The organism is Kribbella sp. VKM Ac-2566 (assembly GCF_004366005.1).
Taxonomy (GTDB): Bacteria; Actinomycetota; Actinomycetes; order Propionibacteriales; family Kribbellaceae; genus Kribbella; species Kribbella pratensis.
Map to the genome: position 1 here is coordinate 346,219 of NZ_SODT01000014.1, position 112,175 is coordinate 458,393.

Here is a 112,175-nt window from a genome sequence, read left to right on the forward strand (position 1 = left end):
ACGTGCTGCGCGTCCAGCTCGGCGCGGATCTTCGCCTGGCTGTCCGCGGCGGCCTTCTTCAGCGCGGCGGCCACCGCGGTGCCGCGCTCGTTCCAGTTGGTGATCTTGCTCGCGGCGGTCAGGTCGGCCTTCGCGGCGAAGCGGACCCAGTAGTCCGTCGCGGACTTGGCGTCCTTGCCGTCGAGCTTCTCCAGAAGTTCTGGCTTGATCTTGGAGGCCGGCGTGGCCTCCGGCTTGGTCGGTGATGAAGCCTGGGCCTGGCCGGCGGCGGCCAGGCTGGTTGCGACGACTGCCACCGTCGCGAGGGCGCCCGCCAGTGATCTGGCGAGTCCCTTTCGTTGATGTGACATCTCTGCAGCCCCTCACTTGAAACGACCCCGAGTCGACTCCCCCGAGTCATTGCTGCAGGAGGGCGTGCGAACGCTCAGTGCCCCCCAGGTCGCGGCATGTGACACCGCAAGCTTGACGTGGACCTTATGTGTCAGAACAACGTGGTAACAAGCACACTTGGTGAGCAACTTGTGACTAGCTGTCGCACCGATCGAGGCAAGCTGGGCAAACGTTGGCATTCCGTTGACGATCGCAGGCAGATGTTGACATCGTGATCAGATGGTCACCGCCCGTGAACCCGCCCCTACGGACGCCGATCTGACCACTACCGGATCAGGGGCGTTCCCGTTGCTCATCGCGGTCGCGGCCTCACCCGAGCAGCGCGTCCGGCTGGCCGAACTCGTCGACGACGTCGCGCCGCTGCTCCTGGTCTCCAGCCTCGACGAACTGCGCAGATTGCTGGTTCCCGCGCAGCAACCACCGCCCGCCGCACCTGGGCAGCCCGAGCCGCCGGACCCCGATGCGGTCGATGCCACCGCCGTCCGTGCAACCGGCGACGACCCCGAGGCCGACGTACTCACCATCGATCGGGCTCGTTCGGTGGCTTGCTGGGGTGGTGACGAGATCCAGTTGACCGATCTCGAGCAGGAGCTGCTCAGCCGTCTGATGTCCGCGCCGCTGCGGGTCTGGTCGTACGACGCTCTGCACCACACCGTGTGGCGGGACCGGAACATCAGCGGCACCGCCGACGTGCACTCGGTGGTGAAGCGTCTGCGCCGCAAGCTCGACGACCTTGGTACGACGGTCACCATCGACGCCGTCCGCGGTATCGGGTTCCGGCTCACCGATCACCAGCGCCCGATGATCACCGATCTGCGCGCGGGGTAGTTTCTGTTGTCGTGACCTTCTCCGCGCTGAGTCATCTCGAGTGTCCTCGCTGTGGCGCCACCCATGACGCCGATCAGATCATCGGCCTGTGCCCGTGCGGATCGCCGCTGCTCGCGAGGTACGACGTACCAGCGCTTCGCAAGGAGGACCTGGCCTCGCGGGCGCCGGACCTGTGGCGATATCACGAGCTGTTGCCGGTGCGCTCGCCCGAGAACGTGGTGACGCTGGGGGAGGGGATGACGCCGCTCCTGCCGTTGCCGCGGTACGGCGCCGAGCTCGGGGTCGATCGCCTGCTGATGAAGGACGAGGGGCTGATCCCGACCGGGACGTTCAAGGCGCGGGGCGCCGCCGTCGGGGTGTCGCGCGCGTACGAGGTCGGCGTCCGGAAGATCGCGATGCCGACGAACGGCAACGCCGGGTCCGCCTGGGCCGCGTACGCCGCGCGCGCCGGGATGGAGGCGTTGATCGCGATGCCGATCGCCGCGCCGGAGATCTGCCGGCGCGAGGTGACCGCGGTCGGCGCTCGGCTGCAGCTGATCGACGGGCTGATCGGCGACGCGGCGGCGTACATCCGGTCGTTGATCCAGGAACAGCCCGGGTACTTCGACGCGTCGACGCTGAAGGAGCCGTACCGGATCGAGGGCAAGAAGACGATGGGCCTGGAGATCGCCGAGCAGCTGAACTGGCAGCTGCCCGACGTGATCGTCTACCCGACCGGGGGCGGCGTCGGCATCATCGGCATCTGGAAGGCACTGAACGAACTCCGCGACCTCGGCTGGATCGAGGGACCGTTGCCGCGCCTCGTCGCGGTCCAGTCGACCGGCTGCGCCCCGATCGTCCGCGCGTGGGAGAAGGGCCTCCCCGAGAGCGAGCCCTGGCCGGACGCCAAGACCGTTGCCTTCGGCATCACCGTCCCGAAGGCCCTCGGCGATTTCCTCGTCCTCCAGGCGATCGCGGAGACTGGCGGCTGCGCGGTAGCCGTCGACGACGAGGACCTGCTGGCCGAGCTGCACCAGGTCGCTCAGCTGGAGGGCTCGTTCATCTGTCCGGAAGGTGCCGCGAACTTCGCGGCGATCCGTCAGTTGCGAGAGTCCGGGTGGATCCGCGCCGGTGAACAGGTCGTCGCCCTGAACACCGGCGCGGGCCTGAAGTACCCGGAGACCGTTCCGCCACTTCCGGATCTGCGATGACTCACGCATCTAGGGCTCCATCGGGCGCGGCAACGTTCGCCTCGCGGTCCGGCAGCAGCGAAGCGATCATGAAGTCGGCGATGAATCGGGCGAACCGGCGGGGCGACCAGCCGCGCTGCAGGACGAGGAGTTCGTAGATCTCGACGGAGCTGCAGGTCCACAGTATGTCGGTGGCCTCGGTGACCGTGACGCCGGCGCGGAGATAGCCGCGCTCGGCCAGGAACCGGGCGTGGTGCCGCATCCGGGTGAGGCGCTCGGCGTCGCTGTCGCTGAGCACGGTGGACATGTCGGGGTCGATGGCGGCGGCCGAGCGCATGAGCAACCGGATCGGCGTAACCGTCGAGGCGACTTCGGTGGTGAGCAGGCCCCACTTGCGCATGATGGATTCGGGGTCGGTTTCGTGTGCCCGCATTTCGTCGGAGCGTTGGTATGCCGGGACCGGTCCCCGCCCGGTCAGGCCGCGCTCGTAGATGGCGCGCACCAGCCCCGACTTGCCGCCGAACGCCTTGTAAATGGTTTCCACGGATACCCCGGCCTCGGCGGCAACGGCGGCGATGGTGGTGGCGGCGTACCCGTTGGCCAGGAACTGCCGCTCGGCGGCGTCGAGGACTTCCTCGCGGGCGCGCCGTGCTTGCGCCTGGCGGCCGGTGGAGTCGTACTGACGCTTGCCCTTGACTCGGCTCATAATTCGTTCCATGCTTCTGTATTAGTTACAGATAACTGTAACAGAGCTAGGAGGTCCTCATGGACCGACCGAACCAAGGCCAGTTGCCGGTGTTGCAACGACTGCTCGAGGCGATGAACGCCCACGACCTCGACGCGATGGTGGCCTGCTTCGCCGACGACTACGTCAACGAGACCCCCGCGCACCCACAGCGAGGATTTCGCGGCAGCGCGCAGGTCCGCACCAATTGGACTCAGATCCTCGCCGGCGTCCCGAATCTGCGAGCCCGGGTGCCTCGCAGCGCGGTGGACGGCGGCACGCTGTGGACCGAGTGGGACATCACCGGGACCCGGCCCGACGGGACCGCGTTTCTCATGCGCGGCGTTGTCATCTTCGGCATCACGGACCAAGCGATCACCTCGGCCCGGTTCTACCTGGAACCGGTCGAGGAGACCAGCGGCGACGTCGACGCCCACACCCGCCGCGTTGTCGGCACCGCGGCGAACCCGAAGGAAATCTCATGATCCTCGTTGTCGGAGCCACAGGTCGGCTCGGAGGGCTGATCGCCCGGACACTGTTGGCGCAAGGAAAGCCCGTGCGCATCCTGGTGCGCAGCGGCTCGTCGTACGAGAGTCTCGTGGCCGCCGGCGCCCAGCCCGTGACCGGTGACCTCAAGGACCCGCCCTCTCTCCGCGCCGCATGCGCAGGCGCCACCGCGATTCTCACCACGGCAAACTCCATGGGGCGCGGCGGCGACGACACCGTCGAGTCAGTGGACCGGGTCGGCAATCGCAATCTCGTCGAAGCGGCGTCGGCCGAGGGCGTGCGTCGCTTCGTCTTCACGTCGGTGCTCGGCGCCAGTCCCGAGAGCGCCATGCCGTTCGTGCGGGCGAAGGGTGAGACCGAGCAGCGGCTTCGTGACAGCGGCATGGCCTGGACGGTGCTGCAGCCGGACGCCTTCATGGACACCTGGGTCCCGGCCGTGGTCGGCAGCGCAGCCCTCGCGGGCCAGCCAGTCACGGTTGTCGGCGACGGGCGGCGACGTCACTCCTTCGTGGCCATGCGCGACGTCGCGGCGTACGCCATAGCAGCGCTCGACCACCGAGACGCAGAGGGGCAAACACTGTTGATCGGCGGGCCTCAGGCTCTGACGTGGCGTGACATCGTCGAGGTGTTCGAGCAAGAACTCGGCCATCCAGTGGCACTGCGGAGCGTGCCGCCCGGGCAGCCGGTGCCCGGCCTCCCGGACTTCGTCGCCCAGCTACTCGCAGTGCTTGACAGCTACGACTCGCACATCGACATCAGCCGCTTGGCGAGCTCCTACGGCGTGACACCGACCTCGATCGCCGAGTTCGCCCGCGACTCCGTCGCAGCAACTCCTCAGCAGGTTGGCTGAGAACGAAGACGTCACAGCCATAACCAGGCTGCAGGTCACAGACCCCGAACAGGGGCGGCGGCAGCCCGGCGATGAGACTCCATTCGGTCGGAGCAATCCCTCAAGAGCGTCGACACGGGGACTGTTCAGGCTTGGCCGCGGCGGACGGCGAGGATGTGGGCTGGTTCGCCGTTGGGGTCTAGTTTGACGTAGTTGCTCTGGCCCCAGCGCCAGGTGGCGCCGGTGATTTCGTCGTAGACGGTGAAGGTGTCTTCGGGGCGCATGCCGAGGGCGGTCATGTCGAGGTGGACCATCGACTCGCGAACCGAGTGCGGGTCGGTGTTCACAACCACGATGACGGTGTCGCTGTGGCCGTCGGGTGCCGTCGAGCGCTTCGAGAAGCACATGATCGCTTCGTCATCGACCGTGTGCAGCGTCAGGTTGCGCAGTTGCTGCAGGGACGGGTGCCGGCGGCGGATGTTGTTCAGCAGCGTCAGGTACGGCGCCAGCGAGCGGCCCTCGGCCTCCGCGGCCTCCCAGTCCCGCGGGCGGAGCTGGAACTTCTCGGTGTCCAGGTACTCCTCCGAGCCGGGTCGCAGCGCGACGTGCTCGAACAGCTCGAACCCGGCGTACACACCCCAGGCCGGTGACGACGTCGACGCGATCGCCGCGCGGATCTTGAACGCGCCGGGACCGCCGTACTGCAGGTACGCCGTGAGGATGTCCGGTGTGTTCACGAAGAAGTTCGGCCGCAGGAAGTGACCGGTCTCCTTGGTGAGCTCCTCCAGGTACTCCTCCAGCTCCCACTTCTCGTTGCGCCAGGTGAAGTACGTGTACGACTGGTGGAACCCGACCTTCGCCAGCTCCTGCATCATCGGTCGCCGGGTGAACGCCTCGGACAGGAACACCACGTCCGGGTCGGTCTTGCGGATCTCGCCGAGCAGGTACTCCCAGAAGTTGACCGGCTTCGTGTGCGGGTTGTCGACCCGGAACACCGTGACGCCCTTGGAGATCCACAGCCGGACGATCCGCAGGACTTCGGCGTAGATGCCTTCGGGGTCGTTGTCGAAGTTGATCGGGTAGATGTCCTGGTACTTCTTCGGCGGGTTCTCGGCGTACGCGATCGAGCCGTCGGCGCGGACCGAGAACCACTTCGGGTGTTCCTTCACCCACGGGTGGTCCGGCGACGCCTGCAGCGCCAGGTCGATCGCGACCTCGAGGCCGACCTCGCGGGCCCGGCCGACGAAGTACTCGAAGTCCTCGAAGGTGCCGAGCTCGGGGTGGATCGCGTCGTGACCGCCGTCCTCGGAGCCGATCGCCCACGGCGAACCCGGGTCGCCCGGCTTCGGGTCGAGGGTGTTGTTCGGGCCCTTGCGGAACGAGTGCCCGATCGGGTGGATCGGCGGCACGTAGAGGATGTCGAAGCCCATCTTCGCGACCGCTTCGAGCCGCCGTGCCGCGGTCCGGAAGGTTCCGGACTTCCACTGACCGGCTTCTTCGTCGTACGTCGCACCCTCGGAGCGCGGGAAGAACTCGTACCAGCTGCCGTACAGCGCGCGGGTCCGGTCGACCCACACCGGGTACGTCTCGGAGGAGGTGATCAGCTCGCGCACCGGGTAGCGACCGAGGGCCGCCCGTACCTGCGGGGAGATGCCCGCGGCCAGCCGCGCTTCCGGCGGCAGCGCACCGTTCGCCAGCGCATGCGCCGCGTCGCTCAACGTTCCGCGATCTGCGCGTACGGCGGGTGGCACGCCGGCGGCCGCGCGGTCGAAGAACGCGGCGCCCTCGGCGAACATCAGGTCGACGTCCAGGCCGGCCGGGATCTTGATCTCGGCGTTGTGCCGCCACGTCCCGTACGGGTCGCTCCAGCCCTCGACCGCGAACGTCCACGCGCCCTGCTCCTGCAGCGTCACGTCGACGGTCCAGCGGTCGGTGCCCTGACCGACGGGGGTCATCAGCATCCGTCTGGTCTGCCCCGACGGCGAGGTCAGTACGACGTTCGCGTTCACCGCGTCATGGCCTTCCCGGAAGACCGTGGCCGCGATGGTGAACGTCTCGCCGACCGCGGCCTTCGCCGGATAAGCTCCGGCGTCGACGGTCGGGGTGACGTCGGTGATCGGGATGCGCCCAGTCATGGCGTAGACGAACCTTCACTCTCCGAATAGAGGAACCGTCGGATCGTGGATCCGGCGGTTGGGCAAGTACGTCGGGAACTGCACTGCTGACGTTATCGGTTCCCAGTACCGGTCTGTGGCATGCAGAGCTGCAAATTCTTGCTCGCGTTGCAAGATCGATGCATCCCGAGGGTGTCTTGCTCGCCCTGGGCTTGTACGGTGTCCCGGTGCGAGCGATACGACGATTCTCCGTCCGCCCTGTCCTGCCCGAGCCGCTGACCGGCCTGGGCACCCTGGTGAACAACCTCCGCTGGGCCTGGCACCCGGAGACGCAGGACGTCTTCGAGGCTGTCGACCCGCAGCTGTGGCGGAGCACCGGTGGTGACCCGGTCAAGCTGCTCGGCGAGGTCCCGGCGGCCCGGCTCGACGAGCTGGCCAACGACCACGCTTTCCTGCGCCGGCTGGAACTGGCTGTAGCCGACCTGGACAGCTATGTGACCGAAGACCGGTGGTTCCAGACCGCGGGCGGTTCGCCGCTCGACGCGGTCGCGTACTTCTCCCCGGAGTTCGGCATCACCCACGTGCTGCCGCAGTACTCCGGCGGTCTGGGCATCCTTGCCGGTGACCACCTGAAGGCGGCCAGCGACCTCGCCGTACCGCTGATCGGCGTCGGTCTGCTGTACCGGCACGGCTACTTCGCGCAGTCGCTGAACCGTGAGGGCTGGCAGCAGGAGCGTTACCCCCTGGTGGACCCGGACGGGCTGCCGATCAGCCTGCTCCGGGATGGTGACGCCCCCGCGACCGTGACGCTGACGCTGCCCGGCAACCGCGAGCTGCACGCGCAGATCTGGGTCGCCCAGGTCGGCCGGGTGCCGCTGCTGATGCTCGACTCCGACATCGAGGAGAACGAGCCGTCGGAGCGCGAGGTGACCGACCGGCTGTACGGCGGTTCGACCGAGCACCGCCTGCTCCAGGAGCTGCTGCTCGGCGTCGGCGGTGTCCGCGCGGTCCGCACGTACTGCCGGATCACCGGCCACGCGGCGCCCGAGGTGTTCCACACCAACGAGGGCCACGCCGGCTTCCTCGGTATCGAGCGGATCCGTGAGCTCGCCGCCGAGAAGGATCTCGACTTCGACACCGCCCTCGAGGTCAACCGCGGTGGCACCGTGTTCACCACGCACACCCCGGTCCCGGCCGGTATCGACCGGTTCCCGGTCGAGCTGATCCAGCAGCACTTCTCGCCGGACGTGTTCGGTCCGGAGGTCCCGGTCGACCGGATCCTCGAGCTCGGCGCCGAGGACTTCGAGGGCGGCGACCCGGCGCTGTTCAACATGGCGATCATGGGACTGCGGCTGGCGCAGCGCGCGAACGGCGTGTCGAAGCTGCACGGTGTGGTCAGCCGCGGGATGTTCGCGGGGCTCTGGCCGAGTTTCGACTCGATCGACGTGCCGATCACCTCGATCACGAACGGCGTCCACGCGCCGACGTGGGTGGCGCGTGAGGTGCACGACCTGACCTACGCGAACTACACCGCCGACGGCGACTCGGTGTTCGAGGGTCTGGACAAGACCACCGACGCGCAGATCTGGGAGACCAAGCGGCTGCTCCGGCAGCGGTTCATCGACGACACCCGTTCGCGGGTGCGGCAGTCCTGGCTGAACCGTGGCGCCAGCGAGGCCGAGCTCGGCTGGGTGGACTCGATCCTCGACCCGGACGTCCTGACGATCGGGTTCGCGCGGCGGGTTCCGTCGTACAAGCGGCTGACGCTGATGCTGCGCGACCCGGCGCGGCTGAAGGCGCTGCTGCTGCACCCGGAGCGTCCGGTGCAGATCGTCATCGCCGGCAAGGCGCACCCGCACGACGAGGGCGGCAAGAAGCTGATCCAGGAGATGGTCCGCTTCGCCGACGACCCGGAGGTGCGGCACCGGATCGTGTTCGTGCCGGACTACGACATCGCGCTCGCGCAGCCGATGTACCCCGGCACCGACGTCTGGCTGAACAACCCGCTGCGTCCGTACGAGGCGTGTGGCACGTCCGGCATGAAGGCCGCGCTCAACGGCGGTCTCAACCTGTCCATCCGCGACGGGTGGTGGGACGAGTGGTACGACGACGAGTTCGGCTGGGCGATCCCGTCCGCCGAGGGGATCGAGGACACCGACCGCCGCGACGACCTCGAGGCGCACGCGCTGTACGACCTGATCGAGAAGCAGGTCGCGCCGCGGTTCTACGACGGTGACGTGCCGACCCGCTGGATCGAGATGCTGCGGCACACGATCAAGGAGCTCGGCCCGAAGGTGCTCGCCACCCGGATGGTCAAGGACTACGTCGAGCAGCTGTACGTGCCGGCGGCGCAGTCGTCGCGGGCCCTCAATTCGACGTACGACGGTGCTCGTGAGCTGGCCGCGTGGAAGCAGAAGGTCCGGGCGGCGTGGCCGCAGATCCGGGTCGACCACGTGGAGCTCCAGGGCCTCGGCGACGTACCGCAGCTGGGCACGACCGTCGGGATCCGCGCGTTCGCGGCACTCGGCGACCTCGCCCCGTCGGACATCTGCGTCGAGGTGCTGCACGGTCGCGTCGACACCAACGACGAGATCACTGACCCGGTCCGCGCCACGCTCTCGCTGGCCGAGACGTACGAGGGCAACCGGCACCGGTACGAGGGCGAGCTGAAGCTGGACCGCACCGGCCCGTTCGGCTACACGGTGCGCGTCGTCCCGAACCACGTCGGCCTGGCGAGCGTCGCCGAACTCGGCCTCGCCGCAGGTCCGTCCGACCCGGACGACCCCTCCATCCCGGACCTCCCGGCCGGCTCGGAGTTCTGGTCCAACACCATCTGAGACACGCCCCCGCCTGCCTCACCAGGCGGGGGTGTTTTGTGTCTGTGAACAAGCGCCGGGACCGCGGCACAGGCAATAACCTGTCTCGCGGCCCCGGCGGGTGTGCTCAGCCCCGACCGCTAGCCGAGGTCCTTCCATGCGAACGGGCTGCCGGCGGGTGAGGTGACGAAGGCGCGGCCCGCGTACGTCAGTCCGGGGTCGGTGCGGTACAGCTCGTTGACCTCCTTCGTCGCCGCGTCGTCGCCGTTGTCGGAGGCAACCATCAGGTCGGCGATCCGATCGGTCAGCTCGACGTCGGCGCCTTCCAGCGTGTCCGACATGGACCCCCAGTTGTCCCAGAGCAGAAGCTCGTCGCCGTTCAGATGCGCGAGCTGATAGTGCACATAAGTGCGAATGAACCAACCACCATGCAGCTTCAGCGGGGCGTCCGGATTCGGGTCCGCGCCGAACAGATCACCGTTCAGCTCGCCGGACCGATATCCCCGCCACACCTCGGCCGCCGACAGGAACGGGCCGGCCGGCATGTCCGCCACGTCGAACGTGAAGCGCGGATCGGCCGGATCCATCTCGGCGTCGATCATCACCCATCGGTCGCCGTTCCAGTACTCGGCGACCACGTGGTCGTGGCTGAAGCCCTCGGTGAAGTAGTTCCCGAACCCGACCCGGCTGCGCGCCGGGATCCCCTTGTGCCGCAGCATCGAGACGAACAGGAGCGTGTAGTCGCGGCAACAGCCAACTACCCGGTCCACCGGTTCCCGCGGCACCGCGAGCGCCGTACCGTTGCGTTTCTGGTCCGTGGCGAGGATCGCCGACACCCAGCGGTTGTCGATCTCGGCCAGTCGTTCGCCGGTGAACTCGATGCCGCCGGCGCGGTAGTGGATCAGCAGGTTGCGGACCACCGCGGCGATCTCGCTGACGTCGTCCGGCAGCGCGTCGAACAGGCCGGCATGTACGCCGGGATCGCTGAAGCGCGTCTGAATCGCGTAGTCCATCAAAGGTTCCTCTCGAGAATGGGCAGTGCGATGTCGACGGCAGGTTCGTCGCGGGGGAGGAGGTGGCAGTCCGGGCGGTAGATTTCCCGCGGCGGACCCGCTTCGGGGTTGCCGGACGACCGGACCCAGTCGTAGACGAGGTCGTACGCGAGCATGATCCGCGGGTACGCGCACTCGTCCATCGTGATCGTGCAGTACGCCTCCCGATGGGCCGGCTCGACCCGGATGCCGATCCGGCCGGACGGGTCCACGAGGCCGTCGAACGGCACGCAGATCTCGACGGTCGCCTCAGCCTCCGGCGTCACCGCGCCGTGGAAGATCACCCACGAGCCCACGGTCGCGGTCGCCCCGGCAGCACGCAGGTACGACGTGATCTCGTCGGTGCACGTCACGATCATCCCGACCAGCATCTGCTGATCGGTGTCGACCCGGATGGTGGCGGTCTTCGTCGCCGGCACGTCCCGGGTGTGCACCGGTCGCGGTGCGAGCCCCGTCGTACCCGAACGCGACAGGCGGTCGCGCAGGTACTGCAACGTCGCCCGCCGGGCCGCCGTGGTCGCCTCCTCGGCGGCCCACCACCGGTCGAGCCGGATCAACGCGTCCTCGTCCGTCCCGGTGAGTACTTCAGCAATCGTGGTCAGCGGCATGTCCAACTGCCGCAGCACACTGATCCGTCGCGCCCGCTCCAGTTGCGCCTCGTCGTACAAGCGGTACCCGTTCGCCGGGTCGACCTGCGCCGGTGCAAGCAGCCCCGACACGTCGTACAACCGCAGCGCCTTGTGCGAAAGCCCGGCCCTCCGCCCGAACTCACTGATCGTCAACACCGGACCATCACACCCCCTGCCCTTGGGGCAGAGTAAAGGGGAACGCGTTCACGTCCGGCTCCACCCATCCGGTCCGCGCAGCCGAAGACGCCAAGGCGCGTGAACTGTAGAAGCGCGTCAGCAGCCGCTTGTCCAGCAGTCCCGGGTTCCGGCGTACCAGCTCTTCGAAGTCCTCGCCCGGCGCCTCGGCCATGTGGTACGCCGTCAACTCGACCCACGCCCTACTGACCGTGGCGTTGTACTTCTGCGGCACCCCGGCGTACCGGGCCGTCTTCTGGATCCCGTTACTGATCAGCTCCACCGCGCCGGCTGTCCCACACCGCCGTACGGCGAGCCAGGTCAAGCGGACGTGCTCCCGATGCCCGAACCGCTCGGCGGTCGACATCACGTCACCCATCAGCTCGTCGAAGTCGTTCATGATTCCGTCAACGCCTTCAGCACCCGCCGAGTCTGTTTGACCGCTGACTCGGGTACGCCGTCCAACGCTCGCATCTCCACCCCCTTGAACGCCTGAGCCACCCGTGCCGCACTCCGGGCGCCGGCTGCAGTCAGTGAGATCTCCACAGCGCGCCGGTCGCCGGTTCGGGTGGCGCGAGTCAGCAGCCCCTTGTCGGCAAGCCGGTCGAGTACGCCGGTCAGCGTCGTCGGCCGCACACCCGCCGCGACCCCGATCTCGGAGACCGTCCGCGGCCGGCCGTCCGCGAGGTTCGCCAGCACGTTCACCTCGGCAGCCAGATTATCCGAATCCGTAGTATTTGCGCTGACTGAGATCTGCGTCACGCAGGGGAACGTCTCGGTCGAACGGTTCCTCTTCTCAGCTGTCACGCACATCTGAGAAGGAGTCGAGATGGATTCTCGAAAGGTCTCCGCGAGCGCACACTTCCTGCTTGCGGCAGTGCACGTCTACTGGGCAACGGGCGCCAGCTGGCCCGCGAGTGATGAGCGCAGCCTCTCGCTGACTGTCCTCAACACGCAGGCGAGCTTCGGCCCCAGGGTCGTGCTGCCACTGGCTGCACTGCACCTCCTGCTGGCAGGCGCCGTCCTCACCAGTGCGAGGTGGAGACTCAGCAGGCTCGTGGTCGTCGGGCTGGTGGCCGGGCTGGCCGCGCGGGCGGCTGTTGGGCTGGTCTGGATCACGGGCGCGATTGACACGAGTACGGCGTTCTACTGGCTCAACCTGTTCCTCTACACCCCGGCCTGTGTCGCGTTGTGCGTAGCTGATCTGAAGCTCCTCCGAGCGCGCCGGCCAGCAGCAGTGGACAGGCCGCTGCTGTCAGACTTCCTCAGGTGATCGAGGAACATCTGGTGCGCGCGGCGCAACGTGGTGACACGGTCGCGATGAACGAGGTGCTCGACGCGTTGACGCCGTACGTCGGGAGGATCTGCGGGCCGATCGCGCTGCACGACGGAGCCGACGCGGCGCAGGAAGCACTGATCGCGATCTTCCGCGGGCTCCACAGCCTGCAGGAGCCGGCGGCGCTGTTCGGCTGGGCGCGGGCGATCGCCGTCCGCGAGGCGGTCCGGGTCGCGCGCCGCGGGCAGCGGCAACGGCCCGCCGAGCTCGCGGACCTGCCGGCCGCGGACGATCCGCAGCTCGCGATCGACGTACAGGACGTGCTCAGGAGGCTGTCGCCCGAGCATCGGGCGGTCCTGGTACTGCGGGATCTCGAAGGAATGGACGAACACGCAGCGGCCGCCGTACTCGACGTGCCAACGGGTACGGCGAAGTCGCGGCTGCACCGGGCCCGGGCAAGCTTTCGGAAGGCATGGAGCTCATGAACTGGCCACAAGTTGAACTGACCGACGTCGAGCGGTTCCGCGCGCTCGCCGCGGGCGTGCCGGGTGCAGCCGTCACCGAACGCGTGCTGCCTCAAGATCCCGATCGGGTGCAGGCAATGCTCGCCGACCTCGACGTGTTCGCCACCATTCAGGCGGACCTGGTCTCGGCCACGCTCGAGGAGCGCGACGGCGATCGCGTCGTCGTACGGGCGAAAGGCGCCAGAGGACAACGCGCGCGCTTGGAAGGTCAGCTCCGCCCGGGGTGGTGCTGGTTGCAGAGCCGCTTCCTGATCATCGGCATGGCAGTCGCCGCCGAACCAGGTGGTGGCACGCGGGTGGCTCTGACCGGCGGCATTCGCGTACCGGGCCGTGCCGCGATCATCCCGATCAGAGTGCGACACGAGAGCAACAAGACGCTGGACCGGCTACAAGAGCTTCTCAGGGAGCGCGGCCAGTAGGGCGTCGGCGTGGCGGCGGTAGCCGAGGTTGTTGGGGTGGAAGGCGTCTGGCGCGAGCATGCCCCGCCACGGTGGGCGGGCGTAGCGGGACACCTCGGCAACCGGGAGGCCACGGGAGGTGGCTGTGCTGCTGATCAGCTGGTTGATACCGGAGACGTAGGGGCTCACAGCTCCACCGATGCGCCAGAAACGGTCTGGGACGGTCAGGTCCATCACGACGGACGAGGAGGGGAGTCGGTCGATCACCTGGCGGAGGTGGTCACGGAAACGCTTTGGCGGCGTCGCGAGAATGTCGTTGTTGCCGATGCCACAGGTGACAAGTGCCGGCGTCAGACCGTCCAGCAGCGGGAGCTGGTCCTCCAGTACGTGTCGCGTCTGCGCACCGGAGCGGGACAGGTTCAGCACTCGCCACGGCGTTCCCTTACGACGCAGGGCGTTCAGCACTTGACCGACGTACCCGTGCAGCGGCGACGAAGCGCCCAGCCCTTGCGCGGTCGAGTCGCCGAGGACGACCCAGAGCGGTCCCTCGGCCGACAGCGTCAAAGAGTTCTGCGCAGTCCAGTACTCCGCATACGTCCGCGCCTGTACGTCGACGTACGCCACGCCGTCCACCCAGCGCTGGATCGCCAGTCGCGAGCTGGTCCGCTCTGCCTCACCCCAGCGCATGATCGCGCGATGCATCGCCCCGATCGGGGTCGTCCGTTCCCGCAACATCGGTCCCCCCAGGGGTGAACAGCAGGTGACCGACGAATGTACAGGCGGAAGGTTAACAACCTCAGAGCGCGCGCAGCAGCACCAAACAGCGTGGACCGAGCGGCACGGTCGCACCGGCCTCCACCTCGGTCACCATGCTGTTGCTGGTGTCCAGCACCACCTCGTACGCCGGCGCCCACGACGCATCCGGTACAACGACATTCCGCGTCTCGGCCGTAGCGTTGAGCGCGAGCAGGAACGAGCTGTCGGTCAGGGCGTTGCCCTCCGCATCAGTCGCCCGCAACGCGTCACCGCGCAGGAACATGCCGATCGTCCGCAGGTTCCCGTCGAACCAGTCCGCGTCGGTCATCTCCCCGCCGTGCGGAGCGATCCACGACAGGTCTTTGCGGCCACCGGACACGACGGGCTGCCCGGAGAAGTAGTGCCACTGCCGCAGGGCGGGATGCGCGGCGCGGAGGGCCAACAGTTTCTTGGTCAGCTCGAGGTGGTCGGACCAGGTGCTCGGCAGCGACCAGTCGAACCAGGAGATCTCACTGTCCTGGCAGTACGCGTTGTTGTTGCCGTGCTGCGTCCGCCCGCACTCGTCTCCGGCGGTGATCATCGGCACGCCGGTGGACAGGATCAGCGTGGACATCAGGTTCGCCATCTGCTGCTTGCGCAACGCGATCACGCCGGCGTCGTCGGTCTCGCCCTCGACACCGCAGTTCCAGGACCGGTTGTCGTCGGTCCCGTCCCGGTTGTCCTCGTGGTTCGCCTCGTTGTGCTTGTGGTCGTAGCTGACCAGGTCCCGCAGCGTGAACCCGTCGTGCGCGGTGAGGAAGTTGATCGACGCGTACGGGTAGCGCCCGTCGTCGCCGTACAGGTCGCTGGACCCGGAGAGCCGGTAGGCGAGGTCCTTCACGCCGTCGGAGGTGTTGCGCCAGACGTCGCGGACACTGTCACGGAACTTGCCGTTCCACTCCGACCACGGCGGCCCGAAGTTGCCCACCTGGTAGCCGAACGGGCCGACGTCCCACGGCTCGGCGATCAGCTTCACCCGGCCGAGCACCGGATCGGCCGCGACCTCGGCGAGGAACGGGTGGTCGGGGATGTCGACCTCGTGCCGCTCGTTGCGCACCAGCGTGACGGCGAGGTCGAACCGGAACCCGTCGACGCCCATCTCCTCGACCCAGTACCGCAGCGAGTCCATCACCAGTTGCCGGACGTGCGGGTGCGAGGTGTCGACCGAGTTGCCGGTGCCGGTCACGTCGTACATCGCGGCGCCATGACCGTCACCGTGGGTCAGCCGGTAGTACGCGCGGTTGTCGATGCCGCGGAAGCTCAGCGTCGGTCCGTCGAAGCCGCCCTCGGCGGTGTGGTTGTAGACCACGTCGAGGATCACTTCGATGCCCGCGGCATGGAACGCGGCGACCATCGCCTTGAACTCGGCCACCTGCTCACCGCGCGAACCGGACGAGGAGTACGGCGCGTGCGGCGCGAAGAAACCGAGCGTGTTGTAGCCCCAGTAGTTCGGCAGGCCGCGTGCTGCGATCGCCGGCTCGGTGAGGAAGTGGTGGATCGGCAACAGTTCGACCGACGTCACGCCGAGCTCGGTCAGATACTTGATCACCGACGGATGCGCGAGACCGGCGTACGTGCCGCGCTGGTGCTCGGGTACGTCGGGATGCAGCTTCGTGAACCCCTTCGTGTGCAGCTCGTAGATGACCGTCTCGCCCCAGTGCACCGGCTTGCTGATCGGTGGCGGCGGCGCGGAGTCGGCGACCACGACGCCGACCGGCACATGCCCGGCCGAGTCACCGTCGGAGGAGTCGTAGACGAGCGGACTGTTGAAGTCCAGCGAACCGTCCACGGCCCGTGCGTACGGGTCGAGCAGCAGCATCGACGGGTTGAAGCGCAGACCGTGCGACGGGTCGAACGGACCGTGCACGCGGTACCCGTACCGCTGGCCGGCGCCGACACCCGGGACGAACCCCGTCCAGAACTCGCCGGTGTGCGTGAGGTCCAGGTTCCGCTGGCTGCCGTCGTCGGCGATCAGGGCCAGCTCGACCCGTTCCGCGGCCGGAGCCCAGAGCGTAAAAGTGGTCCCATCGGTCTGGACCACTGCGCCTGGACGCGGACCGGTCTCGGGGGACTGGCCTGGAGCGCTCGGGGCGGCGGTCGCTTCTTTCACCGGGTCATTCTGCACAGTACGGCGTCAGTTCACGATAGTGAGGTGGTTGTGTTCGTGAGACGGTAGTTGCGAACGCCTGTGCGCAGTGATACGCAAGGACCGTTACTAATTTACCCACCCCCAGGGGAACACATGTCGGAAGAGTTGGCCGGTCTGACCGTCGGTCTGATCGGCGCGGGCAACATCTCGCGCATCCACGCCGCGTCCTGGAAGGCCGTCGGCGCCCGGGTCCTGGTCTATTCACTCGAAGGCGCGGAGGAACTGGCACAGAAGTACGGGCTGGAGGTCGTCGCGTCGCGGGAGGAGCTGCTGGCCGCGGTCGAGTTCGTCGACATCGTCACGCCGTCGGCGACGCACAAGGAGATCACGCTGGCCGCGATCGAGGCGGGCAGGAACGTGATCTGCGAGAAGCCGCTGACGCTCACGGCGTCCGACTCGCACGAGGTGATCGACGCGGCCGCGGCGGCCGGCGTCCGGCTGTACCCGGCGCATGTGGTGCGGTGGTTCCCGGCGTACAAGGCGGCGTACGACGCGATCCAGGCCGGGCGGATCGGTGAGGTCGCGGTGGCGCGGTTCTACCGCCAGGCGTCCTCGCCGGCCGGTGCGGGCTGGTACCGCGACGTGGCCCGGTCCGGTGGCGTGATCATGGACCTGATGGTGCACGACCTCGACCAGGCGCGCTGGCTGTGCGGCGAGGTCACCACGGTGTACGCCGTACAGAACCCGCCGACCGTGGACGGTGTCAGTCCCGTCAACGTGGCTGCTCACGTCACGCTGACGCACGAGTCCGGTGCGATCAGCCACTGCCGCGCGACCTGGGGAGCGACCGGTACGACGTTCCAGACCGGCTTCTCGGTCGCGGGTTCGAGCGGCGTACTGAAGTTCAAGTCCGACGCCGACACCGGCTACAAGGAAGAGCTGCAGAACGGCGCTACTGCCGGCGACCTGCTGATTCCCGAGTCGGCTCTGGGCGAGAGCCCGTACCTGACGCAGCTGCGGGAGCTGGCGATCGGCCTGCGGGGCGGACCGGAGCCGCGCGTTGTCGCGTCGGACGGTGCGACCGCGGTCTACCTGGCCGAAGCGGCGCGCGCGTCGATGGAGTCCGGTCAGCCGATCGACATGAAGACCTTCGTCTCGACGGGAGCAGTGGCATGAGCTTGAAGGTTGCGATCGCTTCGTTCGCACACGTCCACGCGGGTTCGTACGCGCACCTGCTCGCGTCGCTGCCGGACATCGACGTACTGTCCGCCGATCCAGATGGTGCCGGGGCGCCGGACCCCGGTCCGCGTGGGGCCGAGTTCGCCGCACAGTTCGGCATCCCGTACGTCGATTCGTACGACGAACTGTTCGCGTGGGGACCCGACGCGGTCGTGGTGACGTCCGAGAACTCGGGCCACCGCGAACTGGTCGAGCGCGCCGCTGCGGTCGGTGCGCATGTGCTGTGCGAGAAGCCGCTGGCGACCGAGGTCGCGGACGGCGAGGCCATGCTCGCGGCGTGCGAGGCGGCCGGGACGATCCTGATGATCGCGTACCCGGTCCGGTTCGCGCCGGCGTACGCGCAACTGCGGGCGAACGTCGAGGCCGGCCGGCTCGGTGACGTGTTCGCGATTCTCGGCACCAACAACGGGAAGATCCCCTACGCCGCCCGCCAGTGGTTCACCGACGCGAAACTCGCCGGTGGGGGAGCGCTGGTCGACCACACCGTGCACTGCGCGGACCTGATCGACGGTCTCACCGGTGGCGCGTCGGCCACCCGCGTGTACGCCGCTGCGAACCGGATCCTGCACCAGGACAAGGGTGTGGAGGTGGAGACGGGCGGTCTGGTGACGATCAACTACGACAACGGGCTGCTGGCAACCATCGACTGCTCGTGGAGCGTCCCGGACAACGGTCCGACCTGGGGCGGCGTATCGCTGCAGGTGACCGGCACCAACGGGTCCGTGGAGATCGAGCCGTTCGTCGCGCACATCGGCGGCACGGATGCCGCGGGCGAGGTCTTCCTCCCGATCGGCGGCAATCTGGACGCGTCACTGCTCGACACGTTCCTCGACGCCGTCCGCACCTCCGGCCCGGCACAGCCCGGCCAGGCGCCGGCCGTCGTACCGCAGCCGGACGGCGCTGTCGGCCTCCGCACGCTGAAGATCGTCGACGCGGCCCGCCGCTCGGCGGCCTCCGGCCAGGCGGTGGATGTTTAAGGTCCTGCTCCTGTCAGGTACGGTTCCCGGGGATGTGACCGACCGGTAAGCCCCGGGAACCGTAAGGAGTGGACGCCATGGGCGAGTTCGTCAACCTCACCGTGAGTGAGGGTGTTGGCACGATCCGGCTGGATCGGCCGAAGATGAACGCGCTGAACGTCCAGGTCCAGGAGGAGATCCGGGCCGCGGCGCTCGAGGCTGCGGCCAACGACGACGTACGCGCCGTGGTCATCTACGGCGGCGAGCGGGTGTTCGCGGCCGGCGCGGACATCAAGGAGATGGCGGACATGTCGTACGCCGACATGGCCAAGCGCTCCGGTCCGCTGCAGTCCTCGCTGACCGCGGTCGCCGCGATACCGAAGCCGACCGTTGCCGCGATCACCGGGTACGCCCTCGGCGGCGGCTGCGAGCTCGCGCTCTGCGCCGACTACCGGATCGCCGCCGAGGACGCCAAGCTCGGCCAGCCGGAGATCCTGCTCGGCATCATCCCCGGCGCCGGCGGCACCCAGCGGCTGTCCCGCCTGGTCGGCCCGTCGAAGGCCAAGGACCTGATCTACACGGGCCGGTTCGTCGACGCCTACGAGGCGCTCGGGATCGGTCTGGTCAACAAGGTGGTCCGGGCCGCCGAGGTGTACGACGCGGCCGTTGCCTGGGCGTCCCAGTTCTCCCGCGGCGCGGCGATGGCGCTGCGCGCGGCCAAGGAGTCGATCGACTCCGGTCTGGGCGTCGACCTGACCACCGGGCTGGAAATCGAGCGTCAGCAGTTCGCGGCGCTGTTCGCCACCGAGGACCGCGCGATCGGGATGAAGTCCTTCGTCGAGAACGGTCCTGGCAAAGCTGAGTTCAAGGGAATCTGATGTCTGCTACTTCTAAGCCCGCTGCTTCTGCCGAAGACATCGAGGCCGCCTGGAACGACAACAAGCTCGCCCAGGTGCTGTACCACGACTGGGAAGCGTCGACGTACGACGAGAAGTGGTCGATCTCGTACGACGAACGCTGCGTCGACTACGCCCGGGACCGCTTCGTCGCGGTCGCCGGAACTCGCGGCTGGCCCTACGGCAAGACGCTCGAGATCGGCGCCGGCACCGGCTTCTTCACGCTGAACCTCAAGCTGGCCGGCGTTCTCGACGAGGCGCACGTCACCGACCTCTCGCCGGGCATGGTCGAGGCCGCGAAGAAGAACGCGAAGACCCTCGGGTTCGCGATCGAGGGCAAGGTCGCGGACGCCGAGAAACTGCCGTACGACGACGACACGTTCGACCTCGTCATCGGGCACGCGGTCATCCACCACATCCCGGACGTCGAGCTGGCGTTCCGCGAGATGCTCCGGGTCCTCAAGCCGGGCGGACGTTTCGTGATCTGCGGTGAGCCGACACGGTACGGCGACTTCGTGGCCCGGCGACTGTCCCGCTTCACCTGGTGGGCGACCACCAACGTGACCAAGCTGCCGGCGCTCGCGCACTGGCGGCGGCCGCAGGCGGAACTCGACGAGTCCTCCCGGGCCGCGGCGTTGGAGGCAGTCGTCGACCTGCACACGTTCGACCCGGACACTCTGGCCCGGATGGCGTCGCGTGCCGGCGCGGTGGACGTGAAGACCGTCACGGAGGAGTTGCTGGCGGCGTGGGTCGGGTGGCCGATCCGTACGTTCGAGGCCGCCGTACCGGAGCAGAAGCTCGGGTTCGGATGGCGGATGTTCGCGTACAAGTCGTGGCTGCAGCTGTCCAAGGTGGACAAGGCGCTGTCGGCCGTCGTACCGGACGAGCTGTACTACAACGTCTCGATCACCGGAGTAGCGCAGTAGGGTGTGCTGATGCGGTTGCTGTCCGTGGCGAATCTGCGCTGGGTGGTGCGCCATCGGGCGTGGACGCCGTACTACCTCAAGCGCTACTGGCGGTTCGCCTGGTTCAAGCTGCGCCACCCGCAGGTGATCACCGAGGGGTTCGTGTTCCTCGGCAAGCACCTGGAGATCGTGGCGCGGCCCGGTCACGGGCGGATCGTGCTCGGCAGATGGGTGCATCTCGGTGACGAGACCCGGCTGCGCGCGCACGAGGGCACGCTGCGGATCGGCGACAAGGTGGTGTTCGCCCGCGACGTCACGGTGAACTGCTACCTGGACGTGGAGATCGGCGCATCGACGCTGATCGCCGATTGGACCTACATCTGCGACTTCGACCACAAGACCGAGGACCTGGACCTGCCGATCAAGGACCAGGGCCTGGTGAAGTCGCCGGTCCGGATCGGCCCGGACTGCTGGCTGGCCACCAAGGTCACGGTCACCCGGGGCGCCGACATCGGCCGCGGCGCGGTGATCGGCGCCAACAGTGTTGCCCGTGGCAACATTCCGGCGTACGCGATCGCGGCCGGCGTACCGGCCAAGGTCCTCGGTGACCGCACCGCCCGGTACGCCGCCAATGCCGAACGCCGCAAGTACCTGGCCGGTCTGGCCGCGGCGAACGCCCGGACCGCCGGCCTGCTCAGGTCCGGTGAGACCCCGACTGTGCCTTCCTCTGGGCCGACCCAGAGCGTGGCGCCGGGGGATGCGGGTGGTGATGAGGTAGAAGCAGATGGTGAAAAAGAGAGCGTGAGGGGTTCTCAAGTTACTCACCAGTCGGGCACTATGGCCCCCACATCCGGTCGGACGCCCACGACCGGATGAGCATCGGAGAGGAGAAGTAGCGTGGCTGACCCAGCCGCGATTGGCCCGGCCGATCCGGCCGCCCGGTCGCCGCTCGACCAGGCCGCGGCCGACAACTCGATCACGCAGGCGAGGACCCGCGCGGTCGACCCGGTGCCGATCGTGGCAGAGCCAGTGGTCGCCGGCAGCGCTACGTTGGAACCAGTGCTTGAAACGAACGAGTCAGACATGGGCGTGAACAGCAGCGTGAACCCGGAAGCAGTAGACGGCAGTACGGCGGCGGCACCGGTTGCGGGCGCGCGCCGCCGGTTGTCGCCACGCCCGGTCCCGGTCAGCCGGCGTAGGAGACCGCCGGCCACAGTGACCACAGCGACCGACGTGACCGCAGCGGCCACGGACGAGGAACGGACCCCGGCTGAGGAGATGGACGACGTGGGTACGCAGGACGAGAAGGCTGAGTTGAAAGCCGAGAAGGCAGACACCACTCCTGCCGCCGAGGCCGGCACCGGCGCTTCGGGTGCGGCGACCGCGACGAAGACTGCCCGGCCGAAGACGGCGGCGGAGATCGTGGCGGAGCAGCGGGCCCGGGAGAAGGCGGCGGCCGAGGCCCCGGCAGCGGATGCGGCCGCCTCGGAGGAGGCCGCGCCCGGTCGGCCGGACGATGCTTCGAAGGAAGCCTCGAAGGATGCCGGGACGGGTGCCACTGACAAGGTGCCGGCTGCGGCGGCCACTGGTGCGGGCACTGGTACAGGCGCTGGGGCGGGCAAGCCTGCCGCGAAACCGACCGGTGCCTCGGGCAACAAACCGGCTTCGAAGGGCGGCGCGTCCGGGGTGGGCAAGCAGGCGCTGACCTCGGTCGGTTCCGGTGTCCGGAAGCTGCGCAACCTGATCGCGTCGCTGATCTGGCTGGCCGCGGTGCTCGCGGCCGCGGTGCTGGCGCTCGGTGCGCTGTTCACCGCGCTCGACCAGACCAACCAGAGCAACGAGATCGTGCGCTGGATCCTGGAGCGCGGTCACGATCTGGTCGGCCCGTTCAAGGATCTGTTCCGGCTGGAGACCGCGAAGAACACCCTGCTGGTCAACTGGGGGATCGCGGCGCTCGTCTACCTGATCGCCGGCAAGATCCTCGAACGCATCATCCGGCCGTAGCAACCAGGACGAGATCCAGAGATTCGTCCAGGTTTCCTGGGCGGATCTCGAAGTCGGCGTACGTCGTACTGCGCACGAGCGCGGCCAGGTTGTCGTCCCACTGGTCGTGCCCGGCGGCGAGCTGCGCGTCGACACAGGATCCGTACTGCGTCTCCCAGGACGTCAGCCGTTCGCCGTGGTGGAGCCCGAGTGCCTGCGTGATCTCGAAGTGCGGCTCGAGGAGTTCGATGAACTCGGCGGCGGTGAGTTCGCGCGTGTGGTACCAGTTCCCGGTCGGGAAGGTCAGGCGGTTCGGCGTACTCAGGACCAGCGTTCCGCCGGGGGCGAGAACGCGCGCGCACTCGGCGACGAACCGCGGCTGTTCCCAGAGGTGCTCGATCGTCTGCAGTGAGGTCACCATCTCGAAAGCGTCGTCCGCGAAGGGCGTCTGCACGAGATTGCCGCGCGCGACATCGACCTGTGGATAAACGCGGCGGACGTGCCGCAACGTCGTATCTTCATAGTCGAGACCGGTGACCGGGCTCGCCCCGGCGAGTCGGAGCAGTTCCGCGCCGTAGCCCTCGCCGCAGCCGGCGTCGAGGACGCGACCGGTCCCGATCGGCAGGTGGGCCGTGATCCAGCGATAGGCGGCATCATGGCGCGCGAACCAATAGTTCTCGTGCCAGATCCCGGGCGCGGTCCTCTCACCGGTCAGCGGTAACGTCTCGGTCACTGACTCAGACTAGTCGTCCACGAGACTGTGATGGGACTCGCATCGCAGTTATGTTTCTCGCGAGTAACATCCGTGGCAGGCTTGGCAGAGACCGTTAACCAGAAGGGGTCCCACACGCTATGAAGATCGTCGTCTGCGCGAAGTTCGTGCCGGATGCCACCGCGGACCGCCGCTTCCGTCCGGAGGACAACACGGTGGACCGTGCGGGTGTCGACGGGCTGCTGTCCGAGCTGGACGAGTACGCCGTCGAGACCGCCCTGACCGTGAAGGAGGCCGGCGACGCCGAGGTGACCGTTCTCACGGTCGGCCCCGAGCAGGCGGCCGACGCGGTGAAGAAGGGCCTGCAGATGGGCGCCGACGCCGGTGTCCACGTTCTCGACGACGCGATCCACGGTTCGGACGCGGTCGCCACCTCGCTGATCCTGTCCAAGGCGCTGGCCAAGCTGGAAGCGGACCTGGTCGTGTTCGGCATGGGGTCGACCGACGGCGGCATGGGTGTCGTTCCGGCGATGGTGTCGGAGCGGCTCGGCCTGCCGGCTGTGACGCTGGGCTCGGAGGTGACCGTCGACGGGCAGACCGTGCGGATCCGCCGTGACGGCGACACCGCGAGCGAGACCATCGAGGGCACGCTGCCGCTGGTGCTGTCGGTGTCGGACCAGGCGAACGAGCCGCGGTACCCGTCGTTCAAGGGGATCATGGCCGCGAAGAAGAAGCCGGTCGAGACCTGGTCGCTGGCCGACCTCGAGCTGACGCCGGAGCAGGTGGGCGGCTCGTCGGCGTGGACCGAGGTGGTCGAGGTGACCGCCCGTCCGCCGCGGACCGCCGGCACGATCGTCACCGACGAGGACGGTAGCGGCGCCGCCGGCCTGGTCGAGTTCCTGTCCACGAACAAGTTCCTCTGAGGGGTGCGGGTCTAGTTATGTCGAACGTTCTGGTTCTCGTTGACCACACCGCGGGCGCGGTCCGCAAGACGACCGCCGAGCTCCTCACGATCGCCCGCCGGCTCGGCGAGCCGGTCGCGGTGTTCGTCGGTGAGGGTGTCAGTGATGTGCAGGCGGCGCTGCCGGCTCTGGGGCAGTACGGCGCGACGAAGGTGATCGCGTTGTCGAACCCGGAGCTCACGCAGTTCCTGGTCGCTCCCAAGGCCGAGGCGCTGGCGCAGGTCGCGGCGAAGATCGAGCCGTCGGCGATCCTGATCTCGTCGAACGCCGAGGGCAAGGAGATCGCGGCCCGGCTCGCGGTCAAGCTTGACTCTGGCCTGATCACCGACGCCGTCGACGTCGTCGCGGCCGACGGTGGCGCGGTGACGACGCAGTCGGTGTTCGCGGGCAACTTCACCGTGCGGGCGAAGGTCACGCACGGCACGCCGATCATCACGGTCAAGCCGAACGCCGCCACTCCCGAGGCCGCCGAGACCTCGCCGGAGGTGGAGGAGTTCGACGTCACGATCTCCGACGCCGCGAAGACGGCGCGGATCGTGGAGTCGAAGCCGCGGGAGGCGACGGGTCGTCCGGAGCTGACCGAGGCCGCGATCATCGTGTCCGGTGGCCGCGGTACGGGCGGTGACTTCGGCCCGATCGAGGCCTTCGCCGACTCGCTCGGCGCCGCTGTCGGTGCGTCGCGTGCGGCGGTGGACTCGGGCTGGTACCCGCACGCCTACCAGGTCGGCCAGACCGGCAAGACCGTGTCGCCGCAGCTGTACGTCGCGGCCGGTATCTCCGGCGCGATCCAGCACCGGGCCGGCATGCAGACCTCGAAGACGATCGTCGCGGTCAACAAGGACCCCGAGGCCCCGATCTTCGAGCTGGTCGACTTCGGCGTGGTCGGCGACCTCCACAAGGTCCTCCCCACCGCCACCGAAGAAGTCACCAAGCGCAAGTCCTGAGCCACACCCCGCCAACAGCCCGGCCCGGCACCCGCCCGAGCCGGGCTGTCCCATCTGCGCCTGGTGTGGGCGGATCTGTTGGCTCAGGTGGTTAGTTGGTGGCGGATGGTGGCTAGGTCTTCCGCGATGGCGGCTTTTCGGGCGTCGGTGTTGTTGAGGTAGGTCGCGAGTGCTGTGGCGGTTGTTGCGCAGCGTTCGTTGAGGGTGGTTACCTCTCCGGCGGCTCGGGTCTTGTCGGCGTTGACGGCGCCCCGCAGCTTGACGTAGCTGTTGAGGCCGAAGGCCATCACGACCAGGCCGACCACGATCCAGAACCAGTGCAGGAGCAACCCGAGCCCGATCGCCACCACCGCGCCGCCGACCAGGAGCGCGATCGGAGTGGCGCGCTGTCCGGTGGTCGTGACGCCGGCGGACGCGGTGAGCGATGACGTCGCCTTGCCGAGCTCGAGCTGGTCGGGTCCGTCGGCGCGGACGGTGATCGTGTGTACGCCGCTCTCGATGGAGACCTCCGACGGGGCCGGTAGCTCGGCGGTCCGCGCCACGGTCTCGACCGCGGGCAGGACCAACGGGCCGACGACGCGCAGGGCGGCGGTCGCCAGGTGCGGATCGGAGGACAGGCCGAGGTCCTCGGTGAGCAGCGCGTCGACCGTGCCGGCCGAGTCGTCGAGCGTCTGCGCTTCCGACTCGGCCGCTCCGCTCACGCGTGCACGCAGTACAGCGATGCGAGCCAGCGTCTCGCGCTCCGGCTCGCTGCCTTCGGAGATCAGCAGCCGCAGCATGGCGGCGGCACTGTCCTCGGGCTCCTTCTCGGCCTCGGCGGACGCCTTGGCACCGCGACGGGACGACTTGGTGTCGTCCGGGGTGCTGTCGGTCTTTCGGGTCTCCGGGTAGTTCAGGTCGGGGTCGGGCTCGCGGGCCTCGGTGTTGCCGAGGATCGTCTCGACGGCGTTGCGGATCCGGCTCAAGCGGTACGCCGCCTCGTCCTGCTCCTCGGTCGCCTTGAGACGCGGGCCGTTCGAGCGGCTCGAGCTGCCGCGGATCTCGAGCCGCGACAGCCACCCGCCGTCGGGCGACGCCGCCGATTGCAGCCGCTTCACCACGAGCTCCAGACCGTCGGCCCCGAAGCCCCCACGCGCAGCTGTAGTCCACAGCACCCGCTGTACCCGGGTCAGCGTCCCGTCCGCGGCCGGTACGCCGAACGCGACGTCCAGCCACTCGTTCTGCACCTGGTGCCGCTGACCGAGCACCGCCAACGCCAGCGACAGGTAGATCGACGTACGGCGCTGGTCGAGCTCCATCGCCGCACTGATCGCCTGCTCGTCCGGCGTGGAGGCGTGCAGGGAGATCAGCGCTTGGGTGGCGGGGCTCAACCAGTACCGGGCGACGGGCGCAACGGGCTCCGGTAGCTCGGTGCCCGACGCCATTGCGGAGAGGACCCGGGTGGCGTAGCGGCGGAGTTCCGCGGCGGCAACGAAACCGGCCGTCTCGTGGCGGAGATCGGAAAGCTCGACGAAGGCGTCGAAAGCGCGAGACATGCTGTCCACGCGGCTCTGTAGGCTGCCCTGGATCCGGGACAGCTGGGACCGGAGACTGGAGGCCTCCTGGCGCGCATACGACATCTCGCTCTCCAAGTTGGAGAGCTGCTGGTTCTGCTTGCGTTCAGTCCACCAGTCGCTCATGCTTCCGCCTTCCGCTCCACCAGAACATTGCTCTCCGGAAGGATTGCGTGTCAGCGGGTCATCAGGGCCACACGGGTCGCCGCGAGTCGCGTCCGGTGCCGTACTCCGGGTCGCCGCCGGTGACCAGGATCCAGTGCTCGGTGGCGCGGGCACGGTACAGGCGGAGGTCGTCGCGCAGTTGGTCGGCGGTGTACGCGCGCAGTTCGGTGTAGCGCGACGAGAAGAGCGTCGCGCTCGCTTCGAGCTCGTCGTCCGGGACGAGAGCGGCCTGCGCGCGGAAGTACACCGCCGACGCTCCGCCGATCGGAACGGTCGAGTCGAAGATCGCGATGCTCACGTCCGGCCGCTCGGCCAGGTTGCGCGAGTGCAGCGAGTTCGGCGACGACGCCCAGTAGAACGTGTCGTGCCCGTCCGGCGTGAAGTACACCGGCGTCACCCACGGCAGCCCGTCCCCTCCGACCGTCCCGAGCGCCATGTACTTGTTCGCTTCGATGACCGCCGCAGCCCGCCGGTCGAGGATCTCTTGTGTCATCACTGCTCCTGATGAGGTACGTCGTAGGTCAGGTGGGTCGCGTTCGGTGTGCTCGTAGTGCCTCGTGGCACCAGCCGGATCGGTGTCAGTGTGGTCCGCTCGAACAGCGGGGTGCCGTCGCCGAGCACGATCGGCGCGACGTGGACCCGCAGCTCGTCCACCAGCCCGGCGTACAGGTACTGCCGGCACAGGTGCCCGCCACCCATGATCATCACGTCCCGCGCACCCGCGGCGGCCTGTGCGAGCTTGAGCGCGGCACCGATCCCGTCCGGCACGAACTCGAACCAGCCGTCCAGCCGGACCCGGCTCGGCGGATTCGACGTCACCACGTAGATCGCCGGCCGTTCGCCGCCGAACCCGTCGGCGCTCCACCCCTGCGGCCCGTCGATGAGGTCGAACGTCCGCCGTCCCATCAGTACGGCGCCGATGCCCGTGCTGGTGCGATCGAACGCCTCGCGGTCGGCGTCCGCCTCGCCGGCGATCCAGTCGTGGAGCGGATCACCGCCGATCCCGAGACCGTGCGTGAGGTCCGCTCCCGGTCCGGTGACGAATCCGTCGAGCGACATCGTGATGTCCAGCAGTACGCGTCCCATGGTCTTCTCCTGGTTCCGAGGTTGTGCCTCCACCGTCGGCGCGGGCGCCACGGAAAGTCGTCCGTACCGGCCACGGAAGGACCACGGATCCCGCATGATGGGCCAATGGCTGGTCCGAAGGACGTGTCGGCACGGGAGGCCGAGGTACTCGCGGCGCTCGCGGGCGACCGCTCGAACGCCCAGATCGCCCGGCGGCTGCACATCAGCATCCGGACCGTCGAGAGCCACATCTCGTCGCTGCTGCGCAAGTACGGCGTCGCGGACCGGCACGAGCTCGCCGCACTCGCGGACGTGGCCGACTCACAACCGCCGGGCTTCAGTACGCCGGCCGGACCGGGTACGACGTTCGTAGGCCGCGAGCAGGACCGCGCAGAGCTGACCAGAGCACTCGGCAGCAACCGCCTCGTCAGCCTGCTGGGACCTGGTGGCGTGGGCAAGACCCGCCTCGCGCTGCGCGTCGCAGCCGACATCGCCGACAACTACCCGTACGGCGGTGCAGTTGTCGATCTCGTCCCGGTACGTCCTGGTTTTGTGGTCGCTGCGGTCGCCGAAGCGCTCCAGGCCACCGAGCAACCACCACAGACGCTTGCGGACGCCGTACTCGAACGACTCAAGCGCGGCCGCACTCTGCTTGTGCTGGACAACTGCGAGCACCTGCTGGACGAGGTGGCCGGTCTGGTCGCTCGCATCCTCACTGAGGCGACTGAGACGGCAGTGCTAGTGACGAGCCGCGAGCGTCTTGGTGTGGCGGGGGAGCGGCCGGTGCAGCTGGGCCCGCTGACGCTAGGAGCTGAGGCAGAGCAGCTCTTCCGCGACAGGGCCGCTCTGGTCGCGCCTGAGCTGGCGGATGACAGTGAGCTTGCGCAGAAGGTGTGTGCCGAGCTGGACGGCGTACCGCTGGCTATTGAGTTGGCGGCGGCTCGCGCCGGGTCGCTGGGGCCGGACGGTCTTCTGGCGGCGCTGGACGATCGGCTGCGGCTCCTGTCCGGAGGACGTGGTCCTAACGAGCGGCACAACTCGCTGGCGCAGGTGATCGGGTGGAGCTACGACCTGCTCGGTGACGACGAGCGTCGGTTGTTCCGGCGGCTGGGCGTGTTCGTTGGTGGGTTCGACCTTGCTGCGGTCGCTGGTGTGGCGCCGGGCCGTACTAGGGGCGAGTTGAGCGACCTCCTCGGCCGGCTGACCGACAAGAGCCTCCTGCACCGCAGTCAACACGCGGGGACCAGTCGCTGGCGGATGCTGGAGACCGTGCGGGTCTTCGCGCTCGAAGAGCTCAAGGACGCGTACGACGAGGTTGCTGCGCTCCATGTGGCGTGGGCTGACCAGTTGGCCACCAAGCTGGAGCAGCGGCTGGAGGCGGGGGAGGAGTGGCAGCGGGAGTTCGACCTGCTTGCTCCGGACCTGCGCGTGGCGAGTGGCGGTGTACGGTCTGTCGCTCGCAAGCTTGCTCATCTGACGTTTGCCAGGCGGCGCTTCCTGGAGGCGCGCGAGCACTACCTGGTTGCTGCTGCGAACGCTGCAGACGCGGCCAAGCGGTACGACGACCTGCGTGATGCTGCCGATGCTGCGTTGGTCGTGGCGGACGGTGCACACGCCTACCAGTTGATGATGCGATCGGCCGTGGACGGGGTCCCTGACGCTGCTGGGTACGCGGTCACGATCCTGAACCGCTACGAGATGACCCGCCCGGCCGACCTGCCCGACGACCGCGGCGCGAGCCTCCTCCCAGGCAAACCGGGCGACCCGGGAGCCAGCGTGCTGGTTCGGGTGGCGTGGGCTTGGGCGGATCGGTTCGGGATCGCGTCGGCGGAGGATGCCGTGGCCGCTGCTCGGCGGGCGAACCAGCCGTTGGATCTGATGAGTGCGCTCGACGCGTACAGCACTGCGGTCGCCGCGGCCGGGCGCATGCGCGAGGCCGACGCGGCGTCCAAGGAGCGGATGTCGCTGGCTGCAACTCTTCCCGCGCACGATCCGCGGGCCGCGGCCGAGATCGTCGACGCGTTCCACGTCGCCTCGACCACGGCGATCGCGGTCGGCGACATCGTGGAGGCCGTCCGGCTCGCGCAGCTGATCGACGACCCGGTGCATGGTCATCCGTACATCACCGCCCCGCGCAAGGTGCGGGCCTACGCGCTCGCCGGGCGGTTCGAGGACGCCGTACACGCCGCCGACGTGATGTGGAACGGCTGGCGGGCGGCGGGATGCCCGCCGCGGGTCTGGATGGCCTCGGCCGCCGCAATGGCAGCGCTCGCCCACGGACTGCTCGGCAGTGGACAGGAGGCGGTCTGGCAGGCCCGCGCCCTGGAGATCGCCCGCGTGACCGACGCAACCGACGACCCGGGCCTCGCGGCCCCCGCCGCGTTCGTAGAAGCCCGCCTCACCCTCCACCGCCACGACACCGCGCCGATCGGGGTGGGCGAGGTGGTGGAGCGGGCGTTCGCGCCTTTTCCGGAGCCGTGGTGGATTCCGTATGCTCACGCGGCCGGGGCGGAGTTGGCCGTGGTGTCGGGGCACGCCCATGCGGCGCAGTACCTGGAGCGGGCGGTGAGCGAGAACGCTTGGGCGGAGGCGGTCCTCCGAAGGGCCCAGGCCCGCCTGACGGGGGACCGTGACGCACTCCTGGAGGCAGCCGGAATGTTCCGCCGGATCGGGGCCCGGTTCGAGGAGCAGTACACGATCGGTCTCGCGCGCTGACTCCCGGGGAGCGGGAACATCCGGACCGGACATACCCTTGAAACCGATATGACTGCTTCCGACCGTCGCACGGTGTACCTGGACCACGCGGCGACGACCCCGATGCTCCCGGCCGCGATCGAGGCGATGACCTATCACCTCTCCCGGACCGGTAACGCGTCGTCACTGCACGGCTCCGGCCGGTGCGCGCGGCGTACGGTCGAGGAAGCCCGCGAGTCGATCGCCGCGGCGCTCGGAGCGCAGCCGAGCGAGGTCGTGTTCACGTCGGGCGGCACCGAGGCGGACAACCTCGCGCTGAAGGGCCTGTGGTGGTCCCGCCTGGCAGCCGATCCACGCCGGCGCCGGATCCTGCTGAGCGGCATCGAGCACCACGCGGTGCTCGACCCGGCCGTGTGGCTCGGCCAGCACGAGCATGCCGAGATCGAGTGGCTCCCCGTCGACGAGCTGGGTCGTGTGCGTCCGGACGACGTACGGCGGGCCGTCGAGCGCGACCCGGAGTCCGTGTCGTTCATCACGCTGATGATGGCGAACAACGAGGTCGGCACGCTGCAGCCGGTTGCCGACGTCGCGGCGATCGCTCAGGAGTACGGCGTACCTGTACACACCGATGCCGTGCAGGCGATCGGGCAGGTGCCGGTGGACTTCGGTGAGCTGGGTGTGGACGCGATGACGGTGTCCGCGCACAAGCTCGGTGGTCCTTACGGGATCGGGGCGCTCGTCGTCCACAAGGAGACGCAACTGACGCCGATCCTGCACGGCGGAGGACAGGAACGCGACGTACGGTCCGGCACTCTCGACGCGCCCGCGACCGCCGGGTTCGCGGTGGCAGCAGAGCACGCGGTCAAGCACCAGGCGGACGAGGCCAGTCGGCTGACCGAGCTGCGGGACACCCTGATCCGCGGCATCACCGGCACCGTCGAGGGAGCGCTGCTGTCGGGGGACCCGACGGACCGCTTGCCCGGTAACGCACACTTGTCCTTCAGCGACTGCGAGGGTGACTCGCTGTTGCTGCTGCTCGACGCCCGCGGGATCGAGGTCTCGACCGGGTCCGCGTGCAACGCCGGGGTCGCCGAGCCGAGTCACGTGCTGCTGGCGATGGGGTACGACGACCAGCGGGCCCGCGGCTCGCTCCGGTTCACCCTCGGGCACACGAGTACGCGCGCCGACATCGACGCCGTACTGGAGAACATCGGACCGGTCGTGGAGCGGGCGAAGTCCGCCGGTCTGCAGAACGTGGGAAGGAACACCTGATGCGGGTACTCGCAGCCATGTCCGGCGGAGTGGACTCCGCGGTCGCGGCCGCGCGGATGGCCGAGGCCGGGCACGACGTGACCGGCGTGCACCTGGCGCTCAGCCGCCACCCGCAGTCGTATCGCAGCGGCGCACGGGGCTGCTGCACGATCGAGGACTCGCGCGACGCACGCCGGGCCGCGGACGTGATCGGTATCCCGTTCTACGTCTGGGACCTGGCCGAGCGTTTCCACGCCGACGTGGTCGAGGACTTCGTCAGCGAGTACGCCGCCGGCCGTACGCCGAACCCGTGCCTGCGGTGCAACGAGAAGGTCAAGTTCAGCGCCGTACTGGAGCGGGCCCTCGCACTCGGCTTCGACGCGGTCGCGACGGGCCACTACGCGCGGATCGTGGACACGGCTGATGGCCGTGAGCTGCACCGAGCCGTGGACCCGGCCAAGGATCAGTCCTACGTGCTCGGCGTGCTGACGCAGCAGCAGCTCGCGCACGCGTTCTTCCCGCTCGGCGACACGGTCAAGACCGAGGTGCGCGAGGAGGCCGAGCGCCGTGGCCTGTCGGTCGCGGCCAAGCCGGACAGCCACGACATCTGCTTCATCGCCGATGGCAACACCCCGGGCTTCCTCAGCGCACAGCTCGGCGAGGCGCCCGGCGACATCATCGATGCGCACGGCAACAAGCTCGGCGAGCACCAGGGCACGCACGGCTTCACCATCGGCCAGCGCAAGGGCCTGCGGATCGGTACGCCGGCCGCGGACGGCAAGCCGCGCTTCGTCCTCGACATCAGCCCGGTCGACCGCACCGTGACCGTCGGATCCCGCGAGGAGCTGGCTGTCGAGCGCCTGACCGCCTCCAAGCCCCGGTGGTGCGGCCCAGCTCCGGCCGATCGCATGACCGTCAAGGCACAGCTCCGCGCCCATGGTGACGAGGTGGCAGTTACCGCTTGGCTGGACGGTGACCAGGTTCAGGTCGAGTTCGCCGAGCCGACCTCTGCCGTTGCACCTGGGCAGGCGGTCGTGCTGTACGACGGCACGCGGGTGATCGGCTCCGCGACCATCGACACCGTCGAGCGAGTCACTGCTGCGGTATGACAACCACTGGCCTGGGCTCGCTCCCCGGCGACGACATCCGCGAGTGGATGCGCGCCGTACTCGAGCTGGTCGACCTCCCATTCCTGCCGGAGCTCCCGGCGCGTCCGTACGGCGACATGATCAGCCGGACCGTCGCCGTACTGACGGGGTTGGCTGCGGACCTGCAGCCGGTCGGGTGGCGGCTGACCGGTGGTGGGGACTCACGGGCGAGCCTGGACCAGCGGCGGGCGCGTGCGGTGCTGCACGAGGACCTGGACGTGCTGGAGGAGTACGCGGACGGGTACCAGGGGCTGCTGAAGGTACAGGTCACAGGGCCGTGGACATTGGCTGCTGCGGTGGAGCGGCCGCGTGGGGACAAGATGCTGGCGGACCACGGTGCGCGGCGGGACCTGGCGCAGGCTCTGGCGGATGGTGTGCAGCAACACGTGGCCGACGTACGGAAGCGGGTTCCAGGGGCAGAGGTCGTGCTGCAGGTGGATGAGCCCGGCCTGCCCGCCGTACTCGCGGGAGCTGTACCGACTGCGTCCGGCTGGAGCAAGCACCGGTCTGTCGACGGGCCTGGTGCTGTCGAGCTCCTCAGCCTGTTCACCACAAGTGCACCCACCGTCGTCCACTGCTGCGCCGCCCGGCCTCCGATCGAGGTCTTCACCAAGTCGGGAGCCAGCGGGGTGGCCGTCGACACGGCCCTGCTGAACACCGCGGCCTGGGACCAGATCGCGATCGCCGCCGAGGCGGGCACCACGATCTACGCGGGCGTCGTACCCACCACCGGGCCGCTGCCGTCCGCCGAGCAGGCAGCGGACCCGCTCGTCCGCCGCTGGCGCGAACTCGGCCTCGACCCTGAACTGCTGAAGAAGGTCGTCATCACGCCCGCCTGCGGGCTTGCGGCCGCTCCGTCACCGGCCGATGCCAGAGCGCGGTTGAAGCTCCTCCGCGACATCGTCGACGTCGTCGGCGAAGCTGCCGACGCTTGAGCGGAAATGTCGGTAACCCCCTGTAAATTCACCTCATGAGCACGGAGGAGAACGGGGCGGCGCCCGCTGAGGTCAGGACGCGGCACGCTGAGCTGAGCCAGGAGATCGAGGACCACCGGGCGCGGTACTACCTGGCCAGCCCGATCATCTCGGACGCGGACTTCGACGCGCTGATGCACGAGCTACAGGGTCTCGAGGAGCAGTACCCGGAGCTCCGGACGCCGGACTCGCCCACCCAGAAGGTCGGCGCGCCGATCTCCACGCTGTTCACGCCGGTCCAGCACCCGACGCGGATGGAGAGCCTCGGCAACGCGTTCTCCGCCGAGCAGATGGAGGCCTGGGCGAAGCGGCTGGAGCGCGAGGTCACGGTCCAGCAGATCCACGACAGCGGCTTCCTCTGCGAGCTCAAGGTGGACGGCCTCGCCCTCGACCTGGTGTACGAGAACGGCAAGCTGGTCAGCGGCGCGACCCGCGGGGACGGCCGCACCGGTGAGGACGTCACGCCGAACGTCCGGACGATCAAGAGCATCCCGGAGCAGCTGCGCGGCGACGACCTCCCGACGTTCCTGGAGGTCCGCGGCGAGGTCTACTTCCGGGTCGAGGACTTCGAGGAGCTCAACGCCCAGCTCGTCGAGGCCGGCAAGGACGTGTTCTCCAACCCGCGGAACAGCGCGGCCGGATCGCTGCGTCAGAAGGACCCGCGAGTCTCGGCCGGCCGGCCGCTGCGGTTCGTCGTACACGGCCTCGGCAAGGTCGACGGCTACCACGTCGGACGGCTCTCGGAGGCGTACGACCAGCTGAAGGCGTGGGGCCTGCCCGTCAGCGATCGCGCCCGCCGGGTCGGCACGCTCGACGAGGTCAACGAGTTCATCGCGTACTACGGCGAGAACCGGCACTCGGTGGACCACGAGATCGACGGTGTCGTGGTGAAGGTCGACGAGGTCGATCTGCAGCGTGCGCTCGGGTCGACGTCGAGCGCCCCGCGCTGGGCGATCGCGTACAAGTACCCGCCGGAAGAGGTCAACACCAAGCTGATCGAGATCGAGGTGAACGTCGGCCGCACCGGCCGGGTCACCCCGTTCGCGCACATGGAGCCCGTCCGCGTGGCCGGTTCCACGGTCGAGTACGCGACCCTCCACAACGCCAAGGAGGTCGCCCGCAAGGACGTCCGCCCGGGCGACACCGTCGTACTGCGGAAAGCGGGTGACGTGATCCCCGAGGTCCTCGGACCGGTGGTGGACCTGCGTCCGAAGGGCCTGCCGGCGTGGGAGATGCCGACCCGGTGCCCGTGGTGCGACACGGTGCTGGCCCCGGCCAAGGAGTCGGACGTCGACATCCGCTGCCCGAACTCGCAGTACTGCCAGGGCCAGCTGCGGGAGCGGCTGTTCTACCTGGCCGGGCGGTCCGCGTTCGACATCGAAGGACTCGGGTTCAAGGCGGCCGACGCACTTATCCGCGGCGGCCTGATCGCCGACGAGGGCGACCTGTTCGCGCTCACCGAGGAGAAGCTGGCCGAGAGCGAGTTCTTCACCACGAAGGCCGGCGCCCTGTCGGCCAACGCCCGCAAGCTGCTGGCGAACCTCGAGGAAGCGAAGACCAAGCCGCTGTCCCGGGTCTTGGTCGGGCTGTCGATCCGCCACGTCGGACCGACGGCGGCGGTGGCGCTGACCGAGGTGTTCCGGACCATCGAGGATGTCCGGGCGGCCAGCGAGGAGCAGTTGGCCGAGACCGAGGGCGTCGGACCGACCATCGCGCAGGCGATGATCGAGTGGTTCCAGGTGCCGTGGCACCAGGCGATCGTGGACAAGTGGCAAGCCTCCGGCGTGGTCATGCGCGAGGAGCGCAGCGGCCCGACGCTGCCGCAGACGCTGACCGGGCTGTCGGTCGTGGTGACCGGGACCGTCGAGGGGTTCAGCCGGGACGAGGCGACCGAGGCGATCGTCGGGCGCGGCGGGAAGGTCGCGAGCTCGGTGTCGAAGAAGACGTCGTTCGTGGTCGTCGGCGATTCGCCGGGATCGAAGTACGACAAGGCCGTCCAGCTCGGCGTACGGATCCTGGACGCCGCCGGTTTCCGGGTGCTGCTCGACGACGGCGCCGAGGCGGCCGCAGCCGTCGCGACCACGCCGGCGGCCGACCAGTCGTAACGATTTCGGCAGTCCGCGAACCGGATGGATCCAACGGCAGCGCTGAGCCGTCCGACTGTTAACTTTGCACGTCGACACTGGGTCAGAAGGAGCACATATGACGACGCCGCCGCAGGGACCATGGGGTCCTGGGCAGCCGGGGGGCCAGCCAGGCGGGCAGCACGGGGGACAAGGCGGCCAGCCGCCACAGCAGGGTGGCTGGGGACAGCAGCCCCCGGGCCAAGGCCAGGGTGGCGGCTGGGGACAGCCCCCGCAGCAGCCGCAAGGCCAGCCCCCGCACGGTCAGCCGCCGCGGCAGGACCAGCCCCCGCAGCAGGGCGGCTGGGGACAGCAGCCTGGACAACCGGGTCAGCCTGGACACCCGGGTCAGCCGCAGCAGGGACAGCCGCCTGCGGGTGGCTGGGGTCAGCCGCCGCAGCAGGGTGGCGCGTACCAGCAGCAGTCGTGGGGTCAGCGCCCGCAGCAGCCAGGCGCCTGGCACCAGCAGCAGGGCGGTCCGGGCCAGCAGTGGCAGCCGGGCGGTCCGGGTTCCAAGGGCCCGGGCGGCATCAGCAAGGAGAAGCTGCCGCTGGTGATCGGTGGCGGCGTGATCGGTCTCATTGTGATCGGCCTGCTGGTGTTCCTCGGCATCCGCGCGTTCGGCGGTGACGACGAGCCGACGACCCAGCCGACGACGACGGAGCAGCCGACCGGGCAGCCGACCGGGCAGCCGACCGGTGAGCCGACCGGCAACCCGACGACCTCCACCTCCGGCGGTCCGGGCCAGAACGGCGAGCTCGGCAACGCGACCGGCCAGGCCAAGACCGCGACCGACAAGTTGCAGGGCCTCGGCTTCGGCTGCAGCGACCTGTTCAACACCGGTCAGGGCGCGCACCGCGGCTGCTTCAAGACCGACGGCCGCAAGGGCGCCGAGGCGATCTTCCAGTTCCAGTCCGACGGCACCATCATCGCGGTGCGGCTGCAGGCCGAGGACGACGACAACTTCAACAACGCCCAGGTCGCCTTCGACCAGCTGCTGCAGGCGCTCGGCAACGACACGTTCGGCGCGGACCAGGTGAAGAAGGTCCAGGACGCGGTGAAGACCGGTCAGCGTTCCGACGAGGTCGGCACCACCTGGGGCGAGTTCCAGCTGAGCAACCAGGGCCAGAGCGTCCGGCTGTCCGGTCACAAGTCCGGCGAGGACTCGCTGGACCTGCCGGACCAGTCCTTCGACACCACCCAGGCGCAGCTGGTGACGGCGCTGAAGGCCAAGGGTTACGTCTGCACGACCTCCTGCAAGAAGGACGTCGGCAAGTACGGCTACCAGCGGGTCTTCTTCTACGCCAGCAGCGGCAAGGGCATCAAGGACATCGAGATCAGCGCCTCAGGTGAGGCCGGGGACGCCAAGAAGGCCCTGCCGGCCGCGCTCGGCGACGCGTTCGGTGCCCTCAAGGGCGGCAACGTCGAAGCCGTGAAGGCGTACGTCGAGGCGCACAACGACGGGAAGCCGTACTCTGCTTATGTAGGCGGCTGGAAGGTCGAGATCAGCGGGAACAGCTCCGCCAGCTACACGTCGCAGCAGGTCTCGATCGAGTACGAGTCGTTCTACGCCTGACCAGCAGCACGGAGCAGTAGATAGCAGCACGGAGGACGGTTTGAAGTTCCCCCGGGAGAAGCGGGAGTCCCGGACGATGGCCCAGCCACCGCCCGAGGCGGTCCAGCGGGTCGACGGCGGTGGGGCCTGGGGTCCCACCCAGTTCGACCTCCCGGACCGGAACGGCAGCAACAGCCAGGCGATCCTGATCGTCAGCCTGATCGGCATCGTCGTCCTGCTGATCATCGCGGGCCTCTGGGCCCTCGCCTACTTCCAGTTCACCTGAGCCACACTTCACCTGAGACAGCAAACCCCCGCTCGCACCCACTCAGCGAGCGGGGGTTGTCGCGCTCTCCTCCGGGCCGAACCCCAAGAGCGGGGAAACAAAATTGCATATCGCGACGGTTTCTTTCCCACCACGACAGCTCACGCGGGCCGACGCGACAAGCTCACCCTCCGGGCACCGGCGAAAACCCGCGACTCGAACGGGTTATCCCCTCGGACGGAGGGTTCTCTGCTGATATGCGAGGGGAGAACCCCACACACGACGAGATATCCCCGGCTGTGGTCGATCCGGCGACGGTCGTAGCGTCGCGTGGTTGACGCGGCTGCTTTTGACGCTTTTCGCGGTGGATCAGGCGGTGGCGCGGATGGTTACGGCGAGGGAGGCCAGGTAGGAGAGGCGGGCCACTTCGGAGCCGAGGAACTCGGGGCCGCCGCGGCGGCCGATGACGAGGACCCGGCGGTCGGAGTCCAGGGGCGCGGCGACCAGCACGGACTCCGACAGACCCTTGTGGTCCGGGGCTTGCAGCGTCGTCGCCTTCTCCAGCGGGAGCCAGGCGCCGGCCATGTCACCGAACTCCGGCGTCGCGCTGGTCTCGAGCGCGACCTTCACCTCGCTGCCGGTGCCGTCGAGCAGCGCCGCCCAGTCCGCGTGCAGCACGGCCGGTGACTGCTCGACCAGGATGTCGATCGCGTCCGCGGGCGCCGAGGTCATCTGCTCGACCGCTTCCAGGTCCATGTGCAGTCCGCCGCCGGCGCCGTACCGCGAGAACCAGATGACCTCGACGTCGGGTACGCCGTTGCAGGCGGAGACCAGGCGGTCCGGGAGCACGCCCGGTGGCAGGTCGACCACGATGTCGTCGACGGCGGTGCCGTTCTCCCGCCGGTGCTCGACGATCTCGATCGCGTGGATGTCGGCGTCCACCTCACCGAGGGCCGTCGCCACCACGCCCAGCGAACCGGGCCGGTCGGGGATGATCAAGCGCAGCAGGAACACCGAACGATCATCTCCCAGCCGATCACCATGCGCGTAACGCCTTGTCGCGGCCTATGTTACAGAGCGGTAGGCACAGACACGCCGACCCATCTCATCCCACCGTCGTCCACAGCCCGGGGGGCGACGCAACGTGCCTGTCACAGCGGCCCACTAGGATGGCTCGGGTCGCGGCGGAACACGCTGCGGAAGTCCTGCGAACCATTGGATCAGTTCATGCCATCGATTACCCGCGAAGAGGTCGCCCACCTGGCGCGACTGGCGCGGATCGAGCTCTCCGACGACGAGCTCGACCACCTTGCGCCGCAGCTCGACCAGATCATCACCTTGGTCGGGCAGGTCAGCCAGGTGGCGGCGGACGACATCCCGCCGACCTCGCACGCCCTGCCGCTGACCAACGTGATGCGCCCGGACGAGAACGTCCCGTGCCTCACCCCCGAGCAGGCGCTGTCCGGCGCGCCCGCCGCGGAAGAGCAGCGTTTCCGGGTGCCGCGGATCCTGGAGGAGGACTGACGATGAGCGACCTCACCAGGAAAACTGCGGCGGAGCTCGCGGAGTTGATGACGTCCGGGCAGGCCAGCTCGGTGGAGATCACGCAGGCCCACCTGGACCGGATCGCCGCTGTCGACGGTGCTGTGCACGCGTTCCTGCATGTCGACACCGAAGGCGCGCTGGCGCAGGCGAAGGCGGTCGACGACAAGCGGACGGCGGCCAGGAAGAGTGGCGAGCAGCTGTCCCCGCTGGCCGGCGTACCGCTGGCGCTGAAGGACGTGCTCACCCAGGAGGGCGTGCCGACCACGGCCGGTTCGAAGATCCTCGAGGGCTGGAAGCCGCCGTACGACTCGACGGTCGTGAAGCGGCTGAAGGCGGCCGGGATCGTGATCCTCGGCAAGACCAACATGGACGAGTTCGCGATGGGCTCCTCCACCGAGAACTCGGCGTACGGCACCACCCACAACCCGTGGGACCTGGCCCGGATCCCGGGGGGTTCCGGCGGCGGTTCGTCGGCCGCGATCTCGGCGTACGAGGCGCCGCTGGCGATCGGCACCGACACCGGCGGCTCGATCCGGCAGCCCGGCGCGTTCACCGGCACGGTCGGTGTGAAGCCGACGTACGGCGGGACCTCGCGGTACGGACTGATCGCGCTGGCGTCATCGCTGGACACGCCCGGTCCGTGTGCGCGGACGACGCTGGACGCGGCGCTGCTGCACGAGGCGATCGCCGGCTACGACCCGATGGACTCGACCTCGATCAACCAGCCGGTCCCGGCTGTCGTCGAGGCGGCCCGCAACGGCGATGTCGCCGGCCTGCGGATCGGTGTCGTGAAGGAGCTCGGCGGTGAGGGGTACCAGTCGGGGGTCGAGGCCCGCTTCCACGAGGCGGTCGAGCTGCTCACCAAGCTCGGCGCCGAGGTGGTCGAGGTCTCCTGCCCGCACTTCGAGTACGCGCTCCCGGCCTACTACCTGATCCTGCCGAGCGAGGCCTCGTCCAACCTGGCCAAGTTCGACGCGATGCGGTACGGGCTGCGCGTCGGCGATGACGGCACCAACAGCGCGGAGACGGTGACGAGCCTGACCCGTGAGGCCGGTTTCGGCGCCGAGGTGAAGCGCCGCATCATCCTCGGCACGCACGCGCTCTCGAGCGGGTACTACGACGCGTACTACGGTCAGGCGCAGAAGGTGCGGACGCTGATCGCCCGCGACTTCGCCAAGGCCTACGAGCAGGTCGACGTCCTGGTCTCGCCGGCCACTCCGACGACCGCGTTCGCGATCGGCGACCGGATCGACGACCCGATCGCGATGTACAAGAACGACCTGTGCACGATCCCGTCCAACCTGGCCGGTAACGCGGCCGCGTCGTTCCCGTGCGGCCTCGCCGACGAGGACGGCCTGCCGGTCGGCTTCCACGTGATGGCGCCGGTGATGCGCGACGACCTGCTCTACACGGTCGGCGCCGCGCTGGAGTCCGCGCTGGCCGAGCAGTGGGGCGGCGTACTGATGACCAAGGCTCCGGAGCTGGAGGTGACCCGATGACTGCTGATGTCCTTGAGATCAACGACGCGCTGACGCAGTACGACCCGGTGCTGGGCCTCGAGGTCCACGTCGAGCTGAACACGAAGTCGAAGATGTTCTGCGGCTGCCCGACCGAGTTCGGCGCGCCGCCGAACACCCAGACCTGCCCGGTCTGCCTCGGTCTGCCGGGCGCGCTGCCGGTGGTGAACGCGAAGGCCGTCGAGTCCGCGATCAACATCGGCCTGGCGCTGAACTGCGAGATCGCCGAGTGGTGCCGGTTCGCCCGGAAGAACTACTTCTACCCGGACATGCCGAAGAACTTCCAGACCTCGCAGTACGACGAGCCGATCGCGTTCAACGGCTGGACCGAGGTCGTCGTCGACGGCGAGACGTACCGGATCGAGATCGAGCGCGCGCACATGGAGGAGGACACCGGCAAGTCCACCCACGTCGGTGGCGCGACCGGCCGGATCCACGGCGCCTCGCACTCGCTGGTCGACTACAACCGGGCCGGCATTCCGCTGATTGAGATCGTCACCAAGACGATCGAGGTGCCGCCGGCGAAGGCTGCGGCGGTAGCGCGTGCGTACGTGAGCATGCTGCGTGACCTGCTGTTCGCGCTGGGCGTCTCCGACGTCCGGATGGACCAGGGCTCGCTGCGGTGCGACGCGAACGTCTCGCTGAAGCCGCACGGCTCGACTGTTCTGGGTACGCGGACCGAGACCAAGAACGTGAACTCGTTCCGTTCGGTCGAGCGTGCGGTGACGTACGAGATCACCCGGCAGGCGGCCGTCCTGTCGTCCGGCGGCAAGGTCCTGCAGGAGACCCGGCACTGGCACGAGGACACCGGTATCACCACGTCCGGCCGGGAGAAGTCCGACGCCGACGACTACCGGTACTTCCCGGAGCCCGACCTGGTCCCGGTCGCGCCGTCGCGCGAGTGGGTCGAGGAGCTGCGCGCGACCCTGCCCGAGGCACCTTCGCTACGTCGTGTGCGGCTGCAGGAGGACTGGGGTTTCACCGACCTCGAGATGCGCGACGTCATCAACGGAAACGCGCTGGAGCCGATCGTGGCGACCATCGAACTCGGCGTCACGCCGGCCGCCGCGAAGAAGTGGTGGCTGGGTGAGCTGGCCCGCTCGGCGAACGAGTCCGGTAAGGATCTGGACGCGCTGGGTGTCGGTCCGGCCGAGGTCGCCGAGGTGCAGAAGCTCGTCGACGACGGCACGCTGAACGACAAGCTCGCGCGGCAGGTGTTCGAGGGTCTGCTCGCCGGTGAGGGTACGCCGGCGGAGATCATCGAGAAGCGCGGTCTGGCGCTGGTGTCGGACGACTCGGCGCTGCTCGAGGCGATCGACCGCGCGATCGCGGCGAACCCGGACGTGGTCGAGAAGGTCAACTCCGGCAAGCCGGCCGCGGCCGGTGCGCTGATCGGCGCCGTGATGAAGGACATGCGCGGCCAGGCCGACGCCGCCAAGGTCCGCCAACTCCTGAACGAGAAGCTGGGGATCTGAATGCGGCCGAGGTGCCGGACCCAGGTCCGGCACCTCGGTTCTCACGCCGCGTCTCTGTGCGCTTCCTCGGACTGTGGCGCGTCGGCGATCACTCCACGCTCGACCCGGCCGTCGTCCACGTCGGCCGCATCCGCGAGCAACGTTCGGGCGACCGACAGCTCATCGGCCGGACAGCGGACCTCGTAGCGAGTCGGCAGCACTTCTGTGTCGAACGCGTCCGGGCGGTTGCGGACGAGACCCCGGAACAGGCCCCAGAGCGCTCCGATCAGGACGCCGTACACAAAGCCCCAGACCACGACGGCGAGGCCGTTGAGCGTGGTCTCGGCGACCAGGGTGATGAAGATCGCCGCGAGTACGCCGAGCAGCGCGCCCTGCGACGCGCTGACCGCTGTGAGCCGCGCGACCGGCACCGCCCGCTGTCTGCTCGCCTGCCGGAGTCCGGCGCCGACAACCTCCAGCCTCGCCGCGTCCATCCCGTAACTTCGCAGGTACTCGACTGTCCGCTGAGCATCACCGAAGTTGCTCACCGATGCGATCACACTGCTGGGGACGCCAGACGCCTGGCCGGTCGGCATACCGATCTCCTCCTCGAGTCGTGCGGTTCTTTCCTCAACAAGTACCAGACGACCGAAGAGCGCAAACGGTTGACTGGTCAGGAGGTGCTGATGGTCACTCGGAGAATGCGGTCGTCGCCGTCGCGGGTGCCGCCGCGGCCGTCGGTGTTCGACGTGGTGACCCACAACGAGCCGTCCGGAGCGAGTTCGACCGTGCGCAGACGCCCGTACTTGTTGGTGAAGAACGCCTGCGGCTCGCCAACTCGTTTGCCTCCGGCAACAGGAATTGCCCAGAGTCGCTGGCCGCGTAGCGACGCCATGAAGACGTATCCCTTGGCGAACGCGATCCCGGACGGCGACGCATCGGCCGTGTGCCACTGCGCGATCGGGTCGGTCATCCCGTCCAGCTGGCTGATTCCTTCGGCGGCCGGCCAACCGTAGTTCGAGCCGGGGGTGATGGCGTTGAGTTCGTCCCAGGTGTTCTGCCCGAACTCGGCGGCGTACAACTGGTTCCCGTCGAACGCGAGGCCTTGGACGTTGCGGTGGCCCTTCGTGATCCAGACCCGGCCGTCGGGATTGCCCGGCGCGGCCTTGCCCTCGGTGGTGATCCGCAGGATCTTCCCGCCCAGCGAGTCGTCGGCCTGCGAGTTCGGCCGGTCCGACCCGTCGCCGGTCCCGGCGTACAGGAACCCGTCCGGCCCGAACCGCAGCCGTCCGCCGTTGTGGATCGCCGCCGCCGGAATCCCGTCCAGGATCACCTGCTGGTCCGACAACTTCCCGTCCTGGTAGGTGATCCGCGCGATCCGGTTGTCGTCCCCACCCGAGTAGTAGGCGTAGATGTACGGCTTCCCCGGATATCCCGGATCCACCGCCAGCCCGAGCAGCCCACCCTCTGACGAGTTCTTCACCCCGTCGACCGACCCGACCTCGGACACCTGCCCGTCGGCGATCCGCTTGATCTTCCCCGAGTCCCGCTCGGCCACCAACGCGCTCTTGTCCGGCAGGAACGCAAGCCCCCACGGCACCTCGATCCCCGTCGCCACGGTCGAGGCCACCGTCAGGCTCACCGCGGCAGCCCCACGCGGCCCGGACGCCGTACCCGAGCTGGCCGGCGCCGGCGCCGTACCCGCGCCCGACGGCGAGTCGTCCGAGCACCCCGACACCAACGCCAACGCCGCAACCACCACCGCAGCCCGACCGCGCACGCCCGTCTCCTCCGCTAGCCCTGCCCCCAAGCTACTGCGAGGTCCAACCTGAGCTCAGCTTCCCCAGGTGGGGCGGAGGGGGAAGTGGGCGTTGGCGTCGTCGTCGAGTTTTACGGCGAGGACCTGGTGGAGTTGGGTGGTGTTGCGTTCGAAGCCGACGCGGCAGGCGGCCAGGTAGAGGCCCCAGATCTTGGCGGTCGGGTAGCCGACCTCGGCCACGGCCTCGTCCCAGTTCGCGAGCAGGTTGGCCGACCAGCCGGCCAGGGTGAGGGCATAGTGCTCGCGGAGATTCTCCTCGTGGCGGACCTCGAAGCCGGCGTCCTGGGCCTCGGCGATGATCCGGCCGGACCCGATCAGTTCGCCGTCCGGGAAGATGTAGCGGTCGATGAACGCGCCGGTCGAGCGGAACCGGTTGTCGGGCCGCGTGATGCTGTGGTTGAGCAGCCGGCCGCCCGGCTTCAGCCGGTCGAGCAGGAAACCGAAGTACGACGGGTAGTTGCGGACGCCGATGTGTTCGGTCAGGCCGATCGAGCTGATCGCGTCGAAGTCGCGCTCGGCGACGTCGCGGTAGTCGAGGAACCGCACCTCGGCGCGGTCCTCCAGGCCGTCCCGCTTGATCGCCTGGGTCGCCCACTCCGCCTGGGCCGCGGACAACGTGACCCCGAGCGCCTGGACGCCGTACTCGCGGGCCGCGTGCCGGACCATGCCGCCCCACCCGCAGCCGACGTCGAGGAGCCGCTGCCCCGGTCGCAGGTCGAGTTTGCGCGCGACCAGGTCGTACTTCTCCGCCTGCGCCTCCTCGAGCGTGGCATCGGCCGACGGGTAGACCGCACACGTGTAGGTCATCGACGGTCCGAGGATCAATTCGTAGAACCGGTTCGACACGTCGTAGTGGTGGTGGATCGCTGCCTTGTCCCGCGCCTTCGAGTGCCGCAGACCCTCGAACGTACGACGCCATTTCGGCAGGTGTTCCTGCGGCGGTGGTGGCGGCGGCTTCAGGTGACTCCAGCCGAGCCCGCGGACGATGCGCAGCGCCTCGCTGGGGCTCGGACGGTGGAAGTGGACGTGGTTCAGCATCATCCGCATCAGGTCGTACGGGTTGCCCGGATGCACACCTGTGATCTCCAGATCACCCATCACGTAGGCCCGCACCAGACCGAGGTCGCCAGGCGCGGTCAGCACGTACGACAGTCCCCGCTCGGAGGCGAGGTGCATGTGCACAGGTGAATCTTCCGGTCCGGTCGCGCTGCCGTCGTACGCCGTGAACCGGAACGGCAGCCCGTCCGGAGTCACCGCCGTGAGGGCTTCGGCGATCGATACGTGGGTCGCAAGCGTCGTCATCGGCGCGTCACCGCCTTTTCGTAGAGCCCGGTGAGCCGGGCGTCCGGGTCGTAGCGTTTCTTCACCTTGTCCAGCGCCGCGACGTTGTAGAGCCGGTTGAAGGTGTCACGGTCGTAGTAGGCGTCGGAGTACAGGGACTTGTGGCCGCCGAAGTCGGTGACGGCCTGCTCGATCCGCCGATTGACGTCGCCGTCGGCGGCACCGGGGGCGATCGGGACGGTGCCCCAGAAGCCGACGTTCACGTAGGTCTCGCCGGGCTGCAGCGGATAGAGCGGCCAGGACGTGTCTCCACGAAGCCGCAGCGGGCAGAGCCATACCGGACGCATGCCGACTTCTCCGTCGAACCAGCGCAGGAAGTCCGCCAGCCGGGCGACCGGGATCTCCACGTCCTGCACCACGCGTTCGCGGTCCGGCTGGCCGCGGCGACGGTTCAGCCGGGCGGCGACGTGGTGCCGGTTCTCGAACCCGACGATCTTGTGGAACACGTCGCTGCGGCGCCAGCGCTTCGGCCACAACCGGCGTACGACGGGATGCTGTGCACCGAACGCCGCGGAACACCAGAACCAGTCGGTGTCCCAGCGCCAGAGGTAGTCGTGCGCGGTGAGGAAGTCCTTCGGGCGCTGCTGGATCGAGCGGTAGTAGATCTGCTGACCGGTGTAGTCGCTGGTCGGCACCGCGGCGTCGCTGTTCCGGCCGAGGGTCAGGTACGCCTCGGAGGGGCTGAACGCGACACCGTCGACGAAGTGCACCGGCTCACCGTCGTACGTGCCAGAGGCAACGATCTCGTCGACGGCCGGGGCCAGCGCGTCGAGGCCGAGCCGGACGTGCCGGAGGGCGACGTACGGCGAGATGCGGTCGAGTTCGATGCGCAACCGGGTCGCGTACCCGAGCGTGCCGTACGAGTTCGGGAACATCCGGAACAGGTCGGCGTGCTCGCCCTCGGGACGCGCCGTGACCAACGAGCCGGCGCCGGTGAGGATGTCCAGTTCGAGCACGGACTCGTGCGGGAGGCCGGCGCGGAACGACGACGACTCGATGCCGAGCCCTGTCACCGCGCCGCCGAGCGTGATCGTCTTGAGCTGCGGCACGACCATCGGCGTCAGCCCGAGTGGGAGGGTCGCCGCGACCAGGTCCTCGTACGTGCACATGCCCTGCACGTCGGCCGTCCGCGCGACCGGGTCCACGCTGATCACGCCGGTCAGCTTCGACACGTCCAGACCGGGGCGCTGGATCTCCGTGCGCGGCCGGAAGAGGTTCGAGCTGCGCTTCGCCAGCCGGACGGGCTCGCCCGGCGGGATCTGCTCGTACGACTCCCGCAGCCGCCCGACGGCCTGATCGTGCGCGACCCCCACCGCCATGTCCGATGTCGAAGGCACCAAACCAGAGTACGACGGCGCCGCCTCCTCAGGCGCGGGAGTTCAAAGTGTCCACGACCCCGAGTAGGTTCTGGTGCATGGCTGACGTGGTGAAGGCATGGCTCCCGTGGGAGGATCCGGACGCGTTCCTCGGCGGGGTGCCCAAGGGGTACGACGTGGATTACTACTCCGGCGCCGAGCGGCCGCGGTCGCTCGACGAGGTGGAGTTCTACGTGCCCAGCTACATGGGCGGTGGCGACGTGTTCGACGTCATCCGGGAGATGCCGGCACTGAAGGTCGTGCAGCTGCAGACGGCCGGGTTCGAGCACGCGCAGTCGCGGATCGCCGACGGCGTCACCTTGTGCAACGCGCGCGGGGTGCACGACGCGTCCACGGCCGAGCTGGCGGTCGGGCTGATCCTGGCGTCGTACCGGAATCTTCCGCGGGCCGTCCGTGACCAGGAGCAGCAGATCTGGCCGGACTCGTACGACGAGGTCGACGACTCGCTCGCCGACCGGACGGTGCTGATCCTCGGGTACGGAGCGATCGGTGAGGCGCTCGAGCGCCGGCTGACCGGGTTCGAGTGCGACGTGATCCGGGTCGCCCGGCGGGCCCGCGACGGTGTGCATCCTACGAGTGACCTGCCGGAGCTGTTGCCGCGCGCGGACGTCGTCGTACTGCTGACGCCGGCGACGCCGGAGACCGAGCGGATGGTCGACGCGAAGTTCCTGGCGAGCATGAAGGACGGCGCGCTGCTGGTGAACGTCGCGCGCGGTGTCGTCGTGGACACCGACGCGTTGCTGACCGAGCTCGGGACACGGCGGATCCGGGCCGCGCTGGACGTCACGGATCCCGAGCCGTTGCCCGCCGGACATCCGCTGTGGTCTGCTCCGAACGTACTGATCAATCCGCATCGCGGCGGCGCCTCGACGGCGTTCGCGCCGCGGGTGGCCAGGCTGGTGCGCGCGCAACTCGAGCGCTACGCGTCCGGGGAACCGTTGATCAATGTGGTGGCGGGTCCGCCACGCTGAAAGAGGCTTAAGAGGTTGAAAGGGGAGGACAACGATGTCCGAGGCCGTACTGCTGATCGGGACCAAGAAAGGTCTCTGGATCGGCCGGAGTGACGCTGCCCGCGAGGAGTGGCGGCTCGACGGACCGGTGCCGGAGTTCGAGATGCAGGGCGTGTACGCCGTGGGCATCGACACCCGCGGCGACAGTGCCCGCGGTGCCCACGGGGCCCGGCTGTTCGTCGGCGGCACCAGCGAGCACTGGGGCCCGGCGGTCTTCCACTCCGACGACCTCGGCGCGTCCTGGGCGGAGCCGCCGGAGGGTTCGATCGGGTTCCCGGCCGGCGCCGACGCCTCCCTCGAGCGGGTCTGGCAGATCCAGCCGGCACCCGCCGGCCAACCGGGCGTCGTGTACGCCGGGACGCAGCCGTCGGCGCTGTGGAAGTCGACCGACGGCGGCGTGACGTTCGAGCTGGTCACCGGCCTGTGGGACCACCCGCACCGCAAGGAGTGGGGCGCCGGATTCGGCGGCCAGGCGGTGCACACCGTGCTGCCGCATCCGACCGACGCCGACCGCGTGAGTGTCGCGATGTCGACCGGCGGGGTGTACCAGACCGCCGACGGCGGGAAGACCTGGTCGCCGCGGAACCAGGGCATCCAGGCGAAGTTCTTCCCGGACCCGTATCCGGAGTTCGGTCAGTGTGTCCACAAGCTGGCCGCGCACCCCGACGTCCCGGAGCGGATGTTCGCCCAGAACCACCACGGCGTGTACCGGTCGGACGACAGCGGCGCGGTCTGGAAGTCGATCGCCGACGGCCTCCCCTCGGACTTCGGGTTCCCGATCGTGGTGCACCCGCACGAGCCCGAGACCGTGTACGTCTTCCCGCTGGTCGCGGACGGGAACCGGATCCCGACCGAGGCGCAGTGCCGGGTCTACCGCTCCCGCGACGCCGGCTCGACCTGGGAGCCGCTGGCCGCCGGGTTGCCGGACGTGTCCTACGCCCCGGTGCTGCGGGACGCGATGACCGTCGACACCGCCGACCCTGCCGGTGTGTACGTCGGCACGCGGGACGGTTGCGTCTACGCGAGCGCCGACGCCGGCGACAGCTGGACCGAGGTCGCGCGCCACCTGCCGGATGTCCTCACCGTGCGAGCAGCGGTGCTGGGATAAGGGGGTCGGATGATCGCGGTCTGCCTACCCACGGTGCTGCGCCCGTTCGCGGGCGGCGCCGAACGCGTGGAGGTCGAGGTGGACGGTTCGCCGACCGTCGCCTCGGTCTTCGCGGCGCTCGAAGCCGACCACCCGGCGCTCCGCCGCCGCCTCACCGACGAGCAAGGCGCGGTCCGCCGGCACGTGAACATCTACCTCGGCAACGACAACATCCGCGACCTCTCGGGGCTCGAGACCAAGCTCACCGACGGCGACGAGCTCCTCATCCTCCCGAGCGTCGCCGGCGGCTGACGTCCCGCGCCGGCGAAAACAAAAGACTGCCGTTCGGCGGCGGGCTTGGTTAGCGTCGGGCGGCATGAGCAACGTCCTCCTGCTGACCGGCCCGTCGGGCTCCGGTAAGACGACCGTGGCCCGGATGGTCGCGACCGGCGCGCCGCAGCCGACGATGCACCTGACGACCGACGAGTTCTACCGCGGCATCCGCACCGGCTTCATCGCGCCGTACCTGCCAGGAGCGCACCGCCAGAACGAGGTGGTCGTCGAGGCGATCGTCGCGACGGTGAGCGTGTACGCGCGCGGTGGGTACGACGTGGTCGTCGACGGCATCATCGGGCCCTGGTTCCTCGCCCCGTTCCGCGAGGCCGCCAAGGCGGGGGAGTGGACGATGTCGTACGTCGTACTGCGTCCAGACCTCGGTACGACGTTGCGGCGCGGGCAAGACCGGCCCCACCCCGAGCTGACGGACGCCGACGCGCTCACCGGTCTGCACGGTGCGTTCGCGGACCTCGGCGCCCTCGAGCCGCACGCGATCGACACCAGTCGGCTCGATGCGGAGCAGACGGCGGCCGAGGTCCGCGGAGCCGTTGCCTCAGGTAACTATCTGCTCAGTGCCTGAACAGGCGGATCCCGGTTTCCGACCACGTGATCCGGGCTGCCGCGCAGGCGGCCGCCACCTCGGGCGAGCGGATCGAACCGCCCGGTTCGGCAATGTGCGAAACGCCGTACCGCTGGGCCTCCACGACGTTGTCGGTGAACGGCAGCGCACCGTCGGAGACCATCGAGACACCGGTGAGCGGATCGGCCGAACGGCGGGCCCACCAGAGTGCGGCCTTCTCACCGGCGAGCCTCGTACAGTCCACCCGCGACTGCTGCCCGGCGCCGATGCCGATGGTCATCCCGTCCTTCACCATCACGACCGTGTTCGACTGGGTGTAGCGGGCGACGATCATCCCCAGCACCACGTCGTCCGGGAGGTCGCGGGGCACCGGCAGCGCATCACGCTCCTGCGTCAGCCGCACTCCGTAGAGCTCACGCACCTCCTCGGCCGGCGGCTCGAACTCCGGGTCGACCTCCAGCACCAGGTAGGTCCCGCGCTTCTTCGCGGCGAGGATTTCCACCACGCCCTCGTCGTACCCGGGGGCGATGATCCCGTCCGACACCACCCGCTTCAGCAGCATGGCCAACTCGAGATCCACCGGATGCGAGACCGCCACGAAGTCGCCGTACGACGACTTCGGATCAGCGTCCCGCGCACGGGTGTACGCGGCCGCCACCGTCTCGCCGAGCGCGGCACCCGCCGGTGACACATGCTTGTACGACGCCGCAGCCGGTACGCCGAACCGCTCAGCAGCCTCCCGCACCAACTGCCATCCGGTCAGCGCATCGAGAACATTGATGTACGACGGCTCACCCGCGACCACCGTGAACGGCGCAGAGTCGAGGCTCGCCGCTTGATGAGGATTCATGCCGTACCGCAAACGCATCAGGACCTCCGATCGGATCGGAGGCGCCCAGGCGGACGACGCCCTGTACGAACACTGTACGAACACACCCGCTCCCCGGTGGTACTCCACCCTCGCCAGTCGCGGTGCGCCCAGCCTACTTCGTCGCGCGCACCACCAGCAGACGTGATGCCTCGGTCAACGGTTCTCCGTGCCAACCGCCTTCGATCACGACGTCCGAGAAGCCCGCCGCGCGCAGATCAGCCGTGATCTCGTCGGCAGAACGGAAGTACAGAACGTTCCGGTAGACCGCGTCGCGCCCGTCCTCGAAGACGTTGTGCGCGTCGAAGGTCACGCGCCCGTTCGCGATCTCGATCAGCTCGAGCCACTCCTTCAGGTGCCCGGCCACCGTGTCCCGTTCGCCGTACGTCGCTTCGCTCGTCCACTGCTCCCACGCCCGTGCCGCCGGATTGCGCGACTCGAAGGCGAGCACGCCACCGGGACGCAGCGCGGCCGCCAGCGCAGCGACCGCGGCTGCGTGCTCCGCGACGTGCATCATCGTGTTGCCGCTGCTGACCGCGAGATCCACATCGCCGGTCGGCTCCACCACCAGGTGGTCGCCGTCGATCCAGGTGACGGCGTCGGCGCCGGGCTGCCGCCGCGCGTACCCGAGCATGGTGGGACTCGGATCGACGCCGATCACCACGCGCCCGGGCGCGACCAGCGAGCGGGTGAGCAGACCGGTTCCACAACCGAAGTCCAGGACCTTCGCAGTGCCCTCGGCCAAAGCGCGGTAATAGTCGTGATCCTCCCCGGCCGGGTTGTCCAGGTCGTAGAGCTCCACCAACTGCTGGTCGCCGTACGGGTCATCGATCACCCACCGCACCTTACTGGGCGGCGACCCAGGAATAGGGTGGGCGGCATGGTCGATGTGAAGCCCCGCAGCCGGACAGTCACCGACGGATTGGAAGCGACCGCCAGCAGAGGCATGCTGCGCGCGGTCGGGATGGGGGACGACGACTGGGTCAAGCCACAGATCGGCGTCGCGTCGAGCTGGAACGAGATCACCCCGTGCAACCTGTCGCTGGACCGGCTCGCCAAGGCGGTCAAGGACGGCGTGCACGCGGCCGCTGGATACCCGCTCGAGTTCGGCACGATCAGCGTGTCCGACGGCATCTCGATGGGCCACGTCGGCATGCACTACTCGCTCGTCAGCCGCGAGATCATCGCGGACTCGGTCGAGACCGTGATGGAGGCCGAGCGGCTGGACGGTTCGGTCCTGCTGGCCGGCTGCGACAAGTCGCTGCCGGGCATGCTGATGGCCGCGGCCCGGCTCGATCTGGCGTCGGTGTTCCTGTACGCCGGTTCGATCATGCCGGGCAAGCTCGGCGACAAGGACGTCACGATCATCGACGCCTTCGAGGCGGTCGGCGCCTGTGTCCGCGGCCTGATCACCCAGGACGAGGTCGACGCGGTCGAGCGCGCGATCTGCCCCGGCGAAGGTGCCTGCGGCGGCATGTACACCGCCAACACCATGGCGGCGTCCGCCGAAGCCCTCGGCATGTCGCTCCCGGGCTCGGCCGCCCCGCCCGCGGTGGACCGCCGCCGCGACGGGTACGCCCGCAGGTCCGGCGAGGCCGTCGTCGGGCTGCTGCGGAAAGGCATCACGGCCCGCCAGATCCTCACCAAGGAAGCGTTCGAGAACGCGATCGCCGTGGTGATGGCACTCGGCGGCTCGACGAACGCCGTACTCCATCTCCTCGCGATCGCCCGTGAGGCCGAGGTCGATCTGAGCCTGGACGACTTCAACCGGATCGGCGACCGGGTCCCGCATCTCGGTGATCTCAAGCCGTTCGGCCGCTATGTGATGACCGACGTCGACCGCGTCGGCGGCATCCCGGTGATCATGCGCGCGCTGCTCGACGCCGGCCTGCTGCACGGCGACTGCCTGACGGTGACCGGCAAGACGATGGCCGAGAACCTCGCCGACATCGCGCCACCCGATGTCGACGGCACCATCATCCGCGCGCTGGACAAGCCGATCCACGGCACCGGCGGCATCACGATCCTGCACGGCTCGCTCGCGCCCGAGGGCGCGGTGGTGAAGAGCGCCGGCTTCGACTCGGACGTCTTCGAAGGTACGGCGCGGGTGTTCGACGGCGAGCGTGGTGCGATGGACGCGGTCGGCTCGCTGAATCCCGGCGACGTGGTGGTGATCCGGTACGAAGGCCCGAAGGGCGGCCCCGGCATGCGCGAGATGCTCGCGGTCACCGGCGCGATCAAGGGTGCGGGCCTCGGCAAGGACGTCCTGCTGCTCACCGACGGCCGTTTCTCCGGCGGTACGACGGGACTCTGCGTGGGGCACGTGGCGCCGGAAGCCGTCGACGGCGGCCCGATCGCCTTCGTCCGGGACGGCGACCGGATCACCCTCGACGTCAAGAACCGCACCCTCGAACTCCACGTCGACCCCGAGGAACTCGAACGCCGCCGCGTGGGCTGGACCCCGAAGACCCCGGCCATCACCAAGGGCGTCCTCGGCAAGTACACCCGCCTGGTCCGCTCCGCCTCCGAAGGCGCTGTCTGCATCTAGGGACGGTCGTACCAAATGATGAGACACGGCGGCGTCCAACTTGACCGGGTCGCGGTCCGCGGGCGAATAATGCCTACATGCGATCGATTCTCCTCGTACTTGTGCGGCGCGCCGACTGACGCGACCACAGAGTCGAGCGCGCCCCCTTCAGCCCACCCGGCGGAGGGGGTTTTTTGTTGCCAGGGCGACTATCTGCGACCCAGTAGTGCCCGGACGACAGCCACAAGCGAGGATGGATCGGTCGCGAAAAGCCATCAAGGCCACATCGTGACAGGACTGAGGGAAGGCACCCATGAGTGAGCTGCTGACCGGGGCACAGGCTCTGATCCGCGCACTGGAACATGCCGGAGTCGACACCGTCTTCGGCATCCCGGGCGGCGCGATCCTCCCGGCGTACGACCCGATGCTCGACTCGACCCAGATCCGCCACATCCTGGTACGTCACGAGCAGGGCGCCGGCCACGCCGCCCAGGGGTACGCCGCCGCGTCCGGGAAGACCGGCGTGTGTATGGCGACCTCCGGGCCGGGCGCGACCAACCTGGTGACGCCGATCGCCGACGCGTACATGGACTCGGTGCCGATGGTCGCGATCACCGGTCAGGTGGCCGGGGCCGCGATCGGTACGGACGCCTTCCAGGAGGCGGACATCCGCGGCATCACGATGCCGATCACCAAGCACAACTTCCTGGTGACCGACCCCAACGACATCGCCAGCACGATCGCCGAGGCGTTCCACATCGCCTCCACCGGCCGGCCCGGCCCGGTGCTGGTCGACGTGACCAAGGACGCGATGCAGACCACCGGCGTCGACTTCCAGTGGCCCACCGAGCTGTCGCTGCCCGGCTACCGGCCGGTGACCCGCCCGCACCCCAAGCAGGTGCGCGAGGCGGCCCGCCTGATCGTCGCCGCCGAGAAGCCGGTCCTGTACGTCGGCGGCGGTGTGATCCGCGCTCGGGCCAGCGCCGAGCTGAAGGAGCTCGCCGAGCTCCTCGGCATCCCGGTGGTCACCACGCTGATGGCCCGCGGCGCGCTCCCCGACACCCATGAGCTGCACTTCGGCATGCCCGGGATGCACGGCTCCGTCTCGGCCGTCGGCGCCCTGCAGCGCTCCGACCTGCTGATCACCCTGGGCGCCCGCTTCGACGACCGCGTGACCGGCCGGCTCGACTCGTTCGCACCGGAGGCGAAGGTCATCCACGCCGACATCGACCCGGCCGAGATCGGCAAGAACCGGGCCGCCGACGTGCCGATCGTGGGCGACTGCAAGGAGGTCATCACCGACCTGATCGCGGCGCTCAAGACCGAGATCGCGAGCGCCGGCCGCACCCCGTCGTACGACGCCTGGCGCGGGCTGCTCGAATCGGTCCGCGCGAAGTACCCGGTGGCGTACGACGAACCCGAGGACGGCACGCTGTCCCCGCAGTACGTGATCGAGCGGATCGGCAAGATCGCCGGCCCGGACGCCGTCTACACCGCCGGCGTCGGTCAGCACCAGATGTGGTCCGCGCACTACCTGCCGTTCGAGAAGCCCGGCCACTGGCTGAACTCCGGCGGCCTCGGGACGATGGGGTACGCCGTGCCGGCCGCGATGGGCGCCAAGGTCGCGCGGCCGGACAAGACCGTGTGGGCGATCGACGGCGACGGCTGCTTCCAGATGACCAACCAGGAGCTCGTCACCTGCGCGCTCGAGGGCATCCCGATCAAGGTCGCCGTGATCAACAACCAGTCGCTGGGCATGGTCCGCCAGTGGCAGACGCTGTTCTACGACAAGCGCTACTCCAACACCGATCTGCACTCCGCCCGGATCCCGGACTTCGCGAAGCTCGCCGAGGCGATGGGCGGCGTCGGGCTGCGCTGCTCCGACAAGGACTCGGTCGACGCCACCATCGACAAGGCGATGTCGGTCACCGACCAGCCGGTCGTGGTCGACTTCGTCGTGCACCGTGACGCGATGGTGTGGCCGATGGTCGCCGCCGGCACCAGCAACGACGACATCCAGATCGCCCGCGACATGGCGCCGAAGTGGGACGGGGAGGAACTCTGATGAGTAAGCACACGCTGAGCATCCTGGTGGAGAACAAGCACGGTGTGCTGGCCCGCGTGGCTGCCCTGATCTCGCGGCGCGGGTTCAACATCGATTCCCTCGCGGTCGGTCCGACCGAGCACCCCGAGGTGTCCCGGATGACCATCGCGGTCAGCGTGGACGAGCAGCCGTTGGAGCAGATCACCAAGCAGCTCAACAAGCTGGTGAACGTGATCAAGATCGTCGAACTCGAACCCACGCAGACGGTTCAGCGTGAACTCCTGCTGGTGAAGGTCAAGGCGGACACCCTGACCCGCGGACAGGTGCTGGAGACCGTCCAGCTGTTCCGTGCGAAGGTGGTGGACGTGGCACCGGACGCGATCACGATCGAGGCGACCGGCAATCCCGAGAAACTCGAGGCCATGCTCCGGGTGCTGGAACCCTTCGGCGTCCGCGAGCTGGTGCAGTCCGGCATGGTGGCGATCGGCCGGGGCGGCCGCTCCATCTCCGACCGCACCCTGCGACCGGTCCCGGTGCCGCCGCCGCACGTGCAGACCGGACCCCCGAACGTGCAGGCGCGACCCGCCAACACCAGTGCCAGTACCAGTGCCCAGGCCAGTACCCAGGCCAGTGCCGGCTCCTCGCACCACCCGGTGCCGGCCCCGCCGCCGGGCCGGACCGCCGCCGCCGTACCGAATCAACACTAAGGAGAAGTGCCCGAAGTGGCTGCTGAAATGTTCTACGACGACAACGCCGACCTGTCGGTGATCCAGGGCCGGCACGTAGCAGTGCTCGGCTACGGCTCCCAGGGCCACGCCCACGCGCTCTCGCTGCGCGACTCCGGCGTCGACGTCCGGGTCGGTCTGCCGGAGGGCTCGAAGAGCCGGGCCAAGGCCGAGGCACAGGGCCTGCGGGTCGTCACGCCGGCCGAGGCGGTCGAAGAAGCCGACGTGATCGTCGTACTCGCCCCGGACCCCGCGCAGCGCAAGCTCTACAAGGAGGCCATCGAGCCGAACCTGGTCGACGGCGACGCGCTGGTCTTCGGTCACGGCTTCAACATCCGGTTCGGCTACATCAAGCCGCCGGCGGGTGTCGACGTGTTCATGGTCGCCCCGAAGGGCCCGGGTCACCTGGTCCGTCGCGAGTACTCCGAGGGTCGCGGCGTACCCGTGCTGGTAGCGGTCGAGCAGGACGCCACCGGCAAGGCGTGGGACCTGGCGCTCTCGTACGCCAAGGGCATCGGCGGCCTGCGGGCCGGCGGTATCAAGACCACCTTCACCGAGGAGACCGAGACCGACCTGTTCGGTGAGCAGGCCGTCCTCTGCGGTGGCGTGTCGGCGCTGATCACGGCCGGCTACGAGACGCTGACCGAGGCCGGCTACCAGCCCGAGGTCGCGTACTTCGAGTGCCTGCACGAGCTCAAGCTGATCGTCGACCTGATCTACGAAGGCGGCATCGCCAAGCAGCGCTGGTCGGTGTCCGACACCGCCGAGTACGGCGACTACGTGTCCGGCCCGCGGATCATCGACGCGTCGGTGAAGGCCCGGATGAAGGAGGTCCTCGGCGACATCACCGACGGCACCTTCGCGGCCCGCTTCATCGCCGACCAGGACGCCGGCGCGCCGGAGTTCGCGGAGTTCCGCAAGAAGAGCCAGGAGCACCCGATCGAGGCCGTCGGCAAGGAGCTGCGCGGTCTGATGGCGTGGGTCAAGTCGCACGACGACGACTACGTCGAGGGCAGCGCGGCCCGCTGACGAACGACCTCGCCGGGCCCTTTTGTTTGACACAATGTGTGACGGTTGTGGTCTGTACTGGTGATCTGGGGGAGGGCGAGCGGTGGAGGACGGCAGGAGCGGACTTCCGCGGCCGCCGCGGCGGGTTCCGGCGGGGGTCGGCACGCTGACCCAGCTGGAGGCTCCGAGCCGGCCGGCCGGAGCCACGCCGCCGCCTCGGGGTCCGTGGATCTTCGGCCGGATCCTGGCCGGCCTCCTCGTGCTGATCGTGATCGTCGCGGCCGGTGCCGGTGCGGGCTGGTTCATCCGGCAGGAGAGCCTGCGGATCAACACCGACGAGGTGCTCGAGTCGGTCGGACCGTCGGTCGTCCGGGTGCTCGCGACGACCTGCGGCTCGTCCGGCGAGGCATCCGGCGTGCTGATCGACAACGGGCGGATCCTGACCGCGACATCGGCGGTCGAGAATCCGAGGTCGATCGTGGTGGTGGCGCCGGACGGCCGGATCCGGCGGGCCAACCTGCTCAGTACCAGCGCCGACGGGGTCGCGGTCCTGCAGTCGATCGGGTTCGACGGCGCGCCGCTGCACCTGCCGGCCACGGATCCCGAGCCGAAGGCCGAGCGCGCGTTGGTCGGGTACACCGCCGCGGGCAAGGAGGTCATCAACGCGATCGGCTCGGCGGCCGACCCTACGGCGCTGGGCGAGGTGATGAACGCGGCCAAGCTGGGCGGCCCGGTCGTCGACAAGTCCGGCGGACTCATCGGTCTCGTCGTCGGCAGAACCGTCCAGGCCGGCACGGTCGTCGGTCTCGACAAGCTCCGGGGGTACGTCGCTCCCGCGCCGACGGGCCTCACCGTCGCAGCGGTTGGAACGTGTGCCCAATCGAAGGGCCCGCAGGCCGCGATCGCGCCGGTGCTGCAGGTTGCCAACACGCCGCTGGCGGTAGAGGTCCAGAAGCTGCTCGGCAGCTACCTGACGCTGGAGAATCGCCAGGACTTCGCGGCGCTGCGGCCGTTGTACTCGCCACGGTTCGCCCGGAACCTGAGCGAGGAACAAGACAGGGCCAAGCACCTGACGTCGTACTTCTTCGGCCCGAAGCTCACCGACCTGGCCGCGGACGGGTCCTACGCGCGGATGTCGTACAACGTGCTGTTCGCCCCCACCGCGACGGGCGCAGCCGGGCAGAACTGCAGCCGGCTGGACACGAAGTTCGAACTGGTCCGCTCGAAGGGCAAGCTGGTCATCGACCGCACCTCGCCGATGACCGCAGCGGTCCCCTGCGACAGCTAGACACCCCCTGTGACCGGCATCCGGGTCCCCGCACACGGCGTGCAGCGGACGGGGTACCATCGAGGCAGCGGGCACAGCGCGGTGCTCTGTTCTTGATGAGCCCCTACCGCTTCTGCAGGAGATTCCTCCATGACTGACGTAACCCGGCCCGTCGTCCTGATCGCCGAAGAGCTCAGCCCGGCCACCGTCGAGGCGCTCGGCCCCGACTTCGAGATCCGCCAGACCAACGGCGCCGACCGCGCCGAACTGCTCCCGGCCATCGCCGACGTCGACGCCATCCTGATCCGCAGCGCCACCAAGGTGGACGCCGAGGCCCTGGCCGCCGCGAAGAAGCTGAAGGTCGTCGCCCGGGCCGGGGTCGGCCTGGACAACGTGGACGTGAAGGCCGCCACCCAGGCCGGTGTGATGGTCGTGAACGCCCCGACCTCCAACATCACCAGCGCCGCCGAGCTGGCCGTCGCGCTGCTGCTCGCGTCCGCGCGCCGGGTCCCGGCCGCGAACGAGTCGCTCAAGAAGGGCGAGTGGAAGCGCAGCAAGTACTCGGGTGTCGAGCTGTTCGAGAAGACCGTCGGGATCGTCGGCCTCGGCAAGATCGGCGTCCTGGTCGCACAGCGGCTGGCCGCCTTCGGCATGAACGTGATCGCCTACGACCCGTACGTGCAGGCCGGCCGGGCCGCGCAGATGGGCGTCCGGCTCGCGACCCTGGACGAGCTGCTGGCGACCAGTGACTTCATCTCGGTGCACCTCCCGAAGACCCCGGAGACCATCGGCCTGATCGGCGACGAGCAGCTGCACAAGGTCAAGCCCGAGGTCATCATCGTGAACGCGGCCCGCGGCGGCATCGTCGACGAGCAGGCGCTGTACAGCGCGCTCAAGGAAGGCCGGGTGGCCGGCGCCGGTCTGGACGTGTTCGCGTCCGAGCCGTGCACCGACTCGCCGCTGTTCGAGTTCGAGAACGTCGTCGTCACGCCGCACCTCGGCGCGTCCACCGACGAGGCGCAGGAGAAGGCCGGTATCGCGGTCGCCAAGTCGGTCCGGCTGGCGCTGTCGGGTGAGCTGGTCCCGGACGCGGTCAACGTCCAGGGCGGCGTGATCGCCGAGGACGTCCGCCCGGGCATCGGGCTGACCGAGAAGCTCGGCCGGATCTTCACCGCGCTGGCCGGCGGCGTCGCGCAGCAGCTCGACGTCGAGGTCCGCGGCGAGATCACGCAGTACGACGTGAAGGTGCTCGAGCTCGCCGCGCTGAAGGGCGTCTTCGCGGATGTCGTCGAGGACAACGTCTCGTACGTGAACGCGCCGCTGCTGGCGGCCGAGCGGGGCCTCGAGGTCCGGCTGGTCACCGACCACGACAGCCCCGAGCACCGCAACCTGATCACGCTCCGCGGCACGCTCGCCGACGGCGCGCAGGTGTCGGTGTCCGGCACGCTGGTCGGCGTCCGGCAGTCGGAGCGGCTGGTCGAGATCGACGGGTACGACCTCGAGATCGAGCTTGCCGCGCACCTGGCGTTCCTCACCTACGAGGACCGGCCGGGCGCGGTCGGCCAGATCGGCCGGATCCTCGGCGATGCCGACGTCAACATCGCCGGCATGCAGGTCAGCCGGGACCGCAAGGGCGGCAAGGCGCTCGTCGCGCTGTCGGTCGACTCGAAGATCGTGCCGACGGTCCTGGACGACATCGCGGTCGCGGTTCAGGCGGACACAGCCCGCACCGTGGACCTCGAGGCCTGATTCACCCCAACGACTGATTTACTGGAGGCGGTCAGCCGCCCGCAGGCGCATGGCGGCTGACAAGGGCCCGAGCTCCATAGCTCGGGCCCGCCTTCATATCTAGTGCCGGGTGGCGAGCAGGACGGCGGCGTCGGGGGCGACCATCACCTCGACGGTGGTGAAGCGCCTGTCCATCAGCCATTCCTGGCGGAGCGTGTCGACGCGCCCCTCGTACATCGGCGGCCAGACGGCCGACGGCGTGAAGTCGTCCAGTACGACGAAGCCGCCCGGCTCGACCACGTCCGCGATGATGTCGCGGGCGGACAGCTTCGCCTCGCGGGCGTCCACGAACAGCAGCGCGAACGGGCCGCGCTCGATCAGCGCGGTCCAGTCGGCGGAGACGACCTCGATCCGCTCGTCGTCGGCGAACAGTTCCGCGACCACCTGCGCGAGCTGCGGATCGCTCTCCGCGGTGACGATCGACGTGCTCTCGCCGGCGCCGCTGCGCAGCCACGCCGAGCCGACGCCGCAGCCGGTCCCGAGCTCACCGAGCAGGCCGGTCTTCGAGGCTGCGAGGGTGGCGAGCAAACGGCCGGTCTCGTTCCTGGTGGAACTGACGAATCCGCGCCGGCCGGACAGGCTGAGGGCCGCTGAAACCAGCGGCGGCAGTTCTGGAGGAGCACTCACCGGCTGAGAGTCGCACAGGTCCGGTCCAGTGACCGCACTCGGATCTCATATTCCGGGACAAGCTGCCCGCATGGTGGAGAAATAGTCGGATGTGCGAGTAAATTCGTGCGCATCCTGCCGCCCACGACATATTTGGGAGCAGCTGCATGTACGACATGTATCCAGCCAACTGGCCCTCGATCGACGCGCGCGAGCGGAAGGCGACCCGGCGTCGCCGCACCGCGCGCCCGGCGAGCGACGAGGTCAAGGCTGTCCAAGAGGCCATGAACCGCCGTGACAATGGGGGAGAACCCAAGAAGTGAGCGAGACGAAGAACTTCACGCTGGCCGTCGTCCCCGGTGACGGGATCGGACCCGAGGTGACCACCGAGGCGCTCAAGGTCCTCGACGCGGTCGCCGCACAGCACGGCGTGACGTTCGAGCGGACCGAGTACGACCTCGGCGCGAAGCGCTGGCACGCCACCGGCGAGACGCTGCCGGACGCCGAGCTGGAGGAGATCCGCAAGCACGACGCGATCCTGCTCGGCGCGGTCGGGGACCCGAGCGTCCCGTCCGGCGTCCTCGAGCGCGGTCTGCTGCTCAAGCTCCGGTTCACCCTCGACCACTACGTGAACCTGCGGCCGTCGAAGATCTACCCGTCCGTCGGCTCCCCGCTGGCGAACCCGGGCGAGGTCGACTTCGTCGTCGTCCGCGAAGGCACCGAGGGCCCGTACGTCGGCAACGGCGGCGCGCTCCGGGTCGGTACGCCGGCCGAGATCGCCACCGAGGTGTCGGTGAACACGGCGTACGGCGTCGAGCGGGTCGTGCGGGACGCCTTCGCCCGTGCGCAGGCCCGCCCGCGCAAGAAGCTGACGCTCGTGCACAAGAACAACGTGCTCGTGCACGCCGGCCACCTGTGGAAGCGGACCGTCGACAAGGTCACCGAGGAGTTCCCGGAGATCACCGTCGACTACCTGCACGTGGACGCCGCGACGATCTTCCTGGTCACCGACCCGGCCCGGTTCGACGTGATCGTCACCGACAACCTGTTCGGCGACATCATCACCGACCTGGCGGCCGCGATCAGCGGCGGGATCGGGCTGGCCGCGAGCGGCAACATCAACCCGGACCGGACCGCGCCGAGCATGTTCGAGCCGGTGCACGGCTCCGCGCCGGACATCGCGGGCCAGCAGAAGGCCGACCCGACCGCGGCGATCCTGTCCGCGGCGCTGCTGCTCGAGCACCTCGGTCTGACCGAGGCCGCGCGCGCGATCGAGGACGCCGTCACGGCGGACATCGAGGAGCGCACGGGCGTTGCCCGCAGTACCGCGGAGATCGGTGACGCGATCGCCAAGCGCGCGGCCGGCTGAGAAAGGCTGATGCTCGCATGACCAGTCAGCCGAGAGGTACGGTTTCGGCATGAGCGCCGATCTGCAGTTCTCAGTTGAGCCGAACACCCAACCGGCCAGCGACGACCAGCGCGCCCAGATCCTGGCGAACCCGGGATTCGGGCAGTACTTCTCCGACCACATGGCGATCGCCACCTGGACGGCCGAGAAGGGCTGGCACGACGCACGGATCACCGCCTTCGGGCCGCTGGAGCTGTCTCCCGCGACCTCGGTGTTCCACTACGCCCAGACGATTTTCGAGGGGATGAAGGCCTACCGGCATCCCGACGACTCGATCCATCTGTTCCGCCCCGAGGCGAACGCGATCCGGTTCCAGCGGTCCGCGCACCGGCTCGCGCTGCCGGAGCTGCCGGTCGCGGCGTTCCTCGACTCGCTGCACAAGCTGGTCGAGATCGACCGGGCCTGGGTTCCGGGTGGCGGCGAGACGTCGCTGTACCTGCGGCCGTTCATGTTCGGCTCGGACCCGTTCCTCGGTGTCCGCCCGTCCGCCCAGGTCACGTACTGCGCGATCGCGTCGCCGGCCGGGTCGTACTTCGCGAACGGCGTGAAGCCGGTCCGGATCTGGCTGAGCGAGGAGTACACCCGCGCGGCCCCCGGCGGCACCGGCGCGGCGAAGACCGGCGGTAACTACGCCTCCTCGCTGCTCGCCCAGGCCGAGGCGATCGAGCAGGGCTGCGACCAGGTCGCGTTCCTGGACGCGGTGGAGAAGAAGTGGGTCGAGGAGCTCGGCGGGATGAACCTGTACTTCGTCCTCGACGACAACTCGGTGGTCACACCGGAGCTGTCCGGCACGATCCTGGAGGGCGTCACCCGGGACTCGATCCTGAAGCTGGTCACCGACCTCGGCTACACGGTCACCGAGCGCAAGGTCTCGGTCGACGAGTGGCGTGAGGGCGCGGCCTCCGGGAAGGTGCGCGAGGTGTTCGCCTGCGGGACCGCCGCGGTCGTCACCCCGGTCGCCTCGCTGAAGTGGAGGGGCGGCGAGACCCAGATCGGCGACGGCAACGGCGGCCCGGTCACCGCAGCCGTCCGCACCGCCCTCCTCGACGTCCAGTACGGCCGAGCGGCTGACCCCCACGGCTGGATGACCCGCATCTCCTGAAGCAGGTGACGAAGGCCCGGCGATTTGTCGCCGGGCCTTTGTCATGACCGGCGCCTGGTCTCGAACCAGCCGATGTGGTTGATGACGGCCAGCAGCAACCACAGTCCGAGCGCGAGGATCGGCGCCCCGGTCCAGCCGATCTCGGTGTGTCGACTCCCGTCCGGCTTCAGCAGCATGATCACGATCGTGTCCACGAGCCCGGCGTACGCACAGACGAAGCCGGCGAGCCTCGTCGGCGTCGCCAGTGCGACCAGCACCAGGACGACGTACGCGATGAACAAGAGGTTGGCGGCGCTGCCGAGGATCGTGGCGTCGCGGGCCATGCCGAATCCGGTGTACAGGTGAGGGCTGCTGCGGCTGTACTCCCGGGTCAGCCAGGTCGGCGTGAGCGTGACCAGCACCGCAAGCGCGGTGGCGTAACCCAGCAGCTGGAACCGCAGCCGTTGCAGGGGATCCCTTTCGCCCTGCGGTGGCAACGGAGCCTTCAGGACGTTCAGGTCGACCTGGTCGTCGGGCTCACTCACTTGATGGTTCCCATCTCTCCAGCGGATGTTTCACAGGATCTTTTCAGGTCTGGGGGCTGGACCGGTGGTCGCTGTGCACAGGTTCGGTTCGATAGGGTCGGGCGCCATGAGCAGCTTCCCGGACGACGTCGAGGGCTACTACGCCGAGCTGGCCGAGCGCCGGGGATGGTCCGCCGAGACGTCCGCCGCGATTCGGGCGACGGTCGAGCTGATTCGGGATCTGGACCGTGGGACGGCGTCGCGGACGTACGGCGCTGTTGTCGACGACTACGGCACCGACTGGCTCTACGAGGCGGTCTGGCACGAGCGGGAGTGGGTCGTCGTCCGCCAGCTCGGGATGGGTGAGGACGGCGAGGTACGGCGGTACTGGTGGCAGCGCCTCGAGGACGACGAGGGGATGCTCACCGACCAGTCCCTGGACCGCGAGGAGTGGGGCCTGCGTCCGCTCACCCGCGAAGACTTCTACACCGCCTGGGACGATCCCGGCTGGTCCCTCAGTGCGTAATCTTGGGGCCTGAACTCCAGTACGCCTCCGCGTACTGAATGTTCGTGATGCGAGACAGCCGCGTCATGGTCCGGACATTGTGTGGCAGACTGCAAAACGTCATGAAGCACTATCGGGTGATTATTTCCTAGGCGCGCTCAGCAAGCTGTACCTGAGCGCGCAGACCTCTCGCACCTTGCGGGAGGTTTTTTGTTTGCCCGTATCGACGCCGCACACCCCTCCGGAAGGCCGACCCCCATGACTATCTCGGACGATTTCCACGTGTACGACACCACTCTGCGCGACGGTGCGCAGCAGGAGGGTCTGGCGCTGTCCGTGGCCGACAAGATCGCCATCGCGCAGTACCTGGACGAGCTCGGGGTCGGCTTCATCGAGGGCGGCTGGCCGGGCGCCGTACCCAAGGACACCGAGTTCTTCGAGCGGGCGAAGACCGAGCTGCACCTGCGGCACGCGACGTTCGCGGCCTTCGGTGCGACCTGTAAGCCGGAGGCCGTGGCCGCCGACGACCCGCAGGTCGCCGCGCTGCGGGAGTCCGGCGCCGGCGTCGTCACACTCGTTGCCAAGAGCCACGACGCGCACGTCGAACGGGCCTTGCGGACGACGCTCGACGAGAACCTCCGGATGGTCGCCGACACCGTCCGGCACCTGCGGGAGAACGGCCAGCGGGTCTTCCTCGACACCGAACACTTCTTCGACGGGTACCGCGCGAACCGCGCCTACGCGCTCGAGGTCGTACGGGTAGCCACCGAGGCCGGCGCCGACGTCGTCGCCTTGTGCGACACCAACGGCGGGACGTTGCCCCGGGAGCTCCAGGACGTCGTCCGCGACGTACTCGAATCGACCGGGGCCAGGCTCGGCATCCACTGTCACAACGACGCCGGCTGCGCGGTGGCGAACACGATCGCCGCCGTCGAGGCCGGCGTCACGCACGTCCAGGGCACGATCAACGGGTACGGCGAACGCACCGGTAACGCCGATCTGCTGGCGATCGTCGCCAACCTCGAGCTCAAGCGTGATCTGAAGCTGCTCCCGGAGGGCAATCTCGCCGAGTCGTTCCGGCTCGCGCACGCGATCGCCGAGGTGACGAACGTGCCGCCGTCGACCCGGCAGCCGTACGTCGGTGTGTCCGCGTTCGCCCACAAGGCGGGCCTGCACGCCAGCGCGATCAAGGTGGACCCGGATCTCTACCAGCACACGGATCCGGCGAAGGTCGGCAACGACATGCGGATGCTGGTGTCCGAGATGGCGGGCCGGGCGAGCGTCGAGCTGAAGGGCCGGGAGCTCGGGTTCGACCTCGGCAGCGACCGCGAGCTGGTCAGCCGGGTGACCGATCGGGTGAAGGAGATGGAGTCGCGCGGATACACGTTCGAGGCCGCGGACGCGTCGTTCTCGCTGCTGCTGACCGAAGAGGTGACCGGCGAGCGGGCGTCCTTCTTCGACGTCGAGTCCTGGCGCGTGATCACCGAGTCGCGCGCCGACGGCGAGGCGGTGTCGGAGTCGACGGTGAAGCTGGTCGCGGGCGGCGAGCGGGAGATCGTCACGGGCGAGGGCAACGGCCCGGTCAATGCGCTCGACCACGCGCTGCGGACCGCGATCGAGCGCGCGTACCCGGTGGTGAACAAGTTCGAGTTGGTCGACTACAAGGTCCGCATCCTCGACCAGGGACACGGGACGGACGCGGTGATCAGAGTGCTGATCGAGACCGCGGACGGCGAGGGCTCGTGGGTGACGGTCGGGGTCGGCCACAACATCGTCGAGGCGTCCTGGGAGGCGCTGGTCGACGGCTTCACGTTCGGTCTCCTGCGCCACAAGGAGGTCGTGCGATGAGTCTCCTCGCGGTCGAACGCACCGTCACCGAGTTCACCGCCCAGGTCGTCGAGACCACGGGGATCCTCGCGCGGATCGCCGTAATTCTGAACCCGTACGACGTTCGCGAGCTCTCGCTCTCACTGGACCGCGGCGAGTTGCGGGTCGTCGTCGAAGGCGACGGTTTCGACGCCGGCCGCGTCGCCGCCCGGCTCGCCAAGGTGATCGGCGTCCTCGAGGTCTCCGTCAGCTGAGCCCCGCGTGGTGGGCGAGGATCGCGGCCTGCACGCGGTTCGTGAGTTGCAGCTTGGCGAGGATCCGGCTGACGTGAGTCTTCACCGTCGCCTCGCTGAGATACAGCTGCTCGGCGATATCGCTGTTGGCGATGCAGCGCGCTTCCTCGACCGCCTGGCGTCCGTCCTCGGCCTCGCCGACGACCTCGAGGTCGTCGTACCCGTCGAGAATCCGGAACAGCATCGCGCGCACCATCCACTCGTCGTCCACGACCAGCACCCGGATCATCCGCCACCCGGCACCGACGCCGACACCGCCAGATCAGCCGCGACAACGCCCTCGGGCTCCTCCCGACCCTCCGCCGACGCCTGACCTCCTAGCTGGGATGTCCGGGGGCCGCCTCGGTTGGCGAGTGCATCCAGCAGGTCAAGCGCGAGTGGTCGAAGGTCATGGGCGGGTGGGAGGGAGGCCCGTGCGAGAGGGGCAGAGGTCAACGGCGAGAGGGGTGGAGGTCAAGGGCGAGAGAGGCGGAGCAGGTCGAGGGCTAGGGCTGCGGTCCAGGAGAAGTCGCGGGCGCCGCGGGCCTCGCCGGTGAAGGGCTCGACGTACTCGGCGAAGCCGGTCGATCCCGCAAGCTCGAGTAACTCGGCCCGCAACGCGTCGGCCAGCTCTTCCGCCTGGTGCCCGCCTTGCTGAACCAGGCCGCGATGCAAAAGCCACGCGGTGTTGAACCAGCTCGGGCCGCGCCAGTAGCGTCCGGGCTCGAACGCCGGCCCGGTCAGGTCGTAGCTCGGCACCATCCGCACCTCGCCCAACCGGAACTTCGGCCCCCGCGCGGTCGCCAGCAACTCCTTCGCCTGCGGCAACTCCGGCACGATCAACGGCACCAGCCCCGCCACCGTGTCGACCTCGACAAGCCGCCCCGCTGCCTGCTCACCCGCCGTTGTCTGCTCATCTTCCGCTCTCGGCTGGCCTGCGCGCAGGTCGCGGGGGCGGAAGATGCCGTCGTGGAACAGGGTGGTCAGGGCGGATGTCAACTCGGCGGCCGCGGTGACATGGCGGCTGCGGTCGAGAGACAGGGCGTCCGCGATGGAGGCCAGCGCATGCTCGGAGGCGATGAGCAGGGCGTTGAAACAGGGGTCCTCGAGGGCGAAGGCGAACGGTGTCCGCGCGTCGTCGTACCCGTGGTCCCGGTACGTCGCCGCGAGCTGGACGTAGCGTCCGTAGTCGAGGTCCGTCGGCCGGTCGTCGTCGCTGGCATGGTCGGTGTCCCTGCGGGTGAACGAATGCAACGGCGCCGGCTCGACCCGCGCGAGCGCCTCGTCCCAGGCCGGACTGTTGTCCATGCCTGACTCCCACGGATGTATTACCGCGACCAGTCCGCGCCCGCCGAGATCGCGGCGCTCGCGCAGATAGGTGTGCCAGGCAACGAGCTTCGGATACATCCTGGCCAGGAAGCCCCGGCTGATCGACTCGGCCTCGTCGGCCTGATGGGTCAGCCAGACCGCGAGCGCATGAACCGGCGGCTGGACGATCCCGGAGCTCTCCACCCCGCCTCGCGTCGTCGCCTGCCAGAAGTCGGGTCCGGGAAAGTACGCGTCCCGCGGGACGCTGGGGGAGAAGCTGATGTGCGGGATCCGGCCGTCCTGCCACTGCGCGCCGAACAGCGACTCCAGCTCGACCTGGGCACGGCGGGGCGAGAGGTGCCGTAGGCCGATCGCGATGAACGCCGAGTCCCAGCTCCATTGATGCGGATACAGGGAGTGCGACGGCACGGTCGACCGGCCGGTCCAGTTCCCCAACAGCACGCGCTCCGCCGCGCGCCGCAGCTCGCTCACACGTACCGCCTGACGACAGCGGGGATCGACCGGACCGCCTCGACCGGGTCACCACTCAACCGGCACTCGACGGCCAGGTACCGGTCGTAGCCCACGGCGTCCAGCGCGCCGAGGAACGCGGCCCAGTCGAGATGCCCCGCGCCCGGCTGCAGCCGGTTCGAATCGCTCAGCTGCACATGGCCGACGTACGGCGCGAACTCGGTGATCGCGGCGGACGGGTCGGCCTCCTCGATGTTCATGTGATAGCTGTCGATGCCGATCCGCACCGCGTCCAGCCCGACCTCCTGGATCAGTCCAGCGGCCTGCTCGAGCCGGTTGACCATGTGGTCCTCGTACCGGTTGAGCGGCTCCAGGAACAGCTCGACGCCCTCGGACGCCGCGTGCTCAGCCAGCTGACGGAGTCCGTCGAGCAGCACCTCACGGTCGCCGGCCTCGTCCCGCGGCGGCTCGAACGGCGGCAGCCGCCGGGAGAACATCCCGTAGGACGCCGGGGTCTGTGCGCCGATCCCGCCGAGCTCCGCGATCACCGACAACTGCGACTTCATCTGCGCCACCGCGTCGGCCCGCTGATCGACGTCGAACGCGCCGAAGAAGTGCAGCATGTCGACGCAGACCGTCGGCATCACGACACCGTCCGCCTTGGCCTGCCGGAGCTCCGGCAAGCGGTCGCGGAACGACAGGTCACCCTTGCCGCGCAGCTCGATACCCTCGTAGCCGGCGGCAACCGCGAAGTCCCACTTCTCCTGCAGGCTCTCGCCCGGCAGCAGTTGCTCTTGGCAAATGATCTTCATCAGAACTCCAGCAGCACTTGCAGGGCGTCGCCGGGACGCGTGTCGAGCAGGGTGTAGGCGTCCGCGGCGTCGTCGACCGGGACGCGGTGACTGATCAGCGGCCGCACGTCGACCTGGCCGCTGCCGACCAGGCCGAGGAACGTCGTCTGCAGCCGATCGACCGACCAGCGTCCGGTCAGCTCCGGCGGCACCCCGCCGATCTGCGAGCTGACCAGTTGCACGCGGTTGTGGTGGAACTCCTCGCCGAGCCGTAGCGCATCGCCGCCACCTTGGTAGAAGCCGGAGGCAACCACCCGCCCGCCGACCGTCACGGACCGGATCGCTTCGTGCAGCGCGGCGTACACGCCGGACAGCTCGATCGCCGTGTCCGCGCCGGCCGGACTCAGCTCGCGGATCCGCTCGGCCGCTGCACCTGGCGCCAGGGACTCGGCGGCGCCGAACCGCACCGACTCCTCCCGCCGGGCCGGGACCGCGTCGACGGTCACCACGCGGGCTCCGCTCAGCACCGCGAGCCGGGTGGCCAGCAAGCCGATCACGCCTTGACCGTAGATCGCGACCAGTTCGCCGAGCGAGATCCCGGCGGCCAGGATCGCGTTGAAGGCGATCGCTCCGACCCGCGCGAACGCGGCCGCGGCCAGGTCGACGCCGTCGGGCAGTTGGTGCCCGGCCAGCTTCTCGGCCGGCAGCACGGCCTCGCTGCGGTGACCCCAGATGCCCCACACCTGGTCGCCCACCGCGAGGCCGGTCACGTCGTCCGCGACCTCGGTGACCTCGCCGGACTCGGAGTACCCCCAGCCGACGACCGGGAACGCGATCCCCGCGGTCGATTCGCGGAACAGCCGGGCGTCCGGGTCCCAGCTGCGCGTCAGGTACGGATTCGTGCCGCGGTACGCCGTCAGCTCGGTGCCGGCGGAGATACCGGAGAACGCCGTCCGCACCCGGACGTGGCCCGGCGGCAGCGGTGGCGGATCGAAGTCGACGACCTCGGCGACGCGGGGAGCGGAGAACTGGACGACACGGGCCACAGGGCACCTCCGGCACTGGCGAACGGAACGAGACCAACAAATCATCCGGACTTAGGTCTTGTCAAAACGCATAAGTCCTGATGTTATGCCTCGTGATCGTCCATCGAGGAGGACGCATGGCACGTCTGACCAAGGTGCTCGGCACCTTGTGCGCGCTGGTGCTCGCCGCAGGGTTGCTGACGTCGTGCGGCGACGAGTCAGCCGGCGGCAACCCGCGCAGCATCACCGTGTGGTCGCTGGAGAACGTCTCCGACCGGCTCGAGACCACACGACAGATCCTGAAGAAGTTCACCGCCGAGACCGGCATCGAGGTGAAGCTCGTCGGGGTCGACGAGCCGCAGCTCAGCCAGCTGGTGATGTCGGCGGCCGCGGCCGGCAAGCTGCCCGACGTGATCGGCGCGGTCCCGCTGGCCGCGATGCAACAGCTGTCGAGCAACGGCCTGCTCAACCCCGACGTCGCGAACCAGGCGGTCGAGGATCTCGGCAGTTCCACGTTCAACCCGCGGGCGCTCGAGCTCACCAGGGACGGCGGCCGGCAACTCGCCGTACCGTCGGACGGCTGGACTCAGCTGCTCTACTACCGCAAGGACCTGTTCGCGGCCGCCGGGCTGCCCGCGCCGACGACGTACGCCGCCATCGAGCAGGCGGCCCGGACGCTGAACAAGGGCGGTGTCGAGGGCATCTCGCTGGCCACCGACCCCGCGGACCCGTTCACGCAGCAGAGTTTCGAGCACCTCGCGCTGGCGAACGGCTGCCAGCTCGTGGACCCGCAGGGCAAGGTGACGCTCGACAGCCGGCCGTGCAAGGACGCGTTCCGCTTCTACGGTGACCTGGCGACCAAGTACTCCGCCTCAGGGACGCAGACGGTCGACTCGACGCGTGCGACGTACTTCGCGGGGAAGTCCGCCATGGTGGTCTGGTCGTCGTTCCTGCTCGACGAGCTCGCCGGCCTGCGCGACGACGCACTGCCCAGTTGCGAGCAGTGCAAGGCGGACAAGCAGTGGCTCTCGCGCAACACCGGTGTCGTCACCGCCGTACAGGGGCCGGACGGCAAGCAGCCGGCGCAGTTCGGTGAACTCACTGGCTGGACCGTCACGAAGACCGCGAAGGCGGACGCTTCGCGACAGTTCGTCGAGTACATGCTGAACGAGGGCTACAACCAGTGGATCGGGATGGCTGCCGAAGGCAAGTTCCCGGTCCGGCACGGGACCGCCGCCGAGCCGGAAGCGTTCGACCAGGCGTGGGACAAGGCCGACATCGGCGTCGACGCGCGCAAGCCGCTGGCCGCGCTCTACCCTGCGCCGCTCATCACCGACCTGCGCGAGGGGGTCGGCAAGATGCAGCGCTGGGGGATCACCGAAGGACAGGGGAGCCCTGGTCGGCGCGACGCTCGGCGAGCTGCCGGTGCCGAAGGCGATCAGCGCCCTGGCGAGCGGGCAGGTGACGGCCGACGAGGCCGCGAAACAGGCGACCGACGACATCGTCGCGATCCAGGACACGTTGGGGTGAGGGCCTGATGACAACACTGACCGAGCGGCCGCCGGCGACCGAGCCGGAGCGCCGTACCAGGCCTCGCACCGCCCGCCGCGAGGAGAACCGGACCGGACTCGCGCTGGTCTCGCCGACCTTCGTCATCGTGCTGGTCGTCGTGGTGCTGCCGATCCTCTGGACCATCGTGCTGGCGTTCCAGAGCGTCCGGCTCGTCGACATCCAGAGCCAGGGTCTGTGGGGCCACTGGACCCTGCGCAACCTCGAACGTGTTTTCAGCTCGCCGGGCTTCTGGTCGTCACTGTGGACCACGGTCGTCTACACGATCGGCTCCACCCTCGGCTCGATCCTGGTCGGCCTGGTCGCAGCGCTCGCACTGCGCCGGCCGTTCCGCGGCCGTGCCCCGATCCGCGGCGCCATGCTGCTGCCGTACGTCGCACCGGTCGTGGCCGTCGCGTTCGTCTGGCAGGTCCTGCTCAGCCCGGACCTCGGCGTGGTCAACCACTGGGGCATGAACATCTTCGGCTGGGACCGCCCGATCGCCTTCCTGACGCAACGCTCGTACGACGTTCTCGGCGTACCGGTGCCGATGGCGTTGTTCACCGTGATCGCCTTCGAGACCTGGCGGTACTTCCCGTTCGCCTTCCTGTTCCTGCTGGCCCGGCTGCAGGCGGTCCCAGTGGTGCTCGAGGAGGCGGCCGTCGTGGACGGGACCACGCCGTGGCAGCGGTTCCGGTTCGTCCTGCTGCCGCAGCTGATGCCGGTGATCGCGCTGCTGTCGGTGCTGCGGTTCATCATGACGTTCAACAAGTTCGACGACGTGTACCTGCTGACCGGCGGCGGCGCCGGGACCGACGTGGTCGCGGTCCGGGTCTACCGGTTCCTGACCGCGCGGTTCGATGTCGGACTGGCGTCCGCGCAGGCCGTCGTACTCGCGGCAGTGCTGATCGTGCTGCTCGGTCTGTACTTCCGGTTCTGGGGCCGGCGCGCACAGGAGGAGGAGTCGTGAGGGCGGCGTTCCAGGAGAAGTTCTTCGGCGTGATGCGCTGGGTGGTGATCGCTGTCCTGGTGGTGGCGACGCTCTTCCCCTTCTACTACATGCTGTTGCTGTCGGTGAAGCCGATCGACAACCTGCTGCTGGACCCGGGCCGGATCTGGGTGTCGGTCAGCGAGTTCACCGTGGACTCGTACCGGCAGGTGCTCACCTCGGTCGAGGACGGCGGCCAGGGCTTCCTCACCATGCTGCGGAACTCCGCCCTGGTGTCGATCGGAGCCGTCGTCCTGACGCTGCTGGTCGCCATCCCGGGCGCGTACGCCGTGAGCCGCCTGAGGTTCACCGGGCGGCGCGAGGTGAGCGCGCTCTTCCTCGGCGTGTACCTGTTCCCGGCGACGCTGCTCGCCGTACCGCTGTTCGTGATGTTCGCCAAGGCCGGGCTGCAGGGCAGCCTCGTCGGACTGGTGATCGTGTACATCGCGCAGACCGTGCCGGTCGCGATCTACATGCTCCGCAACTACTTCGCGACCGTGCCGGTGAGTGTCGAGGAGGCCGCCGCGCTGGACGGGTGCTCGCGGCTGTCGATCATCCGGCGGATCGTGCTGCCGCTGGCCGCTCCGTCGGTGATGGCCACCGGGCTGTACGTTTTCATGATCGCGTGGAACGAGTTCCTGTTCGCACTGCTGTTCCTGGCGGCCGAGCCGACACACTGGACGGTCTCGCTCGGGCTGCAGCAACTGTCGAACGGGGTCGAGGTGCCGAAGACCGTGCTGATGGCAGGCTCGGTCGTGTTGACTCTGCCGGTGGTGCTCATGTTCTACGCGGCGGAGCGCATGCTGACGGAGGGATTGACCAGTGGGGCCGATAAGAGCTGATCTCACGACGTCGGGGTACCTGCTGGAGCTCGTTCGCACCGGCCGGGCGCTGACCCGTGGCGAGTTGCAGGAGCTCACCGGCCTCTCCCGGTCGACGCTGGGCCAGCGTCTCGACGGCCTGCTGAAGAACGGCTGGCTGGTGGAAGCGGGGTCGACCGCTTCCACCGGCGGGCGGCCGCCGGTGGTGCTGCGGTTCGACGAGCAGCATGCCTGCGTGCTGACCGCCGACCTGGACACCCGGCACGCGCGGGCCGCGCTGATGGATCTCGGCGGCGCCGTGCTGGCCGAGCAGTCCGGCGACCTCGTCATCGCGGACGGTCCGGGCGTCGTCCTCGACACGCTGGCGGACTGGTTCGACGCGTTGCTCGCCGCGGCTGGGCGGTCGGCGGCGGAGCTGGCGGGAATCGGGGTGTCGGTGCCCGGTCCGGTCGAGTTCGACACCGGGCTGGTGATCCGGCCGCCGATCATGCCGGGCTGGGACGAGTACCCGATCCGCGATCACCTCCGCCGCCGGTTCGACGTACCGGTGCTGGTCGACAACGACGCGAACGCGATGGCGCTCGGGGAGCAGGCCGCCGAGTACCCGGACTGCCCGGCGTTCGTGCTGGTCAAGGTGTCGACCGGGATCGGGTCCGGGGTCGTGATCGACGGGCAGGTGTTCCGTGGGATCGACGGCGGGGCCGGCGACATCGGGCACATCCGGGTCCGGGACGCCGGTGACGCGAAGTGCCAGTGCGGCTCGATCGGCTGCCTGGCGGCGGTCGCGAGCGGCGGCGCGATCGCCGCGGCGCTCACCGAGCTGGGCGTGGCCGCGCGCTCGGGCGCCGACGTCCGGGCGTTGCTGCAGGCCGGGCAGCCGGACGCGTTGCGGCTCGCCCGCGAGGCCGGCCGCCGGGTGGGGGAGGTGCTCGCGACCGTGGTGAGCGTCCTCAATCCGGGGGTGCTGATGATCGCGGGCGACCTGGCCCACACGGACTTCGTGGCCGGCGTCAACGAGGTCCTCTATCAGGTGACGCTGCCCCGGGCCACCCGTCATCTGGGCGTCACGACCGGCCGACTCGCCGACCACGCCGCCCTCGACGGCATGGCACGCCTGGTCGTCAACGAGGTCTTCTCGTCGACCGCCGTCGACGCCCGGTTGGCGACCCTCCAGAGATAGTCAGTCTGGACTGAACAGTTTATACTGTTCATATGGCTGGTGTGTCAGAGTCTGCCGTCCAGGCCGCGAGTCAGGTGCGGGTGGTGTTCGGCCGTGTGAAACGGCGGTTGAAGGCGCTTGCGGACACCGACGACCTGACGCCGTCGCAGTCGTCCGTGCTGAGTCGGTTGGACAAGGAGGGACCGGCGTCGGCCAGCGAGCTCGCGGCGGCCGAGCGGGTGCGGCCGCAGTCGATGGCCGCGATTCTCGCCGGGCTGCGCGAGGCGGAGTTGCTCGAGCGCAACCCGGATCCGGAGGACGGCCGCCGCCAGGTGGTCTCGCTGACCACAGCCGGCCGGAATCGTCTGCAGGGCGATCGCAAGGTCCGGCAGGAGTGGCTGGCGGAGACGCTCCAGGAGCACTGCACCGAGGCCGAGCGGCAGACGATCATCAAGGCGCTCGCCTTGCTGGACCACGCGATCGAGGCGGCGACCGACCGTTGACCGGTTGTCATCGCACGTCCACGGCGGCCTCGAGGTGACGCCGCCGGAACGCTTCGATCGGCGGCTGATCGCACCGATGCTCGTCGGGTCGATCCTGAACCCGATCAACTCGTCGATGCTCGCGGTCGCGCTGATCCCGATCGGCGCCGCATTCGGCGTACCGCCGTCGCAGACCGCGTGGCTGGTCACCGGCCTGTACCTCGCGACTGCGGTCGGTCAGCCCGTGATGGGCCGGCTCGTCGACCTGTTCGGGCCGCGACCGCTCTACCTGATCGCCACCTCGCTCGTCGGCGTGGCCGGTCTGCTCGGTGCGCTGGCCCCCAACCTCGGCGTACTCGTCGCATCGCGTGTCCTCCTCGGCCTCGGTACGTCGGCGGCGTACCCGGCGTCGATGTCCTTGATCCGCAGCGAGGCCGACCGGACCGGGATGGACACGCCCGCCGCCATCCTCAGCAGTCTGTCGATCGCGAACCAGGTGATCGCGGTGATCGGCCCGACGCTGGGCGGCCTCCTGATCGGCCTCGGCGGCTGGCATCTGATCTTCACGATCAACGTCCCGCTGTCCGTGATCTGCGTGGTCCTCGGCTCGCTCTGGCTGCCGCGCCGCGCACGTTCGCGGGGTGCCGGCGGACTGGACTACGTGGGCATCGTGCTGTTCACCGGCACTTTGGTCTCACTGATGTTCTTCCTCATGCAGCCGCGGGTCTCGCACTGGTACCTGGTGGTGCTCGCGGTCGCCCTTGGCGTGGCGTTCGTGATCGCGCAGTTGCGGGTGGTGGAGCCATTCATCGATCTGCGTGTACTGGGTGGCAACCGGCCGCTGATCATGACCTACACCCGCCAGGTGCTCGCGTATGTCGGCGCCTACTCGTTCCTCTACGGCTTCACCCAGTGGCTGGAGGAGGCCCGCGGGCTCGGTGCGTCCGCGGCCGGTCTGCTCCTGTTGCCGCTGTCGCTCGCGGCGGTTGTGATCACCGCGCTGACCGGCCGGCGGGCAGCGATCCGCGGCAAACTCGTTGCCGGAGGCCTCTTTTTGCTGCTGGCCGCGGCCGCGCAGTTGTTCGTCGGCACGAGCACGCCGATCTGGGTCCTCGCCCTCGTCGGCGTGATCGCCGGCGTACCACAAGGCCTCAACAACCTCGCCAACCAGACCGCCCTGTACCAGCAGGCCGATCCGGCCCGCATCGGCTCATCCGCGGGCCTGCTACGAACCTGCGTGTACGTCGGTGCTCTCATCTCGGCCGCGGCGAACGCCCACTTCTTCCAGTACGGCGCAACCACGGCCGGACTGCACGACCTGGCGATCTTCCTGCTCGTCGTCGCGGGCCTGCTCCTCCTGGTCACCTTCCTCGACCTACCTGAATAGAGAGGTTCAACTGTGCCTGTCACTACCCTTGACCCGAAGACCGCCCTCGTTGTCATCGACCTGCAGAACGCCGTCGCCCTACTGCCCGGTGCGCCGCATTCCACCGCGGACGTGATCTGCAAGACCGTCGAGCTCGCCGACGCCTTCCGTAAGCACGACCTTCCGGTTGTCCTCGTCCGCGTCAGCTTCGCCGCCGACGGTGGCGACCGGCTGCCCGGCCGGACTGAGCAGCCGGCCCGCTCAGGTGGAGGGACGCCGCCGGCCGGGGCGGACCAGATCGTCGACCAGCTGGCCGGTCACGCCGAGGACATCGTCGTGACGAAACGCAACTGGGGCGCGTTCCACGGCACCGACCTCGATGTGCAGTTGCGCCGTCGCGGCATCACGCAGATTGTGCTGACCGGCGTGGCCACCAGTATCGGCGTGGAGTCGACCGCGCGAGCGGCGTACGAGCACGGCTACCACGTCACCCTCGCCACCGACGCGATGACCGACCTGAGCGCCTCCGCGCACGAGAACTCACTGAACTGGATCTTCCCGCGACTGGGAGAGACCGGCTCGACGGCGGAGATCCTCGCACTGCTCGGATGAGCCCGGTTAGATTTCGGCGGCAAATCGCAACCCCGATCCACGACTCGCGGTCCCGGGGCCGAGCCAAACGACACGCCTCGGCGCGATCGTCCGGACAAGGCTTGGCGTTCCATGCAACCGGCGCAATATCCTCCCCGAGTCAGCTGCTCGGCGGGCGGTGAGTTGGCGGGAGGCCCGCGGGGCGGCGAGTTGCGCCGCGGGCCCCCCGGATCGGGTCAGTCCCAGCTGAGGCCGCTGGAGGACTGGTACTCGATGACGCGGGTTTCGAAGAAGTTCTTCTCCTTCTTCAGGTCCATCACCTCTGACATCCACCCGAAGGGGTTCCGCGTTTCACCGAAAATCGGTTCGATACCAATTTGTTCTGCTCTGCGGTCCGTGACGAAGTGCATGTACTGCTCGCAGAGGTCCGCGGTGAGGCCGAGCATGCCGTTGGGCATCGTGGCGCGGCCGTAGGCGACTTCGAGCTCGCACGCCTCGGTCAGCATCTGCCGGACCTCGGCCTGGAACGCCGTCGTCCACAGGTGCGGGTTCTCCTGCTTGATCTGGTTGATGCAGTCGATGCCGAAGTTCAGGTGGATCGACTCGTCGCGCAGGATGTACTGGTACTGCTCGGCGATACCGACCATCTTGTTCCGCCGGCCGAGCGACAGGATCTGCGCGAACCCGGTGTAGAACCACATCCCCTCGAACACCACGTAGAACGCGATCAGGTCGCGCAGGAATGCGGTGTCCGCTTCCGGCGTACCGGTGCGGAAATCCGGGTCCTCCAAGTGTTGCGTGTACTTCAAGGCCCACGCGTCCTTGTCGGAGATCGACGGCACCTCGCGGTACATGTTGAACAGCTCGCCCTCGTCGAGACCGAGCGACGTGCAGATGTACTGGAAGGTGTGCGTGTGCACCGCCTCCTCGAACGCCTGGCGGAGCAGGTACTGCCTGCACTCGGGGTTGCTCAGCTGGCGATAGACGGCCAGCACGATGTTGTTCGCGACCAGGGACTCCGCGGTGGCGAAGAACCCGAGGTTCCGCTGCAGCATCAAGCGCTCGTCGTCGGTCAGACCATCACGTGACTTCCACAGCGAGATATCGGCTTGCATCGAGACCTCGGTGGGCATCCAGTGGTTGTTGCACGCGGCAAGGTATTTCTCCCAGGCCCACGTGTACTTCAAGGGCAGCAGCTGGTTCACGTCCGCGCGCGAGTTGATCATCGCCTTGTCGGCGACCTCGACGCGGGCGGCCCCGATCGAAATGGCGCTCACTGGCAGGCCTCGCAGTCAGGGTCGTCGATCGAGCAGACCGCTCCGGTAGGTTCAGGGACGGATACGGGTACGGCGTTGAGCCGGCCGTCGGTGCCCTTCAGCGTGGATTTCTCGACATGGGTCGCTGACTGGGAACGCAGGTAATAAGTCGTCTTGAGGCCATAACGCCAAGCTGACCGGTAAAGCTCGTCGAGCGCCCGGCCGGACGGCTTCGCCATGTAGAGGTTCAGCGACTGCGCCTGGTCGATCCACTTCTGCCGCCGCGACGCCGCCTTCACCAGCCAGAGTGGGTCGATCTCGAACGCCGTCGCGTACAGCTCGCGCAGATCGGCCGGGATCCGCTCGATCCCCGACACCACCCCGTCGTGGTACTTCAGGTCCGACGCCATCACCTGGTCCCACAGCCCGCGTGCCTTCAGATCGGAGACGAGGTACGGGTTGGCGACGGTGAACTCGCCCGACATGTTCGACTTCACGAACAGGTTGCTGTACGTCGGCTCGATCGACTGACTCACGCCGCAGATGTTGGAGATCGTCGCGGTCGGCGCGATCGCCATCACGTTGGAGTTCCGCATGCCGTCACGCAGGACCTTCGCGCGCAGACCGTCCCAGTCGAGCCGGGTGTCGCGGTCGATGATCACGTCACCGTCGCGCGCCGTGTGCAGCAGGTCGAGCGAGTCGATCGGCAGGATCCCGAGGCTCCACAGCGATCCGTCGTACGACGAGTACCGGCCGCGCTCGGCCGCGAGCTCACTGGACGCCTCGATCGCGTGGTAGCTGATCTGCTCCATCGAGCGGTCCGCGAACTCGACCGCGGCGTCGGACGCGTACGGGATCCGCAATGTGAACAACGCGTCGGCGAATCCCATCAGGCCGAGGCCGACCGGGCGGTGCCGCTGGTTGGCGCGCTCCGATTCCGGGGTGGTGTAGAAGTTCACGTCGATCACGTTGTCGAGCATCCGCACCGCGGTCTTCACGGTGTCGCGGAGCAGGTCGGCATCCAGACCGTCCTCGGTCAGATGGGCGACCAGGTTGACCGAGCCGAGGTTGCAGACCGCGGTCTCGTCGACGGTCGTGTTCAGCGTGATCTCGGTGCACAGGTTCGACGAGTGGACGACGCCGTCGTGCTGCTGCGGCGAGCGCAGGTTGCAGGCGTCCTTGAACGTGATCCACGGGTGCCCGGTCTCGAACAATACGGTCAGCATCCGCCGCCACAGGTCAACGGCCTTGACCCGCTTGAACACCCGGATCTCCCCGCGATCCGCAGCCACCTCGTACCGCGCGTACGCCTCGGCGAACGCAGCGCCGTACAGATCATGCAGATCCGGCACCTCGTCGGGGGAGAACAACGTCCACTCCCCGCCGGCCTCCACCCGCTGCAGAAACAGATCCGGCACCCAGTTCGCGGTGTTCATGTCATGCGTACGCCGCCGCTCGTCGCCGGTGTTCTTCCGCAGCTCGAGAAACTCCTCGACGTCGATGTGCCAAGTCTCGAGATACGCACAGACAGCGCCCTTCCTTTTTCCACCCTGATTCACAGCTACGGCGGTGTCGTTGGCGATTTTGAGGAAGGGGACTACGCCCTGGGACTCGCCGTTGGTGCCGCGGATGTGGGCGCCGATGCCGCGGACCGGGGTCCAGTCGTTGCCGAGGCCGCCGGAGTACTTCGCGAGCAGGGCGTTGTTGCGGATGCCGGTGAAGATGCCGGACAGGTCGTCCTCGACCGTGGTCAGGAAGCACGACGACAGCTGCGGCCGGGTGGTGCCGGAGTTGAACAGCGTCGGCGTCGACGACATGAAGCGGAACGAGCTGAGCAGTTCGTAGAACTCGATCGCCCGCGCCTCGCGGTCGTCCTCGCGCAGGGCCATTCCCATCGCGACCCGGAGGAAGAACGCCTGCGGCAACTCGTACCGCACCTTGGCGAGGTGCAGCAGGTACCGGTCGTAGAGCGTCTGCAGGCTGAGGAACGTGAAGTTCAGATCGGCCTCGGGCTTGATCGCCGCGGCGAGACGGTCGAGATCGAAGCGGCCGAGCTCGGGGTCGAGCTGCCCGGCCTCGATGCCGAGCTGGATGTAGCGCGGGAAGTAGTCGACGTACGCCGTGGTCATGTCGGCCTGACTCGCCTGACGCGGCTCGCCGTGGACGCGACCCAGCGCCTCGCGACGGATCTGGTCCAGCAGCAGTCGGGACGCGGCGAAGCTGTACTGCGGCTCGGTCTCGACGTACGACCGCGCGGCCATCACCAGCGCGAGCTCGACCTCGTGCTGCGCGATGCCGTCGTAGCAGGCGCCGAGGGTCTCGTTCAGGATCAGCTCGGGGTCGACCGCGTCGAGTCCGGAGGCGGCTTCGGCGACGATCACCCGGAGCCGGTCGACGTCGAGCGGGGACCGGCTGCCGTCGGCGGCGCGGACGGTCAGCGCCGGCTTCTCGGTGACGCCGGCCGGATCGGCGGGCGTGCGGGCCTTGGTCCGCTCCTCGCGGTACAGCACGTAGGCGCGGGCGACCTGGTGCTCGCCGGCGCGCATCAGCGCCAGCTCGACCTGGTCCTGGATGTCCTCGACCTGCACGCTGCGGCGAGTGTCGCCGCGGCTGGTCAACGCGGCGACGACCCGGCCGGTCAGGTCGGCGACCAGGTCGCGGACCCGGTGCGTGGCGCCGGCCTCGGAGCCCTCGACAGCGAGGAAGGCCTTGGTCATGGCGACGGAGATCTTGGTGGCGTCGAACGGCGTACTGGTGCCGTCCCTGCGGATGACGGTGAGCTCCGTTCGGAGATCTGCCGTCGCCACAGATGACGAGGAAGCAATGGTCACAGGTGTGCGCTCCAGAAGAGTTCGGAGATCCGGGACCGCGCGAGCAGGCGTACGACGGGACCGGCGGCACCGGCCGGGAACACTGCCGTCACGCCCTGCGACCCACCCGCGAGATCTCGGACCGCGTGCACCGGCGGTACACGCACCGGTGGCAGGCGCCCACAACATGTTGTGGTGCTGATCGCTCCAACCCACCAGTGGTAGGGATGCTAGGCGGATTGATCTAGATCTTGTGGTAGCGCCACGCCGCGTGTCGCACATCTTGTGGTCCTCGCCCTCGAATCATGCGGCGACCGCGTAGAGATCCTGGAGCGTCATGATCTCCGAGCCGTGATGGATCAGCTCGCGATTCAGCCGCAGGACGACGTGGCCGAACGGCTCGGCGGCATCCAGTTCGTTGGCCTGGCTCAGGCCGATCGTCATCGCGGCGTCCTCGTCCAGGCCGGCGATCGCGTCCTGCCAGGCCTCGACCCAGTAGGTCAGCCAGGCGACCGCGTCCCGGGCGTTGCCGTGCAGCGTGATGTCGGCCCGTCCCTGCCGGCTCTCGCCGAACGTCCACTCCCAGCGCTCGAAGAACATCTCGGTCAGATGCGCGATCAGCCAGGCGATCGTCCGCGGTCCGCGATGGTCCGGTTCGTCCGGCCACTGCGCGACCCACTCGCCGGATCCGAGTGGCCGGAATCGCCCGGTGTAGTGCCGCCGTACGACGGTGAGCGCCTCACTGCTGGGCCGCCAGAAGTACTGCTCGTCGGTCAACTGGGCGAGCCGCCCGGACAGCACCATCCAGCTGAAGCCGAGCTGGCCGCGGACCATCGCCATCGCCGACGGCCGGTGCAGGATGTCCCAGTCGAACGCCTCCGGCATCACAACTCCCCTGTATGATCGAACATGTGTTCGAATTCTTGCTCGATCGCGACCGGAAAGTCAAACCCCCTAGCGTGTCGGTTCTGGCCTCGCGGGGACCGGTCTGCTAGGCGCCTGGATCCGCGTGTCGGCGGCCGGACTCGCGAAGCGACGCTCCAGCAAGGTGAAGGCGTCGATCAGTTCGGGCGCCTCGTAGACGCGGTTCCGGCGCCCGTCGGTGATCTCGCGAAGGATGCCTGTCTCGACCAGCCGGGCGAGACCCTGGTTCGCGGCCTGCTGGGATCGGTCGATGAGCTGGGCCGCGGCCGCGAGGGTCAGGACCGGTGCGGCGGGCAGTGCCTCGATCAGGAGTTCGGCCGCGGAGCCGGCGCGGACCGGCGCCGCGCGTTCCCGCCATTCGGCCTTGAGGTCTGCGGCACTCCGCTCGAAGCGCGCGGCTTCGGCGGTCGCGTGCGTGCAGGCCTTCGCGAACATCCGAAGCCACGGGTTCGCGGCCGCGCGGGCCTTCGCGGTCGTCGCGCGTCCGACGTACCGGAAGGCGGTCAGTGTCTCGACGTACTCCGCGGCGTGGGTGGCGAGTGCGAGCGAGACCGGTGGCACGGTGCGCGTGATCAGGCCGTCGGCGCGGAGGATCAAGTGGATCAGCGCGCGCCCGGTCCGGCCGTTGCCGTCCGCGAACGGGTGGATGGTCTCGAACTGCGCGTGCGCGATCGCCGTCTTCGCCAGCACCGGCAGCCCGGACTCGCGGACGAATGTCATCAGGTCCGCGAGCAGTTCGGGGATCAGTTGCGCCGGCGGCGGCACATAGTACGCCTCGGCGGGGGAGCGGCCGCCGATCCAGTTCTGCAGGTAGCGGATCTCGCCGCCGTACTCCGGATGCGGCGACTGCGCCATCAACCGGCGATGCGCCTCGAGCAGATGATCCACCTCGAGCTTCTCCCCGGCCTGGACGGACTCGGTCACCCACGTCATCGCGTCGACCGCGCCGAGCACTTCCTCGGCGGTCACGTCGCTGGTGCGATCCCGCAGTACGTCGGCCTTCAGCAGCCTGCGTGCGCCGACGACGAGTCCCTCGATGTGCGACGACCCGACCGCTTCGGCGCGCAGCAGCAACCGCGCCAGCGCCTCGCTGTTCGTCAGGACGGCGGCTGTCGCGTCCAGACGGGCCAGATCGCCGGCGGCGTCCTCGAGCACTGCGAGCACGTCGTCGGACAGGTCGAACTCACGCCCGACCAACGGGTCGGGGAAATACAGCTCGTACGACCCGCCCAGGCGCTCCGCCCGGGTGAACCCGTCGGGGTGCCCGGGCCAGCGGTGCAACTCAACCCTCGCCATACCCTTATTCAAGCTTATCCACAAACCTTGAACAAGGTCTGTGGATAAGCAACCTGCATTGAACCCGGTGACGGGGAGACTGCTGGTTGTGACTCTGGACGCTGAGACGCAGCAGATGGTGGCCGCAAACCAGGCCGACTGGAACGCACGGGCGCCGCTGCACGCGGCGAGCGAGTTCTACGACCGGCCCGCGGAGTTCTGGTTCGCCGACTACGAGTGGAAGGATCTCGGTCCGCTCGACGGTCGCGACGTACTGCATCTGCAGTGTCACCTGGGGACCGAGACGATCGAGTTCGCGCGGCGGGGTGCGCGGACCAGCGGACTCGACCTGTCCGAGAGGGCGCTGGAGGCCGCACGGTGGATCGCGGCCGCGGCGGGCGTCGAGGTCGACTACGTGCACGCCAATGTGTACGACGCCTTGGACGCGGTCGACGGACGGCGGTTCGACATCGTCTACACCGGCAAGGGCGCGCTCTGTTACCTGCCCGAGCTGAAGCAGTGGGCTGAGGTCGTTCGCGGCCTGCTCAAGCCAGGCGGCGTCCTTTACATCGTCGAGTTCCACCCGCTGCTCAACGCGCTCCGTGAGGTCTCCCTGCCTGGCGAGTCCGACGACCTGGTTCTTCGCGCCGACTACCTAGAGGGCCGCGGGCCGATCGCTCACGACTCCACCGTCACCTACACGGGCGACGATGTCCCCGGCCGCCAGACCAGCTACGAGTGGCGCCACGGCCTCGGCGAGATCGTCACCACCCTCGCGGGCGCCGGCTTCCAGATCACTACACTGCGCGAATCCGAAGTACTCCCGTGGCCTCGCTGGCCATCGATGCAGCAGACCCCCGAGGGCTGGTGGCGTCTCCCGGACACCGCGCCTCGTATCCCACTTCTCTTCGCCCTGAAGGTCACGAAGCCATGAGCCGCGCAGAACGCGAGCAGGACCTCATCACCTACTACTCCAACGAGATCCAGGCTCGCGTCGAGCGTGACCTCCCCGAGCCGCGTATCGCCCGGCGTACGGCGTACCTCGAACAACTTCGCGCCGAAGGCCGCGACACGGTCCTCGAACTCGGCTGCGGTCCCGGTCGCGACGGAGAAGCGATCGCGGCGGCCGGATTCAGCTACACCGGCGTGGATCTGTCGCCGGCCGGCGTCGACGCCTGCCGCGAGCTCGGCCTGCGCGCGGAGGTCGCCTCGGTCCTCGACCTGCCGTTCGACGACGCGACGTTCGATGCCGGCTGGACGATGAGCACGTTGCTGCACGTCGCCGACGAAGATCTCGACCAAGCGCTGCAGGAGATTATCCGGGTACTGCGCCCAGGAGCGCCGCTGGCCGTCGGACTCTGGGGTGACGTCAGCGCACACGAACACGTCTGGGAGGACGGCAAGGGCTACGGTCCCGGCCGGTTCTTCAGCATCCGCAGCGACGAGGGACTGCGCGAGGTCCTCGGCCGGTACGGCGCGGTGGAGGAGTGGATGACCTGGGACGACGACCGCGTCATGCACTACCAGTGGGCAGTGCTGCGAGTCAGCGCTTCCTAGGCCCGCGGATCGCGACGTACAGCAGGGAGACGCCGAAGGCTGCGGTGATTGGGCCGATGGTGGCCCAGAGGGTGCTGCCGGTCATGGAGCTGCCTTTGAGGTAGCCGAGGCCTTGCAGTGTCCAGACGCCGCCGGTCGCGATGAGGAGCGCGGCGAAGGCAATGGCGACGATCTTTCCCATGCAGGGAGGTTAGCGGAGCAGCTCGTCGCAGAGGGCGATCAGCTTCGCGCGGAGTGGGCGGGCGCGGTCGGCGAAGGCGCGTTGGGCGGCGGTGTACTCCGCTTTGCCTTCAGGGGTTTCGATCCGCACGGGGGAGTAGTCGAGGGGAGCCAGGTCGTACGGCGATGCGCGCATGTCGAGGGTGCGGATGTCACGGGCGAGCTCGAAGCACTCCAGGAGCAGTGAGCTGGGCGTGAACGGCATCAGCTTGGTCGCCCATTTGTAGAGGTCCATGTTCGCGTGCAGGCAGCCGCCTTGTTCCAACGCAGGCTGGGATTCGCGGTCGGGCTGGAGTGTGTTCAGGGGCCGAGCAGGAGTGGTGAAGAAGCGGAACGCGTCGAAGTGCGAACAGCTGATCTTGTGCGACTCCACGACCTGATCGGTGCCCTCGGCACCTAGCCGGAGCGGCCAAGCGGCATGCCGTACGTCGGGAGTCCGGTAGACCATCGCCCACTCGTGCAGGCCGAAGCACCCGAACTGGGGCTGTCGATCGAGTGTCGACGCGAGCAGCCGGCGGATCCACGTGATGCTGTCCGCGCGGCGTGCGATCTCGGCCGGATCGAGTGTGGCAGTCCCGTCGACGACGACGTACCCGCGCCGATCGCCGTACGAAGCAGCGTCTTCCAGGCGGATCCCAGGGCCCGGGTGCCAGACGCGGAGCTGGTTCGGCCGCGTCGGGTAGTAGGTGAAGAGAAAGTCCTCGACCGGATGCGCTTCCCGGCGGCGCCGCCGTTCCAGGTGGTCCGCCAGCAGTACGTCGACGCGCGCGGCGTGATCCTCGGCGTACGACGACCACTCCGCAAAGGGCAGCGTGACGCTCATAGGTCCAGGGCGAACGCGTACAGATCGACGCCCGGGATGGGGGACCAGTCACGTTCAGGCAGGCGGACGAACCCGAGGCGCTCGTAGATGCGGTGCGCTGTGGTCATGTAGACGGCGCTGCTCATGACGATTCGCCGCTGACCGAGCTCACGCGTTCGCGAGATGCAGTGCTCGGTCAGCGCGGTCCCGATCCCCAGGCCCCGCGCGCGGCCCGCGACGCCGAGCATCCGGAACTCGCCCTCGTCGTCCCGCCCGATCTCGCGGTAGACCGAGCCGACAGGACAGTAGGTAACAGTGCCCAGCAGACCGGAAGCGTCCGCCGCGACCCACAGCTCCGCCTTCGCGGCGCGGTCGGCGGCTGCACGGAGCGTCATCGCGTACTCACCACGAACGAAACCGTCGTGCGAGTACGCCTCCACGGTCAGCTCGCCCACAGCGTCGTACTCCGCCGGAACGGCCGGCCGGATCTCAACAGTCACCGCATAACTGTCTCATCCCACGCCCCGGTAGGCTCGGCCCGTGCGTATCGCCAGATTCTCCGTGGACGACGAGCCGAAGTACGGCGTCGTCGAGACCGACGACCCCGAAGGCCTCGCCGGTACTGTCAACGTCCTCGACTCCGACCCGCTCTACCGGTCGGCGCAGTTCACCGGGGAGAAGCTGCAGCTCGCGGACGTCCGCCTGCTCGCGCCGGTCATCCCGCGCAGCAAGGTGGTCTGTGTCGGCCGCAACTACGCGGCGCATGCCGCGGAGCTCGGCAACGACGTACCGGAACAACCGCTGATCTTCCTGAAGCCGAACACCAGCGTGATCGGCCCGCGGGACGGCATCGTCTACCCGGAGCAGACAGCAGACCTGCACTTCGAGGGCGAGCTCGCGATCGTGATCGGCCGGATCTGCCGGGATCTGCCCAAGGAGCGGGTCAACGAGGTGATCTTCGGCTACACGATCGCCAACGACGTGACCGCGCGCGACCTGCAGAAGAGCGACGGGCAGTGGGCGCGGGCCAAGGGCTTCGACACGTTCTGCCCGCTCGGTCCGTGGATCAGCACCGAGCTCGACGTGTCCGACCTGCGGGTCAGCACCGAGCTGAACGGCGAGCCCAAGCAGGACGGGCGCACCTCCCAGTTCATCTTCGACATCCCCGAGGTGCTGGCCTACATCACCTCCTTCACCACGCTGCTGCCCGGTGACGTGGTGCTGACCGGCACCCCGGCCGGCGTCGGCCCGATGCTGCCCGGTGACGAGGTCTCGGTCAGCATCGAAGGAATCGGAACCCTGACGAACAAGGTGATCGTGCGTGACTGACGCCGTACTGGGCGATCTGGAACCGAGTGCCGTCAGGGTCCGGTTCCCACCGTCCCCGACCGGCATGCTGACCGTCGGCAACATCCGCAGCGCGCTGTTCAACTGGGCCTTCGCCCGGCACTTCGGCGGCACGCTGGTGCTCCGCATCGAGGACACCGACACCTCCCGGAACACCGAGGAGGGCTACCGGTACACGTACGACGCACTCCGCTGGCTCGGCCTGAACTGGGACGAGGGCCCCGAGGCCGGCGGCGACTTCGGTCCGTACCTGCAGTCCGAGCGGATGGACATCTACGCCGACGTCGTCGCGAAGCTGATGGCCGCCGGCAAGGCGTACCACTGTTACTGCTCGCAGGAGGAGCTCGACCAGCGCCGCGAAGAGGCCCGCACGGCCGGCCAGCACAGCGGGTACGACGGCCACTGCCGCAACCTCTCGCCCGAGCAGGTCCAGGCGTACGTCGACGAAGGCCGGCGGCCCGTGGTGCGGCTGCGGATGCCGGACCGCCCGATCGTGTTCGACGACCTGGTCCGCGGCGAGATCACGTTCCTCCCGGAGAACCTCGGCGACTACGTCCTGGTCCGGGCGAACGGCTACCCGCTCTACCCGCTGGTGAATCCGGTCGACGACGCGCTGATGGAGATCACCCACATCCTCCGCGGTGAGGACCTGCTGCCGTCGACGCCGCGCCAGATCGCGCTGTACGAGGCGCTGGCGGAGATCGGCGTCGGCAGCGGCCGGACGCCGCGCTTCGGGCATCTGCCGATGGTGATGGGCGAGGGCAACAAGCGGCTGTCCAAGCGGGACAAGGGATCCGGGCTGACGGAGTACGTCGAGCGCGGGTTCCTGCCCGAGGGGCTGCTGAACTACCTGGCGCTGCTGGGCTGGTCGATCGCCGAGGACCGTGACGTGTTCACGATGGCGGAGATGGTCGAGGCGTTCGACATCCGCAAGGTGAACTCGAACGCGGCCCGCTTCGACCCGAAGAAGTGCGAGGCGATCAACGCCGCGCACATGCGGCTGCTCCCGCAGGAGGAGTTCGCGCAGCGGATGATCCCGTTCCTGGCCACGGCCGGCGTGCTTGCGGAGCAGCCGTCCGAGGAGCAGCTCGCGGTATTGCGGGCCGCCGTACCGCTCGTGCAGGAGCGGATGAACACGCTGTCGGAGTCCGACGAGATGCTCGGGTTCCTGTTCGTCGACGAGGACGCGTTCAGGGTCGATCCGGACGCCGCCGCGAAGGTGCTGACCGGTGACGCGCACGCCGTACTGGACGCGGCCGCCAAGGCGCTGGCCGACCTGGGCGACACCGAGTGGACCACCCAGGCGATCGAGGCCGCGCTGCGGGCGTCGCTGATCGACGGGCTCGGGCTGAAGCCGAAGAACGCGTTCGGCCCGGTGCGGGTGGCGATCTCCGGCCGCCGCATCTCGCCGCCGCTGTTCGAGTCACTGGAACTGCTCGGGCGGGAGAAGTCTCTGCACCGGCTCGAGCGCGCTCGCCGTACGACGTGATGAGCAAGCAGACCACGCCGTACCAGCGGCTGCTCGACAACGACATCACGCCACGCGCGTTCGTCGTACTGGGTTCGCTCACGATCCTGGTCGGCTGGATGATCGCCGGGGTCGTGATCCAGGGTGTGCAACTCGCGATCCACAAGGACGCCGAGGGGACGCTGTCCTGGTTCGGGTTGCTGGGCGTCAACCTGACCCTGATCTCCTTGATCCCGCTGTCGGTGCTGGTCGCCCGGGCACTGAACAAGCAGACGCCGGGCCTGCTGTCATCGGTGGTCGGCCGGCTGCGGTGGCGGCCGCTGGCCTGGTTCGCGCTGGTCTCGGTCGGGCTCGAGGTGGTCGCGTTCGCGATCATCCAGGTCGGCAACGTCCCGCTCGCCACCGGTGAACGCCACGGTGGCGGTGTGGCGCCGGACGCGATCGCGGTCATCGCGATCACGCTGCTGACCTCGCCGATCCAGGCCGCGGGGGAGGAGTACTTCTTCCGCGGGTACCTGCTGCAGGCCGTCGGGTCGTTCGTGCGGAGCGCGCTGGTGGTTGTGATCGTCACCGGGATGCTGTTCACCGCGGCGCACGGGATCTGGCCGTGGCAGAGCCCGGCGCTCTTCGTCGACCGGCTCGCGTTCGGTCTGGTCGCCGGGCTGCTCGTCATCCGGACCGGCGGTCTGGAGGCCGGCATCGCGTCGCATGCGGCGAACAACGTGGTGACGTTCGTGTTCGCGGCGCTGACCGACACCGTCGGGGCGAGCTTCGGCGTGAAGGACGCGCCCTGGCCGCTGGTGACGATCGACGTGGTGAAGTTCGTGGCGTTCGGCGCCATCGCGTGGTGGATGTCCGGGCGGATGAAACTGGCCAGCACCTCCGAGTTGCCGTTGACCGCGCTGCCGGTCGCCGGCCCGGGACGGGTGTGACGGGAGTGACAACCCGCCGCGAGGGGCCCGTTTTGCTGTCCGGTCCCTGCCTCGGGTAAGCTCTCCGAGCCGGGTTGATGAGGGCGGAAACAAACTCTCGACCCAGTGAAATGCCTTTGGGGTATGGGGTAATTGGCAGCCCGTCTGATTCTGGTTCAGTTAGTCTAGGTTCGAGTCCTAGTACCCCAGCGGATTGGACCGCACCGGTGAAAATCGGTACAGTTCAACCTCGTTGCCCGGGCCATCAGGTCCGGATGACACACCTCTGGCCCCGTTGTGTAGCGGCCTAGCACGCCGCCCTCTCAAGGCGGTAGCGCGGGTTCGAATCCCGTCGGGGCTACCAGAGAAACAGCCTCCCATCCAGTCGGACGGGAGGCTGTTGTCATTCCGGACGGTCATCAACGGATGTCGTTGTCGACGCTCATTGACGACTGTCATTCAGGACGGCGGACGACCGGTACCGGCTGGTGTCTGCGAGCGGCCTCGTGAGCAAGTCGGGGCGTCAACCTCCGGCTGCTGGACACGAATCTCCGCAGCTGGCTGAAGCGGCCGGTCGGAAGGCTGAAGTCTGCCAGCGCACGGTCGACCCGGACATGGACGCCGCCAGCAGCCGGGGTCGCAGTGCCGACGAACGCGGCGTTCTCCTGGCCGGTGAAGACTTCCGGATGGTCGTGGAACGTCAGACAGGCCCGACCGGCGGCCGCAGTGCCGAGCGCACCGGTCCGGACCACGAAGCCGTCGTCCACCCGCTCGACTCCCAGCGATCGCAGCGGCAGTGGCCAGCCTTCCGCGTCGCGGACGGTCAGTACCGGGTGACCGAGTCGCATCGCGCGATCGGCCCCCGGCCGCCAGTCGGCAGGTGGTGCGGCCCACGGCGGCGGTGCGGCACCCTCGGGCGCCGGATCCGATGGCGGTGCGATCACGTCTGCGGGGGCGTCCCAGCGGAGCGGCTCGGCGTCGAGCTGACCGGCTGGCCACCACAGGATCTTCAGCGGCGTGATCTCGATCCACAGCCGGCTCCAGTACCACTGCTGCCGCCGTACCAAGAACCACGGCTGCCCGGCCACTGTCTGCGGCAGCTTCTCCAGCACGCGACGCACGTACTGATCCGTGTTGGCCTGCAGATCGGCGTCTCGAACCGTCGCCAACCCCCGGACCAGAACAACCGGTGTATCACTCAGGCCGGAACCGGTCGGATCGGAGAACAGCAGAGCGACGCGCGGGTCACGCCGGGCACGCTCCGCCTTGGCCGGATACGTGAGCCCGGTGCTGACGTCGACGGTCGTCGCGCCCGGGTCGTAGTACGGCGTGAGCGGCCAGGTGATCGGTGCGCCCGAACGGGTGAGCGACGCGTACTCGCAGGTGATGGCACGTTCGAAGAGCGGCAGCACCTCCGCGGGCCAGCGCGAGACCGACGGTGCGGACACGGTGTTCATCGACAATTCCTCCCCTTGGGTCCTTGGAAGGATCATCCGCGCGGTCGCTTGGGTTCGGCTTGGGGTCCGCTTCAGGTTCGGCCCCAAGCGCCTTCCAAGCGAGCTGGGAGACGGTAGGCGCAGCTCGAGAGGAAGGAACCGCTGATGAGCACAGCGACCGTCGATCAGTTGATGCTGCCGGGACAGGCGGCCGCACCGCCCGGACCGGTGGACCTGACCGCCATGTACGTCATGCACCACGGGTTCCGTCGCGACCTCGCCGCCTTCAAGACCGCCGTGATCGGAACGCCGGTGGGGGACCGCGGCACCTGGCGGGCACTCGCCAGGCGATGGGGCAGGTTCTGCGAGATCCTGCACAAGCACCACACCGGCGAGGACGCCGGCTTGTGGCCGCTCCTGATGGCCAAGGCGGACGCCGACAGCCGGGCGACGCTGGAGGCGATGGAGGGTGAGCATGCCGAGATCGATCCGCTCCTGACGTCGTGTACGGCGGGATTCGAGCGACTGGCGGCGTACGCCGACGTCGACGCGCGGGATGCGTTGGAGGTGCGTGTGGTCGCTCTGGGGGAACACCTGGCGCGACACCTGGCGCACGAGGAGCGCGACGCCATGGTCCTGGTCCAGCGCTATCTGGTCGACGCCGACTGGCATCGGCTGGAGACGGAGCACTTCAAGCCCGTCTACGGCCCGCGCGACCTGCCGTTCATCGCCTCGTGGGCCCTGCACGGGTTGCCGGCCGAACACTTCGGCCGGGTTCGCGACTCCATGGCGGGGCGTCCGATGGAACTGGTGTGGCGGCTCTTCTGGCGGCGCCCGTTCGAGCGCCGGGAACGCGCGGCGTTCCGCTACGCCTGACTCAGAAGCCGCCGCGATCCCGCTGCTCGCGCAACCACTGTGCGGCCAGCGGGATCTCCCATTCGACGCACAACTCCAGCGCCGTGTCGGCGTGCCGGCTCGCGATCTCGCGTTCGCCCGACGCCATCGCCGCGAAGGCCAGGAAGGCGTCCACCGGACCTATTGCCACCGAGAACCCGGCGCTGCAGACGCGTCCCGCGTACGGACTCAGCCAGTGGTACACCGAACGCGCCGCCGCGGGCCGCTCCAGGGCGAAGGCGACCTCGGCCGCGATGCAGTAGTGGTGCACCGAGACCCAGTCGTCGGTGGACGGAACCGGTTCGGCCCGGACCGTGCGCGCCTCCTCCAGCCGGCCGGCCCGCACGAGCAGCCATTGGACGGTCAGGTCGAACGGCATCGGACTGACCGACGCGAGCGCCCGGAACGCGGGCACGATCCCGGCTGCGCCGGTGCGCCACAGCTCGATGCACGCCGGGGCGGCGACCATCGACTCGTCCCGCTGCGGGAGCGAGGCACCGGCGACGAGTTCGCGCCGCTGCTCGATGAGCCGGTCTGCCTCGTCGAACCGCCCTTGCATCGCCAGCCACGGTGGCTCGAGCTCGGTCAGCACGATGAGGACGTACACCAGCCGCCGTGGCTCAGCGATCTGCCGGAGCCGGCTGATCTCGTCCCGCATCTCCGCGACCAGGCCCAGCTCACAGGTGACGATCACCCGGAGGGTGCGCGCCAGCGCCTCGCGTACCGGGTCGGCCTGCTCGACCGCGCTGGCCAGGGCCTCGTCCGCCAGCCGCAGACGGTCTGGCGCAGTGGCCGGACGCCAGATGGCGATGAACGCGGCCTGACAAGCCCACACCAGCAAGGCGGGGTCGCCGAGCCTGCGCGCCATCGCCAGGCCTTGCTCGACCAACGCCTCCCGGTAGGCGGGCGCGTCGGTGTGGTAGAGCTCGGTCGCCAGGACGAGAAGGACCCGGCAGCGCAGCTCCTGGTCCTCCGCGGGCAGCTCCCGCAGCGCCCGCCGCAGGGTCGCGATCATGTACCGATCTGCCCGCCCGTAGGCGCGGGTCTGCCACAAGGCGCCCTCTGCGGTACTGACCGCCGCCTGTGCCATGCGTACGACGTCGCCGAGCTGCTCGGCCTCCTGCACGGCGGCGGTCAGGGCTGCGTCCAGGCCGTCGCGATCGACCGACCAGCGGCACGCGTCGGCTCGTGCCATCAAGAGGCCGTACCGGTCGAGTGGGGTGGCCGCGCCGTCGGTGCGCTGTACGTCGAGTGCGGCCGCGAGCAGCCCGGCCGCTTCGTCGTACCCGTACAGCCGGGTCGCGTGCTCGGCCGCGACGGCAGCCGACCGCCAGGCTCGTGCCGCATGCGCCGGCCCGGCGGCCAGCCAGTGCCGCGCAGTCTCGGATGGTGCTGCGTCGGCATCCTCGAGCACCCGCGCGATCACCGCGTGGCGGCGAGCCCGCCGCGCCGCCGGCAGACCGGCGTACACCACGTCGCGCACCAGCGCGTGGGCGAACCGGAACCGCTCCAGCCGGTCTCCCTCGGCGAGCACACCGGCGGCCAGCGCGGGATCGAGCGCGTCGAGAAGCTCGTCCTCGTCGCGCCCGGTCGCCGCGGCGAGGACCGCGAGGTCGAACTCCCGGCCGATGACAGCTGCGGTGCGCAACAGTTCACCGGTTGCCTCGGGCAACCTCGCGACCCGGCGGGCGACGATGTCGGTCACCGCCGCCGGCACGTCCCCGCGGCCGTCGCGGAGGAGTTCGACCAGGAAGAAGGGGTTTCCGTCCGTCCGCGCACGCAACGCCTCCGCTTCCCGGCCGCCGGGTTGGCGATGGGTCGCGACCTCGACCAGTGCGGCCGCCTCGGACGTCGTCAGCCCCGGCAGGTCCAGGCGCAGCGCGTGCCGCCGGGCGAGGCTCTCGGCCACGGCCGCGAGCTGACCCGCGAGCTCGGGAGCCGCTCGCCGAGTGGCGACGACCAACAGGCGTCCGGTGTCGATCATGTCGGCGAGATGTCTGAGCAGCTTGAGTGACGACGGGTCGGCCCAATGCAGGTCGTCGAGTATCACGAGCAGCGGCCGGATCCGCGACGCGGAGACCAGGACATCGGAGGTCATGGTCCACAGCCGGAACCGCGCGGCATCCACGTCCTCCGCGGGCGCTGACGGTCCCGCGACACCGGGCTCCAGTAGGCCGGTCAGCTCGGCGAGCTGCCGCCGTACCGCGTCCGGGAGATCGACTGCGTCGGCGAGGGCCCGGAGGACACCGATCCACGGCCACAGTGGCGGTGCGCCCTCGTCCTCCGAACACCGCCCGGTGAGTACGGCGAATCCGCGCGACCGCGCTCGCGCCGCGATCTCCGATGCCAGCCTGGTCTTGCCGATTCCCGGCTCCCCGGTGAGTACGGCGAACTGCGGTGCCGCACCCGCTTCGTCGAGCAGCCGTTCGAGCGCCGCGAGCTCCGCGACCCGTCCGACGAGCGGCCAGTGCGACGCGCCACCGGCAACAGCACCAGTAGCAGCACCGGTAGCAGCATCAGGAACAGGACCGGTGGCGACTGGAAGGACGTGGGATCCGTTGCCGGGCTTCGGCCGCCAGACCAGTTGCGGGTCTTGGCGAAGGACGGCGAGCTCCAGTTCACGCAGCGGTGTGCCCGGATCCAGCCCGAGTTCGTCCGCCAGGACCCTGCGCACCCGGCGCAGCGCGTCGAGCGCGTCGGCCTGCCGGCCGGCACCCGCAAGCGCCAGGACGCGCAGTGCCCACAGCCGTTCCCGCAGGGGGTGCTCGGCTGTGAGCGCCTCCAGTTCCGCGGCGAGCGTCGCATGCTGGCCGAGCGCCAGCCGGGCGACCGCGCGGTCCTCGAGAGCCACGAGCCGAAGTTCCTCGAGTCGTCCGCGCTCGGCGATCGCCGCGGGGGCATCGTCCAGATCGAGGTATGGCGTGCCTCGCCACAAGGCCAGCGCGTCGTCGAGCGCGGTGATGACCGGGCCCAGTTCGTCTGGCTCGAGTTCCGGCGCCGCGATTGCCCCCGAAACCTCGTCGGACCACGAGCCGAGGCGACGATGTGCCGCGTCGACGACGGCGGCGAACCGCGCTGCGTCGAGGCAGTCCCCGGGCAGGCGCAGGGCGTAGCCCGGAGCCACCGTCACCACCGTTCTCGGCAAGGTGCGAGCCGGCCGGTCCGGCTCCAGTGCCTTGCGCACGCCGGCGAGATACACCTGCAGGGTCGACAGAGCGCTCGGCGGCGGGCTGTCCCGCCACAGCATGTCGATCAGGCTGTCCACCGGCACCGGTTGCCCGGCGTACAGCGCCAGGGCCGAAAGCAGCATGCGTTGCTTCCGGCCACCGAGTTCCACCGGCTCCCCGTCCCGCAGGACCTCCGCCGCCCCGAGAATCCCCACCCTCATCAGCTGAGAGTACGTCGGTGAGCCCGGGATCGGACAGCACCCGAGTTGCTGGACAGGCGAGGTCTAAGCGCTTAGTCTAACCGCTTAGATCAGACCGTCGGGGGCCGTTCGAGGAAAGGGACTCCTGTGCAGCGACTACTTCCCGCCGCGATCGTTGCCGTCGCGGCACTCGTCGCCGGATGCGGTGGCTCGCCGGATACCGGCGCTCCGGCCACCGCGGACCAAGGTCCGCAGACCGGCACGATCACGTTCACCGGCACCGACAACGCCGAGACCTACCAGCCCGTGATCAAGGCGTTCGAGGCGAAGAACCCCGGGATCAAGGTGACCTACACCCAGATCCCGTTCGACCAGTTCAACGCGACCATGCAGCAGCGGCTGAGCGCGAAGGACGCCGCGATCGATGTCTACACCGTCGACGAACCGCGGGTCTCGCAGCTCGCCGCGAAGGGTTTCCTCACCGATCTCAGCGACCTCGACGCCAAGGTGAAGACGTCCTTCAGCGCGACGGCGTACAAGACCAACCACTTCCGCGACAAGCTGTGGTCGTTGCCGATGTGGAACTCGACGCAGTTCCTCTTCTACAACAAGACCGCGCTCGCCAAGGCCAAGGTGACGCCGCCGACCGCGGACCCGGAGCAGCGCTGGACCTGGGAGCAGGTCGAGGTCGCCGGCCGGAAGGCGATGCAGTCGGGCGGCACGAAGTACGGCCTGTTCCTGGAGCAGCCCGAGGCGTACTACCAGCTGCAGCCGCTGGCCGAGTCGCTCGGCGGCGGATCCGGGATCGAAGGCGACGACGCACTCACCCCGGCGGTCGAGACCGACGGCTGGAAGAAGGCGATGCAGTGGTACGGCGCTACGTTCGCGAGCGGACTGTCGCCGCGCGGCATCGGCGGGTTCCAGACCGGTCCGGTGTTCGCGGCCGGTGACGTCGCGTTCTTCGTCGGCGGCCCGTGGGACCTGAAGATCTTCGGCAGTTCGAAGGTCGACTGGGGCGTCGCCCCGATGCCGTACTTCCAGGGCGGCAAGCCGGTCACGCCGACCGGTTCGTGGTCGGTCGGCATCAACCCGGCGTCGAAGCAGCAGGGGATGGCGCGCAAGTTCGTCGAGTTCGCGACGCTGGACCCGGCCGGCAACCTGGCCACCACGAGTACGACGACGATCATCCCGGCGAATCTCGAGGCGCAGAAGCAGTACACACCGCAGATGGACAAGTTCTCCGGCGCGAAGACGGCCGGTGCTGCCGCGATCACGACGTACGAGAGTGAGCACACCGCGGTGTCGCGGCCGGTGAGTGTCGGGTACATCCAGTTCGAGGAGGTCATGGGCAAGGCGTTCGCCGACATCCGCAACGGGACCAACTCGGACGCGCGGTTGCAGGAGGCGACCCGGCAGCTCACCGACGCCTGGAAGTCGATCAAGTGAAACAAAGGCAGGGGCTGATCGCCCTCGCCTTCCTGGCCCCCGCGCTGGTGTGTCTCGCCGTACTGCGGATCGTCCCGGCGATCTCGGCCGTGGTCGAGAGCTTCTACACCGAGAGCCTCCTGCGCGGCGGGCGGGTGTTCGCGGGCCTGGGCAACTACACGGATCTGCTGTCGAACAAGGACTTCCGGCAGTCGGTCGGCGTGACGCTGCTGTTCACCGTGCTGGTGAACCCGATCCAGGTCGCGGTCTCGTTCCTGCTCGCGGTCCTCTTCACCCAGCGGGCCGCGGGTGCGAAGCTCTGGCGCACGCTCGTGATCCTGCCGATAGCCACCCCGCCTGCGGTGTCGGCAGTGATCTGGAGCGTCATCTACCGGCCGGACGGACTCGCGAACGGCGTCTTCGAACGACTCGGCCTACCTGCGCAGCCGTTCCTCACATCGCCGAGCCAGGTGCTGCCGTCGCTGATCGTCCTGCTGTCGTGGATCGGCGTCGGGTACTGGATGCTGTTCCTGATCGCGGGCATCCAGGAGGTCCCGGAAGAGGTCCGTGAAGCGGCGCTGCTCGACGGCGCGGGCCCGTGGCGCCGGATGGTGTCCGTCGTCCTTCCACTGGTACGTCGTCCGCTGGCGTTCGTCCTGGTCGCCGACACGGTGTCGAACCTGCTCGTGTTCGCGCCGGTGCAGATCCTCACCAAGGGCGGCCCGAACGGCAACAGCAACCTGCTGATGTACGACGTCTACAGCCGCGCGTACGCGATCGGCGACATCCACGTCGCCCAGGCCGAGGTCGTCATCCTGGTCGCGCTCACGCTGGCGATCGTGGCCGGGCAGTTCCGGCTGCTGCGAGGTGACCAGTGAAGCGCGCCAGCCTCTCGGTGCTCGGCGGTGTCGTCGGCATCCTGTTCTTCCTGCCCTTGCTCTGGGTCGTGACGAACTCGCTGCGCCCCGGCTCGGAGACGTTCGCCAACCTCAATCCGCTGTCCTGGCAGACGTTCCTCGAGCTGCGTCCCACCCTCACCAACTACTCCGCCCTGCTGAACAGCGCGATCGGCCGCGCGACGCTCAACTCGATCGTGGTCAGCGCGGCCACGGTCGTCATCGGGCTGGCGATCTGCGCGACCGCGGCGTTCGGGCTGGCGGCGTTCCAGTTCCGCGGCCGCGGGCTGGTCTTCGGCATCGTCGTCCTGAGCTTCCTGGTGCCGTTCGACGCGATCGCGATCCCGCTGTCGACGATGTTCCGGGACTGGCACCTGACCAACACGTTCGCGGGTCTGGTGCTGCCGGGGATCGGCAACGGGATGGCGATCTTCCTGCTGCGGCAGTTCTTCCTCGGTATCCCGGCCGAACTGGTCGAGGCCGCCCGGCTCGACGGGCTGGGCTGGTTCGGCGTGTTCCGGTGGATCTACCTGCCGCTGTCGAAGCCAGCGCTGATCGGCGCCGGCCTGATGCTGTTCCTCTTCCAGTGGCAGGCGTACGTCTGGCCGCTGCTGATCGGCACCGACGCCAAGCACATCCTCGGCCCGGTCGCGCTGTCCAACCTGCAGGGCCAGAACTTCACCGACTACGGTCTCGTGTTCGCGGGCGCCGTCGTCCTCACCGTCATCCCGCTGGTCGTCATCGCCGGCTTCCAGCGGTACTTCGTCCAGTCCGTGTCGAGTACCGGACTCAAGTAAGGGAGATCTGTGCGATCCATCATTCTCGATACCGATATCGGCTCCGACGTCGACGACGCGATGGCGCTCGCCCAGCTCCTGGGCAGCCCGGAGCTCGACCTCGTCGAGGTGCACACCGTGTACGGCGACACCCGGCTGCGGGCCCAGCTCGCCAGGCGGTACGGCGTACTCGCGGGCCGCGAACTGAACGTCGTACCCGGTGAGGCCGAGGCGTTGTCGGGGCGAAAGGTCTGGTGGGCCGGGCACGAAGGCACGCTGCACGACCACCTCGGGCAGGAGACGATCAGCGCGGACAGCGCACCCGAACGGCTGGTCGCCCGGCTCCGCGAGCAACCTGGTGAGCTCGACGTCGCCGCGATCGGTCCGCTGACGAACGTGGCGGCCGCACTGGCTCTCGAACCGCAGGCGGCCTACTGGATCCGGCATCTGTGGGTGATGGGCGGGTCGTTCGGCGACGACGTGTGCGAGCACAACTTCAAGTCCGACGACGTGGCTGCGCAGGCCGTGCTGAGCGCGGGGATTCCGACCACGATCACCGGGCTGGAGATCACCCAGCAGGTCACGATCGAGGCGGCCCGCTTGGAGCGGATCCGCGCCGCCGGACCGCTCGGTGCCGCGCTCGGGGCGGACATCGAGCAATGGTGGGCGTACTGGAACGAGACGTGGAACGTGCCGCACGATCCGGTGGCCGTACTCGCGATGAGTCGCCCGGAACTGTTCACGTTCTCCAAGCTCGGACGAGTCTCGATCGAGGTCGGGGGAGAGCGGGCGGGGCACAGCACGTTCGCGCCCCATGCGGACGGCACCGTGCGGATCGTCACCGCGCTGGAGGCCGAGCAGGTGGCCGAGGAGATCACGGCGCGGATCGTGGCAGCCGGGACGGCATACCCTGTGGCTCGTGGGGAGATCGATGGCGACCGCACGTGACGTCGCGGAACGCGCCGGCACGTCCACGGCGGTCGTCAGCTACGTCTTCAACAACGGCCCCCGGCCCGTGTCGGCGGAGACCCGTCGGCGCGTGCTGGAGGCCGCGGCGGAGCTGGAGTACCGGCCGAACATCCTCGCCCGGGCGCTGAGCGCGGGCCGCACGTACTCGCTCGGGCTGCTCATTCCGCAGATCCGCAACCCGTACTTCGCCACGCTCGCCGAGCATCTGGAGAACTACGCCCGGCAGCACGACCACCTGCTGCTGATCGGCGACTCGGCCGGCGACCCGGAACAGGAGTCGGCTCACATCGGCTCGTTCATCGAACGCAAGGTCGACGGCGTCGTCCTCGTCTCGCTGCTCGTCGCGCCGGCGATCCAGCGCTTCGCGACCGCCGGCGTACCGGTCGTCGCTCTGCATCCCGTCCCCGACGGCGTGACGGTCTCCACGCTCTCGATCGATTACGTCGCGGGCGCCGAGGCGTCGGCGGACCATCTGCTGTCACACGGCTACCGGACCCTCGGTGTCGTCACCGGCCCCGAGGATTCACCCGGTACGGCGGAACACCGCAGGGGCATCGAACGTGCGCTGAAGGCGCATCCGCAAGCCTCGGCCCGGTATGTCGCCGCGCCCGTGTCGCGGTTCGCCGCGCGGGACGCCGTACGGCCGTGGTTCGCGCAGAAGCGGCCGCCGCGGGCGATCTACTGCTCGACGGACGAGCAGGCGTTCGGCGTATTGTTCGCGGCCTGGGAAGCCGGGCTGCAGGTGCCGGACGACGTGGCTGTGATGGGGTTCGACGGCACCAGTGAGTGCACAGTGACGATCCCGCCACTGGCCAGCGTCCGCCAGCCGATCGAGGAAACCGCCCGCCAGGCCGTCGAACTGTTGCTGGACCGCACCAATCCACCGGCAGCCCGCCACGTGCTCGACTACGAGTTGGTTCCCAGCACCTCCTGCGGCTGCACCGAATCCGAGTAGCCTGAAGGAATGGCTGTCGAGTTCAACCACACCATCGTGAACTGCACCGACAAAGATGCCTCGGCCCGGTTCCTGGCCTACATCCTCGGGGTCGGCGAACCGAGCAGTTACGGGCCGTTCGCCGTCGTGCAGCTCGCGAACGGCACGACGCTCGACTTCGCCGAGGGCCAGGGGCAGCCGCACCGGCAGCACTACGCCTTCCTCGTGAGCGAGGAGGAGTTCGACCAGATCCACGCCCGGATCGTCGACCGCGGGCTGACCTACTGGGCCGACCCCTTCCACCGCAGCGAAGGCGAGATCAACACCAACGACGGCGGCCGCGGCCTGTACTGGGACGACCCCGACGGCCACAACCTCGAGATCCTCACGGTGCCGTACGGCGGCTGGAACCAGGGCAACGCACTCGGTTAGTTGCTCGTCAGGCCGGCGACGGACTCGACCGGGTCGGTCCGGGTGGGGCCGAGAGCGCGCGCCGCATCGACCATCCGACGCCGATCAGGACCACGCCCCAGATCAGTGCCGTGATCCCCAGCAGTACGGCGATGCTGACCGCGCCCGCACCGGGATTGGCGGCGAACAGTACGCCGATCAGGAGCGACAACAGCCCGTTGAGCACGAGCAGCCAGCGCGGCATCACCTGGTGGCTGCTGAAGGCGCCCGCGAGCTCGAAGATGCCGCGGATGATCAGCCAGATCCCGAGGATCCAGGTCAGCGTCTTGGCGGTCATGCCGGGACTGGTGATCGCGAAGAACGCCGCGAGCAACGCGATCACGCCGAGCACGACCAACCACAGCCGACTACCCCGGGACTCGGGCTGGAAGGCCTGAACGATCGATCCGATCCCGTCGGTGAGGGCCCAGAACCCCCAGAGCAGCGCCAGCGCGATCGCCGTGGAGATCGGCCACGCGATCGCGAGAATCCCGAACACGATGCCGATCGCACCGCGGACGAGCAGCATCTTCCACCCCAGAGTCAACCAGTCCCGCTCCATGTCGGACCTCCTTGAGGGCTCGCTCTCCTCATGGTGATCCGATTGCTCACTCACGGCAATCACCGACCTACTGTGGTCGTGTGGCACTTGCCGTCTGCCTACTCTTCGATCGCCGCACCGACCGGCTCCTGCGAGCGCTGTGGGACCGCTTGGAGAATCTCGGCGTACCGACGCTGAAATCCCACACCCATGGCCGGCACGTGCCGCACCTGTCGCTTGCAGTACTGCGCGAGTGGGACCACGACAGAGTGCAGACAGCCGTCCAACCCCTGCTGAACGAACACTCTGCCGAGCTGTACTTCGATGCGCTCGGCACGTTCCGCCGCGGCCGAGCCTGGCTGGTGCCGGCTGTGGGAGTGGAGGTGCTGCAACTGCAGGCGACCGTGGTGTCCGCGCTGCGGGCGACGGATGCCGAACTGCATCGGCACTATCAGCCGGGGCGGTGGGTGCCGCATTGCACTCTTGCACCGCGGGTCCCGCTGGCCGCGCTGCCGGTGCTGGCGGCAGCGGTGTACGACGTACTCCCACTCGAAGCCACCGCCGACCACGCCGCCCTCATCGACAGCAGCACAGGACAACTCTGGCCCCTCAAGCGTTGACGGCTGCATGTGAAGGGTTCTTGGGCGTCCAGGAACCCTTTGGCCTTCTTGGGACTACTCCGACGCGCTACTCCGACGCGCGGCGGAGGGCTTCGGAGAGGCGTTCGGCGGCGGCCATGACGGCAGGCGCGTGCATGCGGCCGGGCTGGCGGGACAGGCGCTCGATCGGGCCGGACACCGACACGGCCGCGATCACCTTGCCGCTGGGGGAGCGGACGGGGGCGGAGACGGACGCGACGCCCTGCTCCCTTTCGCCGACCGAGTGCGCCCAGCCGCGACGCCGTACGCCGGCCAGCGCGGCAGCGTTGAACGATGCGTTGTGCAGACCGCGGTGCATCCGCTCCGGGTCTTCCCACGCAAGCAGTATTTGAGCGGCCGACCCGGCCGCCATGGTCAGCTGGCTGCCCACGGGGACGGTGTCACGCAGACCGGACGGACGCTCGGCAGCGGCGACGCACACCCGGTACTCACCCTGGCGGCGGAACAGCTGCGCCGACTCACCGGTGATGTCCCGCAGTCGCGCCAGCACCGGACCGGCGGTCGCGAGCAACCGGTCCTCACCGGCCGCCGAGGCCAACTCGCTGAGTCGCGGCCCGAGCACGAAGCGTCCCTGCATGTCGCGGCCGACCAGGCGGTGGTGCTCGAGCGCGACCGCCAGCCGGTGGGCCGTCGGACGAGCCAGGCCCGTGGCCGCCACCAGACCGGCCAGGGTCGCCGGCCCGGACTCCAGGGCGGACAGTACGAGGGCTGCTTTGTCGAGAACACCGACTCCGCTAGAGTTGTCCATGAGACGATATTGCCGTCTCGAATCGTGGAACGCAAGTCGCTTCAGCTGCCCAATCGAGAGCACTGTGAGCGAGAGCACTTCACCACACACATCCTCGAAGGAGAGTCTGATGGGTAGGACGTTGTCGGAAAAGGTCTGGGATGCGCATGTCGTGCGCCATGCCGACGGAGAACCCGACCTCCTGTACATCGACCTCCACCTGGTGCACGAGGTGACCAGTCCGCAGGCGTTCGACGGCCTCCGGCTGGCGAACCGCCAGGTCCGGCGGCCGGATCTGACGATCGCGACCGAGGACCACAACGTCCCGACGTTCGACGTGGACAAGCCGATCGCCGACCCGGTGTCGCGGACGCAGGTGGACACGCTGCGCAAGAACGCCGAGGAGTTCGGCATCCGGATCCACACCCTCGGCGACCCGGACCAGGGCGTCGTGCACGTGATCGGCCCGCAGCTCGGCCTGACCCAGCCCGGGATGACCGTGGTCTGCGGTGACAGCCACACGTCCACGCACGGCGCGTTCGGGGCGATTGCCTTCGGCATCGGTACCAGCGAGGTCGAGCACGTGCTCGCCACCCAGACGCTGATGCAGGCCCGCCCGAAGACGATGGCCGTCACGGTCGACGGCGTACTGCCGGACGGTGTCTCGGCGAAGGACCTGGTGCTCTCGCTGATCGCGAAGGTCGGCACCGGCGGCGGCCAGGGCTACATCGTCGAGTACCGCGGCGAGGCGATCCGGGCGCTGAGCATGGAAGCCCGGATGACGATCTGCAACATGTCGATCGAGTGGGGCGCGAAGGCCGGCATGATCGCGCCGGACGAGACCACGTTCGCGTACCTGAAGGACAAGCCGCACGCGCCGCAGGGTGTCGACTGGGAGGCCGCGGTCGAGTACTGGAAGAGCCTGGCCACCGACGAGGACGCCAGCTTCGACCGTGAGGTCGTGCTGCGCGCCGAGGACATCGCGCCGTTCGTCACCTGGGGCACGAACCCCGGCCAGGGTGTTCCGCTGTCCGCGACCGTGCCGTCGCCGGACGACTTCGACAACGAGAACGACAAGGTCGCCGCCGAGCGCGCCCTGGAGTACATGGGCCTCACCGCCGGTACGCCGTTGCGCGAGATCCACGTGGACACGGTGTTCCTGGGGTCCTGCACCAACGGCCGGATCGAGGACCTCCGCGCCGCGGCCGGCGTACTGGCCGGGCGGAAGGTTGCCGAGGGCACCCGGATGCTGGTGGTCCCGGGCTCCGGCCGGGTCCGGCTGCAGGCCGAGGCCGAGGGCCTGGACACCATCTTCAAGGACGCCGGCGCCGAGTGGCGGGGCGCCGGATGCTCGATGTGCCTGGGGATGAACCCGGACCAGCTGGCCCCGGGGGAGCGCAGCGCCTCCACCTCGAACCGCAACTTCGAAGGCCGTCAGGGCAAGGGCGGCCGCACCCACCTGGTGTCGCCGCTGGTCGCGGCCGCGACCGCCGTCACCGGCACCCTGGCCGCACCGGCCGACCTGCCGCCCGTCGCCGCACCTGCGAACGCCTGAGGAGCAACGGAATCATGGATGCCTTCACCCAGCACATCGGTACGGCGGCCCCGCTGCGCCGCAGCAACGTCGACACCGACCAGATCATCCCGGCCGTCTACCTGAAGCGGGTCACCCGGACCGGCTTCGAGGACGGGCTGTTCGCGGCCTGGCGCAACGATCCTTCGTTCGTCCTCAACCAGCCCGAGTACGACGGTGTCTCGGTCCTCGTGGCGGGACCGGACTTCGGCACCGGATCGTCCCGGGAGCACGCGGTCTGGGCCCTGCTCGACTACGGGTTCCGGGTCGTCGTGTCGTCGCGGTTCGGCGACATCTTCCGCGGCAACTCGGGCAAGGCCGGTCTGCTCGCGGCCCTGGTGACGCAGGACGTCGTGGAGCAGCTGTGGACCGCGATCGAGGCCGACCCGGGGACCAAGGTCACGGTCGACCTGGAGAACAAGACGATCTCGGCCGGTGACGTCTCGGCACCCTTCGAGATCGACGACTACACGCGCTACCGGCTGCTGAACGGTCTGGACGACGTCGGCATCACCTTGTCGCACGCGGACGACATCGCTGCCTACGAAGCGACCCGCCCGTCCTTCAAGCCGGCCACCCTGCCCGCGAAGGCCTGAAGCTCAACCGGAGTTATCGTCCCCGTAACGTTGGAGGGGGCGGGGGCGATAACTCTGGTGTTACCCTTGCGTGGTTGTCAGAACAAGGCTTGCGAGACCGAGGAGGTGAGGCGCTGATGAACAGCGATCCCTCCAGACATACCGGTCTCGCTCGACCTTCGGGGGCCTCCTTCTTCTAGAAGTCGCAGAGTCGCCAGCAGTTGTGGGGTCGAGCAGACGTGCGCGCTCATCACTCACCCGCACCACACTGCTCCTGGAGGACTCATGTCCGACCTGCGCCTGCGTTCGCTCCGCGCGTTCAGCCGCACCCCGTCACTGCGCGCCGCCGCCCGTAAGCACGCCGCGTCCGTTGCCGCGACCGCGATCGAGCCGGCCGAGAAGCCGTCCCGCGATCCGCAGAAGCCCAAGGGGCACAGCGTCGTCGACAGCGCGATCTACTGCGGCGGCAACCGGATCGCGTCCCCGCACTCGCTCGCGGAGACCTACGCGGCGCTGCACACGTCGCCGCAGAGCCTGGCCTGGATCGGCCTGTACCGGCCGGACCGCCGCGAGCTCGCCTCGCTGGCGCAGGAGTTCGACCTGCACGAGCTCGCGATCGAGGACGCGAACGAGGCGCATCAGCGGCCGAAGCTGGAGCGGTACGGCGACACGTTGTTCGTCGTACTGAAGGCCGCGCGGTACCGGGACGCGACCGAGGAGGTCGAGTTCGGTGAGGTGCACGTCTTCGTCGGCCCGGACTTCGTGGTGACGGTCCGGCACGCCGAAGCGCCCAATCTGGCCGCGGTACGGCGTCGTGTCGAGCGCGACCCCGAACTCCTCGGCCGGGGCGCCGAAGCGGTGCTGTACGCGATCATGGACAAGGTCGTCGACGGGTACGCGCCGGTGGTCGCCGGTCTGGAGAACGACATCGACGAGATCGAGACCGAGGTGTTCCGCGGTGACCCGAAGGTGTCGCGGCGCATCTACGAACTGTCCCGTGAGGTGATCGAGTTCCAGCGCGCGACCCGGCCACTGGTCGGCATGCTCGAGCAGCTCCGCGGCGGATTCCAGAAGTACGGCGTCGACGAGGAACTGCAACGTTCACTGCGGGACGTGGCCGACCACGTCACCGAAGTGGTGGAGAAGGTCGACGGCTTCCGGGAGTTGCTGCGTGACATCCTGACCGTGAACGCGACCCTGGTGGCCCAGCAGCAGAACGAGGAGATGAAGAGCCTCGCGATCGCCAGCAGCGAGCAGAACGAAGAGGTGAAGCGGATCTCTGCCTGGGCGGCGATCCTGTTCGCCCCGACGCTGATCGGCACCGTCTACGGCATGAACTTCGACAAGATGCCGGAGTTGCACTGGGAGTACGGATACCCGTTCGCGATCGGCCTGATGGCCTTGGTGTGTGGAGGTCTGCACCAGATCTTCAAGCGCCGCGGCTGGCTCTGAAACCCTGCTAACGGCACCGTATCGGGCCGAATCGGGCCAAATTGTGGCACGAATCGCCTAAAACAAGGCCGAATTGCCGCGTTGGTGTTTGTGAACGGCGTGTTGAGTCCATAACGTTCCTGTGAGATCGAGCGCTGTGCTCGACGCCTACGTTCACGGAGGGAAGCAGTGAACAAGAGCCAGTTGGTCGAAGCGCTCGCAGTGCACTTCGACGGAAACCGCCGCCAGGCCCAGCACGCGTTGGAGTCGGTGATCGACACCGTCCAGCGTGAGCTGACCAAGAAGGGCGGCAAGGTCGCCATCACCGGTTTCGGTGCCTTCGAGGCCATCGAGCGTGGTGCGCGCATCGTGCGCAACCCGCGGACCGGTGAGACCAAGCGCGCCAAGAAGACCACGGTTCCGAAGTTCCGCGCGGGTGCGGAGCTGAAGGCCGTTGTCTCCGGTGCCAAGAAGCTGCCGAAGCTGGTAGCCCCGAAGCCGGCCGCGACCGCCACCAAGGCGACTGCCCCGGCGAAGAAGGCCGCTCCGGCCAAGGCCGCTGCGACCAAGACCGCCGCTGCGAAGAAGACGGTCGCCAAGAAGGCCCCGGCCAAGACGGTCGCCAAGAAGGCTCCGGCGAAGTCCGTTGCCAAGAAGGCCCCGGCGAAGAAGGCCCCGGCCAAGAAGACCGTTGCGAAGAAGGCGCCGGCCAAGAAGGCCCCCGCCAAGAAGACCGCGGCGAAGCGCACCGCCCGCTGATCTTCACGCACTGCGGCATACCGCACAACAGCGAAGGCCGGTCATCCCACTCCAGGGTTGACCGGCCTTCGCCGTGTCCCGAGAAGTGTCCGGAGAAAGTATCCGGAGATGCTTGTGGCAACTACAGAGCGGTGCCGAACTCCAGCTTGGTGATCGCCAGTCCAGCACCCGAACCAGTGGTCTCGATCCGCACCCGCTGGCCCACCCGCAGGTGGCGGACCGGTGTGTCCGAGACGGCGTGCACGGTGAACGGGAGCTCGATCCCGGTGTCCGTCAGCACTGCACCGGAGAACGTCTCGCCGTCGTAGCGGCTCACGGTTGCCTGCATGTCAGCAGGCTAGACCTTCGGTCCCGGTCGCGGCACCGAGCACCAGCGACATCACGTCCGCGGTCGCCGGACCGACTCCCAGTTGTACGGCGTGCGCGAGATCGGCGGCCGTGTCGACGTCACGGCGTACCGACTCGATCGCGGTCAGCTCGATCGGCATCGCCCCGGACGCCTGGTGCGCCAGGGCGGAACCGACGCCGAAGCGCGGATCCAGCGCCACCCCGGGCGCCGCGGCGAGCAACGTCGTACCGGTGCCGGGCTGGTCGATCACGAACGAGCGCGGCGCCGTACAGGCTGCGAGGACGGCGGTCAGTTCGGCCGGGCGCAGGGCGGGAAGATCAGCCGAGAGGGCGGCGATTGCGTTGCCTCCGAACTCGGCAGCGGCCACAGTGGCTCCATGCAGCAAGGCTTCGTTGAGACCGGCGGCGGGCAGGTCCGGGACCACGTGCGCTCCGGCGGCGGTCACGTCCGCGGCGACCAGCGGGTCGTCGGTGACCACCAGGACGGCCTGCACCAGGGGAGAGCCGAGAGCGGCCGCAGTAGTGTCGACAGCGAACGCGCGGGCCAGTTCGGGACGGTGCTGAGGGTAGGCCGCAGCGAGCCGGCTCTTCGCGATCGCCGTACGCTTCACCGGGATCACCAGGGTCCAGGGAGCGACCTGTAGGTCTGCCATCAGGCAGGATTCTCCCATGACCGACGGCCATCATGAGCACCAGGAGGCAGCTGTGGACGCGAGGCAGGCGGACCCACGGCCGCCGCGTGGATTCTGGTTCGGGGTGATCGTCGCGATCGTCAAGCCGTTCATGATCGTGTTCACCAAGTGCCGGTTCACCGGACGGGAGAACATGCCCCGCACCGGCGGCGTGGTGTACGTGCCGAACCACATCTCGCACTTCGACCCGGTGCTGCTCGGGTACTTCATCTGGGAGTGCCGGCGGATCCCGCGCTTCCTCGGAAAAGCGTCGGTGTTCAAGATCCCGGTGCTCGGGAAGATCATCAGCGGTGCCGGGCAGATCCCGGTGTATCGGGATTCCGCGCAGGCCGTGGACGCCTTCCGGGACGCGGTGGCCGCGGTCGAACGCGGTGAGTGTGTGGGCGTTTACCCGGAGGGAACGATCACCCGCGATCCCGACATGTGGCCGATGACCGGCAAGACCGGCGCCGCGCGGATCGCGCTGATGACCGGCTGCCCGGTGATCCCGGTCGCGAACTGGGGCGCGCAGGAGATCCTGCAGTCGTACACCGGCAAGATCCGGATCCGGTTGCTGCCGCGCAAGACCCTGCAGGTGCGGGCCGGTGCGCCCGTCGACCTGAGCGCCTTCGAAGGCAAGCCGCTGACCAACCAGCTGTTGCACGAGGCAACCGAGGTGATCATGGCCCGGGTGGCCGAGACCCTCGGCGAACTGCGCGGCGAGACCCCGCCCAAGGAGCTCTACGACCTGCGCAAGGCCAGGAAAGCCGCCGACGGTGAGGACAAGGTATGACGAAAGTAGCGGTGTTCGGCGCGGGATCCTGGGGTACGGCGTTCGCCGTGGTGCTGGCGAACGCCGGGAACCACGTGTCCCTGTGGGCCCGGCGGGAGACTTTGTGCACGGACATCAACACCGCGCACGAGAACCCCGACTACCTCCCGGGACTGCGGTTGCCGGACGCGATCACCGCGACGCACGATCCCGCCGCGGCGGCCGACGGGGCGGAGGCCGTGGTTCTCGCGGTGCCGTCGCAGTCGCTGCGCGAGAACCTCGCGGACTGGGCCGGCGTGCTGCCGAACGCCGTACCGCTGGTCAGCCTGATGAAGGGCGTCGAGCTCGGTACGACGAAGCGGATGAGCGAGGTGATCGCCGAGCTCACCGGCGCCGGCCCCGAGCGAATCGCGGTGGTGTCGGGGCCGAACCTGGCGCGCGAGATCGCCGAGGGACAACCGGCCGCGTCGGTCGTCGCCTGTGCTGACGAGGGGACGGCGGCGCGGTTGCAGAAGCTGTGCCATTCCCCGACGTTCCGCCCGTACACGAACAACGACGTCGTCGGCTGCGAGCTCGGCGGCGCCTGCAAGAACGTGATCGCACTCGCGGTCGGGATGGCGGTCGGTCTCGGGTTCGGCGACAACGCCCGGGCGTCGGTGATCACCCGCGGGCTGGCCGAGATCGCTCGTCTGGGTACGGCGTTGGGTGCGGACGAGCACACGTTCTCCGGGCTGGCCGGCCTGGGCGACCTGGTGGCCACGTGTTCGTCGCCGTTGTCGCGGAACCGGACCTTCGGCGAGAAGCTCGGTCAGGGCATGACGGTCGCCGAGATCGCGAGCGGGACCCGTCAGGTCGCCGAGGGCGTGAAGTCCTGCGCGTCGATCAGCGAACTCGCGCACCATCACGACGTGGAGATGCCGATCGTCGAGCATGTCACCAAGGTGGTCGCCGGCGAGATGACCCCGAAGGACATGCTGTTCAGTCTCGTGTCGCGCTCTGCGAAGTCGGAGCGCTGGGGTTGATCCCGGAAGCGTTCGCGCAGAGCACAGTCGCGCGCGAAGGCGACGCCGGGGCGGCGTGGCTGGCCGAGTTGCCGGAGATCATCGAGGATCTGCTGGCGCGTTGGGACTGCACGGTCGACGGCGAGGTCGCGTACGGCCAGGTCGGCGTCGTCGTGCCGGTGCGCGGTGCTGCTTTGAAGGTGTCGTTCCCGCACCCCGGCAACGATCACGAGCCGGATGCGTTCGAGGCGTGGGACGGTCGCGGGGCGGTCAAGCTGTACGAACGCGACGACGCCCGCTACGCCATGCTGCTGGAGCGAGCGCATCCCTCGACGCTGTTCGAGAACGACGAGGACGTCGTCACGATCGCCGGCGTACTGCATCGCCAGCTGACCATCCCGGCTCCTGACGGCCTGCCGCGGTTGTCGGAGCAGGCCGACGGGTGGGCGGAGGCGCTCCGCAAGGACGCCGCCGAGCTGGATCACCCGTTGCCCGCGGCGGTGGTGGACGCAGCCCTCGCGGTCGTCGACGACCTCGGTCGCAATCAGCCGGAGATCCTGATCCACGGCGACTTCCACCCCCGCAACATCCTCAGCGCGGACCGCGAGCCATGGCTGGCCATCGACCCGAAAGGCTACGTCGGCGACCCGGCGTACGACGCCGCGATCTTTCTCCGCACCCGGGCCTACCACCTGTTCGTCGCGGACGGTCTTCTCGCGGCCGACCTGCTGCGGCAGTTGCGCGCCGAGCTCGGGCAGTTCGCCGAGGCATCAGGCATCGACCCCGAACGCATCAACCGCTGGCTCCAGCTGATCGCCGTACAGTCGTCGTTCTGGGGCCGCCGCCACGGCTTCGGCCGGGCCCGCGGCGGCAGCCACCTCGACCAGATCCTCCGCCTGATCGACGAGCTCGCCATCAGCTGGACCGACTAGGCCTGCAGAACCTGGTTGAGGACCAGGGTGACGGCCCCCAGGAGGGCGGCGTCGCGGCCGGTGCGGGAGCGGACCACGTGGAGGTGGGTGGTGGCCAGGGGCAACGATCTGGCGTAGACAGCTTCGCGGAGGCCGGCCAGGAGGCTGTCGCCGGCCTGGGACAGGGAGCCGCCGACGACGATCACGGACGGGTTGAGCAGGCTGACCGCGGCGGCGAGGACCGTGCCGATCTCGCGGCCCGCTTGGCGTACGGCGGTGGTCGCGGGCGTGTTGCCCGCTCGGACAAGGTCGACGATGTCCTGACTGGTCTCGACGCCCAGCGTGCGGGCGAGTGCGGCCGCGGACGCGATCGCTTCCAGGCAGCCGGTGTTGCCGCAGCGGCAGAGTTCGGTGTGTCCGGGCGCCTGGATGTGGCCGATGTCGCCGGCCGCCCCTTGCGCGCCACGGTGCAACCGGCCGCCGCTGATCACGCCCGCTCCGATGCCGGTGGCAACCTTCACGAACAGCAGGTGCTCGACGTCCGGGTACGTCGTCGCGTGCTCGCCGAGCGCCATGATGTTCACGTCGTTGTCGACCAGGACGGGTCCGGGGAGCTCACGGCTCAGTCGACCCACCACGTCGTACGAGTCCCAGCCCGGCATGATCGGCGGATGGTTCGGCCGCCCGGTGCTGTGCTCGACCGGCCCGGGCAGCCCGACGCCGGTGCCCGCCAGATCGTCCGGTGGCCTTCGGGCCTCACGCAGCAGCGCGTGTCCGGCCCGGGCGACCGCATCGAGGACGACTTCGGGTCCTTCGGCGATCTCGAGCGGCATCGTCGACCGGTGCAGGATTTCGCCGGCCAGGTCCGTGAGGGCGACGGACAGGTGCGTCGCACCGACGTCCGCGGCGAGCACGAGCCGCGCGGTCGGGTTGAACCGGAACCGCGCCGGCGGCCGGCCGCCTGTCGACGCCGCCTCACCCGACGGCACCACCAGCCCTTCCGCGAGCAACGCCTCGATCCGCCCGGTCACCGTGGACCGCGCAAGACCACTGCGCTCGATCAGCTCGGCGCGCGTCCACGGTTGCCCGTCGAGGAGCAGCCGCAGCACCGCGTCCGCCGTACCGAGATCGCTCATCACCGGACTTTCGTCGTACTGGGCCTGGACTTTTGCTTGACAGGGTTCAAAAGGGTCCCATAGCGTCCTACGACGTGTCCACCAAACGGCTCAGGGTAGGTATCGTCGGCGGCGGCTTCATGGGCCAGGTCCACGGCAGGTCCGCGTTGGTCTCCGGGGCGACGGTGGTCGGCGCGGTCGGCTCGTCGCCTGCCAGAGCTGAGGCCGCGGCCGAGGCGACCGGTGCCGAGCGCGGCTTCGCGACCCTCGACGAGCTGCTGGCCGCCGACATCGACGTCGTCCACATCTGTACGCCGAACAACACGCATCGCGACGTCGCGCTGAAGGCTCTCGAAGCGGGCAAGCACGTGGTCTGCGAGAAGCCGCTCGCCACCTCGGTGCAGGACGCGACCGGTCTGCACGCCGCCGCGGTCGAGGCAGGTTTGGTGGGCGCGGTGCCGTTCGTGTACCGCTATCACCCGATGGTCCGCGAGTTGCGCACCCGGATCGCCGCGGGCGACGCCGGCGTGATCACCAGCCTGCACGGCTCGTACCTGCAGGACTGGCTCGCCGGCGCGGACGACCAGAACTGGCGGGTGGACGACAC

General features: G+C 68.9%; 110 protein-coding genes, 2 tRNA genes, 1 pseudogene and 1 riboswitch (2 of these 114 only partly in view). Of the genes and pseudogenes, 72 read left to right on the plus strand and 41 right to left on the minus strand.

Annotated features, from left to right (window positions below; all coding sequences use genetic code 11):
* Positions 1-350, minus strand: partial view of a S8 family serine peptidase gene (locus EV647_RS35540; protein WP_134010967.1) — the 5' end (the start) only. The gene continues 4,066 nt to the left of window position 1, outside the view; only the first 350 of its 4,416 coding nucleotides appear in the window; the start codon lies at positions 348-350; its stop codon lies off the left edge, out of view.
* A 259-nt stretch (positions 351-609) separates the two neighbouring features.
* On the opposite strand from EV647_RS35540, the gene EV647_RS35545 reads away from it, so the two are divergent.
* Positions 610-1,218, plus strand: coding sequence for a winged helix-turn-helix domain-containing protein (locus EV647_RS35545; RefSeq protein ID WP_134010969.1), 609 nt, complete (start codon positions 610-612; stop codon positions 1,216-1,218).
* A gap of 11 nt (positions 1,219-1,229) precedes the next feature.
* Complete coding sequence (locus EV647_RS35550) at positions 1,230-2,408, plus strand: threonine synthase (RefSeq protein ID WP_134010971.1); 1,179 nt, start codon at positions 1,230-1,232, stop codon at positions 2,406-2,408.
* A gap of 1 nt (position 2,409) precedes the next feature.
* On the opposite strand, the gene EV647_RS35555 is transcribed toward EV647_RS35550, so the two are convergent.
* Positions 2,410-3,093 carry a TetR/AcrR family transcriptional regulator gene (locus tag EV647_RS35555; protein ID WP_202871335.1) on the minus strand — a complete coding sequence of 228 codons (684 nt, stop codon included), beginning with the start codon at positions 3,091-3,093 and terminating at the stop codon, positions 2,410-2,412.
* Between the two features lie 59 nt (positions 3,094-3,152).
* On the opposite strand from EV647_RS35555, the gene EV647_RS35560 reads away from it, so the two are divergent.
* On the plus strand, positions 3,153-3,596 hold the full coding sequence (locus EV647_RS35560) for a nuclear transport factor 2 family protein (RefSeq protein WP_134010973.1): 444 nt from the start codon (positions 3,153-3,155) through the stop codon (positions 3,594-3,596).
* Positions 3,593-4,468 carry an SDR family oxidoreductase gene (locus EV647_RS35565; RefSeq protein WP_134010975.1) on the plus strand — a complete coding sequence of 292 codons (876 nt, stop codon included), beginning with the start codon at positions 3,593-3,595 and terminating at the stop codon, positions 4,466-4,468. Before EV647_RS35560 ends, EV647_RS35565 begins: the two co-directional genes overlap by 4 nt.
* Positions 4,469-4,593: 125 nt before the next feature.
* On the opposite strand, the gene EV647_RS35570 is transcribed toward EV647_RS35565, so the two are convergent.
* Positions 4,594-6,582 (minus strand): maltotransferase domain-containing protein, encoded by a 1,989-nt coding sequence (locus tag EV647_RS35570; protein WP_134010977.1) that lies wholly within the window; start codon positions 6,580-6,582, stop codon positions 4,594-4,596.
* A gap of 206 nt (positions 6,583-6,788) precedes the next feature.
* Here EV647_RS35570 and glgP point away from each other — a divergent pair, with 206 nt between their 5' ends.
* A complete protein-coding gene (gene glgP / locus EV647_RS35575; RefSeq protein ID WP_134010979.1) occupies positions 6,789-9,398 on the plus strand; it encodes an alpha-glucan family phosphorylase in 2,610 nt (869 codons plus the stop codon).
* Between the two features lie 119 nt (positions 9,399-9,517).
* Here glgP and EV647_RS35580 read toward each other — a convergent pair whose 3' ends face one another.
* The 4 genes from EV647_RS35580 to EV647_RS35595 are packed head-to-tail and all read right to left on the minus strand — an operon-like array spanning position 9,518 to position 11,937.
* Positions 9,518-10,390 (minus strand): transglutaminase family protein, encoded by an 873-nt coding sequence (locus tag EV647_RS35580; protein ID WP_134010981.1) that lies wholly within the window; start codon positions 10,388-10,390, stop codon positions 9,518-9,520.
* Positions 10,390-11,214: a MerR family transcriptional regulator gene (locus EV647_RS35585; protein WP_134010983.1), complete on the minus strand. Its 825-nt coding sequence runs from the start codon at positions 11,212-11,214 to the stop codon at positions 10,390-10,392. The genes EV647_RS35580 and EV647_RS35585 overlap by 1 nt, the downstream gene beginning before the upstream one ends.
* A gap of 7 nt (positions 11,215-11,221) precedes the next feature.
* Positions 11,222-11,632: a hypothetical protein gene (locus tag EV647_RS35590; protein WP_202871334.1), complete on the minus strand. Its 411-nt coding sequence runs from the start codon at positions 11,630-11,632 to the stop codon at positions 11,222-11,224.
* Complete coding sequence (locus EV647_RS35595; RefSeq protein WP_166680504.1) at positions 11,629-11,937, minus strand: MarR family winged helix-turn-helix transcriptional regulator; 309 nt, start codon at positions 11,935-11,937, stop codon at positions 11,629-11,631. The genes EV647_RS35590 and EV647_RS35595 overlap by 4 nt, the downstream gene beginning before the upstream one ends.
* A gap of 124 nt (positions 11,938-12,061) precedes the next feature.
* Here EV647_RS35595 and EV647_RS35600 point away from each other — a divergent pair, with 124 nt between their 5' ends.
* From EV647_RS35600 to EV647_RS35610, 3 genes are read left to right on the plus strand one after another with little or no spacing between them, the layout of a single operon-like run.
* Positions 12,062-12,505 (plus strand): DUF3995 domain-containing protein, encoded by a 444-nt coding sequence (locus EV647_RS35600; RefSeq protein ID WP_134010987.1) that lies wholly within the window; start codon positions 12,062-12,064, stop codon positions 12,503-12,505.
* Complete coding sequence (locus EV647_RS35605; RefSeq protein WP_238175839.1) at positions 12,502-12,993, plus strand: RNA polymerase sigma factor; 492 nt, start codon at positions 12,502-12,504, stop codon at positions 12,991-12,993. The genes EV647_RS35600 and EV647_RS35605 overlap by 4 nt, the downstream gene beginning before the upstream one ends.
* Positions 12,990-13,451: a hypothetical protein gene (locus EV647_RS35610; protein WP_202876425.1), complete on the plus strand. Its 462-nt coding sequence runs from the start codon at positions 12,990-12,992 to the stop codon at positions 13,449-13,451. Before EV647_RS35605 ends, EV647_RS35610 begins: the two co-directional genes overlap by 4 nt.
* On the opposite strand, the gene EV647_RS35615 is transcribed toward EV647_RS35610, so the two are convergent.
* Both EV647_RS35615 and glgX read right to left on the minus strand, forming a co-directional pair.
* Positions 13,419-14,165: an SGNH/GDSL hydrolase family protein gene (locus EV647_RS35615; protein ID WP_134010989.1), complete on the minus strand. Its 747-nt coding sequence runs from the start codon at positions 14,163-14,165 to the stop codon at positions 13,419-13,421. The two genes, EV647_RS35610 and EV647_RS35615, sit on opposite strands and share 33 nt — an antisense overlap.
* 61 nt (positions 14,166-14,226) lie before the next feature.
* Complete coding sequence (gene glgX / locus EV647_RS35620; RefSeq protein ID WP_370344660.1) at positions 14,227-16,266, minus strand: glycogen debranching protein GlgX; 2,040 nt, start codon at positions 16,264-16,266, stop codon at positions 14,227-14,229.
* 201 nt (positions 16,267-16,467) lie between these two features.
* Here glgX and EV647_RS35625 point away from each other — a divergent pair, with 201 nt between their 5' ends.
* The 6 genes from EV647_RS35625 to EV647_RS35650 all read left to right on the plus strand — a co-directional run bounded on the left by EV647_RS35625 (position 16,468) and on the right by EV647_RS35650 (position 22,314).
* A complete protein-coding gene (locus EV647_RS35625) occupies positions 16,468-17,490 on the plus strand; it encodes a Gfo/Idh/MocA family protein (protein ID WP_134010993.1) in 1,023 nt (340 codons plus the stop codon).
* Positions 17,487-18,530 carry a Gfo/Idh/MocA family protein gene (locus EV647_RS35630; protein WP_134010995.1) on the plus strand — a complete coding sequence of 348 codons (1,044 nt, stop codon included), beginning with the start codon at positions 17,487-17,489 and terminating at the stop codon, positions 18,528-18,530. Before EV647_RS35625 ends, EV647_RS35630 begins: the two co-directional genes overlap by 4 nt.
* A 77-nt stretch (positions 18,531-18,607) precedes the next feature.
* Complete coding sequence (locus tag EV647_RS35635) at positions 18,608-19,387, plus strand: enoyl-CoA hydratase/isomerase family protein (RefSeq protein WP_134010997.1); 780 nt, start codon at positions 18,608-18,610, stop codon at positions 19,385-19,387.
* Positions 19,387-20,331 carry a class I SAM-dependent methyltransferase gene (locus tag EV647_RS35640; protein ID WP_134010999.1) on the plus strand — a complete coding sequence of 315 codons (945 nt, stop codon included), beginning with the start codon at positions 19,387-19,389 and terminating at the stop codon, positions 20,329-20,331. Before EV647_RS35635 ends, EV647_RS35640 begins: the two co-directional genes overlap by 1 nt.
* Before the next feature lie 9 nt (positions 20,332-20,340).
* Entirely contained in the window at positions 20,341-21,186 is an 846-nt protein-coding gene (locus EV647_RS35645) for an acyltransferase (RefSeq protein ID WP_134011001.1), read from the plus strand.
* A 21-nt stretch (positions 21,187-21,207) separates the two neighbouring features.
* Positions 21,208-22,314: a hypothetical protein gene (locus EV647_RS35650; protein ID WP_134011003.1), complete on the plus strand. Its 1,107-nt coding sequence runs from the start codon at positions 21,208-21,210 to the stop codon at positions 22,312-22,314.
* On the opposite strand, the gene EV647_RS35655 is transcribed toward EV647_RS35650, so the two are convergent.
* Complete coding sequence (locus tag EV647_RS35655; protein WP_134011005.1) at positions 22,301-23,026, minus strand: bifunctional 2-polyprenyl-6-hydroxyphenol methylase/3-demethylubiquinol 3-O-methyltransferase UbiG; 726 nt, start codon at positions 23,024-23,026, stop codon at positions 22,301-22,303. The two genes, EV647_RS35650 and EV647_RS35655, sit on opposite strands and share 14 nt — an antisense overlap.
* 119 nt (positions 23,027-23,145) lie before the next feature.
* Between EV647_RS35655 and EV647_RS35660 the strand changes: the two genes are divergently transcribed.
* Together EV647_RS35660 and EV647_RS35665 are read left to right on the plus strand one after the other, a co-directional pair.
* A complete protein-coding gene (locus EV647_RS35660) occupies positions 23,146-23,928 on the plus strand; it encodes an electron transfer flavoprotein subunit beta/FixA family protein (RefSeq protein ID WP_134011007.1) in 783 nt (260 codons plus the stop codon).
* 17 nt (positions 23,929-23,945) lie between these two features.
* The gene (locus EV647_RS35665) at positions 23,946-24,911 is read left to right on the plus strand and encodes an electron transfer flavoprotein subunit alpha/FixB family protein (RefSeq protein WP_134011009.1); all 966 of its coding nucleotides are present in this window, start codon (positions 23,946-23,948) and stop codon (positions 24,909-24,911) included.
* An 83-nt stretch (positions 24,912-24,994) separates the two neighbouring features.
* Here the strand turns inward: EV647_RS35665 and EV647_RS42275 are convergent, their stop codons facing one another.
* The 3 genes from EV647_RS42275 to EV647_RS35680 form a co-directional block, all read right to left on the minus strand.
* A complete protein-coding gene (locus EV647_RS42275) occupies positions 24,995-26,590 on the minus strand; it encodes a hypothetical protein (protein ID WP_166680505.1) in 1,596 nt (531 codons plus the stop codon).
* A 61-nt stretch (positions 26,591-26,651) separates the two neighbouring features.
* Positions 26,652-27,122 carry a pyridoxamine 5'-phosphate oxidase family protein gene (locus EV647_RS35675; RefSeq protein WP_134011011.1) on the minus strand — a complete coding sequence of 157 codons (471 nt, stop codon included), beginning with the start codon at positions 27,120-27,122 and terminating at the stop codon, positions 26,652-26,654.
* The gene (locus tag EV647_RS35680) at positions 27,122-27,715 is read right to left on the minus strand and encodes a dihydrofolate reductase family protein (protein ID WP_134011013.1); all 594 of its coding nucleotides are present in this window, start codon (positions 27,713-27,715) and stop codon (positions 27,122-27,124) included. Before EV647_RS35680 ends, EV647_RS35675 begins: the two co-directional genes overlap by 1 nt.
* A 105-nt stretch (positions 27,716-27,820) precedes the next feature.
* On the opposite strand from EV647_RS35680, the gene EV647_RS35685 reads away from it, so the two are divergent.
* From EV647_RS35685 to EV647_RS35715, 7 genes are all read left to right on the plus strand, one after another.
* Positions 27,821-30,409, plus strand: coding sequence for a LuxR C-terminal-related transcriptional regulator (locus EV647_RS35685; RefSeq protein WP_134011015.1), 2,589 nt, complete (start codon positions 27,821-27,823; stop codon positions 30,407-30,409).
* Positions 30,410-30,457: 48 nt separating this feature from the next.
* Complete coding sequence (locus EV647_RS35690) at positions 30,458-31,660, plus strand: cysteine desulfurase family protein (protein WP_134011017.1); 1,203 nt, start codon at positions 30,458-30,460, stop codon at positions 31,658-31,660.
* The gene (gene mnmA, locus EV647_RS35695) at positions 31,660-32,748 is read left to right on the plus strand and encodes a tRNA 2-thiouridine(34) synthase MnmA (RefSeq protein WP_134011019.1); all 1,089 of its coding nucleotides are present in this window, start codon (positions 31,660-31,662) and stop codon (positions 32,746-32,748) included. Before EV647_RS35690 ends, mnmA begins: the two co-directional genes overlap by 1 nt.
* A complete protein-coding gene (locus EV647_RS35700) occupies positions 32,745-33,722 on the plus strand; it encodes a methionine synthase vitamin-B12 independent (protein WP_134011021.1) in 978 nt (325 codons plus the stop codon). Before mnmA ends, EV647_RS35700 begins: the two co-directional genes overlap by 4 nt.
* Positions 33,723-33,757: 35 nt before the next feature.
* Complete coding sequence (gene ligA / locus EV647_RS35705; protein ID WP_134011023.1) at positions 33,758-35,866, plus strand: NAD-dependent DNA ligase LigA; 2,109 nt, start codon at positions 33,758-33,760, stop codon at positions 35,864-35,866.
* A 97-nt stretch (positions 35,867-35,963) separates the two neighbouring features.
* Positions 35,964-37,460, plus strand: coding sequence for a PT domain-containing protein (locus EV647_RS35710; RefSeq protein ID WP_134011025.1), 1,497 nt, complete (start codon positions 35,964-35,966; stop codon positions 37,458-37,460).
* 40 nt (positions 37,461-37,500) lie between these two features.
* Positions 37,501-37,725 carry a hypothetical protein gene (locus EV647_RS35715; protein WP_134011027.1) on the plus strand — a complete coding sequence of 75 codons (225 nt, stop codon included), beginning with the start codon at positions 37,501-37,503 and terminating at the stop codon, positions 37,723-37,725.
* Positions 37,726-38,073: 348 nt separating this feature from the next.
* Here the strand turns inward: EV647_RS35715 and EV647_RS35720 are convergent, their stop codons facing one another.
* A complete protein-coding gene (locus EV647_RS35720; RefSeq protein ID WP_134011029.1) occupies positions 38,074-38,718 on the minus strand; it encodes an amino acid-binding protein in 645 nt (214 codons plus the stop codon).
* A 213-nt stretch (positions 38,719-38,931) separates the two neighbouring features.
* On the opposite strand from EV647_RS35720, the gene gatC reads away from it, so the two are divergent.
* Genes gatC through gatB form a run of 3 tightly spaced genes read left to right on the plus strand, consistent with a single transcriptional unit; the run spans position 38,932 to position 42,241 of the window.
* Positions 38,932-39,228 (plus strand): Asp-tRNA(Asn)/Glu-tRNA(Gln) amidotransferase subunit GatC, encoded by a 297-nt coding sequence (gene gatC, locus EV647_RS35725; protein WP_134011031.1) that lies wholly within the window; start codon positions 38,932-38,934, stop codon positions 39,226-39,228.
* 2 nt (positions 39,229-39,230) lie between these two features.
* The gene (gene gatA, locus EV647_RS35730) at positions 39,231-40,748 is read left to right on the plus strand and encodes an Asp-tRNA(Asn)/Glu-tRNA(Gln) amidotransferase subunit GatA (protein WP_134011033.1); all 1,518 of its coding nucleotides are present in this window, start codon (positions 39,231-39,233) and stop codon (positions 40,746-40,748) included.
* On the plus strand, positions 40,745-42,241 hold the full coding sequence (gene gatB / locus EV647_RS35735) for an Asp-tRNA(Asn)/Glu-tRNA(Gln) amidotransferase subunit GatB (protein ID WP_134011035.1): 1,497 nt from the start codon (positions 40,745-40,747) through the stop codon (positions 42,239-42,241). Before gatA ends, gatB begins: the two co-directional genes overlap by 4 nt.
* Positions 42,242-42,282: 41 nt before the next feature.
* Here the strand turns inward: gatB and EV647_RS35740 are convergent, their stop codons facing one another.
* The 4 genes from EV647_RS35740 to EV647_RS35755 form a co-directional block, all read right to left on the minus strand.
* The gene (locus EV647_RS35740) at positions 42,283-42,816 is read right to left on the minus strand and encodes a general stress protein (protein WP_134011037.1); all 534 of its coding nucleotides are present in this window, start codon (positions 42,814-42,816) and stop codon (positions 42,283-42,285) included.
* A gap of 77 nt (positions 42,817-42,893) precedes the next feature.
* On the minus strand, positions 42,894-44,000 hold the full coding sequence (locus tag EV647_RS35745; protein ID WP_134011039.1) for a sorbosone dehydrogenase family protein: 1,107 nt from the start codon (positions 43,998-44,000) through the stop codon (positions 42,894-42,896).
* 54 nt (positions 44,001-44,054) lie between these two features.
* Positions 44,055-45,341 (minus strand): cyclopropane-fatty-acyl-phospholipid synthase family protein, encoded by a 1,287-nt coding sequence (locus EV647_RS35750; RefSeq protein WP_134011041.1) that lies wholly within the window; start codon positions 45,339-45,341, stop codon positions 44,055-44,057.
* Complete coding sequence (locus EV647_RS35755; protein ID WP_238177564.1) at positions 45,338-46,717, minus strand: FAD-binding oxidoreductase; 1,380 nt, start codon at positions 46,715-46,717, stop codon at positions 45,338-45,340. The genes EV647_RS35750 and EV647_RS35755 overlap by 4 nt, the downstream gene beginning before the upstream one ends.
* A 77-nt stretch (positions 46,718-46,794) precedes the next feature.
* Here EV647_RS35755 and EV647_RS35760 point away from each other — a divergent pair, with 77 nt between their 5' ends.
* From EV647_RS35760 to EV647_RS35775, 4 genes are all read left to right on the plus strand, one after another.
* Positions 46,795-47,727: a 2-hydroxyacid dehydrogenase gene (locus EV647_RS35760; protein ID WP_134011043.1), complete on the plus strand. Its 933-nt coding sequence runs from the start codon at positions 46,795-46,797 to the stop codon at positions 47,725-47,727.
* A 34-nt stretch (positions 47,728-47,761) separates the two neighbouring features.
* Positions 47,762-48,874 (plus strand): exo-alpha-sialidase, encoded by a 1,113-nt coding sequence (locus EV647_RS35765; protein ID WP_134011045.1) that lies wholly within the window; start codon positions 47,762-47,764, stop codon positions 48,872-48,874.
* A gap of 9 nt (positions 48,875-48,883) precedes the next feature.
* Positions 48,884-49,165 carry a ubiquitin-like small modifier protein 1 gene (locus tag EV647_RS35770; protein WP_134011047.1) on the plus strand — a complete coding sequence of 94 codons (282 nt, stop codon included), beginning with the start codon at positions 48,884-48,886 and terminating at the stop codon, positions 49,163-49,165.
* A gap of 64 nt (positions 49,166-49,229) precedes the next feature.
* Positions 49,230-49,769 carry an AAA family ATPase gene (locus EV647_RS35775; protein ID WP_134011049.1) on the plus strand — a complete coding sequence of 180 codons (540 nt, stop codon included), beginning with the start codon at positions 49,230-49,232 and terminating at the stop codon, positions 49,767-49,769.
* On the opposite strand, the gene EV647_RS35780 is transcribed toward EV647_RS35775, so the two are convergent.
* Positions 49,759-50,637 (minus strand): 5-aminoimidazole-4-carboxamide ribonucleotide transformylase, encoded by an 879-nt coding sequence (locus EV647_RS35780; protein WP_134011051.1) that lies wholly within the window; start codon positions 50,635-50,637, stop codon positions 49,759-49,761. The two genes, EV647_RS35775 and EV647_RS35780, sit on opposite strands and share 11 nt — an antisense overlap.
* Before the next feature lie 18 nt (positions 50,638-50,655).
* Positions 50,656-50,750: riboswitch (ZMP/ZTP riboswitch) on the minus strand.
* Positions 50,751-50,752: 2 nt separating this feature from the next.
* Positions 50,753-51,472, minus strand: coding sequence for a trans-aconitate 2-methyltransferase (locus EV647_RS35785; RefSeq protein ID WP_134011053.1), 720 nt, complete (start codon positions 51,470-51,472; stop codon positions 50,753-50,755).
* A gap of 45 nt (positions 51,473-51,517) precedes the next feature.
* Here EV647_RS35785 and ilvD point away from each other — a divergent pair, with 45 nt between their 5' ends.
* The 6 genes and pseudogenes from ilvD (at position 51,518) to serA (ending at position 59,957) form a co-directional block, all read left to right on the plus strand.
* Positions 51,518-53,185 carry a dihydroxy-acid dehydratase gene (ilvD, locus tag EV647_RS35790; protein WP_134011055.1) on the plus strand — a complete coding sequence of 556 codons (1,668 nt, stop codon included), beginning with the start codon at positions 51,518-51,520 and terminating at the stop codon, positions 53,183-53,185.
* A 292-nt stretch (positions 53,186-53,477) separates the two neighbouring features.
* Complete coding sequence (locus tag EV647_RS35795) at positions 53,478-55,229, plus strand: acetolactate synthase large subunit (protein ID WP_134011057.1); 1,752 nt, start codon at positions 53,478-53,480, stop codon at positions 55,227-55,229.
* A pseudogene (ilvN, locus tag EV647_RS35800) lies at positions 55,229-55,732 on the plus strand (acetolactate synthase small subunit); the annotation flags it as partial. The gene EV647_RS35795 and the pseudogene ilvN, both read left to right, overlap by 1 nt.
* A gap of 210 nt (positions 55,733-55,942) precedes the next feature.
* Entirely contained in the window at positions 55,943-56,962 is a 1,020-nt protein-coding gene (gene ilvC, locus EV647_RS35805) for a ketol-acid reductoisomerase (RefSeq protein WP_134011493.1), read from the plus strand.
* Positions 56,963-57,044: 82 nt separating this feature from the next.
* Complete coding sequence (locus EV647_RS35810) at positions 57,045-58,229, plus strand: S1C family serine protease (protein WP_134011061.1); 1,185 nt, start codon at positions 57,045-57,047, stop codon at positions 58,227-58,229.
* Positions 58,230-58,358: 129 nt separating this feature from the next.
* Positions 58,359-59,957 carry a phosphoglycerate dehydrogenase gene (gene serA, locus EV647_RS35815; RefSeq protein ID WP_133788805.1) on the plus strand — a complete coding sequence of 533 codons (1,599 nt, stop codon included), beginning with the start codon at positions 58,359-58,361 and terminating at the stop codon, positions 59,955-59,957.
* Positions 59,958-60,056: 99 nt separating this feature from the next.
* Here serA and EV647_RS35820 read toward each other — a convergent pair whose 3' ends face one another.
* The gene (locus tag EV647_RS35820; protein ID WP_134011063.1) at positions 60,057-60,623 is read right to left on the minus strand and encodes an O-methyltransferase; all 567 of its coding nucleotides are present in this window, start codon (positions 60,621-60,623) and stop codon (positions 60,057-60,059) included.
* Between the two features lie 146 nt (positions 60,624-60,769).
* Between EV647_RS35820 and EV647_RS42280 the strand changes: the two genes are divergently transcribed.
* Genes EV647_RS42280 through EV647_RS35830 form a run of 3 tightly spaced genes read left to right on the plus strand, consistent with a single transcriptional unit; the run spans position 60,770 to position 63,112 of the window.
* On the plus strand, positions 60,770-60,925 hold the full coding sequence (locus tag EV647_RS42280) for a hypothetical protein (RefSeq protein ID WP_166680506.1): 156 nt from the start codon (positions 60,770-60,772) through the stop codon (positions 60,923-60,925).
* Entirely contained in the window at positions 60,922-61,971 is a 1,050-nt protein-coding gene (locus EV647_RS35825) for a 3-isopropylmalate dehydrogenase (RefSeq protein ID WP_134011065.1), read from the plus strand. The genes EV647_RS42280 and EV647_RS35825 overlap by 4 nt, the downstream gene beginning before the upstream one ends.
* 49 nt (positions 61,972-62,020) lie before the next feature.
* Positions 62,021-63,112 (plus strand): branched-chain amino acid aminotransferase, encoded by a 1,092-nt coding sequence (locus EV647_RS35830; protein ID WP_134011067.1) that lies wholly within the window; start codon positions 62,021-62,023, stop codon positions 63,110-63,112.
* Positions 63,113-63,153: 41 nt separating this feature from the next.
* Here the strand turns inward: EV647_RS35830 and EV647_RS35835 are convergent, their stop codons facing one another.
* Entirely contained in the window at positions 63,154-63,636 is a 483-nt protein-coding gene (locus EV647_RS35835; RefSeq protein WP_134011069.1) for a hypothetical protein, read from the minus strand.
* Positions 63,637-63,742: 106 nt separating this feature from the next.
* Here EV647_RS35835 and EV647_RS35840 point away from each other — a divergent pair, with 106 nt between their 5' ends.
* The 3 genes from EV647_RS35840 to EV647_RS35850 all read left to right on the plus strand — a co-directional run bounded on the left by EV647_RS35840 (position 63,743) and on the right by EV647_RS35850 (position 66,201).
* Positions 63,743-64,141 carry a hypothetical protein gene (locus tag EV647_RS35840; protein ID WP_134011071.1) on the plus strand — a complete coding sequence of 133 codons (399 nt, stop codon included), beginning with the start codon at positions 63,743-63,745 and terminating at the stop codon, positions 64,139-64,141.
* Between the two features lie 237 nt (positions 64,142-64,378).
* A complete protein-coding gene (gene cimA / locus EV647_RS35845; RefSeq protein ID WP_134011073.1) occupies positions 64,379-65,968 on the plus strand; it encodes a citramalate synthase in 1,590 nt (529 codons plus the stop codon).
* Entirely contained in the window at positions 65,965-66,201 is a 237-nt protein-coding gene (locus EV647_RS35850) for a hypothetical protein (RefSeq protein WP_134011076.1), read from the plus strand. Before cimA ends, EV647_RS35850 begins: the two co-directional genes overlap by 4 nt.
* Here EV647_RS35850 and EV647_RS35855 read toward each other — a convergent pair.
* From EV647_RS35855 to EV647_RS35870, 4 genes are all read right to left on the minus strand, one after another.
* Positions 66,194-66,469 carry a response regulator transcription factor gene (locus EV647_RS35855; protein ID WP_134011078.1) on the minus strand — a complete coding sequence of 92 codons (276 nt, stop codon included), beginning with the start codon at positions 66,467-66,469 and terminating at the stop codon, positions 66,194-66,196. The genes EV647_RS35850 and EV647_RS35855 overlap by 8 nt on opposite strands.
* A gap of 224 nt (positions 66,470-66,693) precedes the next feature.
* Positions 66,694-68,019, minus strand: coding sequence for a hypothetical protein (locus EV647_RS35860; RefSeq protein ID WP_134011080.1), 1,326 nt, complete (start codon positions 68,017-68,019; stop codon positions 66,694-66,696).
* Entirely contained in the window at positions 68,016-68,810 is a 795-nt protein-coding gene (locus EV647_RS35865) for a sugar phosphate isomerase/epimerase (RefSeq protein WP_134011082.1), read from the minus strand. The genes EV647_RS35860 and EV647_RS35865 overlap by 4 nt, the downstream gene beginning before the upstream one ends.
* A complete protein-coding gene (locus tag EV647_RS35870) occupies positions 68,810-69,835 on the minus strand; it encodes a zinc-binding alcohol dehydrogenase (protein ID WP_134011084.1) in 1,026 nt (341 codons plus the stop codon). Before EV647_RS35870 ends, EV647_RS35865 begins: the two co-directional genes overlap by 1 nt.
* Positions 69,836-69,951: 116 nt before the next feature.
* On the opposite strand from EV647_RS35870, the gene EV647_RS35875 reads away from it, so the two are divergent.
* From EV647_RS35875 to EV647_RS35905, 7 genes are read left to right on the plus strand one after another with little or no spacing between them, the layout of a single operon-like run.
* A complete protein-coding gene (locus tag EV647_RS35875; protein ID WP_202876426.1) occupies positions 69,952-71,352 on the plus strand; it encodes an ABC transporter substrate-binding protein in 1,401 nt (466 codons plus the stop codon).
* A complete protein-coding gene (locus tag EV647_RS35880; RefSeq protein ID WP_134011086.1) occupies positions 71,352-72,332 on the plus strand; it encodes a carbohydrate ABC transporter permease in 981 nt (326 codons plus the stop codon). The genes EV647_RS35875 and EV647_RS35880 overlap by 1 nt, the downstream gene beginning before the upstream one ends.
* Positions 72,329-73,192, plus strand: coding sequence for a carbohydrate ABC transporter permease (locus EV647_RS35885; protein ID WP_238175837.1), 864 nt, complete (start codon positions 72,329-72,331; stop codon positions 73,190-73,192). The genes EV647_RS35880 and EV647_RS35885 overlap by 4 nt, the downstream gene beginning before the upstream one ends.
* A complete protein-coding gene (locus EV647_RS35890) occupies positions 73,173-74,351 on the plus strand; it encodes an ROK family transcriptional regulator (protein ID WP_202876427.1) in 1,179 nt (392 codons plus the stop codon). The genes EV647_RS35885 and EV647_RS35890 overlap by 20 nt, the downstream gene beginning before the upstream one ends.
* A 32-nt stretch (positions 74,352-74,383) precedes the next feature.
* Complete coding sequence (locus EV647_RS35895) at positions 74,384-74,833, plus strand: MarR family winged helix-turn-helix transcriptional regulator (RefSeq protein ID WP_134011088.1); 450 nt, start codon at positions 74,384-74,386, stop codon at positions 74,831-74,833.
* Positions 74,834-74,837: 4 nt separating this feature from the next.
* Complete coding sequence (locus EV647_RS35900; protein ID WP_202876428.1) at positions 74,838-76,199, plus strand: MFS transporter; 1,362 nt, start codon at positions 74,838-74,840, stop codon at positions 76,197-76,199.
* A 12-nt stretch (positions 76,200-76,211) separates the two neighbouring features.
* Complete coding sequence (locus EV647_RS35905; RefSeq protein ID WP_134011090.1) at positions 76,212-76,790, plus strand: isochorismatase family protein; 579 nt, start codon at positions 76,212-76,214, stop codon at positions 76,788-76,790.
* Between the two features lie 215 nt (positions 76,791-77,005).
* Here the strand turns inward: EV647_RS35905 and EV647_RS35910 are convergent, their stop codons facing one another.
* The 5 genes from EV647_RS35910 to EV647_RS35925 form a co-directional block, all read right to left on the minus strand.
* Positions 77,006-78,046, minus strand: a complete 1,041-nt coding sequence (locus EV647_RS35910) for a ribonucleotide-diphosphate reductase subunit beta (RefSeq protein ID WP_238177565.1) — start codon at positions 78,044-78,046, stop codon at positions 77,006-77,008.
* Positions 78,043-80,832: a ribonucleoside-diphosphate reductase subunit alpha gene (locus EV647_RS35915; protein WP_238177566.1), complete on the minus strand. Its 2,790-nt coding sequence runs from the start codon at positions 80,830-80,832 to the stop codon at positions 78,043-78,045. Before EV647_RS35915 ends, EV647_RS35910 begins: the two co-directional genes overlap by 4 nt.
* Before the next feature lie 20 nt (positions 80,833-80,852).
* Positions 80,853-81,002, minus strand: a complete 150-nt coding sequence (locus EV647_RS42285) for a hypothetical protein (protein ID WP_166680123.1) — start codon at positions 81,000-81,002, stop codon at positions 80,853-80,855.
* 136 nt (positions 81,003-81,138) lie between these two features.
* Positions 81,139-81,720 (minus strand): DinB family protein, encoded by a 582-nt coding sequence (locus EV647_RS35920; protein ID WP_133788795.1) that lies wholly within the window; start codon positions 81,718-81,720, stop codon positions 81,139-81,141.
* 69 nt (positions 81,721-81,789) lie between these two features.
* A complete protein-coding gene (locus tag EV647_RS35925) occupies positions 81,790-83,055 on the minus strand; it encodes a Fic family protein (RefSeq protein ID WP_238175832.1) in 1,266 nt (421 codons plus the stop codon).
* Between the two features lie 88 nt (positions 83,056-83,143).
* On the opposite strand from EV647_RS35925, the gene EV647_RS35930 reads away from it, so the two are divergent.
* Entirely contained in the window at positions 83,144-83,968 is an 825-nt protein-coding gene (locus tag EV647_RS35930; protein WP_134011094.1) for a class I SAM-dependent methyltransferase, read from the plus strand.
* Positions 83,965-84,591 (plus strand): class I SAM-dependent methyltransferase, encoded by a 627-nt coding sequence (locus EV647_RS35935; RefSeq protein ID WP_134011096.1) that lies wholly within the window; start codon positions 83,965-83,967, stop codon positions 84,589-84,591. Before EV647_RS35930 ends, EV647_RS35935 begins: the two co-directional genes overlap by 4 nt.
* On the opposite strand, the gene EV647_RS35940 is transcribed toward EV647_RS35935, so the two are convergent.
* Genes EV647_RS35940 through EV647_RS35950 form a run of 3 tightly spaced genes read right to left on the minus strand, consistent with a single transcriptional unit; the run spans position 84,578 to position 86,112 of the window.
* A complete protein-coding gene (locus tag EV647_RS35940) occupies positions 84,578-84,772 on the minus strand; it encodes a hypothetical protein (protein ID WP_134011098.1) in 195 nt (64 codons plus the stop codon). The genes EV647_RS35935 and EV647_RS35940 overlap by 14 nt on opposite strands.
* A gap of 9 nt (positions 84,773-84,781) precedes the next feature.
* A complete protein-coding gene (locus EV647_RS35945) occupies positions 84,782-85,633 on the minus strand; it encodes a 3-methyladenine DNA glycosylase (protein ID WP_134011100.1) in 852 nt (283 codons plus the stop codon).
* Entirely contained in the window at positions 85,630-86,112 is a 483-nt protein-coding gene (locus tag EV647_RS35950; protein ID WP_134011102.1) for a GNAT family N-acetyltransferase, read from the minus strand. The genes EV647_RS35945 and EV647_RS35950 overlap by 4 nt, the downstream gene beginning before the upstream one ends.
* A 40-nt stretch (positions 86,113-86,152) precedes the next feature.
* On the opposite strand from EV647_RS35950, the gene EV647_RS35955 reads away from it, so the two are divergent.
* The 5 genes from EV647_RS35955 (at position 86,153) to EV647_RS35975 (ending at position 89,702) form a co-directional block, all read left to right on the plus strand.
* Positions 86,153-86,941 carry a fumarylacetoacetate hydrolase family protein gene (locus EV647_RS35955; RefSeq protein WP_134011104.1) on the plus strand — a complete coding sequence of 263 codons (789 nt, stop codon included), beginning with the start codon at positions 86,153-86,155 and terminating at the stop codon, positions 86,939-86,941.
* Positions 86,934-88,448 carry a glutamate--tRNA ligase gene (gene gltX / locus EV647_RS35960; protein ID WP_134011106.1) on the plus strand — a complete coding sequence of 505 codons (1,515 nt, stop codon included), beginning with the start codon at positions 86,934-86,936 and terminating at the stop codon, positions 88,446-88,448. The genes EV647_RS35955 and gltX overlap by 8 nt, the downstream gene beginning before the upstream one ends.
* Positions 88,448-89,359, plus strand: a complete 912-nt coding sequence (locus tag EV647_RS35965; RefSeq protein WP_134011108.1) for a CPBP family intramembrane glutamic endopeptidase — start codon at positions 88,448-88,450, stop codon at positions 89,357-89,359. Before gltX ends, EV647_RS35965 begins: the two co-directional genes overlap by 1 nt.
* 117 nt (positions 89,360-89,476) lie before the next feature.
* A tRNA-Gln gene (locus EV647_RS35970) sits at positions 89,477-89,548 on the plus strand.
* A 78-nt stretch (positions 89,549-89,626) separates the two neighbouring features.
* Positions 89,627-89,702: transfer RNA gene (locus EV647_RS35975), tRNA-Glu, on the plus strand.
* A gap of 91 nt (positions 89,703-89,793) precedes the next feature.
* Here the strand turns inward: EV647_RS35975 and EV647_RS35980 are convergent.
* Positions 89,794-90,795, minus strand: coding sequence for a hypothetical protein (locus EV647_RS35980; RefSeq protein WP_202876430.1), 1,002 nt, complete (start codon positions 90,793-90,795; stop codon positions 89,794-89,796).
* 144 nt (positions 90,796-90,939) lie between these two features.
* On the opposite strand from EV647_RS35980, the gene EV647_RS35985 reads away from it, so the two are divergent.
* Complete coding sequence (locus EV647_RS35985) at positions 90,940-91,650, plus strand: hemerythrin domain-containing protein (protein ID WP_134011110.1); 711 nt, start codon at positions 90,940-90,942, stop codon at positions 91,648-91,650.
* A gap of 1 nt (position 91,651) precedes the next feature.
* Here the strand turns inward: EV647_RS35985 and EV647_RS35990 are convergent, their stop codons facing one another.
* On the minus strand, positions 91,652-95,056 hold the full coding sequence (locus EV647_RS35990; RefSeq protein ID WP_134011112.1) for a BTAD domain-containing putative transcriptional regulator: 3,405 nt from the start codon (positions 95,054-95,056) through the stop codon (positions 91,652-91,654).
* A 126-nt stretch (positions 95,057-95,182) separates the two neighbouring features.
* On the opposite strand from EV647_RS35990, the gene EV647_RS35995 reads away from it, so the two are divergent.
* The 6 genes from EV647_RS35995 to EV647_RS36020 are packed head-to-tail and all read left to right on the plus strand — an operon-like array spanning position 95,183 to position 100,467.
* On the plus strand, positions 95,183-96,481 hold the full coding sequence (locus EV647_RS35995) for a sugar ABC transporter substrate-binding protein (RefSeq protein WP_134011114.1): 1,299 nt from the start codon (positions 95,183-95,185) through the stop codon (positions 96,479-96,481).
* Positions 96,478-97,338: a carbohydrate ABC transporter permease gene (locus tag EV647_RS36000; protein ID WP_202876431.1), complete on the plus strand. Its 861-nt coding sequence runs from the start codon at positions 96,478-96,480 to the stop codon at positions 97,336-97,338. Before EV647_RS35995 ends, EV647_RS36000 begins: the two co-directional genes overlap by 4 nt.
* Positions 97,335-98,153, plus strand: coding sequence for a carbohydrate ABC transporter permease (locus EV647_RS36005; RefSeq protein WP_134011118.1), 819 nt, complete (start codon positions 97,335-97,337; stop codon positions 98,151-98,153). Before EV647_RS36000 ends, EV647_RS36005 begins: the two co-directional genes overlap by 4 nt.
* A gap of 9 nt (positions 98,154-98,162) precedes the next feature.
* A complete protein-coding gene (locus EV647_RS36010) occupies positions 98,163-99,080 on the plus strand; it encodes a nucleoside hydrolase (protein WP_238177567.1) in 918 nt (305 codons plus the stop codon).
* Positions 99,064-100,056 carry a LacI family DNA-binding transcriptional regulator gene (locus EV647_RS36015; RefSeq protein WP_166680507.1) on the plus strand — a complete coding sequence of 331 codons (993 nt, stop codon included), beginning with the start codon at positions 99,064-99,066 and terminating at the stop codon, positions 100,054-100,056. The genes EV647_RS36010 and EV647_RS36015 overlap by 17 nt, the downstream gene beginning before the upstream one ends.
* Positions 100,057-100,065: 9 nt before the next feature.
* A complete protein-coding gene (locus EV647_RS36020; RefSeq protein ID WP_134011122.1) occupies positions 100,066-100,467 on the plus strand; it encodes a VOC family protein in 402 nt (133 codons plus the stop codon).
* Between the two features lie 7 nt (positions 100,468-100,474).
* Here EV647_RS36020 and EV647_RS36025 read toward each other — a convergent pair whose 3' ends face one another.
* Positions 100,475-101,047 (minus strand): HdeD family acid-resistance protein, encoded by a 573-nt coding sequence (locus EV647_RS36025; protein ID WP_134011124.1) that lies wholly within the window; start codon positions 101,045-101,047, stop codon positions 100,475-100,477.
* Positions 101,048-101,127: 80 nt separating this feature from the next.
* Between EV647_RS36025 and EV647_RS36030 the strand changes: the two genes are divergently transcribed.
* Positions 101,128-101,646, plus strand: coding sequence for a 2'-5' RNA ligase family protein (locus EV647_RS36030; protein WP_134011125.1), 519 nt, complete (start codon positions 101,128-101,130; stop codon positions 101,644-101,646).
* A 67-nt stretch (positions 101,647-101,713) separates the two neighbouring features.
* Here EV647_RS36030 and EV647_RS36035 read toward each other — a convergent pair whose 3' ends face one another.
* Entirely contained in the window at positions 101,714-102,433 is a 720-nt protein-coding gene (locus EV647_RS36035; protein ID WP_130387568.1) for an IclR family transcriptional regulator, read from the minus strand.
* Between the two features lie 109 nt (positions 102,434-102,542).
* Between EV647_RS36035 and leuC the strand changes: the two genes are divergently transcribed.
* From leuC to EV647_RS36055, 4 genes are all read left to right on the plus strand, one after another.
* Positions 102,543-103,967: a 3-isopropylmalate dehydratase large subunit gene (leuC, locus tag EV647_RS36040; RefSeq protein ID WP_134011126.1), complete on the plus strand. Its 1,425-nt coding sequence runs from the start codon at positions 102,543-102,545 to the stop codon at positions 103,965-103,967.
* Positions 103,968-103,981: 14 nt separating this feature from the next.
* Positions 103,982-104,581, plus strand: a complete 600-nt coding sequence (leuD, locus tag EV647_RS36045) for a 3-isopropylmalate dehydratase small subunit (RefSeq protein ID WP_131346857.1) — start codon at positions 103,982-103,984, stop codon at positions 104,579-104,581.
* Positions 104,582-104,845: 264 nt separating this feature from the next.
* Complete coding sequence (gene corA, locus EV647_RS36050; protein WP_134011127.1) at positions 104,846-106,012, plus strand: magnesium/cobalt transporter CorA; 1,167 nt, start codon at positions 104,846-104,848, stop codon at positions 106,010-106,012.
* A 168-nt stretch (positions 106,013-106,180) separates the two neighbouring features.
* Positions 106,181-106,750, plus strand: coding sequence for an HU family DNA-binding protein (locus EV647_RS36055; protein WP_134011128.1), 570 nt, complete (start codon positions 106,181-106,183; stop codon positions 106,748-106,750).
* A gap of 121 nt (positions 106,751-106,871) precedes the next feature.
* Here EV647_RS36055 and EV647_RS36060 read toward each other — a convergent pair whose 3' ends face one another.
* Both EV647_RS36060 and cofC read right to left on the minus strand, forming a co-directional pair.
* Positions 106,872-107,078, minus strand: a complete 207-nt coding sequence (locus tag EV647_RS36060) for a hypothetical protein (protein WP_134011129.1) — start codon at positions 107,076-107,078, stop codon at positions 106,872-106,874.
* A gap of 1 nt (position 107,079) precedes the next feature.
* Positions 107,080-107,751 (minus strand): 2-phospho-L-lactate guanylyltransferase, encoded by a 672-nt coding sequence (gene cofC / locus EV647_RS36065; RefSeq protein ID WP_134011130.1) that lies wholly within the window; start codon positions 107,749-107,751, stop codon positions 107,080-107,082.
* Positions 107,752-107,767: 16 nt separating this feature from the next.
* Here cofC and EV647_RS36070 point away from each other — a divergent pair, with 16 nt between their 5' ends.
* From EV647_RS36070 to EV647_RS36080, 3 genes are read left to right on the plus strand one after another with little or no spacing between them, the layout of a single operon-like run.
* Positions 107,768-108,562 (plus strand): 1-acyl-sn-glycerol-3-phosphate acyltransferase, encoded by a 795-nt coding sequence (locus EV647_RS36070; RefSeq protein ID WP_134011131.1) that lies wholly within the window; start codon positions 107,768-107,770, stop codon positions 108,560-108,562.
* Positions 108,559-109,563, plus strand: a complete 1,005-nt coding sequence (locus EV647_RS36075; protein WP_134011132.1) for an NAD(P)H-dependent glycerol-3-phosphate dehydrogenase — start codon at positions 108,559-108,561, stop codon at positions 109,561-109,563. The genes EV647_RS36070 and EV647_RS36075 overlap by 4 nt, the downstream gene beginning before the upstream one ends.
* The gene (locus EV647_RS36080; protein ID WP_202876432.1) at positions 109,560-110,474 is read left to right on the plus strand and encodes an aminoglycoside phosphotransferase family protein; all 915 of its coding nucleotides are present in this window, start codon (positions 109,560-109,562) and stop codon (positions 110,472-110,474) included. Before EV647_RS36075 ends, EV647_RS36080 begins: the two co-directional genes overlap by 4 nt.
* On the opposite strand, the gene EV647_RS36085 is transcribed toward EV647_RS36080, so the two are convergent.
* Positions 110,471-111,589, minus strand: a complete 1,119-nt coding sequence (locus tag EV647_RS36085; RefSeq protein WP_134011134.1) for an ROK family transcriptional regulator — start codon at positions 111,587-111,589, stop codon at positions 110,471-110,473. The two genes, EV647_RS36080 and EV647_RS36085, sit on opposite strands and share 4 nt — an antisense overlap.
* 74 nt (positions 111,590-111,663) lie before the next feature.
* Between EV647_RS36085 and EV647_RS36090 the strand changes: the two genes are divergently transcribed.
* A protein-coding gene (locus EV647_RS36090; protein WP_238177568.1) for a Gfo/Idh/MocA family protein crosses the window boundary here: on the plus strand, positions 111,664-112,175 show its start. The gene runs 577 nt beyond the window's last position; 512 of the gene's 1,089 nt are visible here — the first part of the coding sequence; it begins with the start codon at positions 111,664-111,666; the stop codon falls past the right edge of the window.

What these genes read in the sequence shown, in the direction of transcription:
- EV647_RS35980 (WP_202876430.1), bottom strand. Translation starts at nt 90,795, where the DNA reads ATGAACACCGTGTCCGCACCGTCGGTCTCGCGCTGGCCCGCGGAGGTG.
- EV647_RS35710 (WP_134011025.1), top strand. Translation starts at nt 35,964, where the DNA reads ATGACGACGCCGCCGCAGGGACCATGGGGTCCTGGGCAGCCGGGGGGC.
- EV647_RS35770 (WP_134011047.1), top strand. Translation starts at nt 48,884, where the DNA reads ATGATCGCGGTCTGCCTACCCACGGTGCTGCGCCCGTTCGCGGGCGGC.
- EV647_RS36025 (WP_134011124.1), bottom strand. Translation starts at nt 101,047, where the DNA reads ATGGAGCGGGACTGGTTGACTCTGGGGTGGAAGATGCTGCTCGTCCGC.
- EV647_RS35625 (WP_134010993.1), top strand. Translation starts at nt 16,468, where the DNA reads ATGTCGGAAGAGTTGGCCGGTCTGACCGTCGGTCTGATCGGCGCGGGC.
- serA (WP_133788805.1), top strand. Translation starts at nt 58,359, where the DNA reads ATGACTGACGTAACCCGGCCCGTCGTCCTGATCGCCGAAGAGCTCAGC.
- EV647_RS35855 (WP_134011078.1), bottom strand. Translation starts at nt 66,469, where the DNA reads ATGATCCGGGTGCTGGTCGTGGACGACGAGTGGATGGTGCGCGCGATG.
- EV647_RS35545 (WP_134010969.1), top strand. Translation starts at nt 610, where the DNA reads ATGGTCACCGCCCGTGAACCCGCCCCTACGGACGCCGATCTGACCACT.
- ilvC (WP_134011493.1), top strand. Translation starts at nt 55,943, where the DNA reads ATGTTCTACGACGACAACGCCGACCTGTCGGTGATCCAGGGCCGGCAC.
- EV647_RS35965 (WP_134011108.1), top strand. Translation starts at nt 88,448, where the DNA reads ATGAGCAAGCAGACCACGCCGTACCAGCGGCTGCTCGACAACGACATC.
- EV647_RS35990 (WP_134011112.1), bottom strand. Translation starts at nt 95,056, where the DNA reads ATGAGGGTGGGGATTCTCGGGGCGGCGGAGGTCCTGCGGGACGGGGAG.
- EV647_RS35850 (WP_134011076.1), top strand. Translation starts at nt 65,965, where the DNA reads ATGAGTCTCCTCGCGGTCGAACGCACCGTCACCGAGTTCACCGCCCAG.
- EV647_RS35925 (WP_238175832.1), bottom strand. Translation starts at nt 83,055, where the DNA reads ATGGCGAGGGTTGAGTTGCACCGCTGGCCCGGGCACCCCGACGGGTTC.
- EV647_RS35775 (WP_134011049.1), top strand. Translation starts at nt 49,230, where the DNA reads ATGAGCAACGTCCTCCTGCTGACCGGCCCGTCGGGCTCCGGTAAGACG.
- EV647_RS35635 (WP_134010997.1), top strand. Translation starts at nt 18,608, where the DNA reads ATGGGCGAGTTCGTCAACCTCACCGTGAGTGAGGGTGTTGGCACGATC.
- EV647_RS35945 (WP_134011100.1), bottom strand. Translation starts at nt 85,633, where the DNA reads ATGAGCGTCACGCTGCCCTTTGCGGAGTGGTCGTCGTACGCCGAGGAT.
- EV647_RS35750 (WP_134011041.1), bottom strand. Translation starts at nt 45,341, where the DNA reads ATGACGACGCTTGCGACCCACGTATCGATCGCCGAAGCCCTCACGGCG.
- EV647_RS35680 (WP_134011013.1), bottom strand. Translation starts at nt 27,715, where the DNA reads ATGGGACGCGTACTGCTGGACATCACGATGTCGCTCGACGGATTCGTC.
- leuD (WP_131346857.1), top strand. Translation starts at nt 103,982, where the DNA reads ATGGATGCCTTCACCCAGCACATCGGTACGGCGGCCCCGCTGCGCCGC.
- EV647_RS35780 (WP_134011051.1), bottom strand. Translation starts at nt 50,637, where the DNA reads ATGCGTTTGCGGTACGGCATGAATCCTCATCAAGCGGCGAGCCTCGAC.
- EV647_RS35565 (WP_134010975.1), top strand. Translation starts at nt 3,593, where the DNA reads ATGATCCTCGTTGTCGGAGCCACAGGTCGGCTCGGAGGGCTGATCGCC.
- EV647_RS42275 (WP_166680505.1), bottom strand. Translation starts at nt 26,590, where the DNA reads ATGAGCGACTGGTGGACTGAACGCAAGCAGAACCAGCAGCTCTCCAAC.
- EV647_RS35760 (WP_134011043.1), top strand. Translation starts at nt 46,795, where the DNA reads ATGGCTGACGTGGTGAAGGCATGGCTCCCGTGGGAGGATCCGGACGCG.
- EV647_RS35630 (WP_134010995.1), top strand. Translation starts at nt 17,487, where the DNA reads ATGAGCTTGAAGGTTGCGATCGCTTCGTTCGCACACGTCCACGCGGGT.
- gatC (WP_134011031.1), top strand. Translation starts at nt 38,932, where the DNA reads ATGCCATCGATTACCCGCGAAGAGGTCGCCCACCTGGCGCGACTGGCG.
- EV647_RS35685 (WP_134011015.1), top strand. Translation starts at nt 27,821, where the DNA reads ATGGCTGGTCCGAAGGACGTGTCGGCACGGGAGGCCGAGGTACTCGCG.
- corA (WP_134011127.1), top strand. Translation starts at nt 104,846, where the DNA reads ATGTCCGACCTGCGCCTGCGTTCGCTCCGCGCGTTCAGCCGCACCCCG.
- leuC (WP_134011126.1), top strand. Translation starts at nt 102,543, where the DNA reads ATGGGTAGGACGTTGTCGGAAAAGGTCTGGGATGCGCATGTCGTGCGC.
- EV647_RS35640 (WP_134010999.1), top strand. Translation starts at nt 19,387, where the DNA reads ATGTCTGCTACTTCTAAGCCCGCTGCTTCTGCCGAAGACATCGAGGCC.
- EV647_RS35920 (WP_133788795.1), bottom strand. Translation starts at nt 81,720, where the DNA reads ATGCCGGAGGCGTTCGACTGGGACATCCTGCACCGGCCGTCGGCGATG.
- mnmA (WP_134011019.1), top strand. Translation starts at nt 31,660, where the DNA reads ATGCGGGTACTCGCAGCCATGTCCGGCGGAGTGGACTCCGCGGTCGCG.
- gatA (WP_134011033.1), top strand. Translation starts at nt 39,231, where the DNA reads ATGAGCGACCTCACCAGGAAAACTGCGGCGGAGCTCGCGGAGTTGATG.
- cofC (WP_134011130.1), bottom strand. Translation starts at nt 107,751, where the DNA reads ATGGCAGACCTACAGGTCGCTCCCTGGACCCTGGTGATCCCGGTGAAG.
- EV647_RS36085 (WP_134011134.1), bottom strand. Translation starts at nt 111,589, where the DNA reads ATGAGCGATCTCGGTACGGCGGACGCGGTGCTGCGGCTGCTCCTCGAC.
- EV647_RS36060 (WP_134011129.1), bottom strand. Translation starts at nt 107,078, where the DNA reads ATGCAGGCAACCGTGAGCCGCTACGACGGCGAGACGTTCTCCGGTGCA.
- EV647_RS35880 (WP_134011086.1), top strand. Translation starts at nt 71,352, where the DNA reads ATGACAACACTGACCGAGCGGCCGCCGGCGACCGAGCCGGAGCGCCGT.
- EV647_RS35660 (WP_134011007.1), top strand. Translation starts at nt 23,146, where the DNA reads ATGAAGATCGTCGTCTGCGCGAAGTTCGTGCCGGATGCCACCGCGGAC.
- EV647_RS36020 (WP_134011122.1), top strand. Translation starts at nt 100,066, where the DNA reads ATGGCTGTCGAGTTCAACCACACCATCGTGAACTGCACCGACAAAGAT.
- EV647_RS35830 (WP_134011067.1), top strand. Translation starts at nt 62,021, where the DNA reads ATGAGCGCCGATCTGCAGTTCTCAGTTGAGCCGAACACCCAACCGGCC.
- EV647_RS35795 (WP_134011057.1), top strand. Translation starts at nt 53,478, where the DNA reads ATGAGTGAGCTGCTGACCGGGGCACAGGCTCTGATCCGCGCACTGGAA.
- EV647_RS35690 (WP_134011017.1), top strand. Translation starts at nt 30,458, where the DNA reads ATGACTGCTTCCGACCGTCGCACGGTGTACCTGGACCACGCGGCGACG.
- EV647_RS35590 (WP_202871334.1), bottom strand. Translation starts at nt 11,632, where the DNA reads ATGAACGACTTCGACGAGCTGATGGGTGACGTGATGTCGACCGCCGAG.
- EV647_RS36075 (WP_134011132.1), top strand. Translation starts at nt 108,559, where the DNA reads ATGACGAAAGTAGCGGTGTTCGGCGCGGGATCCTGGGGTACGGCGTTC.
- EV647_RS35765 (WP_134011045.1), top strand. Translation starts at nt 47,762, where the DNA reads ATGTCCGAGGCCGTACTGCTGATCGGGACCAAGAAAGGTCTCTGGATC.
- EV647_RS35580 (WP_134010981.1), bottom strand. Translation starts at nt 10,390, where the DNA reads ATGGACTACGCGATTCAGACGCGCTTCAGCGATCCCGGCGTACATGCC.
- EV647_RS36035 (WP_130387568.1), bottom strand. Translation starts at nt 102,433, where the DNA reads ATGGACAACTCTAGCGGAGTCGGTGTTCTCGACAAAGCAGCCCTCGTA.
- ilvD (WP_134011055.1), top strand. Translation starts at nt 51,518, where the DNA reads ATGGTCGATGTGAAGCCCCGCAGCCGGACAGTCACCGACGGATTGGAA.
- EV647_RS35985 (WP_134011110.1), top strand. Translation starts at nt 90,940, where the DNA reads ATGAGCACAGCGACCGTCGATCAGTTGATGCTGCCGGGACAGGCGGCC.
- EV647_RS35555 (WP_202871335.1), bottom strand. Translation starts at nt 3,093, where the DNA reads ATGAGCCGAGTCAAGGGCAAGCGTCAGTACGACTCCACCGGCCGCCAG.
- EV647_RS35935 (WP_134011096.1), top strand. Translation starts at nt 83,965, where the DNA reads ATGAGCCGCGCAGAACGCGAGCAGGACCTCATCACCTACTACTCCAAC.
- EV647_RS35740 (WP_134011037.1), bottom strand. Translation starts at nt 42,816, where the DNA reads ATGCCGACCGGCCAGGCGTCTGGCGTCCCCAGCAGTGTGATCGCATCG.
- EV647_RS35610 (WP_202876425.1), top strand. Translation starts at nt 12,990, where the DNA reads ATGAACTGGCCACAAGTTGAACTGACCGACGTCGAGCGGTTCCGCGCG.
- EV647_RS35875 (WP_202876426.1), top strand. Translation starts at nt 69,952, where the DNA reads ATGGCACGTCTGACCAAGGTGCTCGGCACCTTGTGCGCGCTGGTGCTC.
- EV647_RS36015 (WP_166680507.1), top strand. Translation starts at nt 99,064, where the DNA reads ATGGCGACCGCACGTGACGTCGCGGAACGCGCCGGCACGTCCACGGCG.
- EV647_RS35665 (WP_134011009.1), top strand. Translation starts at nt 23,946, where the DNA reads ATGTCGAACGTTCTGGTTCTCGTTGACCACACCGCGGGCGCGGTCCGC.
- EV647_RS35865 (WP_134011082.1), bottom strand. Translation starts at nt 68,810, where the DNA reads ATGAAGATCATTTGCCAAGAGCAACTGCTGCCGGGCGAGAGCCTGCAG.
- gatB (WP_134011035.1), top strand. Translation starts at nt 40,745, where the DNA reads ATGACTGCTGATGTCCTTGAGATCAACGACGCGCTGACGCAGTACGAC.
- EV647_RS35560 (WP_134010973.1), top strand. Translation starts at nt 3,153, where the DNA reads ATGGACCGACCGAACCAAGGCCAGTTGCCGGTGTTGCAACGACTGCTC.
- EV647_RS35675 (WP_134011011.1), bottom strand. Translation starts at nt 27,122, where the DNA reads ATGACACAAGAGATCCTCGACCGGCGGGCTGCGGCGGTCATCGAAGCG.
- EV647_RS35615 (WP_134010989.1), bottom strand. Translation starts at nt 14,165, where the DNA reads ATGTTGCGGGAACGGACGACCCCGATCGGGGCGATGCATCGCGCGATC.
- ligA (WP_134011023.1), top strand. Translation starts at nt 33,758, where the DNA reads ATGAGCACGGAGGAGAACGGGGCGGCGCCCGCTGAGGTCAGGACGCGG.
- EV647_RS42280 (WP_166680506.1), top strand. Translation starts at nt 60,770, where the DNA reads ATGTACGACATGTATCCAGCCAACTGGCCCTCGATCGACGCGCGCGAG.
- EV647_RS35645 (WP_134011001.1), top strand. Translation starts at nt 20,341, where the DNA reads ATGCGGTTGCTGTCCGTGGCGAATCTGCGCTGGGTGGTGCGCCATCGG.
- EV647_RS35700 (WP_134011021.1), top strand. Translation starts at nt 32,745, where the DNA reads ATGACAACCACTGGCCTGGGCTCGCTCCCCGGCGACGACATCCGCGAG.
- EV647_RS35570 (WP_134010977.1), bottom strand. Translation starts at nt 6,582, where the DNA reads ATGACTGGGCGCATCCCGATCACCGACGTCACCCCGACCGTCGACGCC.
- EV647_RS35600 (WP_134010987.1), top strand. Translation starts at nt 12,062, where the DNA reads ATGGATTCTCGAAAGGTCTCCGCGAGCGCACACTTCCTGCTTGCGGCA.
- EV647_RS35895 (WP_134011088.1), top strand. Translation starts at nt 74,384, where the DNA reads ATGGCTGGTGTGTCAGAGTCTGCCGTCCAGGCCGCGAGTCAGGTGCGG.
- EV647_RS35940 (WP_134011098.1), bottom strand. Translation starts at nt 84,772, where the DNA reads ATGGGAAAGATCGTCGCCATTGCCTTCGCCGCGCTCCTCATCGCGACC.
- EV647_RS35840 (WP_134011071.1), top strand. Translation starts at nt 63,743, where the DNA reads ATGAGCAGCTTCCCGGACGACGTCGAGGGCTACTACGCCGAGCTGGCC.
- cimA (WP_134011073.1), top strand. Translation starts at nt 64,379, where the DNA reads ATGACTATCTCGGACGATTTCCACGTGTACGACACCACTCTGCGCGAC.
- EV647_RS36070 (WP_134011131.1), top strand. Translation starts at nt 107,768, where the DNA reads ATGACCGACGGCCATCATGAGCACCAGGAGGCAGCTGTGGACGCGAGG.